The 115343-nt window shown below is 69.5% G+C and carries 99 protein-coding genes, 4 tRNA genes and 2 pseudogenes (1 of these 105 running past the window's edge); 56 read left to right on the top strand and 49 right to left on the bottom strand.

Going from position 1 to position 115343, the window contains the following annotated elements; translation table 11 throughout:
* The 3 genes in view from ON31_RS34445 to ON31_RS04440 are tightly spaced (each overlapping or abutting the next) and all read right to left on the bottom strand, a layout consistent with a single transcriptional unit that may run on beyond the window.
* Positions 1-418: the 5' end (the start) of an AMP-binding protein gene (locus tag ON31_RS34445; protein ID WP_051036832.1), read on the bottom strand. It extends 1481 nt beyond the left edge of the window; 418 of the gene's 1899 nt are visible here — the first part of the coding sequence; the start codon lies at positions 416-418; its stop codon lies off the left edge, out of view.
* Positions 415-1314, bottom strand: a complete 900-nt coding sequence (locus tag ON31_RS04445; RefSeq protein WP_039809421.1) for an SDR family NAD(P)-dependent oxidoreductase — start codon at positions 1312-1314, stop codon at positions 415-417. The genes ON31_RS34445 and ON31_RS04445 overlap by 4 nt, the downstream gene beginning before the upstream one ends.
* Complete coding sequence (locus tag ON31_RS04440; protein ID WP_039809420.1) at positions 1311-1943, bottom strand: TetR/AcrR family transcriptional regulator; 633 nt, start codon at positions 1941-1943, stop codon at positions 1311-1313. Before ON31_RS04440 ends, ON31_RS04445 begins: the two co-directional genes overlap by 4 nt.
* Before the next feature lie 152 nt (positions 1944-2095).
* Here ON31_RS04440 and ON31_RS34440 point away from each other — a divergent pair, with 152 nt between their 5' ends.
* The 4 genes from ON31_RS34440 to ON31_RS04420 all read left to right on the top strand — a co-directional run bounded on the left by ON31_RS34440 (position 2096) and on the right by ON31_RS04420 (position 6043).
* A complete protein-coding gene (locus tag ON31_RS34440) occupies positions 2096-2869 on the top strand; it encodes a HalD/BesD family halogenase (protein WP_051036831.1) in 774 nt (257 codons plus the stop codon).
* A 91-nt stretch (positions 2870-2960) separates the two neighbouring features.
* A complete protein-coding gene (locus ON31_RS04430; protein ID WP_039809418.1) occupies positions 2961-4307 on the top strand; it encodes a WS/DGAT/MGAT family O-acyltransferase in 1347 nt (448 codons plus the stop codon).
* Between the two features lie 54 nt (positions 4308-4361).
* Entirely contained in the window at positions 4362-5114 is a 753-nt protein-coding gene (locus ON31_RS04425; RefSeq protein WP_039809416.1) for an RluA family pseudouridine synthase, read from the top strand.
* Positions 5115-5254: 140 nt separating this feature from the next.
* Entirely contained in the window at positions 5255-6043 is a 789-nt protein-coding gene (locus ON31_RS04420) for a phosphodiesterase (RefSeq protein ID WP_255221983.1), read from the top strand.
* Here ON31_RS04420 and ON31_RS04415 read toward each other — a convergent pair.
* From ON31_RS04415 to crcB (ON31_RS04405), 3 genes are read right to left on the bottom strand one after another with little or no spacing between them, the layout of a single operon-like run.
* Positions 6024-7091 (bottom strand): AraC family transcriptional regulator, encoded by a 1068-nt coding sequence (locus ON31_RS04415; RefSeq protein WP_039809413.1) that lies wholly within the window; start codon positions 7089-7091, stop codon positions 6024-6026. The genes ON31_RS04420 and ON31_RS04415 overlap by 20 nt on opposite strands.
* A 47-nt stretch (positions 7092-7138) precedes the next feature.
* A complete protein-coding gene (crcB, locus tag ON31_RS04410; protein WP_081592214.1) occupies positions 7139-7501 on the bottom strand; it encodes a fluoride efflux transporter CrcB in 363 nt (120 codons plus the stop codon).
* Positions 7498-7992 carry a fluoride efflux transporter CrcB gene (crcB, locus tag ON31_RS04405; protein ID WP_063821429.1) on the bottom strand — a complete coding sequence of 165 codons (495 nt, stop codon included), beginning with the start codon at positions 7990-7992 and terminating at the stop codon, positions 7498-7500. Before crcB (ON31_RS04405) ends, crcB (ON31_RS04410) begins: the two co-directional genes overlap by 4 nt.
* A gap of 268 nt (positions 7993-8260) precedes the next feature.
* Here crcB (ON31_RS04405) and ON31_RS04400 point away from each other — a divergent pair, with 268 nt between their 5' ends.
* On the top strand, positions 8261-9712 hold the full coding sequence (locus ON31_RS04400) for a flavin-containing monooxygenase (RefSeq protein WP_039809411.1): 1452 nt from the start codon (positions 8261-8263) through the stop codon (positions 9710-9712).
* Between the two features lie 22 nt (positions 9713-9734).
* Here the strand turns inward: ON31_RS04400 and ON31_RS04395 are convergent, their stop codons facing one another.
* On the bottom strand, positions 9735-10649 hold the full coding sequence (locus tag ON31_RS04395) for a cation diffusion facilitator family transporter (RefSeq protein ID WP_029930968.1): 915 nt from the start codon (positions 10647-10649) through the stop codon (positions 9735-9737).
* A 288-nt stretch (positions 10650-10937) separates the two neighbouring features.
* Here ON31_RS04395 and ON31_RS04390 point away from each other — a divergent pair, with 288 nt between their 5' ends.
* The 3 genes from ON31_RS04390 (at position 10938) to ON31_RS04380 (ending at position 14650) form a co-directional block, all read left to right on the top strand.
* Positions 10938-13016: an ABC transporter ATP-binding protein gene (locus tag ON31_RS04390; RefSeq protein ID WP_039809409.1), complete on the top strand. Its 2079-nt coding sequence runs from the start codon at positions 10938-10940 to the stop codon at positions 13014-13016.
* Positions 13013-13774 carry an energy-coupling factor transporter transmembrane component T family protein gene (locus ON31_RS04385; protein WP_039809487.1) on the top strand — a complete coding sequence of 254 codons (762 nt, stop codon included), beginning with the start codon at positions 13013-13015 and terminating at the stop codon, positions 13772-13774. Before ON31_RS04390 ends, ON31_RS04385 begins: the two co-directional genes overlap by 4 nt.
* 216 nt (positions 13775-13990) lie before the next feature.
* Entirely contained in the window at positions 13991-14650 is a 660-nt protein-coding gene (locus ON31_RS04380; protein ID WP_255221982.1) for a DUF8020 domain-containing protein, read from the top strand.
* 470 nt (positions 14651-15120) lie between these two features.
* Here the strand turns inward: ON31_RS04380 and ON31_RS04375 are convergent, their stop codons facing one another.
* Entirely contained in the window at positions 15121-16395 is a 1275-nt protein-coding gene (locus tag ON31_RS04375) for a lipase family protein (protein ID WP_157533587.1), read from the bottom strand.
* A gap of 467 nt (positions 16396-16862) precedes the next feature.
* Between ON31_RS04375 and ON31_RS04370 the strand changes: the two genes are divergently transcribed.
* The gene (locus tag ON31_RS04370; protein ID WP_039809485.1) at positions 16863-17507 is read left to right on the top strand and encodes a cysteine hydrolase family protein; all 645 of its coding nucleotides are present in this window, start codon (positions 16863-16865) and stop codon (positions 17505-17507) included.
* An 18-nt stretch (positions 17508-17525) separates the two neighbouring features.
* Here ON31_RS04370 and ON31_RS04365 read toward each other — a convergent pair whose 3' ends face one another.
* The 4 genes from ON31_RS04365 to ON31_RS04350 form a co-directional block, all read right to left on the bottom strand.
* Entirely contained in the window at positions 17526-19820 is a 2295-nt protein-coding gene (locus ON31_RS04365) for an ATP-dependent DNA ligase (RefSeq protein ID WP_039809403.1), read from the bottom strand.
* 186 nt (positions 19821-20006) lie between these two features.
* A complete protein-coding gene (locus ON31_RS38505) occupies positions 20007-20288 on the bottom strand; it encodes an antitoxin (protein ID WP_039809401.1) in 282 nt (93 codons plus the stop codon).
* A gap of 38 nt (positions 20289-20326) precedes the next feature.
* The gene (locus tag ON31_RS04355; protein WP_039809483.1) at positions 20327-21454 is read right to left on the bottom strand and encodes an MBL fold metallo-hydrolase; all 1128 of its coding nucleotides are present in this window, start codon (positions 21452-21454) and stop codon (positions 20327-20329) included.
* 74 nt (positions 21455-21528) lie between these two features.
* A complete protein-coding gene (locus ON31_RS04350; protein WP_039809400.1) occupies positions 21529-22254 on the bottom strand; it encodes an enoyl-CoA hydratase in 726 nt (241 codons plus the stop codon).
* Positions 22255-22375: 121 nt separating this feature from the next.
* Between ON31_RS04350 and ON31_RS37720 the strand changes: the two genes are divergently transcribed.
* The gene (locus tag ON31_RS37720; RefSeq protein WP_255221981.1) at positions 22376-23743 is read left to right on the top strand and encodes an FAD-dependent oxidoreductase; all 1368 of its coding nucleotides are present in this window, start codon (positions 22376-22378) and stop codon (positions 23741-23743) included.
* On the opposite strand, the gene ON31_RS04340 is transcribed toward ON31_RS37720, so the two are convergent.
* On the bottom strand, positions 23721-24578 hold the full coding sequence (locus tag ON31_RS04340; protein ID WP_039809397.1) for an aldo/keto reductase: 858 nt from the start codon (positions 24576-24578) through the stop codon (positions 23721-23723). The two genes, ON31_RS37720 and ON31_RS04340, sit on opposite strands and share 23 nt — an antisense overlap.
* 99 nt (positions 24579-24677) lie before the next feature.
* Between ON31_RS04340 and ON31_RS04335 the strand changes: the two genes are divergently transcribed.
* Positions 24678-24947 (top strand): helix-turn-helix transcriptional regulator, encoded by a 270-nt coding sequence (locus ON31_RS04335; protein WP_029930956.1) that lies wholly within the window; start codon positions 24678-24680, stop codon positions 24945-24947.
* Positions 24944-25483 carry a hypothetical protein gene (locus tag ON31_RS04330; protein WP_029930955.1) on the top strand — a complete coding sequence of 180 codons (540 nt, stop codon included), beginning with the start codon at positions 24944-24946 and terminating at the stop codon, positions 25481-25483. The genes ON31_RS04335 and ON31_RS04330 overlap by 4 nt, the downstream gene beginning before the upstream one ends.
* A gap of 19 nt (positions 25484-25502) precedes the next feature.
* Here the strand turns inward: ON31_RS04330 and ON31_RS04325 are convergent, their stop codons facing one another.
* From ON31_RS04325 to ON31_RS04305, 5 genes are read right to left on the bottom strand one after another with little or no spacing between them, the layout of a single operon-like run.
* Positions 25503-27026 carry an acetyl-coenzyme A carboxylase carboxyl transferase subunits beta/alpha gene (locus tag ON31_RS04325; RefSeq protein WP_039809395.1) on the bottom strand — a complete coding sequence of 508 codons (1524 nt, stop codon included), beginning with the start codon at positions 27024-27026 and terminating at the stop codon, positions 25503-25505.
* Positions 27027-27075: 49 nt separating this feature from the next.
* Positions 27076-27678, bottom strand: a complete 603-nt coding sequence (locus tag ON31_RS04320) for a GTP-binding protein (RefSeq protein WP_172544792.1) — start codon at positions 27676-27678, stop codon at positions 27076-27078.
* The gene (locus ON31_RS04315; protein WP_029930952.1) at positions 27659-28033 is read right to left on the bottom strand and encodes a DUF742 domain-containing protein; all 375 of its coding nucleotides are present in this window, start codon (positions 28031-28033) and stop codon (positions 27659-27661) included. The genes ON31_RS04320 and ON31_RS04315 overlap by 20 nt, the downstream gene beginning before the upstream one ends.
* A gap of 7 nt (positions 28034-28040) precedes the next feature.
* Positions 28041-28454: a roadblock/LC7 domain-containing protein gene (locus ON31_RS04310; protein ID WP_029930951.1), complete on the bottom strand. Its 414-nt coding sequence runs from the start codon at positions 28452-28454 to the stop codon at positions 28041-28043.
* Positions 28451-32194: an ATP-binding protein gene (locus ON31_RS04305; RefSeq protein ID WP_063821430.1), complete on the bottom strand. Its 3744-nt coding sequence runs from the start codon at positions 32192-32194 to the stop codon at positions 28451-28453. The genes ON31_RS04310 and ON31_RS04305 overlap by 4 nt, the downstream gene beginning before the upstream one ends.
* Before the next feature lie 319 nt (positions 32195-32513).
* Between ON31_RS04305 and ON31_RS04300 the strand changes: the two genes are divergently transcribed.
* From ON31_RS04300 to ON31_RS04275, 6 genes are all read left to right on the top strand, one after another.
* A complete protein-coding gene (locus tag ON31_RS04300; RefSeq protein WP_081592210.1) occupies positions 32514-34610 on the top strand; it encodes an AMP-binding protein in 2097 nt (698 codons plus the stop codon).
* A 72-nt stretch (positions 34611-34682) separates the two neighbouring features.
* Entirely contained in the window at positions 34683-35078 is a 396-nt protein-coding gene (locus tag ON31_RS34430; RefSeq protein ID WP_029930948.1) for a hemophore-related protein, read from the top strand.
* A 16-nt stretch (positions 35079-35094) separates the two neighbouring features.
* Complete coding sequence (locus ON31_RS04290) at positions 35095-35811, top strand: response regulator transcription factor (RefSeq protein ID WP_029930947.1); 717 nt, start codon at positions 35095-35097, stop codon at positions 35809-35811.
* Positions 35812-35908: 97 nt separating this feature from the next.
* Positions 35909-37255, top strand: coding sequence for a sensor histidine kinase (locus tag ON31_RS04285; RefSeq protein ID WP_051036826.1), 1347 nt, complete (start codon positions 35909-35911; stop codon positions 37253-37255).
* Between the two features lie 30 nt (positions 37256-37285).
* Complete coding sequence (locus ON31_RS04280) at positions 37286-38494, top strand: YhgE/Pip domain-containing protein (protein WP_255221980.1); 1209 nt, start codon at positions 37286-37288, stop codon at positions 38492-38494.
* A 98-nt stretch (positions 38495-38592) separates the two neighbouring features.
* Positions 38593-38889, top strand: coding sequence for a hypothetical protein (locus ON31_RS04275; protein WP_029930944.1), 297 nt, complete (start codon positions 38593-38595; stop codon positions 38887-38889).
* 102 nt (positions 38890-38991) lie between these two features.
* Here ON31_RS04275 and ON31_RS04270 read toward each other — a convergent pair whose 3' ends face one another.
* Positions 38992-39354: an FKBP-type peptidyl-prolyl cis-trans isomerase gene (locus ON31_RS04270; RefSeq protein ID WP_029930943.1), complete on the bottom strand. Its 363-nt coding sequence runs from the start codon at positions 39352-39354 to the stop codon at positions 38992-38994.
* 111 nt (positions 39355-39465) lie between these two features.
* Here ON31_RS04270 and ON31_RS04265 point away from each other — a divergent pair, with 111 nt between their 5' ends.
* A complete protein-coding gene (locus tag ON31_RS04265) occupies positions 39466-40269 on the top strand; it encodes a TrmH family RNA methyltransferase (protein WP_039809392.1) in 804 nt (267 codons plus the stop codon).
* A complete protein-coding gene (locus ON31_RS04260) occupies positions 40266-40562 on the top strand; it encodes a DUF2537 domain-containing protein (protein ID WP_029930941.1) in 297 nt (98 codons plus the stop codon). Before ON31_RS04265 ends, ON31_RS04260 begins: the two co-directional genes overlap by 4 nt.
* A gap of 116 nt (positions 40563-40678) precedes the next feature.
* Here the strand turns inward: ON31_RS04260 and ON31_RS04255 are convergent, their stop codons facing one another.
* The 3 genes from ON31_RS04255 to serC all read right to left on the bottom strand — a co-directional run bounded on the left by ON31_RS04255 (position 40679) and on the right by serC (position 44212).
* Positions 40679-41455 carry a DUF6928 family protein gene (locus tag ON31_RS04255; RefSeq protein WP_029930940.1) on the bottom strand — a complete coding sequence of 259 codons (777 nt, stop codon included), beginning with the start codon at positions 41453-41455 and terminating at the stop codon, positions 40679-40681.
* Positions 41456-41863: 408 nt separating this feature from the next.
* Positions 41864-42871 carry a septation protein SepH gene (gene sepH / locus ON31_RS04250; protein WP_039809390.1) on the bottom strand — a complete coding sequence of 336 codons (1008 nt, stop codon included), beginning with the start codon at positions 42869-42871 and terminating at the stop codon, positions 41864-41866.
* Between the two features lie 216 nt (positions 42872-43087).
* Positions 43088-44212, bottom strand: a complete 1125-nt coding sequence (serC, locus tag ON31_RS04245) for a phosphoserine transaminase (RefSeq protein ID WP_039809388.1) — start codon at positions 44210-44212, stop codon at positions 43088-43090.
* A 134-nt stretch (positions 44213-44346) separates the two neighbouring features.
* Here serC and ON31_RS04240 point away from each other — a divergent pair, with 134 nt between their 5' ends.
* Complete coding sequence (locus ON31_RS04240; protein WP_255221979.1) at positions 44347-45045, top strand: hypothetical protein; 699 nt, start codon at positions 44347-44349, stop codon at positions 45043-45045.
* A 79-nt stretch (positions 45046-45124) separates the two neighbouring features.
* On the opposite strand, the gene ON31_RS37235 is transcribed toward ON31_RS04240, so the two are convergent.
* Together ON31_RS37235 and ON31_RS35415 are read right to left on the bottom strand one after the other, a co-directional pair.
* Positions 45125-45274, bottom strand: a complete 150-nt coding sequence (locus ON31_RS37235; RefSeq protein ID WP_169334997.1) for a hypothetical protein — start codon at positions 45272-45274, stop codon at positions 45125-45127.
* Entirely contained in the window at positions 45214-45348 is a 135-nt protein-coding gene (locus tag ON31_RS35415; RefSeq protein ID WP_218007287.1) for a DUF1272 domain-containing protein, read from the bottom strand. Before ON31_RS35415 ends, ON31_RS37235 begins: the two co-directional genes overlap by 61 nt.
* 235 nt (positions 45349-45583) lie before the next feature.
* Here ON31_RS35415 and ON31_RS04235 point away from each other — a divergent pair, with 235 nt between their 5' ends.
* A complete protein-coding gene (locus ON31_RS04235; RefSeq protein WP_039809386.1) occupies positions 45584-46357 on the top strand; it encodes an RDD family protein in 774 nt (257 codons plus the stop codon).
* Between the two features lie 113 nt (positions 46358-46470).
* On the opposite strand, the gene ON31_RS04230 is transcribed toward ON31_RS04235, so the two are convergent.
* The gene (locus tag ON31_RS04230) at positions 46471-47613 is read right to left on the bottom strand and encodes a citrate synthase 2 (protein ID WP_029930934.1); all 1143 of its coding nucleotides are present in this window, start codon (positions 47611-47613) and stop codon (positions 46471-46473) included.
* A gap of 100 nt (positions 47614-47713) precedes the next feature.
* Here ON31_RS04230 and pdxH point away from each other — a divergent pair, with 100 nt between their 5' ends.
* The 5 genes from pdxH (at position 47714) to ON31_RS04205 (ending at position 53359) form a co-directional block, all read left to right on the top strand.
* Positions 47714-48439 carry a pyridoxamine 5'-phosphate oxidase gene (pdxH, locus tag ON31_RS04225; protein WP_255221978.1) on the top strand — a complete coding sequence of 242 codons (726 nt, stop codon included), beginning with the start codon at positions 47714-47716 and terminating at the stop codon, positions 48437-48439.
* 108 nt (positions 48440-48547) lie between these two features.
* Positions 48548-49837, top strand: coding sequence for an MFS transporter (locus ON31_RS04220; protein ID WP_051036825.1), 1290 nt, complete (start codon positions 48548-48550; stop codon positions 49835-49837).
* A 195-nt stretch (positions 49838-50032) separates the two neighbouring features.
* Entirely contained in the window at positions 50033-51346 is a 1314-nt protein-coding gene (locus tag ON31_RS04215) for a citrate synthase (protein ID WP_081592206.1), read from the top strand.
* A gap of 249 nt (positions 51347-51595) precedes the next feature.
* On the top strand, positions 51596-52804 hold the full coding sequence (locus ON31_RS04210) for a GNAT family N-acetyltransferase (RefSeq protein WP_039809384.1): 1209 nt from the start codon (positions 51596-51598) through the stop codon (positions 52802-52804).
* A 141-nt stretch (positions 52805-52945) separates the two neighbouring features.
* Positions 52946-53359, top strand: coding sequence for a YccF domain-containing protein (locus ON31_RS04205; RefSeq protein WP_029930929.1), 414 nt, complete (start codon positions 52946-52948; stop codon positions 53357-53359).
* Positions 53360-53365: 6 nt separating this feature from the next.
* On the opposite strand, the gene ON31_RS04200 is transcribed toward ON31_RS04205, so the two are convergent.
* Entirely contained in the window at positions 53366-53803 is a 438-nt protein-coding gene (locus tag ON31_RS04200) for an Rv0880 family HTH-type transcriptional regulator (protein ID WP_029930928.1), read from the bottom strand.
* 452 nt (positions 53804-54255) lie between these two features.
* On the opposite strand from ON31_RS04200, the gene ON31_RS04195 reads away from it, so the two are divergent.
* A complete protein-coding gene (locus ON31_RS04195) occupies positions 54256-54495 on the top strand; it encodes a DUF2530 domain-containing protein (protein WP_029930927.1) in 240 nt (79 codons plus the stop codon).
* A gap of 33 nt (positions 54496-54528) precedes the next feature.
* Here ON31_RS04195 and ON31_RS04190 read toward each other — a convergent pair whose 3' ends face one another.
* Positions 54529-56568 carry a neutral/alkaline ceramidase gene (locus ON31_RS04190; protein ID WP_039809382.1) on the bottom strand — a complete coding sequence of 680 codons (2040 nt, stop codon included), beginning with the start codon at positions 56566-56568 and terminating at the stop codon, positions 54529-54531.
* Between the two features lie 128 nt (positions 56569-56696).
* Here ON31_RS04190 and ON31_RS04185 point away from each other — a divergent pair, with 128 nt between their 5' ends.
* Positions 56697-57311 carry a TetR/AcrR family transcriptional regulator gene (locus ON31_RS04185; protein WP_255221977.1) on the top strand — a complete coding sequence of 205 codons (615 nt, stop codon included), beginning with the start codon at positions 56697-56699 and terminating at the stop codon, positions 57309-57311.
* Positions 57312-57398: 87 nt separating this feature from the next.
* On the opposite strand, the gene ON31_RS04180 is transcribed toward ON31_RS04185, so the two are convergent.
* Entirely contained in the window at positions 57399-60476 is a 3078-nt protein-coding gene (locus tag ON31_RS04180) for a sacsin N-terminal ATP-binding-like domain-containing protein (RefSeq protein ID WP_039809378.1), read from the bottom strand.
* 833 nt (positions 60477-61309) lie between these two features.
* A pseudogene (locus ON31_RS36165) lies at positions 61310-62018 on the bottom strand (DUF3027 domain-containing protein); the annotation flags it as partial.
* Positions 62019-62065: 47 nt separating this feature from the next.
* Here ON31_RS36165 and ON31_RS04170 point away from each other — a divergent pair.
* The 3 genes from ON31_RS04170 to ON31_RS04160 all read left to right on the top strand — a co-directional run bounded on the left by ON31_RS04170 (position 62066) and on the right by ON31_RS04160 (position 65429).
* The gene (locus ON31_RS04170) at positions 62066-62881 is read left to right on the top strand and encodes a glutaminyl-peptide cyclotransferase (RefSeq protein ID WP_039809376.1); all 816 of its coding nucleotides are present in this window, start codon (positions 62066-62068) and stop codon (positions 62879-62881) included.
* A gap of 87 nt (positions 62882-62968) precedes the next feature.
* Positions 62969-64831 (top strand): MFS transporter, encoded by a 1863-nt coding sequence (locus ON31_RS04165; protein WP_081592201.1) that lies wholly within the window; start codon positions 62969-62971, stop codon positions 64829-64831.
* 76 nt (positions 64832-64907) lie between these two features.
* The gene (locus ON31_RS04160; RefSeq protein ID WP_255221976.1) at positions 64908-65429 is read left to right on the top strand and encodes a DUF2771 family protein; all 522 of its coding nucleotides are present in this window, start codon (positions 64908-64910) and stop codon (positions 65427-65429) included.
* Between the two features lie 149 nt (positions 65430-65578).
* On the opposite strand, the gene ON31_RS04155 is transcribed toward ON31_RS04160, so the two are convergent.
* Positions 65579-65998, bottom strand: coding sequence for a cold-shock protein (locus tag ON31_RS04155; RefSeq protein ID WP_029930919.1), 420 nt, complete (start codon positions 65996-65998; stop codon positions 65579-65581).
* 179 nt (positions 65999-66177) lie between these two features.
* On the opposite strand from ON31_RS04155, the gene ON31_RS04150 reads away from it, so the two are divergent.
* The 4 genes from ON31_RS04150 (at position 66178) to ON31_RS04135 (ending at position 70681) form a co-directional block, all read left to right on the top strand.
* Positions 66178-66408: a hypothetical protein gene (locus ON31_RS04150; RefSeq protein WP_039809371.1), complete on the top strand. Its 231-nt coding sequence runs from the start codon at positions 66178-66180 to the stop codon at positions 66406-66408.
* A gap of 422 nt (positions 66409-66830) precedes the next feature.
* Complete coding sequence (locus tag ON31_RS04145) at positions 66831-67454, top strand: transglycosylase family protein (RefSeq protein WP_029930917.1); 624 nt, start codon at positions 66831-66833, stop codon at positions 67452-67454.
* A gap of 209 nt (positions 67455-67663) precedes the next feature.
* A complete protein-coding gene (locus ON31_RS04140) occupies positions 67664-67852 on the top strand; it encodes a hypothetical protein (protein ID WP_029930916.1) in 189 nt (62 codons plus the stop codon).
* Positions 67853-68407: 555 nt separating this feature from the next.
* Positions 68408-70681 (top strand): helicase-associated domain-containing protein, encoded by a 2274-nt coding sequence (locus ON31_RS04135; protein WP_039809448.1) that lies wholly within the window; start codon positions 68408-68410, stop codon positions 70679-70681.
* A 193-nt stretch (positions 70682-70874) separates the two neighbouring features.
* On the opposite strand, the gene ON31_RS04130 is transcribed toward ON31_RS04135, so the two are convergent.
* Complete coding sequence (locus ON31_RS04130) at positions 70875-71390, bottom strand: LppU/SCO3897 family protein (protein WP_039809368.1); 516 nt, start codon at positions 71388-71390, stop codon at positions 70875-70877.
* Between the two features lie 322 nt (positions 71391-71712).
* Positions 71713-73320 (bottom strand): endoglycoceramidase I, encoded by a 1608-nt coding sequence (locus ON31_RS04125; protein WP_081592200.1) that lies wholly within the window; start codon positions 73318-73320, stop codon positions 71713-71715.
* Between the two features lie 245 nt (positions 73321-73565).
* On the opposite strand from ON31_RS04125, the gene ON31_RS04120 reads away from it, so the two are divergent.
* From ON31_RS04120 to ON31_RS04100, 5 genes are all read left to right on the top strand, one after another.
* Complete coding sequence (locus tag ON31_RS04120) at positions 73566-75224, top strand: DNA repair helicase XPB (protein WP_029930912.1); 1659 nt, start codon at positions 73566-73568, stop codon at positions 75222-75224.
* A gap of 43 nt (positions 75225-75267) precedes the next feature.
* Positions 75268-75942 (top strand): DUF3239 domain-containing protein, encoded by a 675-nt coding sequence (locus ON31_RS04115; RefSeq protein WP_039809366.1) that lies wholly within the window; start codon positions 75268-75270, stop codon positions 75940-75942.
* A 44-nt stretch (positions 75943-75986) separates the two neighbouring features.
* On the top strand, positions 75987-76625 hold the full coding sequence (locus ON31_RS04110) for a LysE family translocator (RefSeq protein ID WP_029930910.1): 639 nt from the start codon (positions 75987-75989) through the stop codon (positions 76623-76625).
* A 55-nt stretch (positions 76626-76680) separates the two neighbouring features.
* Entirely contained in the window at positions 76681-78090 is a 1410-nt protein-coding gene (locus ON31_RS04105; RefSeq protein WP_306306410.1) for a M1 family metallopeptidase, read from the top strand.
* Positions 78091-78157: 67 nt separating this feature from the next.
* The gene (locus ON31_RS04100) at positions 78158-78802 is read left to right on the top strand and encodes a LysE family translocator (RefSeq protein ID WP_039809362.1); all 645 of its coding nucleotides are present in this window, start codon (positions 78158-78160) and stop codon (positions 78800-78802) included.
* An 84-nt stretch (positions 78803-78886) separates the two neighbouring features.
* Here ON31_RS04100 and ON31_RS04095 read toward each other — a convergent pair whose 3' ends face one another.
* Positions 78887-80062 (bottom strand): pyridoxal phosphate-dependent aminotransferase, encoded by a 1176-nt coding sequence (locus ON31_RS04095; RefSeq protein WP_081592199.1) that lies wholly within the window; start codon positions 80060-80062, stop codon positions 78887-78889.
* 174 nt (positions 80063-80236) lie between these two features.
* Between ON31_RS04095 and ON31_RS04090 the strand changes: the two genes are divergently transcribed.
* The gene (locus tag ON31_RS04090) at positions 80237-80503 is read left to right on the top strand and encodes a hypothetical protein (RefSeq protein WP_039809360.1); all 267 of its coding nucleotides are present in this window, start codon (positions 80237-80239) and stop codon (positions 80501-80503) included.
* Positions 80504-80633: 130 nt separating this feature from the next.
* On the opposite strand, the gene sigJ is transcribed toward ON31_RS04090, so the two are convergent.
* Positions 80634-81560 carry an RNA polymerase sigma factor SigJ gene (gene sigJ / locus ON31_RS04085; RefSeq protein WP_039809359.1) on the bottom strand — a complete coding sequence of 309 codons (927 nt, stop codon included), beginning with the start codon at positions 81558-81560 and terminating at the stop codon, positions 80634-80636.
* A gap of 28 nt (positions 81561-81588) precedes the next feature.
* Between sigJ and ON31_RS04080 the strand changes: the two genes are divergently transcribed.
* The 3 genes from ON31_RS04080 to ON31_RS04065 all read left to right on the top strand — a co-directional run bounded on the left by ON31_RS04080 (position 81589) and on the right by ON31_RS04065 (position 84245).
* Positions 81589-82176, top strand: coding sequence for a GNAT family N-acetyltransferase (locus ON31_RS04080; RefSeq protein WP_039809442.1), 588 nt, complete (start codon positions 81589-81591; stop codon positions 82174-82176).
* Between the two features lie 110 nt (positions 82177-82286).
* The gene (locus ON31_RS38500; protein ID WP_051036822.1) at positions 82287-83522 is read left to right on the top strand and encodes a hypothetical protein; all 1236 of its coding nucleotides are present in this window, start codon (positions 82287-82289) and stop codon (positions 83520-83522) included.
* A gap of 189 nt (positions 83523-83711) precedes the next feature.
* On the top strand, positions 83712-84245 hold the full coding sequence (locus tag ON31_RS04065) for a class I SAM-dependent methyltransferase (RefSeq protein WP_039809357.1): 534 nt from the start codon (positions 83712-83714) through the stop codon (positions 84243-84245).
* 33 nt (positions 84246-84278) lie between these two features.
* Here ON31_RS04065 and ON31_RS04060 read toward each other — a convergent pair whose 3' ends face one another.
* The 3 genes from ON31_RS04060 to ON31_RS04050 all read right to left on the bottom strand — a co-directional run bounded on the left by ON31_RS04060 (position 84279) and on the right by ON31_RS04050 (position 88070).
* A complete protein-coding gene (locus ON31_RS04060; RefSeq protein ID WP_051036818.1) occupies positions 84279-85367 on the bottom strand; it encodes a 3-deoxy-7-phosphoheptulonate synthase in 1089 nt (362 codons plus the stop codon).
* A 352-nt stretch (positions 85368-85719) separates the two neighbouring features.
* Positions 85720-87030, bottom strand: a complete 1311-nt coding sequence (locus ON31_RS04055; RefSeq protein WP_039809355.1) for an FAD-binding oxidoreductase — start codon at positions 87028-87030, stop codon at positions 85720-85722.
* Positions 87031-87188: 158 nt separating this feature from the next.
* The gene (locus ON31_RS04050) at positions 87189-88070 is read right to left on the bottom strand and encodes an oxidoreductase (protein ID WP_039809353.1); all 882 of its coding nucleotides are present in this window, start codon (positions 88068-88070) and stop codon (positions 87189-87191) included.
* Between the two features lie 92 nt (positions 88071-88162).
* Between ON31_RS04050 and ON31_RS36490 the strand changes: the two genes are divergently transcribed.
* Together ON31_RS36490 and ON31_RS04045 are read left to right on the top strand one after the other, a co-directional pair.
* On the top strand, positions 88163-88327 hold the full coding sequence (locus ON31_RS36490; protein ID WP_157533584.1) for a DUF5993 family protein: 165 nt from the start codon (positions 88163-88165) through the stop codon (positions 88325-88327).
* Positions 88321-88980 (top strand): disulfide bond formation protein B, encoded by a 660-nt coding sequence (locus tag ON31_RS04045; RefSeq protein ID WP_051036815.1) that lies wholly within the window; start codon positions 88321-88323, stop codon positions 88978-88980. Before ON31_RS36490 ends, ON31_RS04045 begins: the two co-directional genes overlap by 7 nt.
* 59 nt (positions 88981-89039) lie before the next feature.
* Here ON31_RS04045 and ON31_RS37710 read toward each other — a convergent pair whose 3' ends face one another.
* Both ON31_RS37710 and ON31_RS38675 read right to left on the bottom strand, forming a co-directional pair.
* Positions 89040-93419: a non-ribosomal peptide synthetase gene (locus ON31_RS37710; RefSeq protein WP_444543636.1), complete on the bottom strand. Its 4380-nt coding sequence runs from the start codon at positions 93417-93419 to the stop codon at positions 89040-89042.
* Positions 93420-93542: 123 nt separating this feature from the next.
* Positions 93543-93767, bottom strand: a pseudogene (locus ON31_RS38675) (phosphopantetheine-binding protein); the annotation flags it as partial.
* A gap of 148 nt (positions 93768-93915) precedes the next feature.
* Here ON31_RS38675 and ON31_RS04030 point away from each other — a divergent pair.
* On the top strand, positions 93916-95535 hold the full coding sequence (locus ON31_RS04030; RefSeq protein WP_051036813.1) for a (2,3-dihydroxybenzoyl)adenylate synthase: 1620 nt from the start codon (positions 93916-93918) through the stop codon (positions 95533-95535).
* Positions 95536-95922: 387 nt separating this feature from the next.
* On the opposite strand, the gene ON31_RS04025 is transcribed toward ON31_RS04030, so the two are convergent.
* Positions 95923-97278: a salicylate synthase gene (locus ON31_RS04025; RefSeq protein ID WP_039809351.1), complete on the bottom strand. Its 1356-nt coding sequence runs from the start codon at positions 97276-97278 to the stop codon at positions 95923-95925.
* Between the two features lie 199 nt (positions 97279-97477).
* Between ON31_RS04025 and ON31_RS34420 the strand changes: the two genes are divergently transcribed.
* Entirely contained in the window at positions 97478-100003 is a 2526-nt protein-coding gene (locus tag ON31_RS34420) for a glycerol-3-phosphate 1-O-acyltransferase (RefSeq protein ID WP_051036811.1), read from the top strand.
* Positions 100000-101568, top strand: coding sequence for an HAD-IB family hydrolase (locus ON31_RS04015; protein WP_081592198.1), 1569 nt, complete (start codon positions 100000-100002; stop codon positions 101566-101568). The genes ON31_RS34420 and ON31_RS04015 overlap by 4 nt, the downstream gene beginning before the upstream one ends.
* Positions 101569-101578: 10 nt before the next feature.
* Here the strand turns inward: ON31_RS04015 and ON31_RS04010 are convergent, their stop codons facing one another.
* From ON31_RS04010 to ON31_RS03990, 6 genes are all read right to left on the bottom strand, one after another.
* Positions 101579-102280 carry a polyprenol monophosphomannose synthase gene (locus tag ON31_RS04010; protein WP_029930894.1) on the bottom strand — a complete coding sequence of 234 codons (702 nt, stop codon included), beginning with the start codon at positions 102278-102280 and terminating at the stop codon, positions 101579-101581.
* Between the two features lie 151 nt (positions 102281-102431).
* On the bottom strand, positions 102432-102608 hold the full coding sequence (locus tag ON31_RS37230) for a hypothetical protein (RefSeq protein ID WP_162836493.1): 177 nt from the start codon (positions 102606-102608) through the stop codon (positions 102432-102434).
* A 179-nt stretch (positions 102609-102787) separates the two neighbouring features.
* Positions 102788-102861 (bottom strand) — tRNA-Phe (locus tag ON31_RS04005).
* A gap of 36 nt (positions 102862-102897) precedes the next feature.
* Positions 102898-102971, bottom strand: a tRNA-Asp gene (locus ON31_RS04000).
* A 31-nt stretch (positions 102972-103002) separates the two neighbouring features.
* Positions 103003-103078, bottom strand: a tRNA-Glu gene (locus tag ON31_RS03995).
* 92 nt (positions 103079-103170) lie between these two features.
* Positions 103171-103836, bottom strand: a complete 666-nt coding sequence (locus ON31_RS03990; protein ID WP_039809349.1) for a TetR family transcriptional regulator — start codon at positions 103834-103836, stop codon at positions 103171-103173.
* 1142 nt (positions 103837-104978) lie between these two features.
* On the opposite strand from ON31_RS03990, the gene ON31_RS03985 reads away from it, so the two are divergent.
* From ON31_RS03985 to phoU, 6 genes are all read left to right on the top strand, one after another.
* Positions 104979-105051, top strand: a tRNA-Lys gene (locus ON31_RS03985).
* 135 nt (positions 105052-105186) lie between these two features.
* A complete protein-coding gene (locus ON31_RS03980) occupies positions 105187-105786 on the top strand; it encodes a DUF937 domain-containing protein (protein ID WP_029930892.1) in 600 nt (199 codons plus the stop codon).
* 203 nt (positions 105787-105989) lie between these two features.
* A complete protein-coding gene (locus ON31_RS03975; protein WP_039809347.1) occupies positions 105990-106961 on the top strand; it encodes an acyl-ACP desaturase in 972 nt (323 codons plus the stop codon).
* 220 nt (positions 106962-107181) lie between these two features.
* Positions 107182-108333, top strand: a complete 1152-nt coding sequence (gene dusB / locus ON31_RS03970; protein WP_039809346.1) for a tRNA dihydrouridine synthase DusB — start codon at positions 107182-107184, stop codon at positions 108331-108333.
* Positions 108334-108442: 109 nt separating this feature from the next.
* Entirely contained in the window at positions 108443-110944 is a 2502-nt protein-coding gene (locus tag ON31_RS03965; protein WP_051036810.1) for an LCP family protein, read from the top strand.
* Between the two features lie 101 nt (positions 110945-111045).
* Entirely contained in the window at positions 111046-111717 is a 672-nt protein-coding gene (phoU, locus tag ON31_RS03960) for a phosphate signaling complex protein PhoU (RefSeq protein WP_029930888.1), read from the top strand.
* A gap of 102 nt (positions 111718-111819) precedes the next feature.
* Here phoU and ON31_RS03955 read toward each other — a convergent pair whose 3' ends face one another.
* The 3 genes from ON31_RS03955 to pstA all read right to left on the bottom strand — a co-directional run bounded on the left by ON31_RS03955 (position 111820) and on the right by pstA (position 115330).
* Entirely contained in the window at positions 111820-113454 is a 1635-nt protein-coding gene (locus ON31_RS03955; protein ID WP_039809344.1) for an MFS transporter, read from the bottom strand.
* Positions 113455-113629: 175 nt separating this feature from the next.
* Entirely contained in the window at positions 113630-114406 is a 777-nt protein-coding gene (gene pstB / locus ON31_RS03950) for a phosphate ABC transporter ATP-binding protein PstB (protein WP_029930886.1), read from the bottom strand.
* 21 nt (positions 114407-114427) lie between these two features.
* Positions 114428-115330, bottom strand: coding sequence for a phosphate ABC transporter permease PstA (gene pstA, locus ON31_RS03945; protein WP_029930885.1), 903 nt, complete (start codon positions 115328-115330; stop codon positions 114428-114430).
* Between the last annotated feature and the right edge of the window lie 13 nt (positions 115331-115343).

Genomic DNA, 115343 nt, shown 5'->3' with positions numbered 1-115343 from the left:
CCAGGACGGAGGTGCGTTGCTCGGCCAGGGTGCGGCACAGCGCCTCGGTGTGGAACTCGGTATTGCACAGCACCATGTCCGCGCCGCAGAGCGCGGCGGCCAACGCCGCCTCCACGAAGGACCGGCCGTTGCGGCACAGCACCAGGACCGAATCACCGTGCCCGACGCCGTATTCGGTGTGCAATCCGCCCGCGAGGGCTTGCACCCGGCGGTGCAGCGTCGCGAAGGTGAGCGGGCTGCGCTCGTCCACCAGGGCGATGCGGTGCGGCCAGCGGGCGGCGGCGACGCTGAGCAGGGTGGCGATATTCGGACCGCGCCACACCGCACCGGCCAGCCGCGCCAGGGCGGGCGGGCTCACCGGGGCCAGGATGCCGGACCGGGTGACCACGGCGGCGACCTCGCGCAGCGGCGCGGTCACGACGACCTCCCCAGTGCCGCATCGGTATCGCGGGTGCACCGGACCCAGCCCCGCATCAGCAGGTCCATCGCACCCGGCGCGGCGGCCGAGGCCACCCCGGCGGGCCACACCCACCACGGCTCGATATCGCGTGGCCGTCGCACGATGGCCCGCGCCACGATCTGCGCGGCCTCGTCCGGGAACAGACCCGGCAGCGCGCGCATGATCGGCGTGGGCGCGCTCATGCGGGTGTAGATGAGCGCCATGTAGATGGTGGTGACGGCGACTCCGTCGCGCCGGATCTCCGGGCTCACGCTGCGCAACCAGGTGTCGAAGGCCCCCTTCGACGCCTGATAGGCACCCCAGCGCGGGCCGGGTGCGATGCGCACGCCGATGGTGGAGACGTTCACGATGTGCCCGCCGCCGCGCTCCCGCATGGCGGGCAGCAGCCCCAGCAGCAACCCGATCGGGCCCAGGTAGTTGATGTCGATGGTGCGTTCGAAGTCGTGGAATCGGTCGTATTGCAGGTGCAGGGAGCGGCGCAGCGATATGCCCGCGTTGTTGACGATCACGTCCAGCCCGCCGTGCCGCTCGGTGATCGTCTCGGCCAGCTCCGCCACCGCGGTCTCGTCGGACAGGTCGGCCGGATAGGCGACGGCCCGGCCGCCCGCGGCCTCGATCTCGGCGGCGAGGGCTGCCAATCGGTCGGCGGTGCGGGCGACCAGCAGCACCGTGGCACCGGCCGTGCCGAGCAGTCGCGCGGTGGCCGCGCCCAAACCGTAGGACGCGCCGGTGACCAGCACCGTCCGCCCGGACACCGCCGCGCGCAAGGCCGACGCGTCCCGCAGCCGCGGCGGGTTCACCACCCGGTCGGCCGCGCCGCGGGCGGTGTGGACGACGGTGTCCCACAGGCTCATCGCTTCTCCTCGACGACGCGCTCCGCCGCCACACCGGCGAGCCCGACGGCGAGGGTGCGCGCGGCGAACCGCACCAGCTCCTCCCAGCCGTAGGCGTGCAGGTACTGGCGGACGCTGGTGAAGTGATCGGCCAGACCGTTGATCGAGGACCACAGCAGCACCAGCGCCGGGCCGAATTCGTCCTCGGGGGTGTCGTGGCCGCTGAGCCGCACCACCGCCTGGCGGGTCACGGCGAGCACCCGTCCCGCCGCGGCGGCCAGCACGCCGCCCACCTCCGGGTCCAGGTCGACCTCCCCGGCGAGCACGCTCCAGACGTTCAGTTCCCGCCCGTACACCCGGTAGACCTCGAGGTATTCGGTGGCCACGGCGACATAGAGGTTCTCGGCGTCGTCCGCGACGGCGCAGACGGGTTCGATGGCGTCGGCGAATTCGTGCAGGCGCTGCGCGTAGAGCGCCGCGTACAGCGCTTCCTTGGTGGCGAAGTAGGTGTACACGGTGCCGGGGCTGATGCCAGCCCCCTTGGCCACGTCCCGCATCTGCAGGGCCCCGAAGCCGTGCTCGATCAGCAGGGCGCGCCCGGCGTCGAGAATGTCGCGCCGACGAGCGTCGCGGTCACCCCACTTGGCCATGCGAACTCCATTTTTGAACACGGTTCATATTGAACAGGGTTCAGAATGCCCGTAACCCGGGTTTACGTCAACCCCCGCGCCGGGGGCCGGTCCGCCCGTGCTCACGGGAAATTCTCATATTCCTTGTCGGGCAAGGAATTACCATTGGATTCGTGCACAGCACACTGGAGGCGGCACACCGTCATCTGCTCGGAGTGGATCCGGACGCACTGCTGCATTCGCGCAACCGGCTCGCCGAAACCGGAATCGCGCGTCTGGGATTTCTGCTGCCCCATCGCGTCAAGCGGGCACTGGCGGCGGAGGCGCTGGCCCTCGTCGAACACCATCGGCAATGGGGCGAGCAGCTGCCGATCGAGTCGGCGCCGCCGTCGCACGGCATCGACATCCCGCCGCGGACCATCGACGCGCACGCCGTGCTGATCCCACAGCTCTACGACTGTGATGCGTTGCGGCACAACCTTTCCGTGGTGGCGGCCGAGACGGTGCTGCCCCGCCCGGGCCCGCCCCGCTACGCGATCGTCCGGCGGCATCACGACGCGCCCTGCCAATGGCATTGGGACGACTACTCTTTCGCCTTCGTACTGGTGGTGGAATGTCCACCGCTGGCGGAGGGCGGATTCGTCCAGACCGTGGCGCACACCCGCCGCTCCCACTACCGCGAGGACATTCATCGCACGCTCACGCGAAATCCCATTCGCTCCTGGGAATTGCGGCCCGGCGATCTGTATTTCATGCGCACCGCCAGCACCCTGCACCGCGTGTACCCCTTCGAGCACGGCCACCGCACCATCGTCAGCATGAGCTTCGCGGCGCGCGGGGATCCGGAGCGGGAACGCACCGCGCGGGCGAACGCCGATCGCGTCCCCGACACGCCCGGACCAGGTTTGATCACGGGTGAAGCGGCTATGACGAATCAAGTACCGTGATAGCCTCGTTCACTGATACGCAGCGGGGGGCAGTGTCGCCGAACCGTATATACCTGGGCAGCATCTGCCCCACCGGCACAGGCGATGACACATGGATCTTCTCAACCCCATCGACGCGATCTTCCTGGGCATCGAATCCCGTGAGCACCCCATGCACGTGGGCGGCCTGCAGCTGTTCGAACCGCCCGCCGACGCCGGGCCGACCTTCACCCGTGACGTCTTCCGCCGGATGACCTCGGCCACCGACGTGCGCACCCGCTTCCGTCGCCATCCCAGCCGCGGGCTGTTCGGCGGATTCTCCAGCGTGTCCTGGCATCAGGCCGACGAGGTGGACCTGAGCTACCATCTGCGGCGCTCGGCCCTGCCCGCACCCGGCGGCATGTCCGAACTGCTGGACCTGACCGCCCGCCTGCACGGCCAACTGCTGGACCGGCACCGCCCGCTCTGGGAGGCGCGGCTCATCGAGGGGCTCGACGACGGTCGCTTCGCCGTCTACATCAAGATCCACCACGCCCTCATCGACGGCGTCTCCGCCATGCGACTGCTGCAGCGCACCCTCACCGACGATCCGCTCGATACCGAACTGCGGGTGCCGTGGACCATGGGCGCTCCGGCCCGACCGCACACCGAACCGGTGAGCCCGTGGCAGCAACTGCGAAAGGCGCTGCCGCGCACGGTATCCAGCGCCCGCGCCGCCGTGGGCCCGCTGCGCGGCGTACTCGACGGCCGCCTGGAACTGCCCATGACCGCGCCGCCCACCATGTTCAACGTGCCGATCGGCGGAGCGCGCCGGATCGCGGTGCGGTCGTGGCCGATGGAGCGGATCAACGCGGTGCGCACCGCCACCGGCGCCACGGTCAACGACGTGGTGCTGGCCATGAGCTCCGCCGCGTTGCGCGAATACCTCATGGACCACGACGCGCTGCCCGACCAGCCACTCATCGCCATGGTGCCGGTGAACATCCGCACCGAAGCCGAGACCGACGGCAATATCGTGGCCGCCTGCCTGTGCAACCTCGGCACGAATATCGCGGACCCGGTCGCCCGCCTGGAGACCATCAGCACCTCCATGCGCGACGCCAAGCAGATCTTCACCCAGCTCCCGCAGTTGGAGGCCATCGCGCTGTCGGCCCTGCTGATGGCGCCGCTCGGCGTCTCCCTGCTCCCCGGCTTCGACACCCTGCCCCGGATGCCGTTCAATCTGGTGATCTCCAACGTCCCGGGCCCGCGCACTCCCGTGTACTTCCAGGGCGCGCGCCTCGACGCCAACTACCCGCTCTCGATCCCCTTCGAGAGCCAGGCCATGAACATCACCCTCAACACCAATGGCGACAACCTCGATTTCGGCATCGTCGGCTGCCGCCGCATCCCCCACCTGGACCGACTGCCCGAACACCTGGAAAGCGGCCTGGCCGAACTCGAGAAGGCGGTGGCCTGACCCGGCGGGCGGGCGTCCCGCCGCCGCGATCCGGGCTCGCCTACGCTGTCCCGCGTGGATGTGGAGTGGGCTCAGCTGCGGGAACGGTGTCTCGTCACGGAGGACGACGCGGTGCTCGCGCTGAACAAGCCCGCCGGGATCTCGGTGACCGGGGAGCGGCACGACACCGACATGGTGGAACTGGCGGCGGCCCAGGGGGAGAAACTGTACCCGGTGCACCGGATCGACAAGGTGACCTCGGGACTGGTGCTGCTGGCCAAGGACCTGAAGGCGCACGGGCAGCTCACCCGGCAGTTCACCAAGCGCACCGCGGCGAAGGCGTACCTGGCGATCACCGCGACCACCGGTCTGCCCGAGCACGGGGTCATCGACCTGCCGTTGAGCGTCGGGCGCAAGAACCGGGTGCGGATCGCCGCGCCACGCGAGAGCATTCGGTGTGACGCGGACACCTGGACCGTCGATGCCGCGGATGTGCTGGCGGGCAAGAACTATCCCTCGGTCACCGAGTTCACCACGCTCGCCGTGACCGATGAGCACACGGTACTGGCGTTGCGACCGGTGACGGGACGGCGGCATCAGATCCGGGTGCATCTGGCGTGGATCGGGCATCCCATCGTGGGCGATCCACTGTTCGACCGGGCGGGCACGCACCGGCGCACCCATCTGCACTCGTGGCGACTGCGGCTGGACGCCGACTGGCGCACCCCGCCGGTGCTGGATCTGCGCGCCCGGCCCGGCGCGGATTTCTGGACGGTCGACGGCGCACCCGTCATCGCCGATCCCGAGGCGCTGTTGGCCCCGGAATAGCTCGACGACCATCCGATAGCAGACACCTATAAGCGGTGTCGAGGCTCACCGAGACCTGGGGAAACCGGGTCAACTACGCTGGAAAACGTGCCTCCCGCGGCACATCGGGCGCAATGGCGCGATCCAGGGACAGAAAGCGAATGCCGATGGTTCTGTTGGCACATCTCAGTGACACCCACTTCGATGGCGGAGGCCGCAACAGCGACCGCGCCGAACGGGTCATGGCCTTCCTCGCCGAGCTGCCGACGCGCCCCGACGCCATTCTCGTTTCCGGCGACATCGCCGACGAAGGCAGTGCCGAGGAGTACGAGCAGGCGCGCGCCGTGTTCCGGGGTGCCGATGTGCCGGTGCTGCTGCTGCCCGGCAATCACGACGACCGGGGCACCATGCGCGAGATCCTGTTCGACGCGGCCCCCGGCTACCAGCCCATCAACCAGGTGCATCGCGTCAAGGCGCTGACCGTGGCGCTGCTCGACTCCAGCATTCCCGGCAAGAGCGAGGGGCTGCTCGCGGACGAGACCTATGCGTGGCTGGAGAATCTGCTCGCCGCCACGCCCGCGGACGACACCGTGGTCATTGCCATGCACCATCCACCGGTTCCGATCAAATCCACGGTGGTGGACCCGATTCCGCTCACCAACCCGGAACGGCTGGCCGAGATCGTCGCCGGGGACGACCGGATCGTGGGGGTGTTCACCGGGCACGCGCATGTGCCGGTGCAGACGCTGTTCGCGGGCAAGCAGTTGGCGATCGCGCCGAGCGTGTCCTCCTTCATCGGGTGCGAATGGGAGGTCGGCGTCCCCGGTCAGGTGCCGATCGACTTCGCGCCGGAACCCTCGCTGTACTTCCACGCCATCGAGGACCGCCGCCTGCTGACCTCGCTGCGGCCGGTCCCCCTGGGCGGCGGACTCACCGAACCAGCGGAGTGACCCGGTTGCGGCGGTAGGCCGACGGCGTCGTGCCGGTCCAGCGCTTGAAGGCGTGAATGAAGGTGGAAGCCTCCGCGTAGCCCAGGCGAATCGCCACATCGCTCACCGACAGCGGTGTCGCGGTGAGCATCTCCTCCGCCAAGGCTCTCCTGACCTCGTCCAGCAGCGCCCGGTAGCTGGTGCCCGCCGCATCCAGATGTCGGCGCAGCGTCCGGGTGCTCATATTGAGATCTTTTGCCACGGAGTCGATTCCGGGCGGCGCGGCGAATCCGTCCACACCGCCGCGCGGCACCAGCCGCTCCCGCACCTCGGCGGCGATACCGGTGCGGGCGCGCCGCCGCGACACCAGATCCCGGCACTGCGCCAGGCACATGGCCCAGGTGGACTCGTTGGCCTGCGGCAGCGGCTGTTCCAGTTCCACCGGATCCAGTGCGAACAGGTTGTGCGGCTGCTCGTACGCCGGTGTCACCCCGTAGATCTCGGTGATCAGCTCGGCGCCCGCGGGTGCCGGGAAGTCGAACTCCGCCCGCACCAGGGCGACCTTGCGCCCCAGCAGATCGCAGAGCATCTGATGCATGGCGGTGACATCCCGCTGCACCAGAAACCGCCGCACATCCGCGGGCACCCGCTCGTCGTGGACCCGGGCGACGAACTCACCGGGCCGCCACCGCGCCACCGGAATGCAGAACGTGAAGCTCAACTCCAGATACCGCAGCGCGAACGAGATCGCCTCGCCCAGGGTCGGACTGCTGACGCAGGCGAACCCGAAGATCCCGAACGTGGTGATCCGATACCGCCGCCCCACATCCACCCCGAGCAGCGGCTCGTCCCCCAGCTCCCGCACCAGATTCCGCACCACCGCCAGTTCGGTCCGCGCGTCGATCTGCAGGTCCGGATCCGCCAAGGTCTCCGCGGTCAATCCGGTCCCGCGCAGCATCAGATCCTCCCCCACCCCCCGTTCCCGGGCATACCCCACCATCAAGGCCGCACTGGCGACTCCCCGTGGAAAGTCCCAGTCCCGAATCTCCGGCTCCTGCACCGTGCCCATCCGAGCATTGTGGCCGAAAGTCTCAATCAGAACCAGTTTCGGGCAGGTCACGCGAGGAGGGCGTCGGCGACTGCGTAGCCGAGCAGGGTCGCGCCCAGGCCGGTTGCGACGTTGACGACGATCGTGAGGGCCGCGTAGCGGTAGGCGCGGGTTTCGGTGAGGCGGAGGGTTTCGTAGGTGAAGGTGCTGTAGGTGGTGAGGGCGCCGCACAGGCCGGTGGACAGGAAGGCCGCCCAGGGGGTGGAGAGGGCGGCGGCGGTCAGGGCGCCCAGGAGTAGGCAGCCGGTGAGGTTGACCGTCGCGGTGCCCCAGGGAAAGGCGGTGGCGTGGCGGGATTGGACGGCGCGGTCGATGAGGTAGCGCAGGGGTGCGCCGAGCATTGCGCCGAGGACGACCAGCAGCGGGGTCACGGGGTCACCTGCCGTCGACGGGTGATGCGGTGGGCCCGGCGGGTCAGTGCGACGGCCGTGGCCGTGGCGGCCAGTGCGCACAGCAGGGTCAGGGCGAGGTAGGCGATGGCGGTCGGGACCGTTTCCGGGGTGAGCAGGGCGCGGGTGTCGTCGGCGTAGGTGGAGAAGGTGGTGAAGCCGCCGAGGACGCCGACGCCGAGGAAGGGGCGCAGCAGCGGGTGGGCGGGCCGGATCTCGGTGATGGCGACCATGAGGACGCCGATGAGGAAGCAGCCGAGGACATTGGCGGCGAAGGTCGCCCATGGGAAACCGCCCGGCGCGGTGGGCCAGAGCTGCGCCAGTGTGTAGCGGGCCAGTGCGCCGATCCCGCCGCCCAGGGAGATCACGGCCAGGATCGCACCGTGGGAGCGGGAGAGTTCGCGGCGCTGCTCGGGGGCACGGATGTCGACATCGGGGTCGATCGCGTCGTGGACGGTCAGCTCACTGGGCACAGGCGTCTCCTACTCCATCACCGCAGGGGTGCTTCTGGGGTAGGGACTGTTGGTGGAATCCACGGTTGTTCGGAACCGGTCGGCCCGAAGCGGCGAGCCCCACCGCCGCGTGCGCCCAGCGTACCGGTCAACCCCCCGCGTGGGGGATTGACCGTGGGTGAGATCACCGTGGTGCACACCCCGCCGGGCAGGTTGGCCGAAGATCTCGATCGGCTCGCACCGGGGCGGATCCTAGAGTGGAGAGCAACCTAGTGTGAGGAGCGCCACAATGCCGTCCGTGATCATCATCGGGGCCGGATTCGGGGGGTTGGGGATGGCGATCGAATTGCAGCGCAATGGCTTTCGCGAATTCACCATCCTCGAGAAGGCGCAGGATCTGGGTGGGGTGTGGCGCGAGAACACCTACCCGGGAGCGGCGTGCGATGTGCCGTCACCGCTGTACTCGTTCTCCTACGAGGCCAAACCGGATTGGCCGCAGCGCTATTCGGGGCGACGCGATATCCACGCCTACATGTGGGAGGTGGCGCGGCGGCACGGACTACTGGAATCCATCATGTTCGGCGCGGAGGTGACCGAGGCCGAGTTCGACGAGACCACCGGCCGGTGGACCGTGCTCACCGGCGACGGCGTGACTCGAACCGCCGATGTGCTGGTATCGGCGGTCGGGCAACTGTCGCGGCCCGCCTGGCCCTCGATACCGGGGATCGACACCTTCGCGGGGCAGTCGTTCCATTCGGCGCTGTGGGATCACGACGTGAACCTCAACGGCAAACGGGTGGCCTGCATCGGCACCGGAGCCAGTGCGGTGCAGTACATTCCGGAGATCCAACCCGCGGCGCGGCGGCTGACGCTGTTCCAGCGGACCCCGGCCTGGGTGCTGCCGAAGTTCGACACCGATTACACGCCGGTGCATCACCGGGTGCTGCGGCGGATTCCGGGAATGCCGCTGGCCGAGCGGGTTTCGTGGTGGCTGATCGGCGAGACGGTGGCGCTCGGACTGGTGGAGCTCCCGGGCATCGCGCGGGTGGTGTCGCGGATCGCGGAGAAACATCTCGCCGAACAGGTGCCGGATCCGGAGCTGCGCGCCGCGCTCACACCGGACTATCCCATCGGCTGCAAGCGGGGGCTGTTCTCCAATGACTACTACCCGGCACTGACCCAGCCCAATGTGGAGCTGGTGACCACACCGATCGCCGAGATCGTGCCGGAAGGCGTGCGCACCGAGGACGGCATTCTGCACGCCGCCGACGTGATCATCTACGGCACCGGATTCAAGGGCACGGAATTCCTGTGGCCCATGAAGATCCGGGGCCGGGGTGGACGGAACCTGGCCGATGTGTGGGCCGACGGGGCGCACGCCTACCTGGGGATGACGGTGCCGGAGTTCCCGAATCTGTTCCTGGTGTACGGCCCCAACACCAATCTCGGCGTGGGTTCGATCATCTACATGCAGGAGTCGCAGGCCCGCTACATCCGCGCCGCGATACAGGTGTTGGCGGAACATCCGGGCTGCACCCTGGAGGTGCGGCCGGAGGCCGAACGCGCCTTCAATATCGCACTGCAGCAGCGCCTGGCCCTGACACCGTGGAACTTCTGCACCAGCTGGTACCGGAACGAGGCCGGGAAGATCACCAACAACTGGCCGGGTACGACGCGCAGCTATCGGCGGCGGACCCGCAAGGTACAGCCCGAGGACTATGTCCTCACCCGGGTCCGCTAGTCGCCGACCGCACCGCCCGGCGTCACCACGACAGCTCGGCGCACCGGCGCGCCGAGTCCGCGCCCTCGACCTGCAAGGTCGCGTGCTCGATGTGGAAGTCGTGCGCCAGCACGTGCTGGGCGGCGCGCAGCACGTCGTCGCCGGTGTGCCCGCCCGCCACGGTGATGTGCGCCGAGGCCACCTCCATCCCGGAGGTCAGCGTCCACACGTGCAGGTCGTGCACATCGGCGACGCCGGGCACGGTGTGCAGGGCGGCGGCGATCTGCTCGACATCCAGGTTCTCGGGGCTGTGCTGGAACAGGATTCGCAGCGAACGGCGCGCCAGCACCCAGGTGCGGGGCAGCACCCACAGGCCGATGGCCACACCGATGATCATGTCCGCGTAGCGCCAGCCGGTGGTGAGGGTGATGGCCGCCGAGATCAGCACGCCCACCGAGCCGATGAGGTCGGCGAACACCTCGAGGTACGCGCCGCGCACATTCAGGCTCTCCTTCGCGCCCGAGCGCAGCAGCAGCGCCGACGCGATATTGGCGACCATGCCCAGCGCGCCCACGATGAGCACCGGCCAGCCCGGCACCTCCGGCGGCTCACCCAGTCGCGCGATGGCCTCGTACAGCACATAGATCGCGACGCCGAACAGCAGGACGGCGTTGGCCAGCGCCGCCAGTACCTCGGCGCGGTAGTAGCCGAAGGTCCGGGTGTAGGTGGGGCGGCTGCGCTTGGCGAGCAGGATCGCCGACAGCGCCATGCCGACGCCGACGACATCGGTCAGCATGTGCGCCGCGTCGGAGAGCAGCGCCAGCGACGAGGTCCAGAACGCGACCACGAATTCGGCCAGCATGAAGACGACCGCGATGCCCAGCGCCATCACCAGGCGGCTCAGATACTTGCCCGACGCGCTCTCCGGCGCGATGCCATGCGAATGATCGTGTCCCACGGTGATCCAAACTATGCATAGTTGCGCATGAATGCAACACCTACGCCCGAACGAGTTCGACAGACCCGTCCGGAGCGGCTCGCGACACCCGCCCCGGCCGCCGGTCCGCCGCGCGATGCCCGACCCGACAGTGTCGGTTGCCACCTCCGATCGCGCCGAAACCCGAGCGGCCGGTGGCATTCCCCACAGCGCCGCGCATTCGCTCGGGCTGATACGCCCCTCACCCTCGGCGGACAGGCCGGGCACGGGTCGGTACGTGCACACCCGTGCACACGGCAGACTGGGTGCGTGACTGTTTCGCCCGGAGCTTCCGTACCGCACGGCCCACTGCGCCCGATCGAACTCGCCACCGGTGCCGTGCTCGGCGGAGCGACGGTCGGTTTGGTGACCGTCGGGTCGGTGGTGCCGTTCGCCGCCGCGCTGCAACTGGTGGCGGCCGTACCGATGGGACTGCTCGCATACCGGCACCGGGTGCGGGCGCTGAGCACCACCACCGTCGCGGCCACCCTGGTGACCTTCGTGGCGGCCGGCATCGTCCCGGCGCTCAACCTGGCGTCGGTCGCGGTGATCGGCGGCATCATCGGCGTGGTGAAACGGCGGCGCGGCGGACTGCTCGCGGTGCTGGGACTGTCCACACTGGCGGGACTGGCTGGGGCATCGTTCTCCGTAGGATTGCTGCTGCTGTTCTCCCGGGCACGCCAACTGGTGTTCGACACTATCCGCAATACCGCCGCCGGCGTGGAGAAGATCCTCGCCAGCGAGTCCGCCCTGGCACCGCTCGGCCACGCCATCGCCGATCTCACCGATACGGTGCTGCGCTGGTGGTGGGCGTGGATCGCGGGCGGCGTGCTGGCGGGGGTCATCACCAGCGGTCTCATCTCCTGGTACGTGCTCGGCTCGGTGCTGGTACGACTGTCCTGGCTGCCCGGCCGCGACCTGCTGGACGCGCCCGCCGACGACCGGCCCGTCGCCCCGCTGCCGGTCGGCCTGCGCCAGGTGTCGTTCCGGTACCCGGGCGCGCGCACCCCCGCACTCCAGGACATCGACCTCACCGTGCGGCTCGGCGAATTCGTGGCGGTGGTCGGGCACAACGGCTCCGGAAAATCCACGCTCACCCGGATTCTCGCCGGACGGCCACCGACATCCGGCACCGTCACCCGCCCCGGCTCCGCGGGCCTGGGCGTCACCGGCGGCACCGCGCTGGTGCTCCAGCGGCCCGAGAGCCAGACCCTCGGGGTGCTCGCCGCCGACGACGTGGTGTGGGGCCTGCCCACCGAGATCGCCGCCACCGTCGACATCGAGGGACTGCTGGCCGAGGTCGGACTCGGCGGCATGGGAGACGCGGAGACCGCGACGCTGTCCGGCGGACAGCAGCAGCGCTTGGCCGTGGCCGCCGCCCTGGCCCGCCGCCCCACCCTGCTCATCGCCGACGAGGCCACCGCCATGATCGACCCGGAGGGCCGACGCGAGCTGGTCGCCCTCCTGGCGGACCTGCCGAAACGGCACGATATGGCGGTGGTGCTGGTGACCCACCACGAGGCCGACGCCGCCATGGCCGATCGTGTCGTGCACCTGCGCGACGGCCGCGCCGTCGACCACCTGCCCGCTTGGCCGCGTCCCGTCCGCGAGCCCCGGCGGCGGCCCATCGGCGAACCCATCCTGCGCCTGCGCGGTCTGCGCCACACCTACAATCGCCGAACGCCTTGGGAGGCACCGGCATTGCATGGGATAGATCTCGACGTGTACCGCGGGGAGGCATTGCTGATCGTGGGCGGCAACGGATCCGGCAAGTCCACCCTCGCCTGGATCATGGCCGGACTCACCGTGCCCACCGAAGGCACCTGCGTCCTGCTCGAGCTCACCGGCACCCGTCCCACCCATCGCCGAATCGGAGCCGTGCAGTTGGCATTTCAGCATTCCCGCCTGCAATTGCAGCGCCAGACGGTCGGCGCGGAGATCGAGGACTGGGGCGGGCACGGCACCCTCGCCATCGGCCGCGCCCTGGACGCCGTGCGGTTGGACCGCGCCCTGGCCACCCGCTCCATCGAGGAACTCAGTGGCGGACAGGCGAAACGGGTGGTGCTGGCGGCCATCGCGGCCAGTCGCCCACAGGTGGTGGTACTGGACGAACCGCTGGCGGGGCTCGACCCCGAGGGACGCGCGGATGTGGTGGAACTGCTCGGGCGGCTGCGGGATTCCGGCCTCACGCTGATCGTCATCTCCCACGATGTCGACGACATGGCCGTGCTGTGCGACCGCACCGTACACCTGAGCGGCGGGAAGCTGCTCGAACCCCCTTCTCCCCCAGCGCAATCCGCGCCACCGCAGCACCCCTATCCGACGAACCAGCCGGAGGCATGGCGATGAGCGGCCCGATTCTGCGCGAAGTCCCCGTGGCGAGCCCGGTGCACCGACTGTGGGCCGGTACCAAGATGATCGCCGCCTTCGCCGTCAGCGTCCTGCTGATGTTCATTCCGTCCTGGCCGGTGCTGGGGATCTGCGTGGCCTTCCTGGCGGCGGTGTGGATCACCGCGCGGCTGCCGCTGGGCACCCTGCCGCGCTTTCCCTGGTGGTTCTGGGCGGGGCTGCTGCTGGGCGCGCTGATCAACCTCCCCATCGGGAGCGCGGCGGTGCTGCGCTATCTCAATGTGGCGGTATTCGGACTCATCCTGTTGAGCGCGTCCTTCCTCATCGCGTGGACCACACCCATGGGGGAGATCGCGCCCGCCCTCGCCAAACTCGGCGCGCCGCTGCGGCGGATCGGGTGGACGCGGCGCGGCGTGCGGCACGCGGTGCCGGTGGACGAATGGGCGGTCGTGGTGGCGCTGACGCTGCGCGGGCTGCCGCTGCTGCTGGAGGAGATGCGGATTCTGCGGGCCTCCCGGAAACTGCGTCCGAGCGACGGAATGTTGCAGCGGGCCGCGAATCCCCTGGTGGACATTCTCACCGCGGCACTGGCGGTCTCCACGCGACGAGCGGGGGAACTCGGGGAGGCGATCACCGCGCGCGGGGGCACCGGAGAACTCACCGCGCGGCCCAGTACGCCGGGCCGACGGGATATATACGCTCTCGCTATCGTCGGGGTCGTATGCGCCGGAGCGATTCTGGTCGACGTGCTGGTCTGAGTGGGTTTCGCGGCGGCGCAGATTCCGCTGAAGCCCAAGCGGATTGCCTCCCGACCTCGGTCTGGGCCGAAAATCATACGGCGTGTCGGTGGGGCGCGCTACCGTTGGCGATTGAAGATCGGATGAGGGATCACGATGCGATTCGCATCACGGCTTCACACGCGCGAGGGGTGAGGAAATTTCAGCGTGTGCGGCCAGCGTTGACAGAACAACCTGATGAAGATTGGACAACCGCAGATGTACCGCAAGATCACGGGTGTTGCCGCACCGGTAATCACCGCCCTCGCCATCGGCACCGGTGCCATGGGGACCGCGCAGGCCGACTCCGTCGCTCCCGATATCGGATACGAGGCCAAGCTGGTCGGCAATACCGTCGTCACCAGCCTCACCAACGGAACCTTCCAGCTCGCAGGCAATTCGGTGAACATCAACGACAATGCCGGGCGCACCTGGGTGAGCCTGCCGCTGGCGTTCCAGCAGGACGGCACGGAATACTCGCTGCCGCACAACATCAGCGCCGACGGCGCCACGCTGTCGCTGACGGCGATCAAGGACGAATCGACGGCTCGACCGGCCGCGATCAAGCCGGTCGCCTCGCCGAAGGAGAACCTGCTGGCGCAGCAGACGTTCGCCAGCCAGTTCGGCATCGCCACCGCCATCGGGGCGTTCATCGGCACCGCCCTCGGAGCGGCGGTCGGACTCACCGGCATTGTCGGCGGCCCGACCGTGATCGCCAGCGTGATCGCAGGGGCGGCCATCGGCGGCATCATCGGCACCCTCGTGGTGGGTGGACCGACGCTGATCATCGCGGGGATCGATCTGATCAACACGCTCATGGCGCCTCCGGGGACCAGCAAGTTCGCCGGGGCCAACTGAGCCGGGCCAACTGAGCCGGGCCAACTGAGCCGGAGCCGACTCGGCCGGACGCCGGCCCTAGCCGACCGAGCCCGGACAGGGAGCGGTCGGGAAGCAACGATGGAGCGGTCAGGGTGGGCTCCGCGCTTGCCCACCCTGTGCCCTCGGCGCGGCCCGGCGCACCCGTACCACAGTCCGCCCAATCACGGACTGTCCGATCGCAATCGGTTCAGACCTCCTCGGGGGCTACGCGCCACACGGATGTACCCGCCCTGGCCACGTGTCCGGGTGCCTGCTCCGGCAGCACGTTCGCCGCATACCGACCACGGCACCGGTCGATCTGGGGGACCTCAGCGTCGGCCACCACGCCCGCCGCCCTGGGAACCCGCGCATCCGCCATTCGGCTCGCGCATCCTCCGCGCAGGCGTCATTCCCGCTCCCACACCGTTCGCGCACACCCGCCCCGGGTTCGCACGCACCGGTAGGCGAAGTCAGTTCTCCGCGCACTCGCGGGGAGCCGGACTTCCCGCGAATCGGTCCGACAGGTAGTTCATCGCGCCCACGGATTCCACCAGGGCCGCGGGATTGTGGCCGGGCACCCGCGAGTGCACCGAGACGAGCGTCGCACCACCCGCGCAGTAGCGATCCCGCAGCGCGGTGAATCCGGCTACGGGAATCACGTCGTCGGCGGTGCTGTGGTAGAGGTACAGCGGGACGTCCGGAATGGATCCGCCCAGCTCCTGGGGTTGCGCGGTGGCCTCGAACACCGGGTGCGACAGGAGGTTCGGGACCGCCGAATAGTTGTCCACACGGTCGAACGGGTGCCGCACCACCAGATCCGCGCCACAGGCTTCGGATTCCTGCGCGAGCGCCGCGTGGCCGCGGTCGTCGAGCAGATCGATCAGGCCCGAGGCGGGGTCGTTGCGGGCCAGCGACAACAGGATGAGCAGGGCCAGTCCGGCCTGGAGGCCGCCGTCCACGCCGCGGGCGACGGCCGGGATATTCGCGGGCACCCCGCCCGCCGTGACCCCGTGCAGCCACACATCGGGCGCGTAGGCGGCACGCAGTTGCGTGGCCCAGAGGGTGGCGAACGCGCCGCCCGAGTAGCCCCAGGCTCCGATCGGGCTGTCGGCGGTCAGACCCAGCGGGGCGAAGTCGCGAGCCGCGCGGACGCCGTCGAGCACACCGCGGCCCGAGGTCACCCCGTCGAAGAAACGCGATTGCGGCCCTTGATAATCCGAGACCACCACGGCCCAGCCGCGAAACAGCGCGGCGGCCAGGAACGGAATGTCCAGCAGGGTGTTCACGATGGAGAAGTCGCGGCCGCCGCGCAGGGCGTAGGAGGGCGCGCAACTGGTGCCGAGGCTGTCCTCCGCTATCTGATACGACAGCAGCGGACGCCCACCGGGATTCGTCCACGCTCCCGGCGGCAGCATGACCGTGGCGACATTCGCGATCGGGACCCCCAGCGAATCCGTGCTGCGGTATCGGAGCTGCCAGGCGGCCACCGGCAACGGCAGCCCGAAGACCGCGATGGGCCGCGAATCCAGCACGGCCCCATTGGCGTAGGCCGCCAGGTTCGCCGGGGGCGCGTAGAACGGATCGTCGTCCGGCACCGGAATCTGCGGTCTGGCCAGCGGCGCGACCGCCGCAGCCAGGGCGATCACCACCGCGATCAGGAATGTCCACCAGCCCCTGCCGCCCCGCGCGCATCCTCGAATCCGCGCGCCGCCCTGCCGCATTACGCCTCCAGCGTCGTATCCCACCGACGCTCCAGCTTCATCAGGCCCGTGATCGCGCCGTACGGACATCCGGCGCATCGGAGACCCCAAGGTACTGCCGACCATCCGGCCTGGTCAATGAACATCCGAACGCTATCGGCGCGTCCCGCGACCCGGGCGTGGCGTGCCCGCGCCGGGCAGCTGCCCACCACCGCTGCCACCGCACGGCCGCGAGATCGATGGCGCGTCCCCATCACCACGGCGACGCGGCACCCTGTGCACTTCGCAACCACGGCGGGCAGGACGTCCGGCAGGTCGGCGAGGCTGGCGTGATCGGCGTGCGTTTGCGGTGGATCAGGTGTTGCCGGTGTGGTGGCGGCGTGCGCTCGCAACCGCGGAATCGAGGGCGCGCCGCGCCTTCCGCTCCCGCGCACGACGCCGGGAGTTTGCCCCCGAGCTGCTCGCCCGCGGGTAGGGTTGGGGCGAAACGCATTGGGCGAGTGGAGGATAACGTGCGATACGGGAACGGCCTGGAGATTCCGGACTCGCTGGAGGAGCTGTGCGCACCCGAGCGGATGGCAGTGATCGTGTACGACATGCAGGTCGGGGTGCTGTCACAGCTGCCGGACGGCGACGCGATCACCGAGCGGGTGGTGCGGGTGGTCGAGGCCGCCCGCCGCGGGGGCTATCCCGTGATCTTCCTGCGGCACATGTTCCTGCCCAAACGGTTGAGCGGAGCATTCGCGCTGCGCATGGCCATGAACTGGCAGCGGGTGGATTCCGTGGACGAGGTGCATCCGATCTTGCAGCGCGATACCCCGGCCTTCGAATTGGTGCCGCAGCTGCGGCCGACCGCCGACGAGACGGTCTTCGACAAGACGGCCATGTCGGCGTTCGAGGGCACGCCGCTGGCGGCCACGCTGCGCGATCTCGGCATCGGGGCCTACACGATCGTCGGTGTGGCACTGGAGATCGGCATCGCCCCGACCGTCGCGCATTCCACCGATCTCGGCCTCATTCCGGTGGTCGTCAAGGACGCGGTGGGCGGACGTGACATCGAGGCTATGGACCGGGCCTGGGCCGACTTCGAATTCCAGGGCCACGCGGTGGTCACCGATATCGACACGCTCACACCGCTGCTCGAGAAGTCGGCCTGAGCCTGGGGGGCGAAGGGCTCAGTCCGAGGCGGGAATCCAGGCTGGATGCCAGAGACGTCCGGTCTCGGTCCAGTTCATGAACCGCACCGTGCCGGTGATCTTGGGCGTCACCCACACCGCGTCCTTGCGCTCCTCCCCGGTGAGTTCGTTGTCGAACGGGCTGGTCTTGCGTTCCAGGCGGCGCAGCCTCGAATCCAGCTCGCTCATCTCCTGTTCGCTGAAACCGGTGCCGACCCGCCCCAGGTAGTACAGCCTGCCCTCGTGCTCCACCCCCACCAGCAGGGAGGCGAAGCGGCGCACATCCGAGCGTCGGTAGCCGCCGACCGTCACGGTCAGGGTGCGCCAATTGCGGGTCTTGACCCAGGACTGCCCGCGCTTACCGGGCAGGTACACCGAATCCCGGCGTTTGGCGACCACCCCCTCCATCCCGTGCTCCTGGCTGTAGCGCAGCGCCCGCGCCCCGGAGCCGTCCAGGCGCGGCGGTACCACCAGCGAGGACGACCGCCCGGCCAGCGCCTCCAGCACCCGGCGACGGTCGTCGTAGCGTTTGCGCAGCAGTGAGGTGCCGTCCAGGTAGAGCACATCGAAGGCGACGAATACCGCCTGCCCGGCGTGGTTGCGCAGCAGTCCGAGGTTGGCGGTGCCGTGATCGTCGAAAACCACCGCCTCCCCGTCCAGCACGATCGAATGCCCGGCCAGTTCCGCGCCCAGCCGCGCGATGGTCGGATAGCGGCCGGTGACGATATTCCCGGCGCGGCTGCGCAAGGTGACTGCGCCGTCGTCGATTTCGGCGATGAGACGGAAGCCGTCCCATTTGGTTTCGAAGGCCCACTCGTCGGCCTCGAACGTGGAGACGTCCCCGGGGGTGGCGAGCATGGGGGTGAGTCCGCGCGGCAGCGGCACCGGTTGCCGTGGCGGCGTGAGCACCCGCCCGCCGTCACCGGCGGCCACGCCGTCGCCATCCGGCCGGTCGAGCTCCGGATGCTGATCCTTCATCAGGTGCATGAGCCACTGATTGCCATTGGTCTGGATGAGCGCGTACCGGCCGTCCAGGCGTTCGCCGTGCAGGCGCACGATCACCTCGTCGTCGCGCCACTTCTCGGTCTCGTAGGTGCCCGCATCCCAGATGGTCATTTCTCCGGCCCCGTACTGGCCCTTGGGAATCGTGCCGTGGAACTCCAGGTACTCGAGCGGGTGGTCCTCGGTGTGCACGGCGAGGCGGTTCTCGTGGGTGTCGGTCGGCGGACCCTTGGGCACCGCCCACGACACCAGGACGCCGTCCCGTTCCAGCCGCACGTCCCAGTGCAGCCGCCGGGCCCGATGCTGTTGCACCACATAGCGATTGCCCTCGGTGGGCGCGGGACGAGCGGCGGGCACCGGCTCCGGGGTGCGGTCCGGATCGCGCATGGAGCGGTAGCGGGTGAGCCGGTCGGGCTGATGCTCCGGCAGCGGCGCGTCCAGTGCGGCGATCAGATCGCCGTCGGACCGCCACCGTTCCAGCACCTCCTCGAAGCGTAGGTGCCGCAACTTCTTCCGATTCTCGATCTCGTCCCAGGTGCGCGGTGCGGCGACGGTCGGCTCGTCGCGGCCGCGCAGCGAGTACGGGGCGATGGTGGTCTTGGCCGGGTTGTTCTGGCTCCAGTCGAGCAGCACCTTGCCGTCGCGCGCCGCCTTGGCCATATTCGCGGTGACCAGATTCGGGTACAGCTGTTGCAGATTGGTGGCCACCTGTTTGGCCACGGTGGACGCGCCGCCCGCGCTCAACCGACGATCGAGCGGGACGTAGACGTGAATGCCCTTGCTGCCGCTGGTCACCGGGAAGGCGTCCAGGCCGACATCGCGCACCACATCGCGCAGCATGAGCGCCACCTGCGCACACTGCCGCAGCCCGGCCCCCGGCCCGGGATCCAGGTCGAAGACCAGCCGAGTGATGGGGCCGCGCGCGTCACCGTCGAATATCCACTGCGGCACATGGATTTCCAGGGCCGCCTGCTGCCCCAGCCACGCCATGCCCGCCACCGAGTCGATCACCGGATAGACGACGGTGCGGTCGGAATGCTCGAGGCGATGACGCTCGATCCACTTCGGTGCGTGGTCGGGCAGATTCTTCTCGAAGAACGAGGACTCGTCCACCCCGTTCGGCCAGCGTTTGCGCGTCACCGCCCGACCCGCGATATGCGGCAGCAAGGCCGGGGCGATGGCCGTGAAATAGTCGATGACCTCGCCCTTGGTGGTGCCGGTGGCGGGATACAGCACCTTGTCGAGGTTGGTCAGCGCCACCTCGACTCCCCCGAAACTCCGCCGGGACCCCATGACGCCAGTCTAGAGGTGGGCGGCGACAATCATCGGGATCCGAAAAACCAACGGACCGTTCGGGTCCCCGCGGGTCGCGGGAGACTCGAACGGCCCGAATGTCGCAACCGGCCGGGTCAGAGAGCTCCCCTGAACCACGAGCCACCCGGAACCGACGGGCCGTGCCCGCGTTCCGGGTCGGCCGACCTACGGGGTCGGAGGCTTCTGCTCCCCCGGCGGGTTCTCACCCGGAGTGGGATCCGGAGCGGGTTCCGGGGCAGGCGCGGCCTCCGGAGCCGCGGCCGCGCCGCCCTGCTCCGGAATGGCGTTCTTCACCGCCTCGGCACCCTTGTCGATCTTGTCGGAGTACTTGCCTCCGGTCTTCTGATCGATGAAGCCCCCGGCCTTGTCCACCGCGGACTCGATCTTCTCGGCGTTCTGGGCCGCCACATCCTTGCCCTTGCCGACCAATCCCTTGAGCGTGTCCATAAGACTCACAGCCCTGCTCCTTCACACTCGGTCTTCGGTCATCGGCTGACATCTTTCCACCAGGTCTGTCCTGGTGGGACGCCATTGCGGTCGATCCGCTGTCCCGGTTTCGGGACGGCGACGGCCGTACCCGCCGCGTCGGCCGCCGCCACCATCCGCTGTACCGGCTCCGACCAGCCGTGGAAGGCCAGATTGAAGGTCGCCCAGTGAATCGGCACCAGCAGTCCGTGCGCCGCGTTTCCCAGATTCAGATCGGCGTGTGCGCGCACCGCCTCCTCCGGATTCATGTGCACATCCGGCCAGGCGGCGTCGTACGCGCCGATGGGCAGCAGGGTCAGATCGAACGGGCCGAGCTTCGCGCCCGCCTCCGAGAACGCCTTGGTGTAGCCGGTATCGCCACCGAAGTACACCCGATGCCGCGGACCGGCCAGCGACCAGGACGCCCACAGGGTGGTGTTGCGCACCAACCCGCGGCCGGAGAAGTGACGGGCCTCCGTACAGGTGATCGTCAGATCCGTGCCCTCGTGTGCGCGCTGCAGCGTCGACAGCGAAACCGAGGTGCCCCAATCCATTTCGACGATCCGCTCATCCGGCACCTGCCAGTGCCGCAGATGCGCCCCGATCCCGAGCGGCACGATGAAGACCGCGCTCTGGCTCGCCACCAGACCCTGCACGGTATCGCGGTCCAGATGGTCGTAGTGGTCGTGCGAGATGATCACCGCGTCCAGCGGCGGCAACTCGTCGAGCCGCTGCGGCACCGGATGCTGGCGAGCCGGGCCGATGAGCGGCGACGGCGAAACGCGTTCGCTCCACACCGGATCGGTGAGCACCCGGTAGCCGTCGATCTCGACCAGTGCGGTGGCATGGCCGTACCAGGTGACGGCCAGGTCCGCGGCCTGTTCCGGCAGCTCGGGGGTGACCAGCGGGATCGGGCCGGGGGCCCGGCCCAGATTGCGTTTGGTCAGCACCGAGTTCAGCAGCGAGAAACCCGAACCGGAGGCGATCTGGCTGCTCGGCTCGGTGTTGTGGAACTGGCGGTTGCGGTAGCGGACCGAGGCGGTGGCGGTCGGCTGGATGGCCGAGATGCCCGCCCCCATGGCCGAGGGAAGCCCCCACGCCGCGCGGACCAGCCAGCCGATGCCCACGGCACCGGCCACCGCACCCACCACGGTGCGGGCCGCACCCGTGAGCCGGTCCCGCACCACCTCGATATCGGTTGTCCCGGTGTTTCGTTCGGCATTCATCGTCCGGTGAACCTCGCTGTGCGCTTCTCCTGGCGCGCCAAGCGCGCCTCCTGTGCGTCCTCGCTCGTCCATGCCGCCCTCAGCGCCTCTCGCTGCTCGATGGTGTCGGCCTCACGGGTGCCGTCGTCGTTGAACACCAGCTTCATATGCCGCAGCGACAGCGGTGCCAGCTCCGCGATGGATTTGGCCCACGCCTGCGCGTCGGCGAGGGTGCCGAGGCGATTGGCGAAGCCGAAACCGTAGGCGTCCGCGGCAGGGATCGGTTCCGCGCCCAGCAACATGGTGCGGGCCGGGCCGGAGCCGATCAGCGAGGCCAGTCGGCGCACCGTCCAACGGTCCACGGAGATACCGAGTTTCGCGGCCGGAATGGCGATGTAGGAGTCGGGGCTCAGCACCCGCAGATCGGAGGCCAGCGCCAGCTGCACGCCCGCGCCGAGCGCACCGCCGTTGATGGCGGCGATCACGGGCACCGGCACCGACTCGATGGTGCGCAACATGCCCATCAGGCCGTCCAGGAACTCGTCGGAATAGACGCCGTCCAGATCGGCCCCCGCACTGAAGATCGGCCCCTGACCGGTGAGCACGATGACCCGTGCGTCGGCCGCCGCCTCCTGGACAGCGACGCGCAACCGGCCCACCAGCTCGAGGTTGAGAGCGTTCCGGCGTTCCGGACGCTGCAGTTCGATGGTGACCACCTCACCATCGCGGCTGACTCCGAGCATCTGTCCCTTCCCCACTGTCGGCACCCTGGTCCCTTCACTCTAAGCGGGACCGACCGGCAGTTCCGCGCTCGACGCGGCCATGTGTACCGACCGGTAACGCACCGTCGGTACTGTCTGGACGGTGAGCGCGACACCCGATGTGGACATCCTGGTGATCGGTGCGGGCCAGGCCGGACTCTCCGTCGGCTATCACCTGCGGCGACTGGGGCTGCGGCCCGAGCAGGACTTTCTCATTGTCGACCACTCCCCCGGGCCGGGTGGCGCCTGGCAATTCCGTTGGCCCTCACTCACACTGAGTACGGTCAATCGTGTCCACGACCTACCCGGGATGGAATTCGCCGAAACCCTGCCGCCCGACGCGGCGCACGCGCAGGCGGCGACCGCGGTTCCGCACTACTTCGAACTGTACGAGAAGCGGTTCGACCTGCGCGTGCACCGACCGGTCTCGGTGGCCGTGGTGTGTGATCGTGCCACCGCCGCGACCTGCCCGAACGCTGAAGTGGACGGGCTGCTGCACGCCGAGACGCGGGTGGGTGGCGAGGCCCAGGAGGCCGGAGACCAGGTCGCCGAGGGCCGGGTACCGGAGGAGACAGGGGGCCGGGTGTCGGACAACCCCGGAGACCGCGGTGGCGGCGCCGCTGGTCCGGAAACCGACCACGCTGTCGATTCCGGTCCGAGCGACGCCGCCACCTCGCGCACCGGACGAACCGCTCCGGCCGCCGCCTCCGACCTCGGCGGGGGCGTTCCTCGTCGGGTGCCCACCCCAGGCGCCACGCTGCGTGTCCGTGGCTTGATCAACGCGACGGGTACCTGGGACAAGCCATTCATTCCCTATTACCGCGGCGCGGAAACATTCGCCGGACGACAACTGCACGCCCACGACTATCGCGCCGCCGCGGAGTTCGCGGGAAAGCACGTCGTCGTGGTGGGCGGGGGTATCACCGCCGTGCAGTTGCTGGATGAGATCTCGCAGGTCACCGGCACCACCTGGGTGACACGGCGGGAGCCGGTGTTCCGGGACGGGCAGTTCGCGCCCGAGGACGGCCGGGCGGCGGTGGCGATCGTCGAGGACCGGGTGCGCCGGGGGTTGCCGCCCGGATCGGTGGTGTCGGTGACCGGGTTGCGCGAGGACGAGCGGGTGCGGGCGATGCGGGCGCGGGGAGCGCTGCGCCGCCGCCCCATGTTCGACCACATCGAACCCGACGGGGTGCGGTGGGCGGACGGGGAGTTCCAGGCGGCCGAGGTGATCCTGTGGTGCACCGGGTTCCGCAGCGCCCTGGATCATCTGGCGCCGCTGCGACTGCGCGGGCCCGGAGGCGGGATCACCATGGACGGTCGGCTGGCCACCCGGGTGGCGGCGGATCCGCGGATTCATCTGATCGGGTACGGGCCGTCGGCCAGTACGATCGGCGCCAATCGGGCGGGGCGGGCGGCGGCGGTGGAGTTGACGGAGTTCCTGGGGTGGATCAGTCCGGGGCGCCTGCGGTGAAGGTTTCGGGGTCGGGGCCTACGCGGGAGCCCTTGTCCAGGGTGGAGATTCGCGACATCTGGTCGTTGGTGAGTTCGAAGTCGAAGACGGCGAAGTTCTCCGCGATGCGGGTGGGGGTGACCGATTTGGGGATGGCGATATTGCCCAACTGGAGGTGCCAGCGCAGGATGACCTGGGCGGGGGTGCGGCCGGTTTCCTCGGCGACCGCGACGATGGCCGGGTCGTCGAGCAGGGTGCCCTGACCGAGCGGGCTCCAGGCCTCGGTGGCGATGCCGTGATCGGCGTGGAAGGCGCGTAGCTCGGGCTGGGTCAACCGGGGGTGCAGTTCGATCTGGTTCACCACGGGGGTCTCGCCGGTTTCGGCGATCACGCGCTCGAGGTGCTCGCGGGTGAAGTTGGAGACGCCGATGGAGGTGATGCGCCCGGCGGCCTTCAGCGATTGGAACGCCCGGAAGGTGTCCACGTACAGGCCGGAATCCGCGATCGGCCAGTGGATGAGGTAGAGGTCCAGGTAGTCCAGGCCCAGGCGTTCCATACTGGCGTCGAACGCGCGCAGGGTGGCGTCGTAGCCCTGATCGGAGTTCCACAGTTTGGTGGTCACGTAGACCTGGTCGCGCGGCAGGCCGGAATCGCGGATGGCGCGACCCACCTCCGCCTCGTTGCCGTACACCATGGCGGTGTCGATGCTGCGGTAGCCGACCTCCAGGGCGGTGGTGACGGCGTCGACCGCTTGCTCGGGCGTCACCTGGAAGACGCCGAAACCGAGCTTCGGTATCACCTGCCCGTCGTTCAGCACGATCGAGGGGACGGCGCTCGTTTCACTCCTGAAGGTCACGTTCCGACCGTAGAAGCGGTTTGCCGCTTGGTCAATCAGCCCTTTCGCTGTGTTGGTCACCGCTTGACAGAATGTTGTGTTTTCACAACACTATGTTGTGTGAGTCCAGTGCGAAGGGGTAAAACCCTACCGATCTACAACCGCATCGCGGTGCTGCGGGCCGAGCACCGCATGAGCCGCGCGGCGCTCGCCGAGGCGGTGGACGTGAATGTGCAGACCATCGGGGCACTCGAACGTGGAGACCACTACCCGAGCCTCGACCTGGCCATGCGCATCTGCGACGTCTTCGGCGTGCCCGTCGAGGCCGTCTTCTCTCGCACCGAATTCACGCCGCTGTCCGCGGAGTTCTACTCGAAGGGGAAACCATGACCACCGCAACCGGTCTCATCGACCGCTACCAGGACTACCGGGTCCGCCGCTGGCTGGTCCACGAGCAGCGTATGGCCGGTATGTTCCCGAAATGGCGCACCCGGCGCCGGCGGCGGGCGCTGGTCGTCACCGTGGCCGTCAGCCTCGCCGCGCTCTTCGTCACCGGCGTGCTGTGCGCATTCGATCTGCAGTGGGCGACGCTGCTCATCCTGCCGGTGATCCTGATCTTCCTGGGCGCCTGGACCATGCTGCGCATCGTCTCCCAGGGCCAGGACAACGCACCTGCCGAAATCCTCGACGAACTCGAGATCGCGCAGCGGACGGCCGCCCGGTCCATCGGACTGTCGGTCACCCAGTGGCTCACGCTGCCGCCGCTGTTCTACGTGATCTGGGCACCCGCCCTCGCCTCCGAGATGAGTGCCTTCCAGACCTCCTACGCGGGCGGCGTCATGATCCTGGCGACGTTGCTGGCCGGTGGCTGCGCTCCGGCCATGATCCTGGCGTGGACGCGACCGGAGCCGGAGCCGGAGGGCTGAGCCGGCCGGTCGACGGGCATCAGTCGACGGCGGGCGGATTGCCGAGACGGCGGTACCGGAGATGTCGAGCCGCTCGCAGTTCCGCCACCGGGCGGGCGGTCAACTCGGCCAACTCCTGCGCGATGACCGCGACCATGCGGCGGGCGAACTCCACCGGTTCGGCCGCCGCATCCGGGCGTTCGGGAACGATGCGATCCACGATGCCGTCGGCGAGCAGATCCACCGACCGGATGCGCTGGGACGCCGCCAATTCCGCTGCGTGCTCGGTATCACGGAAGACGATGGCGCTGGCTCCCTCGGGCGGTAGCGGCGCGAGCCACCCGTGCGAGGCGGCCAGCACCCGGTCCGCGGGCAACAGCGCCAGCGCGCCGCCACCGGTGCCCTGGCCGAGCAGGATCGAGATGGTCGGCGTATCGAGGGTGACGAGATCGGCCAGGCAGCGGGCGATCTCGGGGGCGAGTCCACGTTCCTCGGCCTCGCGGGACAGCGAAGCCCCGGCGGTATCGATCACCAGCACCAGCGGCACCCGCAACTGCAGCGCCAACTGCATGCTGCGGCGTGCCTCCCGCAAAGCGGCCGGACCCATGGTCGTCTCGGTGGTCTGTCCGGAGCGGTCGTGGCCGAACACCACACACGGATGGCCGCGGAAGCGGGCCAGCGCGAGAACCACCGTCCGGTCGGATTCCCCCTGGCCGGTACCGCTGAGCGGCACCCGATCGGTGACCTGACGCAGCAGTTCGCGAATACCCGGCCGGTCGGCACGTCGCGAGTTCAGAACCGACTGCCAGGCTGGAACAGCTTCCAGCGAAGCATATTCCGCCGGAGAACAATCCAAAGTGGCTGGATCCCGCGAATATTCGGCATGCCCGACAGCGATTCCACTGAACACGTTGAGGGCTCGGTGCGCGATACGACGGAAAACCCGCACCGGGACCACACCGTCGATGACGCCGTTGCGATAGAGGTTCTCCGCCGTCTGCACCCCCTCCGGGAAATCGCGCCCGTACAGCGCCCGGTACACCCGCGGCCCCAGGAAGCCGATCAGAGCATCGGGCTCGGCGAAAGTCATGTGCCCCAACGATCCCCACGAGGCGAACACCCCGCCCATGGTGGGATTTCGCAGGTAGACCAGGTAGGGGAAGCCAGCCGACTTGTGCGCCGCGACCGCCCCCGCGATCTTCACCATCTGCACGAAAGCGACTGTGCCCTCCTGCATTCGGGTGCCCCCGGAGGTCGGCGAGGCCACCAGCGGCAGCCCCAGCGCGGTGGCCCGCTCCACGGCCGACACGATGCGCTCGGCCGCCGCCACCCCGATCGACCCCGCGAGGAACCCGAACTCGCACGCGATCACGGCCACCCGCCGCCCGCGCAACCGCCCCTCCCCGGTCAGCACCGCTTCGTCGAGACCGCTCGCGGTCGCGGCCGCCCGCAACTCGGCGCGATACTCGGCGGAACGGGGAATCTGCAGCGGAGGCCGATCCCAGCTCACGAAGGAGCCGGGATCGAGCAGACCACCGAGAAGTTCCCGCGCCGCTGTCCTCACGCCGCGAGAATAGCTGTGTCCGATTGCGTCGCCTTCGGCGATGCCCGGATCAGTACCCCTGCACGACCTTGCGCAGGGCGTATTCGGTGACCGCCACCAGGGCCTGCTTCACCGGCTCCCGGCGGCGGGCGTCCATCGACAGAATCGGCGTATCCGCCGGGACCGCGAGGGCCTGGCGGATGTCCTCGATCGGGTAGCGAGGCGCGTCGTCGAATTCGTTGATGGCCACCAGGAAAGGTAGGTTCCGCGCCTCGAAGTAGTCGACGGCGGCGAAACTGTCCTCCAGTCGCCGGGTGTCGACCAGCACCACCGCGCCGATGGCGCCGCGGATCAGGTCGTCCCACATGAACCAGAATCGGTACTGGCCGGGCGTACCGAACAGGTACAGCACCAGGTCATCGGCAAGACTGATCCTGCCGAAGTCCATGGCCACCGTGGTGGTGGCCTTCGATTCGACGCCACTGAGGCTGTCGACGCCGACACTGGCATTGGTCACCAATGCCTCGGTGCGCAGCGGAACGATCTCCGAAACGGCACCGACCAGGGTCGTCTTGCCCACACCGAAGCCACCGGCCACCACGATCTTCGCCGACGTCGGCTTGCTCGTGCGTGTGTCGACCTGTGTCGTCGAATCAAATACGCCGGAGTCCACTGAGAACCCTTTCGATCAGCTCGCGACGTTCATCGTCGCTGGAATCGTCTTTCAATGTCGCCGAAACCTTCACGTGGCCGGCTTCGATCAAGTCGGCGACCAACACCCGGGCCACCCCGATCGGGATGCCCAGGCGCGCTGCGACTTCGGCGACAGACGGCGATTCTCTGCACAACTCCACGATTGACGTCTCGATATTGGTGAGTTCGAACTGCCGCTCGAAGGCGACCGGATGCGATGCGACGAGCGCCTCCAACGCCAATTCCACCTTCGGCCGCGTGCGGCCGGCGGTCAAGGAATACGGGCGAACGAGGCTGGGCTCGGCGCTCCCCAAGCGCTGATTGTCTATGTCCATCCCACCATCAGGAACCCATCGTGACGCGAGGTGTGGCCTGGACTGTCTGGCCCACCCGCTCGACCAACAAAGCCATCTCGTATCCCACCTGGCCGATGTCACACGAGGTATTCGTGAGCACCGCGAGGTAGGAACCGTCACCAACGGCCATGAGCAACAGGTATCCGTGCTCCATCTCGACAACCGACTGCAGCACGGTGCCGCCCTCGAAGAGGTTGGACACGCCCACCGAGAGGCTCGCGAGCCCCGCGGTCACCGCGGACAGCTGTTCTGCCCGATCGACGGGCAGCTGCGCGCTGGCAGCCATCAGCAGGCCATCGGCCGAGACAAGCACGGCATGCGCGACGCCGGGAACCTCATTCGCGAAGTTCGAAACCAGCCAATCCAGCTGTCGCTTCGTACCACCTAGATCGGGGTTCATCGGTCTCCTTTATCTCCGGTTAGGTTCATTGCTTGCTGTGCACGGCCATCCCGGACGCCCTGCTGGTGACGACTCAGGCTGGACCTGATGGATTCCGGATCCCGGCGGGCGGTCCGTTCGGCGTTGCCGTTCACGCCGCCCGGCACCAACCGGTGCCCCGGATCACGCTGCGGCAGACCGGCTGCCGTGCGCTTCTCCGGCTGAGATTCCACCGCACGACGGGCCGCTTGCCAACCCTCGTCCCCCGGTGATTCGAAGGAGGCGGCCACCTGGGACCGGTCCGCGTTCGGATCCTGCAGCCACGCCGACATCATCTCAGCGAAGATCGGAGTGCCGAACGACGAGTCGTCTTCGCTGGCAGGCTGCAGTCGAGTCTGGAAGAACGACGCCGTCTTCTGCGGATTGGAGCGGAAGCTGTGCTTGCCCGGACCGGCGGGCGCCTCCTCGGTGGCACCGCCCGCGGCAGGGCCGCGCAGCCCCGGCACCGGAGCCGGACGCTGTGGCAGACCCGCACCCGGATCGCGCTGCGGCAGCCCGGACGGGCTGGGCCGCTGCGGCATACCGCCCGGGGCGGTGCCCGGCTGCCGCTGCGGCAGCCCGCCGTCACGCTGCGGGAGCAGGGTGTTGTCCCGCTGCGGCAGCGCCGATTCCCGCTGCGGCAGTACGGTATCCCGCTGGGTCAGGCCGGTGGACGCGGCATCGCGGCGCGGCATGGCGCTATCGCGCTGCGGCAGACCGTTGTCGCGCTTGGGTAGACCGCTGTCGCGCTGCGGCAGCCCACCCAGGGCCGAATCACGCTGCGGCGGTGCGCCGTTGCTTCCGGGCGCGCGCTGCGGCAGACCACCGGGCGCGTCACCCCGCTGCGGCAGACCACCGGGAGCCTCACCAGGCTGCGGCAGACCACCAGGAGCCTCACCACGCTGCGGCAAACCACCAGGAGCCTCACCACGCTGCGGCAAACCACCAGGAGCCTCACCACGCTGCGGCAGGCCCTTGCCCGGCTCCCGCGGGGGCAGGCCCTTGCCGCCCTCACGCGGCGGCGCACCATTGGCACCCGGATCACGCTGCGGCAGGCCGCCCGAGGCAGCACGCTGCGGCGGCAGCCCACTGGCGGACGGATCGCGCGGCGGGGCGCCGTTGGTACCCGGCTGCCGCTGCGGCAGCCCACCCGGACCGGCGGGCGCGCCACCCTCACGGGGAGCGAGGCCCGATTCCCGCTGCGGTAGCGCACCGGAGGCATCCCGCGGCGGCAACCCACCCGGACCACCCGGAGGCGGGGCGCCCGGCCCCGGACGCTGCGGCAGCCCACCGGGCGCACCCGGCGCACCGCCCTGGCGGCGCATCATATTGGCGGCGAGGCCGCCGCCCGGACGCGCCGGACCGTCGCCCGGTTGACGCGGTTGCAGATTCGTATTCGGCTGCCCCGACGGGGGCACCGGATTGTTCGCGCCGGGCTCACGCTGCGGCAGCCCACCCGGTCCGGGCGGAGCAGCGACGGTGTGGCGGACCGTCGGACCGCTGGTGCCCGGCTGGCGCTGTGGCAGCCCACCCGGTCCAGCGGGCGCGGCACCGCCCGGCGCACGCTGCGGCAGCCCCACCGCGGCACCCGCCGATCCCGGCGAACGCTGGGGTAGCCCACCGGAGGCGTTCGCGGCGGCGGGCGCGGGAGCACCGGCCCCCGATCCGGAGGCGGCCGGAATCGCACCGCTGCCACCCGGATCCACGGTCACCATGACATTGCCGGTGGCGGTGCGGGTCACCGCCCGCATCTGCATGGAGGACGGGGCCGACGGCTGCGGCCCACCCGGCTGCGGGGCCGGCTGCTGCTGCCCACCCGGCTGCGGCGGCACCGAGATCGCGCCGCCCGGCGCCATGATGAGCGCCTTCGGCACGTGCACGGTCACGGTCACACCCGGATCGCGCGCGGTGTCGAAGGTGGGACGCAGCCGCACGGTCAGGCCGTGCCGCTCGGCCAGCCGGCCGACCACGAACAGGCCCATGTGCCGGGCGGTGTCGGGACCGACCTCGGCGGTGGTCTCCAGTCGGCGGTTGATCTCGGCCATCTCCGCGGGCGGCATACCGATACCGCGGTCGGCGACCTCGATGAGCAGACCGGTGTCGTGCGCCTGCGCGAAGGTGAACTTCACGTCCGTCTCCGGCGGCGAGGCGCGCAGCGCGTTGTCGAGCAACTCGGCGAACAGGTGCGCGAGGTCGGAGGCGGCCGGTTCGACCAGGGCACCACGCGGCGTGGCGCCCAGCTTCACGCGCTCGTAGTCCTCCACCTCGGAGATGGCCGCGCGCAGCACGTCGGCGATCTCGACGGGGGCGGACTTGGACCGGCGCTGCTTGGTGCCGGCGAGAATCAGCAGGTTGTCGCCGTTGCGTCGCATACGCGCGGCGAGATGGTCGAGGCGGAACAGGTTTTCGAGAAGGCGCGGGTCCTTCTCGTCGTACTCCATCGCCTCGATGAGGGTGAGCTGGTGGTCGACCAGCGACTTGGAGCGCCGCGCCAGGGTTTCGAACATGTCGTTGACCTGAGTACGCATGGCGGCCTGGTCGGCGGCCAGGCGCAGCGCCTGACCGTGGATGTCGTCGACGGCGCGGGCCAGCTGGCCGATCTCCTCGTCGGTGTCCACCGGCATGGGCTCGAGCGGAACGTCTTCCGGATCGGCGCCGTCACGCAGCGCGGAGACCTCATGGGCCAGATCGTGTTCGGCGACGCGCAACGCGGCCAGACGCAGCCGGCGCAGCGGCACGATCATCGAGCGGGCCATCAGCACGGCCAGGGCGAGCGCACCGAGGATGGTGGCGACGACGATGACCGCGTAGCGGATGGCGTCGGTGCGCGCGGTGGCGGCCAGGGCGTCCACTCGGGACACGATGGCCTTGGTGGAGTCGGTCGCGATGGTCTGGTACTTGTCGACGCTGACGACCAGCGAATCCTTGAGTTCGGTCACCGGCAGCTGACCCACGCTGGCCTCGGGACTGCCGACCAGCTGGAGCCGGATGTTGACCTGGTTCTGCAGCTCGGAGATCAGCGGATCGCCGTCCGGGAACCGGTGCGCCAGCACGGCCAGCAGCTGTCGTTCGGTGCTGATGCCGATCTGGATGTCGCGGACGCCGTCCTTGGGGTTGTTGCGTAGCGCCTCGGCGAAGCCGGCGACCTCGCCGACCAGCACGGCACGGGAGTTCAGCGAGTCGACGAGCTGCAGTTTGGCCTGGTCGACGGATTTGTCGGCAACGGTGGCCACGATCGACTCCACCGTGTTGACGCTGCTGCCGCGGACTCGCTCGATCTGCGCGACCGTGTCGGGAACCGATTCCGAGGGGGCGAGACCCTGCGCCCGAATGGCCTTGGCGGCCACGATCATGTCGTCCAGCGCGGCGCGAGCGTTCGGCATATCGCTCAGCTTCGGCGCGGCCTTCTCGGCGAACTGGATGGCGGTGTCCAGCTGGGCGAGTTCGGGATCGGTCGTGAACGAGTTCCCACCGATCTTCACCATCTGACCACCGGCGACCTGCGACGCCGTCGCACTGAGGCCGGTGATGGCCGGAATCACGCTGACGTGTTCCACCGCTGTGGACAGCCGTGTCGACTCGCGGAACTCCGCCGAGATCCTGGAGGCGCCGAGCACCACCGCGACCAGTAGCGGGACGGCTAGCACAGCCGTCACCTTCCAGCGCAGGTCCCAGTTGCTCAGCGCCCAGCGCTTGCTGCCGGAACTAGCGGCGTCACGCATCTCCCACTCACTTTCCAAACTGGCCCTGGCCACGCGCTATCAGCGAGCCTCCACGATCGCACGCTGGGCTCGACAGGCAGAGCTGGCCGAGAACTGCGGCTGGCCGAGAAATTGCGTCCATGACGGCCGAAATATGTGACATGCGATTCTAACGGATCAATAACTTCTTGTGTGACCTCTTGGCAACCACCGGTCGCTGACCTGCCTGTTCCAGACAAAATCAAAGGTCGCGGCGTCCGCCCGGACGTCGCGTGAAGTCTGCCACAATCAGGCAGATCTATCGAGGCGGGCATCGACGGGGAGCTAGGGAGTCACGGGGTTGAACGCGAAGCAGGAGTACCGGCCGGCGTACCAGACGAGCCTGGTCGATCCTTCGGAGTTCTGGCTCGCGGCGGCCGAATTCATCAGCTGGGAGGTGCCTCCCACCCAGATCCTGGACCCGACAGCCCGCCCGACGGCCCGGTGGTTTCCCGATGCTCGCCTCAACACCTCCTACAACGCACTCGACCGCCATGTGCGCGACATCACATCGGACGATGACCAGTCCAACGGTCGCGAGGGGGGTCGCGCCGATCAGCCCGCCCTAATATACGACTCCGCTATGACGGGCGCCAGATGTGTCTATACATATAAGGAGCTGTTGGACGAAGTCGCCCGGTTTGCCGGATCCCTGCTACGCCTCGGCGTCCGGACCGGCGATCGTGTCGTCATATATATGCCGATGATCCCGGAAGCCGTGATCGCCATGCTCGCCTGCGCGCGCATCGGTGCGGTCCACTCCGTGGTCTTCGGCGGGTTTGCCGCCCCCGAACTCGCCGCCCGCATCGACGACGCCGAACCTGTGCTCATCATCACGGCCTCCGGTGGACTCGAACCCGGCCGCCGCATCGAATACCCGCCCATCGTGCTGCAGGCCCTCGATATCGCCGACACCACCGCGCCCCGGCTCGTCCTGGTGAAACAGCGCGACGGCTTCCCCACCATCCGCTTCCCCACCCCGCAGGCCGCCACCGAGAACCTGCCCGACTCCACCGAGACGGTGGCCGCACGCTGGCTGGACTGGGAAGACGCCGTCCGCGACGCCGAACCGGCCGACCCGGTATCCCTCGCCGCGACCGATCCGCTCTACATCCTCTACACCTCCGGAACCACCGGGAAGCCCAAGGGCGTGGTGCGCGACAACGGCGGGCACGCGGTCGCGCTGGCCTGGTCCATGCGCAACATCTACGACGTCGCACCCGGGCAGGTCATGCTGACCACCTCCGATATCGGCTGGGTGGTCGGACACTCCTACATCGTCTACGCGCCGCTGCTGGTGGGCGCGACCACCGTGCTGTACGAGGGCAAGCCCATCGGAACACCCGACGCGGGCACCTTCTGGCGGCTGATCGAGGACTACGGCGTCGATGTGATGTTCACCGCGCCGACCGCGCTGCGGGCCATCCGGCGCGCCGACCCCCAGGCCGCGGCCGCCAAGCGCCACGACCTGTCCCGGCTGCGCGCGCTGTTCTGCGCCGGGGAACGGCTCGATCCGGCCACCTACGAGTGGGTGACCACCACCCTGCTGGCCGACCACCCGGACTGCCCTGTCGTGGACCACTGGTGGCAGACCGAGACCGGCTGGCCGATCTGCGCGAATCCGCTGGGGTTGCAGCAGCTCCCGGTCAAGCCCGGCTCGGCCGCGGTGCCGGTGCCCGGATACCGGCTGCGGGTGCTGGACTCCGAGGGCAATGCGGTGCCCGCCAACACCGAGGGCAATATCGTGATCGGGCTGCCGCTGCCGCCCGGCACACTCACGACACTGTGGCGCGATGACGCCCGCTTCGAACGCAGCTATCTCTCCGCCTACCCCGGCCACTATCTGACCGGGGACTCCGGATACTTCGACGAGGACGGCTACCTGTTCGTGCTCGGCCGCACCGACGACGTGATCAATATGGCCGGGCACCGGCTCTCCGCGGGCGGGATCGAGGCCGCCATCTCGGGACATCCGGCCGTCGCCGAGACCGCGGTGATCGGGATACCCGACGAACTCAAGGGGCAGCGGCCCATCGGGTACGTGGTGCTCAAACAGGGTATGGACATCGACCAGGAGCAGCTGCGCGGCGAGGTGACCGAGCGGGTGCGCGACCGGGTCGGGGCCATCGCCACCCTCTACGACGTGGTCGTGGTGAGCGCACTGCCCAAGACCCGCTCGGGCAAGATCCTGCGCCGCACCATCCGGCAGATCGCCTCCGGCGAGGAGTACGAGGTACCGCCCACCATCGAGGACGCGGGCATGCTCGACGTGCTCGAACAGCAGGTGGGCGATGCCGCCGAACTCATGCGCAGCGGTGAACGCACGCCGCCGCTGCCCCTCGATCAGGACACCGCCGACGGCGGCGACGCCCCCGCCGATCCGGCCGTCACCAACTGAGCGGTTCACTCTTCAAGAACTTCTCAGAATCGGTTCATCGGGCTCTCGAGCGGGTGGCCTAGCGTCGGGCGCATGTCATCCACGCACAGCCGTCCGCGCCGCACCATCGCCGCCGCGGGAGCCTTCGGCGCTCTCACCGCGGTGTCCGTCTGGCTCTTCCCCGCGACGGCCGCCGCCGCGCCCGCCGATATGGTCGCGCCGCTGCTCACCTCCACCTGCACCTTCGACCAGGTCGATGCCGCGTTGCACGACAAGGCCCCCGCGCTGGCCCAGTTCCTGGACCAGAACCCCGACACCAAGGCCGAACTGCGGGCCAAGTTCGACCAGCCCGTCGAGGCGCGCCAGGCCGAATTCGACGCCTACGTCCGCGCGAATCCGGAGGCCGCCGCCCAGGCCGAGAACGACCCGCGGGCGGGTGGAATCGCCGCCGCCATCCAGGCCGTCGCGGAGTCCTGCCACAACTACTGACCCCGCCTGCGCCAAAATGGACACCGTGGCCGAACGCGGAGAGACCCCGACCGTGCTGGTAGTCGACGACGACGAGGATGTGCTCGCCTCCGTCGAACGCGGGCTGCGGCTCTCCGGGTTCCGGGTGGTGATCGCCCGGGACGGAGCCGCGGCCCTGCGCGCCGTGACCGAGGAGTCACCGGACGCGGTGGTGCTCGATATGAATATGCCGGTCCTGGACGGGGCCGGGGTGGTGACGGCGCTGCGCGCCATGGGCAACGAGGTGCCCATCTGCGTGCTCTCGGCGCGCAGTTCCGTCGACGACCGCATCGCCGGACTGGAGTCGGGGGCCGACGATTATCTGGTCAAACCCTTCGTCCTGGCCGAGTTGGTGGCTCGGATCCGCGCATTGCTGCGCCGCCGCAGCGATACCGCCGCGCCGACCACCCCGGGCGGCATCACCGTCGGACCGCTCGAGGTGGATGTGGCCGGATACCGGGCACTGCTGCACGGCAAGGAGATCGAGCTCACCAAGCGGGAATTCGAGCTGCTGTCCACCCTGGCCCGCAGCGCCGGGGTGGTGCTGAGCCGGGAGCGGCTGCTGGAGCTGGTGTGGGGCTACGACTTCGCCGCCGACACCAATGTGGTGGACGTCTTCGTCGGCTACCTGCGGCGCAAGCTGGAGTCCGATGGAACGCCGCGACTGCTGCACACCATCCGCGGGGTCGGATTCGTGCTGCGAGCACCGAAGTGACGGGCACCGACGGGAACGGACGGCCGCGGTGAACGCCATCCGGCGGAGGTGGTTCGCTCGCTCCGAGCAGCGGTCCCGACCGCCCAGGTCGTATTCGTTGCGTACGCGCGTCGCCGCCGCGGCGGCGCTGGGGGCGACCGTCATCGTGGCCGCGCTGTCCTGGGTGACCATCTACGCCATCGAACGCAACAATCTCGCCCAGGCCGACCAGCAGTTGACACTGGCCTCGCAGATCGTGCTCATCGAACCGGTGCTGTCGGTGAATGTGCTCGAATTCCTCGGGGCCAACAAGGATCTGGCGATCACCGTCCGCAATCAGCAGGGCCTGGTGGACAGCACCCGGATCGAACTGCCGCCGCTACCGCTGGGCTCGGAGACCGTCACCGTGGGCGGCGTGCCCTACCGGGTGCTCACCACCGATCAGAACCAACCGCCCGGACGCGTTGTCTCCCTCGGCATTCCGACCACGCAGACCGCCGAGGCCACCGCCGAGCAGCGGCGCTGGGTCCTCGTCGCCGCCGTGGTGGCGGTGGTCGCCGCCGCCGCGCTGGGCTGGCTGTTCGGCGGGCGCGCGGTGCGCCCGATCGCCGATCTGACCCAGCAGGTGGATGAGCGCCGGCCCTCCAATTCCGGTGCGCCGCTTCCGGTGGACGGCTCCGGTGTGCGCGAGGCCGAGAAGCTGGCCGATGCCGTCAACACCATGCTGCGCCGGGTGGACCGGGCCCAGGCCGAGACCGCCGCCGCACTGGAGACGGCGCGCGACTTCGCCGCCGTCTCCGCGCACGAACTGCGCACGCCGCTCACCGCCATGCGCACCGACCTCGAGGTGCTGCGCACCCTGGACCTGGACGAGACACAGCGCGCGGAGATCCTGGCCGATCTCCAGCGCAGCCAGGACCGGGTGGAGGCCACCCTGGCCGCGCTGGAACGGCTCGCCGCCGGCGACCTCACCGACGAACGCGACCATGTGGAAACCGATGTGGGCGATCTCTGCGATACCGCCGCCCACGACGCCATGCGGCACTTCCCCCACCTGAAGGTGCGCATCGACACCGATGCCGAACTGGTCACCCGGGGGCTGCCCACCGGGCTGCGACTCGCCGTCGACAACGCCCTCACCAATTCGGCACGGCACGGGCGGGCGACCGAGGCGCTGCTGTCGGCGCATCGGGCCCGCAACGGCCACATCATCATTTCCGTGGACGACAACGGTCGCGGAATTCCCGAGGCGGAACGCTATTCGGTGTTCGAGCGATTCTTCCGCGGCAGCCAGGCCAGCAAGGGCGGTTCCGGGCTGGGCCTGGCCCTGGTCGCACAACAGGCGCAATTGCACGGCGGCCGTGCCTATTTCGACGACGGCACGCTCGGCGGGGTACGGTTGGTGCTGGACCTGCCCGATCGCACCGCATCCCTTACCGAACCCTCAGACAATCGCCAGAGCTGAGGACATTTCGTACCCGTACGGTCGCAAAGCGTGTCCGCCAACAGCACCTCGAATTCGACCGCATCGCATCGCGCCGGAATCCGCGGCCGTAAACGCCTGCTATTCGCACTGCTCGCCCTCGTCGTGACCGGGGCGCTCGCCGCCGGCGCGGTCACCTATCTGCGCTCGGCGAATCCACCCACCGCCGTGGCGCTCGTCAATAGGGACGAGGGCCCCCTCGGCGAACGCATCGCCACCACCCTGCGCGAGGGCGGCGCGCACGAGTGGGCGGTGGTCGACGAGGCCGACACCGCCGACTACGCGGCGGTCGTCACCCTGCCCGCCGACCTGTCCACCTCCGTCGCGTCGCTGGCCACGGCCGCCCCGCAGCGGGCGCGGGTCGAGGTGGACTCGAACGACCACGCCGACCCGAACCTGGTGAACGACGCGGTCACCGAGGTGACCCGGCAGATCAGCGCGGCCGGGATGGACACCGTGTTCGCACTCATGAACTCCGCGCGCGGACAGGTGTCGCAGGTGGCGTTCACCGCCACGCTGCTGGGTGCGGGCGTGCAGGCGGCGGCCGACGGCGCGGAGCAGTTCCAGGGCGGGGCCGATGAGATGCTGGCCTTCCTGGAGAGCGCGAAATCGGGTGCGGGACAGATCACTTCGGCCATCGCCACGCTCGAGCAGACGGTGTCGGCGGCGACCGCGCAGGCCAACTCCTTCGCCGACACCCTGGACGGCACCGGGGTGACGGTCGGCCAGGTGCAGCAGTCGGCGACGACCCTGAGCGACGGGCTCGCGACCGTGCTGCCGCTGTTGCGAGCCCTGCCGTTCGCGGCGGATCCGCAGCTGGCGAACATCATCACCCAGCTCGAGGGGCTGCGGAAGGTCGCCGACGAGGCCAGCGCCCAGCTGACCGGATTCGGACAGTTGACCGGCACTCAGGTCACCCCCGACACGCGGATCGGTCAGCTGCTGCGCGATGGCGCCGTGCGCCTCGGCGACGCCAGCGCCCAGCTGAGCCAGGGCGCGCAACTCGCCGAGCAGATCCCGCAGCTCGCCGATCAGGGCGCGGCGCAGTTGCTCGCGGCCATGCAGGCGCTCACGGGCGGGGTGGACCAGCTCCAGAATGTCACCACCACCCTGGGTAAGCAGGCCAATCAGGCGCTGACGACGCTCACGAAGGGCAGCGGCGGACAGCAGTCACAGATTGCTATCAGCCTCGCCGATCCCGTGGAGATCGTTCGCAAATAACAAGATCACTGGGTTTAGAATTAGCCCGATTTGCTCTGGTCGACCGGTTTCACAAGAAGCTCCATCCCCACCATCTGGTATTCGGAGAGGAACTGATCGTGAGCAGTATTCTCGTCGCCGCGCACGACCTGTACGGAACCGTTGTGGCACAGCAGTACACCAATCCCACGTCGGAAACCCCACCGGCCGCCGACAAGCTCATGAAGATGTTCCGCTATTTCACCTGGTTCGCCCAGATGTCCGGCATCGCCGCCATCACCTACGGCGGCGGCCGCTTCGCCTGGGAGAAATGGGGTGGCGGCGGACTCCAGTCCCCGAAGATGGTCGCCAACGCCATGCTCGGCGGTGCGACGGCCACCAGTGCGGGCACCATCATGAACGCCGTCGTCGGTTGACACCCGGTATCCCGCCGTGCCCGCCGTCGCGGGCACTCCCCCCTTACGCGACTCGTGCCCGCCGTGCTGATGCGCGGCGGGCACGACCACGTGTGAACCCGATCAGCTCACGCCGAGCAGGTCGATGATGAAGACGAGGGTCTTGCCGGAGAGCTGGTGTCCGGCGCCGGCCGGGCCGTAGGCGAGCTCCGGGGGGATGGTGAGCTGGCGGCGGCCGCCGACCTTCATCCCCGGGATGCCCTCCTGCCAGCCCCGGATGAGGTTGTTCAGCGGGAAGTCGATGGACTCGCCGCGGTTCCAGGACGAATCGAACTCCTCACCGGTGTCGTACTCGACGCCGACGTAGTGCACGTCGACCTTGTCGCCCGGCTTCGCCTCGGGACCGGTGCCCACCTCCAGGTCCTTGATCACCAGCTCGGCGGGCGCGGGGCCTTCTTGGAATTCGACTACCGGCTTGTTGCTCATACGCTGTCCTCTTCACGATCGGGGATCCTGCGGTCGTGCTTCACCTTATGACGACGTGCGGCGCGGGTCCGGAGCCGGGCCGCGTATGTCGCCAGGGCAGGATGTTTGCCCGTGGCCGAAGTGATCGATATCGACGACCCCGCCGATCCGCGTGTCGCCGACTTCCGCGACCTCAGCAATGCCGACCGCCGACCGGACCTCCCGGGCGGGAAAGGTCTGGTCATCGCGGAGGGCGTGGTGGTCGTGCAGCGCATGCTGAGCTCCCGGTTCCGCCCCTTCGCCCTGCTGGGCACGGCGCGGCGGCACGAGCAGCTGGCCGAGGACCTGGCCGGGGTCGACGTGCCGTACTACCGCGCCTCGGCCGAGGTGATGGCGCGGGTGGTGGGGTTCCACCTCAACCGGGGCGTGCTGGCCGCCGCCCGGCGGCCGCCGCAGCTGTCCGCCGAGCAGGAGCTGGCGACCGCCCGCACGGTCGCGGTGCTGGAGGGCGTGAACGATCACGAGAACATCGGATCCATCTTCCGCAATGCCGCCGGACTCGGCGCGGACGCGGTGCTGTTCGGCGACCGCTGCTCGGATCCGCTGTACCGGCGCTCGGTGCGGGTGTCCATGGGACATGTGCTGCGGGTGCCGTTCGCGCAGCTGCCGGAGCTGCCGGGCGGATTGGACCTGCTGCGCGCCAACGGCTTCCAGACCGTCGCCCTGACCCCGAATCCCGCCGCGCCCACCCTGGCCACCGCCATGACCGGAGCGAAGGTGGCGCTGCTGCTCGGCGCCGAGGGTCCCGGCCTGACCGAGGACACCATGCGGGCCTGCGACATCCGCGCGCGGATCCCCATGACACCGGGGACCGATTCGCTTAATGTGGCCACCGCGGCCGCCATGGCCTTCTACGAGAGAGTCAGGACACAGTGACCTATCCGCCGGATGGACCCTACGGGTACGGGTACTCCGAGCCGACCCCGTGGGCGGCCGGTCTGACCGTCGTGGTCATGGTCGCGCTGCTCACCGCGTGCGGCGTGTACGCCTTCGGCGCGGCACTGGCGCAGGTGCATCCGCTGCTGTCCATCGCGGTGAATCTGGTCGCGGTGGGCGGAGTGCTTCCCACGGCGTGGCGGTGGCGGTTCGCGCCGGTCACGCGGTGGGTGATCGCGGGGCTGGGAGCGGGTGTGCTGCTGGGCTGGATCGCACTGCTGATCGGCGTGTAGCCGCGCCGATCCGTGTAGCCGCGCTGATCTGTGTGGCCGCGACTGCTCGGTATGCGGCGTGTCGCTGTCACACGCGGCGAAGGCGACCGGTCACGCGCACCGGCGGCGATAGCCACTCAGCTCACGCGGTCGCGGCCGCGCAGCCAGTGGAACAGCCCGCGTTTCCCATTGTGTTCGTGGTCGGGTTCGGCGGGAGCCTCGGGCTTGGGGGCCTGTCCCTTGGGGAACAGGGAGAAACCGCAGACCTCGATCTCCTCCGGTGCCAGCGGCATATCCGCGAGGGTCGGAATGTCCTCCGGGGCGACGCCGGGGGCGCTGGTCGCGCCGTTGCGGTAGCGGAAGCCGAGCCATTCGGCATTGGCGGCGTCCGCGAAATCCGGTGGGTCGAAAGGCAGGAACTGCGGGTCGGGCAGTTCCCCGGCACGCAGCTGGATCGGATGCTCCCCGGCCCAGTACGGCCGCTCCCAGACCCGGGGCAGACCCTCGTCCTCGAGGATGTTCGCCCGGGTGGCGCTGAAGGAGCGGCGGAATTCTCCCCGCTCCCAGTACGCGAACGCACCCCAGCCCATGGCGAGGTCGTAGGAGACGAGATAGGTGTGCTCGGACGCCAAGGGGCGCACCAGCAGTTCCGGCAGTCGGGTCGGACGGGCCAGAGCGGCCTGGGTCGAGCACACCACCGTGACGCCGGGATAGCAGCCGATATAGACGGATCCGGGATCGGGTCCGGCCCAGACCTTCATGGTGCCGGAGGCCGCGGGCACCACGTCGCGATCCGGATTGAGCTGCTTGGCCAGGGCGAAGGCGGCATCGGGATCGGGGCCGGGGTGGGCGCGCAGGACGGCTACCGGATCGGGGGCGTCGACGTACCAGAGCGAGGAGACTGTGGACGGCACAGGCGCGACACCTCCCGAGATCATTGCATCCCAAGTGTAGCTATTATCGAGCTACATTAAATGGTCGAATGCCCAGCCAGCGTGTGATCGACTCGGCAATCACTGCCATCACCAAGAAATCTACCCCCGTCAGGCCCGAAATGGCGTGGTTGCGCAAGGACTTTCCGGGCGCGGCGGACACCCGGGCGATGTGATCGCGGTCAGCCCTATCGGACGAATCGGTCGGTATGCTCCAGCACAGTGAATCAGCAGGTAGTCACACTGCCCGACGGTCCGGAGCCCGGAAATCCCGCCCGTGCACACGCAATCGTGTGGCCACCCTATCGGAACAAGAGCAAATTTCCAGCGCCCGGGGCGTGCGCACCCAACGGGCACGCACCGATCAGTGCGCCACGAGGCAGGCCGGGCTCAGTGGCCCGAGCTGCGCACGCCTAGGAGCACGTCCTCCCACGACGGCATGGGAGCCTTGCCGCCGCGCTTGGCGCGGTTCTGCTTCTGCTTGGGCGCGGGCTGCGCGGCCGCCGGTTCGGCGGGCTTGGCCTCGGCGGCCGGAGCCGAAGGTGCCGGGGCGGCCGGTTCTTTCGGCGCGGCCGGCGCGGCCGGAGCCGGAGTGGGTGCGACGGGAGCGGCCGGGGCGGCGGCCGGAACGGTGCCGTCCCCCACCGCCGGACGCTGCTCGTAGAAGCCGTCCAGGCTCTGCTGGTCGGAAACGCGGGGCGCGGCGGGCGCTTCGAACTCCACGCGTTCGCGCGCCGCGGGGGCCGGGGCGGGCGCGGGCTCGGCGACCGGTTCGTTCTGATCCGGCAGGATGGTGGCCAGACCGCGCAGGGCACGGCCGAAATCCGGATCGATCAGATCGGAGGCCGGATCGTCCAGCGGCACCACCGAGCCGCCGTGCGCGTCGGGCTGGTAGCGCCAATGCGCGGCGATGACCGAACGCCCGGCCTGCCACTGCAATTGTGCGACCCAGTAGCCCTTCTCGTCCTTCCAGGCGTCCCATTCGGCGACCTCGACATTGTGGCCGCGCTCGGCGAAGGCCGCCGACACGATCTCGATGAGGGTTTCCACCGACGGACCGTCATTGCGCACCGGATGCGCCTTCTGCGCCAATTCGGCTGCCCGCTGCCGCTCCAACAGGACCGGATAGGCGAAACGCTCCACCCGGCTGGCGGGCATGCCGGACTCTTCGGTGACCTGTTCGACCGAAGCACCCGCTCGGATACGGGCCTGGATATCGCGAGGACGCATCGTGGCTTCCGTTTCGATCTCGATCTGGCCGAATCGGGCAAGGTCTCCGCGCGCCGCGGCACGCAGTTTGTCGTCGGCGGCGAGCCGGTACTTCTGGCCGGTTTCGGTATCGATGCACACGATGTGCGTGGAATCGGGCGTCAATCCGATCACTCGAAGTTCACGCACCGTTACCTCCTTATCGCTGCTTCGATCACAGCCAGGCTCGCGACACCGCCCATATACTGGAACAGTAGTGCACTTCCGAGATTCGTGGGTCGAGACACGCGGGCGCGGAAATCTGCTCACAGACTCCCGCGCCGCATTACTGTGAACGATTCTGTCACAGAGCGTTCGGTACGGCTCGCGGATTCAAGATCCGCGAACCGCCCACATTTTTACTGCTCAGGCGAGCTTTTCTACGACCCAGTCGATGGCCCGGGTCAGCTGCGAGACGTCCTCGGGGTCGATGGCCGGGAACATGCCGACGCGCAACTGGTTGCGGCCCAGCTTGCGGTACGGCTCGGTGTCGACGATGCCATTGGCGCGCAGCACCTTCGCGACCTGGGCCGCATCCACCGAATCGGCGAAGTCGATGGTGCCGACGACCTGCGAACGCAGCGCCGGATCCGACACGAACGGGGTGGCGTACGAGCTGGATTCGGCCCACGAGTACAGCCGCGACGAGGAGTCGGCGGTGCGCTTCACGGCCCAATCGAGACCGCCGTTCCCATTGAGCCATTCGATCTGATTCGCGAACAGCAGCAGGGTGGCCAGCGCCGGGGTGTTGTAGGTCTGGTCCTTGGTGCTGTTGTCGATGGCGATGGGCAGCGACAGGAAATCCGGGGTCCAGCGACCCGAGTTCTTGATCTCCTCCACCCGCTCCAGCGCCTTGGGGCTCATGAGCGCGATCCACAGCCCGCCGTCGGCGGCGAAGCACTTCTGCGGCGCGAAGTAGTACACGTCGGCATCGGTGATGTTCACCGGCAGACCGCCCGCACCGGAGGTGGCGTCGATGGCGATCAGGGCGTTCTCCGAGCCCGCGGGACGCGAGACCGGGATGGCCACGCCGGTGGAGGTCTCGTTGTGCGCCCAGCCGATGAGGTCGACCGACGGATCGGAGGTCGGCTCGGGAGCGCTGCCCGGCTCGGACTTGATCACGATCGGATCGCCGATGAAGGGGTTGCCCTTGGCGACGGCGGCGAACTTCGAGGAGAACTCGCCATTGCTCAGGTGCAGCGACTTCTCCCGGATCAGGCCGAAGGCGGCGGCATCCCAGAAGGCGGTGGTGCCGCCGTTGCCGAGCACGACCTCGTAACCCTCGGGCAGGGAGAACAATTCGCGCAGACCGGTGCGCACGCGCGCCACCACGTCCTTCACCGGCTTCTGCCGGTGGGAGGTGCCGAAGACCGAGGCGCCGGTGTCCACCAGGGACCGCAGCTGCTCGGGACGGACCTTGGAGGGGCCACAGCCGAACCGACCGTCGGCCGGCTGGAGTTCGTCGGGGATGGTCGGGAACGCAGAGGTCATGGCGACAAGGGTAGAGCGTGACGGAGGCCGCATCCGCGAGTGGGTAGGCGCTGCAACACCATCGGCTCGGACACTGTCGGCAACCGGCGGGTATCGCTGTGTCCCCGAACACACTGCGGTTATGGTTCACGGCTATGAACACGGCCGCACACGACAGCTCGGAGACCGCCGCCGCGGCCGATTCCGGCCGCCCCCGGCGGCGTCCGGGCCTGTTCACCCGACTGTCCTCGCAATTCGGCTCGGGCGGGCTACCCCGGCGGGATGCGGGCATGTCCGATGCCGCTCGCCGCGAGCTGCTGCTGCGCGGCGTCGCGGGAACCGCGACCGTACTGAGTGTGCGGGCGCGCCGCTCGGAGCCGGAGCACGAATTCTGGATCCGGGTCCAGCTCGAGGATCGGCATCCGTACGAGACGCGGGTGCGGCAACGGATCGGCGCATCCGATCTGGAATGGATGCAGCCGGGCGATGTGGTGTCCTGCCGGGTCGATCCGGGCGACCACGACCGGGTTGTGCTGTACGCCCCGCCGCCGGAGGAGGCCACCCGCACGAATATCGCCAAGATCCTGAGCGACGGCCGCCGGGCCCGGGCCACCGTCCTGGCCGCCACACCGGTGGCCGCCGACTACGCGGGCCGCGACGATCCGGTGCTGCGCCTCGATCTGGAGTTGCGCGCCTGGGACGAGCCGTCGCCATGGTTGGTGCGGGTGGTGGCCGCGGTGCCGCTGTCGGCCATCGAACTCGTCGATCTGGGACGGCAGCTGGAGGTCGCCTTCTTCACCGTCGATCGCGGTGAATCGGTGGCGGTCGACTGGGCGGCCTCGCGCGCACTCTGAACGCACCCGAGACACACCGAAACCCGGCCGATTCGGCGTCGCCGAATCGGCCGGGTCGAGAATTTACATCCCGTTGAGCTCAGGCCGCGATATTCAGCGCGAGGGTGATCGCGACCGGCACCGGATACAGCACCGGGAACACGACGGTGCCGTAGGCCCCAGACGCTGTCAGCCCCTGCGGCGCGGCCGATTCACCAATTCGCCGCCGCAGTTCGCGCAGAGGGTGCACTCGTAGGAGCAGATCCAGGCGATGCCCTCGGGGTTCAATCCTGTGGTGTGACACCGCTCACATGATGTTCTCATCTCGGGCGTCACCGTCGATCCTCCTACGCGCATCCCAATATCGATCTTCGGTCGCGGCGACCCCGCGGCCGGGGATCTCGGTCGCTCGCGGCGGATGTCGTCAACTCGGCGCGCCGCGAGAGCCGAAGTGCACCAGACTGTAGCGAGCCCGGACCCCGAACGGCCCGCCCGGCACACAGCGGGCACCGGATCGGCTACCGTCCGTGCCGAAATATCCAACCCCGCAAGGAAAAGAATGAGTTACCCGAACAACCCGTACCCGCAACAGCCCGGCTACGGGCAGCAGCCCTACCCACAGCAGCCGCAGTACGGACAGTCGAACCCGGGCTACCCGCAGCAGCCGCAGTACGGGCAGTCCAACCCGGGCTACCCGCAGCAGCCGCAGTACGGGCAGTCCAACCCGGGCTACCCGCAGCAGCCGCAGTACGGGCAGTCCAACCCCGGCTACCCACAGCAGCCCGCGCACGCCGCTCCCCAACCCGGTTACGGCGCACCGCAACCCGGCTACCCGGCTCCGGGCGCACCCGGCGGCTACGCGCCGTACGGTCCGCAGGCTCCGCTCGCCGACTGGGGTTCCCGTGCGGGCGCCTACATCGTCGACGGCCTGATCTTCGGCCTGCCCGCCTCGCTGCTGTACGTCATCGCGAGCGTCGCCGGTACCGAGAGCATCACCTGTTCCACCACCACCGGCCGGTGCACCGGCGGCGGCCTGAGCGGCGTCGGCGTCATGTTCATGCTGCTGGCCTTCGTGGTCGGCATCGCCGGTCTGGTGTTCCTGGTCTACAAGGAGGGCACCACCGGACAAACGCCCGGTAAGAAGATGCTCGGCATCCGTCTGGTCGGGGAGACCACCGGTCAGCCGATCGGCTTCGGCACGGCGTTCATCCGGAAGATCTGCCACGCGGCGGATTCCTTCGCCTGCTACATCGGCTGGCTGTGGCCGCTGTGGGACGAGAAGCGCCAGACCTTCGCTGACAAGATCATGAAAACGGTCGTGGTGAAGGGTTGATCCCCTTGCCGATCCGGTAGGCCGGGGGATCCGCCCGGAAACGACCGCGGCTCGCAACCTTTCGGTTGCGAGCCGCTTTCCTGTCTTCGAAGAACCGCCGAGAGGCGCGAGCCCTACTTGCGGATCACGTTCTCCCAGCCCGCCACGGTCTCCGGCTTGCGCGGCGCGGGGCCGGTGTATATGGCGGCGGGGCGCACCAGCTTGCCCAGCTTCTTCTGCTCCATGATGTGCGCGCACCAGCCCGCGGTGCGGCCGCAGGTGAACATGGCGGGCATCATGTGCGCGGGCACCTCGGCGAAGTCGAGGATGACCGCGGCCCAGAACTCCACATTGGTCTCGATGGCGCGGTCGGGGCGGCGCTCGCGCAGTTCGGCCAGCGCGGCCTGCTCCAGCGCGGCCGCCACCTCGTAGCGCGGGGCGCCCAGCCGCTCGGCGGTGGCGCGCAGCACGCGGGCGCGGGGGTCCTCGGCGCGGTACACGCGGTGTCCGAAGCCCATGAGCTTCTCCTTGCGGTCGAGGATGCCCTTGACCAGAGCGCGGGCGTCGCCGGTCTTCTCCACCTCCTCGATCATGGGCAGCACGCGCGCGGGCGCGCCGCCGTGCAGCGGGCCGGACATGGCCCCGATGGCACCGGACAGCGAGGCCGCGACATCCGCGCCGGTGGAGGCGATGACGCGGGCGGTGAAGGTGGAGGCGTTCATACCGTGCTCGGCGGCGGAGACCCAGTAGGCGTCGATGGCCTCGGTGTGCTTGGGGTCGGGGTCGCCCTTCCAGCGGGTCATGAACCGCTCGGTGACCGTGGTGCACTCGTCGATCTGCTTCTGCGGCACCGCGGGCTGGTAGATGCCGCGCGCCGACTGCGCCACGTAGGACAGCGCCATCACCGAGGCGCGGGCGAGGTTCTCGCGGGCTTCCTCGTTGTCGATGTCGAGCAGCGGCTGATAGCCCCAGATCGGGGCCAGCATGGCGAGCCCGGCCTGCACGTCGACGCGCACGTCGCCGGTGTGCACGGGCAGCGGGAAGGGTTCGGCGGGCGGCAGGCCGCGACCGAATTCGCCGTCCACGAGCAGCGCCCACACATCACCGAAGGTGACCCGGTTGGTGACCAGGTCCTCGATGTCGACGCCGCGGTATCGCAGCGCACCTCCGTCCTTGTCGGGCTCGGCGATATCGGTGGTGAACGCCACCACGCCCTCGAGACCGCTAACGAAGTCGGACGGAACTGCTGAACTGGGAACCGCAGCGCTGGCAGTCATGTTGTGACTCTCCTTGCAAACCGGGCCGCCCGATCGATGGGCGGCCTCGCCGATCAGTTAGACCTTAACGCCACCATTACCCTGGAGTAACGTCTGGCCCATGACCGACCTGGAGAAATCCGTCACGTCCGCGCTGGATATCGCGGCCATGCGCGTGGAGTACGGCGTGGACGCCGGCGACAATCATCCGGGCCGCGAAACCGACCTGGACGAGAGCTGGCTGGCCGACGGCTGGGAACCATTGCTGCGCACCTGGATCGAGGAGGCCACCCACGCCGGGCTGGTCGATCCGAACGCCATGGTGCTGGCGACCGTGGAGCTGACCCCGAGCGGACCGAAGCCCGCGACGCGCACGGTGCTCTGTAAGGGGCTCTCGCCGGAGGGTGTGACCTTCTACACGAACTTCGAGTCGCTCAAGGGGCTGGCGCTCACCGCGACGCCGTACGCCTCGGCCACCCTGGTGTGGCCCGCCCTGAGCCGACAGGTGACGGTGCGCGGGCCGGTGCACCGGGTGTCGCCGGAGGTCACCGAGGTGTACTGGCGGTCGCGCCCGCGCGGGTCGCGGCTGGGGGCATGGGCGTCGGAGCAGTCGCGGGTCATCGGTTCGCGGGCGGAGCTGGATCGGCGGATGGCCGAGACGACCGAGCGGTTCACCGGGGTTGACGACATTCCGGTGCCGCCGTTCTGGGGCGGGTTCCAGATTCGGCCGGAGACGGTGGAGTTCTGGCAGGGGCGGCGCAGCCGCATGCACAACCGGATTCGGGTCACGCTGGAACCCGGAGCCACCGATGTCGCGGCCATGAAGGTGGAACGTCTCCAGCCCTGAGCGGAGCGGCGGATACCGTGAATCGACCGGCCACAAGGGGTGCAATGGTGGGATGAATCACCGGAAATCCGGTGCCGCCGATCAATTCATCCCATTAATCTCCTGGCGGTGAAGCTGCTCGCCGACGTCACCCCGCTGCGGAATCCGGATTTCCGTCGACTCTGGACCACCGGCATCGTCACCGTCATCGGCGCGCAACTGTCGGTCGTCGCGGTCCCCAAGCAGCTCTACGACATCACGCAGAGTTCGTCCTACGTCGGCCTCGCCGGTCTGTTCGGCCTGGTCCCGCTCATCGGGTTCGGTCTGTGGGGCGGCGCGCTCGCCGACGCCATGGACCGCCGCACCCTGCTGCTCATCACCAGCACCGGCACCGGCCTCACCGCCCTGGCGTTCTGGGCGCAGGCCGCCGCCGGGAACACCAACCCGTGGCTGATCCTCGGACTGTTCGCCGCGCAGCAGGCGTTCTTCGCCGTGAACCAGCCCGCCCGCGCCGCCATCTATCCGCGACTGCTGCCCGGCGAGCAACTGCCCGCGGCGAATTCGCTGTCCATGACGGTCATGCAGTTCGGGGCCATCGCCGGGCCGGTGTCGGCGGGCATGCTCATTCCGGTCACCGGGCTGGCCATGCTGTATCTGCTGGATGCCGTCGCCCTGCTCGCCACCGTGTGGGCGGTGTGGAAGCTGCCGCCCATCCCTCCCGTCGGCGAGACCCGCCGCGCCGGAATCCGGGAGGTGCTGGACGGTTTCGGCTACCTCGCCACCCAGAAGGTGCTGCTGGCCTCCTTCGCCGTCGATATCGTCGCCATGGTCTTCGGGATGCCGCGCGCGCTGTTCCCGGAGATCGCGCAGCACAGCTTCGGCGACTCCCCCTCGGGCGGAACGGCTTTGGGTCTGCTCTTCGCGGCCATGTCGGTGGGCGCGGTGCTCGGCGGCGTGTTCTCCGGCTGGCTGTCGCGCATCCGCCGGCAAGGACTGGCCGTGATCTGGCTGATCGTCCTGTGGGGGCTGGCCATGGTCGGCTTCGGCGTCGCGGTGGGCGCGACCGGACACGGCCTCGGCATGACGGTCGGGCTGTGGATCGCCTTGACCTGCCTGGCCTTCGGCGGCGCGGTCGACATGTTCTCCGCCGCCCTGCGCACCACCATGCTCCAGCAGGTCGCCACCGACGAGATGCGCGGCCGCCTGCAGGGCGTGTTCATCGTGGTGGTGGCGGGCGGACCGCGAATCGGTGATGTTGCCCATGGTTTCGCGGCGGCCGCGGTGGGTACCGCTGTAGCCGCGGCGGGCGGCGGTCTGCTCGTGGTGATCGGCATGGTGATCTCGGCGATCGCCTTCCCGATCTTCGTGCGCTACCGGGTCAGCCGCACACATGCCGACCTACCGGCCCGAAACGGATGATCTCGGTCGCGGGAGCGGTCCATGCCGATACCACATGACCGCACCGAACCTCACCTCGTGACGAAGTGACTGTGAGGTAGTCAAGGGTGACCCTCATTAGTCGGGCCTTCCGGACAGCGACTAGCGTTGAGGGTAAGCGCACCGTGTGCCGACCGCACCGATGCCGACGGTTACAAGCCTGAGAGGGATCCTTCCGTGCCCGCTGAGAACATCATCAACGTCGACGACGACGCCAAGCCGGTGCTGTCCTACCCCGGTGGCGAGTACCCGATGACCGTCGCCAGTGCGACCGAGGGCAATGACGGGATCGACCTGGGCAAGCTGCTCGCCAGCACCGGGTACACCACCTTCGACCCCGGCTTCATGAACACCGCGTCGACCAAGTCGGCGATCACCTACATCGACGGTGAGGCGGGCATCCTCCGCTACCGCGGTTACCCGATCGAGCAGCTCGCGGGGAAGTCCACCTTCATCGAGGTGAGCTACCTGCTCATCTACGGCGAGCTGCCGACCCAGTCGCAGCTGGACGACTTCACCGACCGCATCCGCCGCCACACCCTGCTGCACGAGGACCTGAAGCGGTTCTTCGACGGCTTCCCGCGCAACGCGCACCCGATGCCGGTGCTGTCGTCGGCGGTCAACGCGCTGTCGGCGTACTACCAGGACTCCCTGGACCCGCGCGATCCCGAGCAGGTCGAGCTGTCCACCATCCGCCTGCTGGCCAAGCTGCCCACCATCGCGGCCTACGCCTACAAGAAGTCGGTCGGCCAGCCGTTCCTGTACCCGGACAACTCGCTGTCGCTGGTCGAGAACTTCCTGCGGATGACCTTCGGCTTCCCGGCCGAGCCGTACGAGGTGGACCCCGAGGTCGCCGCGGCCCTGGACATGCTGCTCATCCTGCACGCGGACCACGAGCAGAACTGCTCCACCTCCACCGTGCGCCTGGTCGGCTCCTCCGACGCCAACCTGTTCACCTCCGTCTCCGGCGGCATCAACGCGCTCTGGGGTCCGCTGCACGGCGGCGCCAATCAGGCCGTGCTGGAGATGCTGGACGACATCAAGGCCCAGGGCGGCGACGTCAAGGAGTTCGTCCGCAAGGTCAAGAACAAGGAAGACGGCGTGAAGCTCATGGGCTTCGGGCACCGCGTCTACCGCAACTACGACCCGCGCGCGACCCTGGTCAAGAAGGCCGCCGACTCGATCCTGTCCAAGATCGGCGGCGACGACCAGCTGCTCGACATCGCCAAGGCGCTCGAGGAAGCCGCGCTCACCGACGACTACTTCATCGAGCGTCGCCTGTACCCGAACGTCGACTTCTACACCGGCGTCATCTACCGGGCCATGGGCTTCCCCACCCGCATGTTCACCGTGCTGTTCGCCATGGGCCGCCTGCCCGGCTGGATCGCCCACTGGCGTGAAATGCACAGCGAGCCCCTGAAGATCGGCCGCCCCCGCCAGATCTACACCGGCTACGGCGAACGCGACTACCAGGACATCACCGGCCGCTGACCCAGGCGTCCCCGAAACCCGCCCTCCACTCGGAGGGCGGGTTTCGCGCGTTCGGGCCCGGCCCATGCGCGGCAGCGCCCCGCTGGCGTTCGAACGCAAGCGGATCATTAGAACCCGACTAGTACCAGCCCGCATGCTGTTTCGTAGAGCGGAGCCCCACCTGCCGCGGCGGGGGCGGCAGGTGGGCTCCGTTCGCATCGCCGGGAAATTCAGGTGCGCACCTCCACGCCCGCGTGCGATCGTCCGGTAATGGCATCGACGCATGGCATCACCATCCGCTCGTCCACCCGCGACGACTGGCCCGCTGTCGTGAACCTGCTGGAGACCAGCTTCGGCCAGCGCTACGACCCGGCCGAGCTCGACATCATTCCCGATATCTTCACCCCCGACCGCGCCCTGCTGGCCATGGACGGCGACCGTATCGTCGGCCACGCCGTCGACCGGCGGATGACCGTCACCGTGCCCGGGGAGGGGACCGTACTCGCCTCCGGTATCTCCGCGGTATCGGTGGCCCCCACGCATCGGCGGCGCGGCATCCTGCGCGCGCTCTACACCGAGCAGCACGCGCGCACCGAGGCCGAGGGATTGCCGCTCACGATGTTCACCGCGAGCGAGGGCACCATCTACGGCCGGTTCGGCTACGGCACCGCCATCGAGCGCGATTTCATCAGCATCGACCGGCATAGGGTCCAATTCCGGCCCACCACACTGGATCCCGGCGGCGTCGAGATCGCCCCCGTGGACGAGGCGACCCAGGCCCGCATCCGCGACGTGTACGACCGCTGGCGGCGGCTGGTGCCCGGCGCGCAGGAACGCCCAGACCCCGCCTGGCGGCTCTGTTTCGCCGACCCGCCGCGCTATCGCGGCGGCGCGTCGACGCTGTACGCGCTGCTGCATCCGGACGGCTATGTGCTCTACCGCCGGGAATGGGGTGAGAAGGAGTCGGTCGCGACCGTCTGGGAGTTCCGGGCCGTCACCGCGGAGGCGCACGCGGCGCTGTGGCGGGTGCTGCTCGGACTGGATCTGGTGGACCGGGTGGTGTGCGATCTGGCCGACAACGATCCGCTCCCCTACCTGCTCACCGATCCGCGCCTGGTGCAGGTCACCGGTCGGCGCGATCATCTGTGGGTCCGGATCATGGACGTGCCCGCCGCCCTGACCGCGCGCACCTACCGGTGCGACCTGGATGTGATTGTGGCCGTGCACGATCCGTTCCGTGACGCGGGCGGCACCTTCGCCCTCCGGGTGCGCGACGGCATTGCCGAATGCGAGCCGACCACCCGCTCCGCCGACCTGGAACTCGGCACCGCGGAACTGTCCAGCCTTTACCTCGGCGGCCACCGCGCCCGAGTTCTGGCCGCCGCCAACCGAATCCAGGTCAAGGACCCCGCCCACCTGCGGGCCGTCGACGAAGCCTTCGCGACCGACCGCGACCCGGAGCTCGGCTGGTTCTTCTGATCCCGTTCCGGCCGGAGGTCCACGCGGGGTGTCCCGCGTGGCGGCGGGCCGCGAGAGGCGATGCCCGCTGGCGAGTTCGGCCGATCACGTGCCGGTCACGGGCGGTGGCGGAGGTTCGGGGGTGCTGGCATGCTGGGGAAGGTGAGCGTGCTCAGACTGCTGTTGAACGTACTGTGGCTGGTGTTGGTCGGGTTCTGGATGGCGGTCGGCTACATCGTCGCGGGGTTGATCTGCTGCATCCTGATCATCACCATTCCGTGGGGTATCGCGTCGTTCCGGCTCGCCTCGTTCGTGCTGTGGCCGTTCGGGCGGGAAGCCGTGGAGAAGCCGGGGGCGGGCGTGCCGTCCATGCTCGGCAATGTGGTGTGGTTCATCGTCGCGGGCTGGTGGCTGGCGCTGGGCCACATCTTCACCAGTATCGCGCTGGCGATCACCATCATCGGCATCCCGTTCGCCTGGGCGAACCTGAAGCTCGTTCCGGTCTCGCTGTTCCCGCTGGGGCGCGAAATCGTCTCCAGCGACCAGCCTTTCGGATCCCAGCCGGTGCGGGCCTGACGCGCGCTACTCCGACTCGTCGACGATCTGCTTCATGATCGTGACGGCCTCCTCGAGCACCTTCAGCTGCTCCGGGCTGAGTCCGCTGAGCTGTTCGGTCATCCACGCCTCGCGCGCGCTGGTCTCATCGGCGATGAGCGCCCGCCCGGCGTCCGACAGCGACACGATGATCTGCCGCCCGTCGGTCGGGTGCGGATTGCGCTCCACCAGATCCATTTCGGTGAGCGATGCGATCACCCGGGTCATGGACGGCGGCTGCACCCGCTCCTTGGCGGCCAGTGTGCCGGGGGTCATGGCGCCTTCCCGGTTCAGGGTGGCGAGCGCCGAGAGCTGGGTCAGCGAAATCTGGGCATCGGCTCGCCTACCCCGCAGATGTCGCGTCAAGCGCACCACCGCCAGTGAGAGGTCACCAGCGAGCGCTCGAATATCGGAAGGCGTTGTCACAGAGGCAAACGATACGGGACCAGCCGCGTCGGGGGCGGCTGTTCGGCCCCGGACCGCGCACGTTCGCACCGCACGCCGGACTCGGCCACCGTCCCATCGCCCGGCGGCCCACCTACCGATCATGCCCCACCACAGCAGGCGAACACCCCGACAACGGCCGAAACCCGCCATCCAGCCCTCCCGCCCCCGGCGTCCCGAACCCGCCACAACCCGACATTCGACCCAGCCCGAACGATCCCTGTCCCATCCGGGCCACACCGCGAATTTCCGGCAGCAAAGTGACAGCGCGTAGCTGGGCCGGGGCAGCACGCGCACCGCACGTGGCCAGGTGGGATGCGCACGTGGTTGAGCGGGATCCCCGCCGTGGGCGAGCGCACGCGCGGCCGGGCCGGATCCCTGCGTCGCCGGGCGGGATCCGCCCATGGCCGGGCGGGGCGCTCTAGACTGGCAGGGTGACTCGACCCGTACCGGAGATTCCGCCGCGCTTCACCGATCCGCGGCCGGTGCTGGCGATCGGCAGTATCGCCTGGTTGGTCGCCACGCTGGTGGTGTTCGCCAGTGGCGACCGGTGGCACGAAGCGCGGCCGGTGTGCCTCATGGGGCTGGCGGTGGGGCTGCTCGGGTACACGATCTTCGCCATTCAGCGGCGCGGGGCGCGACGGGGAGACAAGGGGGCTCAGGTCGGGCTCTGAGGCGGGCGGCGGCCCGGAACGGACCCGTCCTGGTCAGTGGATGTCGAATTCCGCGCTGAGGCCGGTGAAGGGGTGCAGGGTGCCATCGGGGGCGAGGTGGTCGGCGAAGTGCTGGAAGCGGTAGCGGCCGGGGGTGGCGTCGGCGGGGATGTCCCAGGTGAAGCTGGCCGTCGAGATGTCGGGGCCGCGGCGGGACCAGTGGTACTTCACCGCCCACTCCCCCTCGTTGGCGACGCGGGTCCACTCGCCGCCGGTGTGGCGCTGCACCTCCAGGAAGGTGCCGTTGCGGCGGGGGTTGTGTTTGGGGTGGGCCGAGACGAATTCGACCTGAGCCTGTTCACCGCGGGTGTAGGCGGCGGCCGGTTGTAGCAGTGCCGCACCGAAATCCAGGCCGGGCGGGGTGGCGTCCGGGCCGGGGGCGGGCACGAAGCTGGGCTGCATGGCCGAGACGTCGCGCGGCGCGGGGCCGCGCGGCACCCGCTGCCGGTCGGCGAAAGCCGTTGCCAGCCGGTCAAATTCCTGCTGGTAGGCGGGCAGCGTGTAGCGACCGTAGAGCGTCGAGCCGCCCTCGTACTGCTGGGCGTCGTACTCCTCCGGGGTGGTCACGTACTGGTGGTAGGCGTTGGCGTACCCTTGCATGAGCACCTGTTCCAGCGGCATCCCGAGCGCCGCGGCGACGGTGCGGCGGATACGCAGCCCGGAGACGATGGTGAATTCCGCTCCGCCGCAGGCGAGATAGAGCTCGCCGATGCGCACGATCTGGATCGGCACCACGCTCGGCACCCACGGCACCGGCGGCAGCAGGCCCAGCGGCGCGACGATCGCCTTCGGCGCCTGTGCGTCGGTGAGCCAGTCCGGCACCGGCATGTTCGCGCCGCCGAGCGCGTCCACGAACGGATTGCGCACGCCTTCGGGAATCGGCACGCCCGGCAGTCCGGGCCCGTCCTCGATGCTGCCCGCGATGAGCGAGACGCCCGCACAGGCGGGCGCGGTGTGCCGGGGCTGCCCGTTCGGGGTGTAGCGGCCGTCCACCGCGATGTCGGACAGGTCGATATAGCAGAGCATGGCGTCCACCGGCCCGCGCATCGTGCGGGCCGTGGCGAGTGCGGCCTTTCCGGCGCGGTATTGACGTTCGCCGATGATTCGGGTGTTCTCGAACTCGTCCTCGGTGGGGCCGGAGGTCGGGCGCAGGTTCAGATTGGGCGACATGTCGCCGCTATTGGTCTGTGGGAAAGCGGCCAGGAAATCGACTCCGCCGTCGAGGTACCGGACGCCGCGCTCACCGTGTTCGAACGCGAAGGACGCGTAACCCTTGTTGTCACCGCTGATGAGCCGATTCGTGTTGCTCATGGAGGTGTTGTGGGTGGCGAACCAGGTGATGACGCCGACCTGTCGACCACCCTTGCGCAGGGAGAGGACGGTGACGGCCGGATCGATGGCATTCGGAAAATACCGTTTGTCGGCTTCGGGATTGCGATCGAAGGCGATTCGCGAGCGATTGACACTGGCGTCGTGCAATTCCCCGCGTCCGAGTTCGAGGCTGCCGGGCCCGAGGTCGGCGTCCGCGGCGACGACGGCCTCCACGATTCCGTTCACCTCGGCGTCGTACACCTGCCGCTGGAAGCCGAGAATCGAGAGGTTGTAGGCGTAGTCGTGGCTGGCGCCGCCGCACACCGCGTGCGAGTGCGTGGCGGTGAGCAGGACGTTCTGCTCGGTGTAGCGGTCGCCGAAGCGCCGGGCGAGTTCGTCGAGGACGCCGCGGTGCACGGACTGGAAGATCATGGCGTTGTCGGCGACCACGTACACGATCCGCTGGTCACCGCTGCCGATGATGAAGGCGCGGGCCCTGGGCCGCAGGTGGATTCCGGCGGTGGTCTGTTCCAGCTGGGAGTAACCCATCATGCCGCATTCGGCCGCCGGGCCGGTGATGTCGGAAATGCCCACACCGATCAGGTAGTCGCCGCCGGAAGTCGCGTGTGCCGACCCGCCCGGCAGCGCGATCGTGGCGGCGGCCGTGAGCGCGGCGGATCCCGCCGCCGCACCGGCCAGAACAGTCCTGCGCGACACCACCATTCGGCGACTCCCTTCGTACCAACTCGCAGCGAACCACAGAACTGGACACACGTCCAGTGGAGACTTTCCCGACGCGCGAATTGACTGCGCGGCTCTTGAAGGCTTAACTCCCTGGAGTGTCCTCCCGATTGAGCGTCGAAGAACGACGGGCCCACCTTATCGAGGCGGCCATCGGCCTTGCCGAAAAAAAGGGCGTGGCAGGAGTTACCACGCGCGATGTAGCTCAGGCAGCCGGTGTTTCGCTCGGTGTGGTGCATTACTGTTTCGAAAACAAGGACGCGCTCATGACCGAGTTGGTCAAAGCGCTCTCGATGGAATTGCGCGATTCCGTCGATGCCAACGAAACGGTATGGCAGGACGTCGGAAGTGGAAAAGAATCACTTCAAAAACTGATACGCGCCGGCCTGGAACTCATGTGGCAGAACGTGGAAGCCACCCCGGAACGGCAACTGCTCACCTACGAGACCACCACCTACGCCCTCCGCGAAAGCGAACAGACACCGGCGAAACTCGCCATCGCCCGCGAACAGTACGCGTTCAACGATTCCACGGTCGCCGACATCATCGAACACGCCCGCGAGGCGACGGGCACCCGCTGGTCCGCCCCCGTCGGCGTCATCAGCCGCTTCATGCTCGCCGCCATCGACGGCATCGTGCTGCGCTGGCTGGTGGACAACGACAGTGCGGCGGTACGCGAGCAGATGGACCTGCTGGCGCAGACGGTGGCGCAGTTCAGCGAATAGCCCGACGCCGGACGGGCCGCCGATACCGGACGGCCGCACCCGCGCCCGAACGGCCGCCGACCCGTTACGCCCGATTGTCGGACTTCGCTAGCACGCCGGACGCGGCTGCGATACGACGTGGGTGTCCGCGTCGTCACGCCACCACGGCACCGTGACGGTCGCCTCGTACGCGCCGGACAGCCGCACCCGCAGTTCGTCGTGGACGACGAGATCGCCTGCGGGGGTGGGTTCTCCGCTCTGCATGCGCCACAGCACGCCGAGCGGTTCGGCCGACCAGGTGGTGCGGCGGCCGGTGCCCTCGACGCGCGCGGTGACGGCCTGCGAGGCCAGCGGCAGGTCCAGCAGCGCCGCCAGCTGCGAGGCCGAGTCGATATCGCCGACCACCAGCCGGTCCGGCGGGAGCGCCAGGCCGTACCAGGGCAGATCCAGCACCAGGGCGTCGGCGGCGTCGATGACCGCCCCGGAGAGGGCGCGCACCCGCTCGGGCAGGACCAGATCGTCCAGGTCCAGGCGGCCCGCGGCGGTGGCCGCGGCCAGCCGCTCATGGGTTCGTGAAATCGCCTCCGCGGTCGGATGTCTCGACGGGTCCGCGAGAGCCGCGAGGAGTTCGGCGGCCAGCTCCGGAGTGATGATCTCCGGATCGGCGAGTACGGCGCGCAGCGCCTCGGTGTCGGCCGCGTCGGTCTCGGTGTCCATGGACAGTACCGGCAGCAGGCCCGCGAAGACCGGGTCGGCCGGGTGGCGGAACAGGCCCAGCGCGGTGCCGTCGATGCGCGCGTGCGTCCGCAGCCACCACGCCGTATAGCCGTCGCGGTCGGCGAGCAGCGGCCGCGTGGCGGGGTCGGCGAGCAGCAGCCGCAGGGCCCGCGGCCACTGCTCCGGATCGACCAGATCCAGATCGCGGACGGCGAGCAGCTCCGGCGGATCCTCGGCGAGGGTCTCCCACCAGGTCTCCTCGTCGTCGAGATGATGGTCGGGGCCGGTCGGATCCGATTCCGCCACCACGGTGAAACCCCAGCCCACGCCGACCGCCCGCAGGGCGGTCGGGCCGTAGCGGCGCACCAGGTCGTCGGCGACGGTGCCGAAGGGCGAATCCTCGACCAGGACCCGCGCCAGCGGGGCATCCGGAAGCAGTAATTCGTCGGCGGGGACGAGATCGCCGGTGTCGTCCGGGATTTCGAGCAGGCCGAGCCAGGTGGGCAGCAGTCCGGGGACCGGGGCGGCTGGCTCACCTCGGACCGGATCCGTTGCTCCGGAACCGGGTTCGACGCTGCCCGCGCCGGGATTGGCGTGCGCGGCCAGGCTCAACACCGCCTCCACCGTGTCCGGATCGGCGGGATCGTGCTCGAGCTGGGCGTGCAGCGCCGGATCACGCAGCAGCTCCTCGGGACCCGCTGGGCGCGCACCGAGCCGCCCGAGCAGCGGATGCGCCGCCTCCGGATGCACCAGGCGTGCCCAGTGCACCGGTACCGCGGACTCCAGGTGGTCGTCGAGCACCACGGTGCGCGGCCCGGTCACCATCCGACCGTCCGCCAGCGGCACCGCCAGCGCACCCAACTCCTCCACCGCCAGTGGATCGCCGACGAACGGCTCCAGCGCGTCGTAGAGCGAATACCACCACTGCGGTGCGCGTTCCACACTCCCCGACAGCTCCGCGATCCGCGCCAACCCGATCCGGTGCACATCCAGCACCGACAGCGCATCGGCGGTCGACCGGCCGGACAACTCCGGAACCACCAGCGGACCAACGATTTCGGCGAGCACACCCGCCAATTCATCGGTCACCCCGATGAATACGCTCGCCCGCCGGGGCCGCTCGACGGCCACCACTGCGAGGTCCGCCGCGGCAGGGACGGGTTCATCCTCCGGTTGGGCGTGGAGGACCGGGAGCCACGGCTGCTCACCCAGTTCCGCGACCAGCGCCTCGCGCAGCAGACCGTCGGCCTCGCTACGGGCGAAGCCGGGCGTGGGAACCAGGAGCAGCCGGTCACGGGCGGGCAGCGCACGCGCGAAATCCGCGTAACCGGATGCCAACTCGGCAATGCGCGTGCCGGGGAGCAAGCGGCGGCGATCCGGTTGCATGGGAATGTCGGCGATCAGCAGCGCCGGCAGGGAGAGTTCCTCGTCCGAACGGGTCGGCGCCCGCAACACATCGGGTGCGGCGGCGACCGGACGACCGTCCCGCAGCGGAAGAAGCCACCGGGCCCGGCCGGTCCGAAACTGCCACCAGCGGCGCACCTCTCCGCGCGGACCGGTGATCCGCACCTCCTGCAGGCCGCCGACAGCCCGGTCGGATCCCGCGCCGCCGTGCACTGCCGAATGCGCGGTCTTCTCCGCGACGGCGGGTTGGAACGCATTCGCGCGCGCGGCCCGGTCGACTGGGACACCGTATCCGTCCGCGTGCTCCACATCGTCGAGTACGACGTGCGCGCGCGCCGGGCCGTTGCCATCGCCACCGCGACTCACGGGGGCCGGGGCGGGCAGGTCGGTCACCGTGCTGGTGAATTCGTCGGACTCGATCCGAATGCCGTGCAGGGCGGGCAGTTCCAGCAGCAGGTCGAGGGCTTCGGCGCGCATGCTCGCGAGCAGGGCGGGGGTGTCCACGTCGGCGCGTGGGGTGAGGATGATCTCGGTGTCGAAATCCGGTGCTGGGGTGTGTTCGGTCGGCCAGGCCAGGCGCAGCGCGGGTGGCTCGAACGGGTGCTCGGTGTCGGGGATGCGAATGCCGCTTTCGCGCAACGCCTGCCGGGTGTCCGCGCGGGAGAACCGCACCGAGCCGCCGGTGGAGCGGAACTCGATCTCGTCGGCGATGCTCAGCACCGCGGTGAAACCGACGCCGAAGCGGCCCACCGCGGTGTCCGCGCCGGTCTTGGCGGAGGCGCGCAGGGCGGTCAGCGCGTGCACGCCCGAGACATCCAGTGGCACACCGGTATTCGCGATGTGCAGGCGGCCGTCGCTCAGCCACACCGCGATACGACCCGCCGCCCCGGCCTTGGCCGCGGCGTCGGCGGCGTTCTGGGCCAATTCGGTGAGCACCCGGTCGCGGTAGCCCGCCCGCACCAGATCCGCCTCGGTGGCCGCGTCCTCCCGCAGACGGGTGGGCGAGCCGCGCCAGGCGGCGAGCACACCCTCGCGCAATGCCGCGGTCCCGAACGGATCCGCCACCCCGCTAACCAATCCGAACACCCCTTCCACGGCGGTGCGTAGCGATACGGGAGTCGAATCGCTCGAAGACGCGGCGGGAACGACCCCGCCGCGGACTCAGTTCGATCCCGGCGCGGATTCGCCGCCCTGCGGCTCCACGTTCACCGCGGCGACGCCCCAGGCATCGTCGTAGGGCCCGGCATCCGGGTCGTACAGATCGAACAGCGTGGCCTCACCGGAGTCCACCACCCCCGCCCCGGCCGCCGCGGCGACCGCCGGATCCGACGAGTAGGCCACCGGCGCACCGAACTCCCCACCCGGCACCTCGACGGGTGCGACCGCCTCGGCGGCCCCGTGGAACTCGACCACGTCGGTCGCGTCCGCGTCAGCCGCGGCGGCGACCATCCCGACGGGAGTCACCTCCGCCTCGGCCACGGCACCCGCCGCTCCGGAATCCGCAGCACCGGTCGTATCGACCACAGCCGCACTCGACTCCGCAACACCCGCCACGGTCGCCCGCGCCGCGGCGTCGGTGGGATCGGCCGACTCCCCGGCCGCGCCGGTCGACTCGACGCGCTCGCCGACCGTCCCCGTCGATTCGGTGGTGCCCTCGCGCTCCGCAACGGCCTCACCGGTCACGACAGCCTCGGCGGCATCGGCCGACGCCGTGGTGGCATCCGCGCGGTCCGGCGTCGGCGCGGCGGTGGCGTCCGCGACATCAGCGGCGGCAGGGGTGCCGTCGCTGGTCGCCGTTTCCTCGATGATGGTCGCCTGCTCGGCATCCTGGCCGGCGTCCGTCGGTTCCGGTACGCCGGCGGATGTGTTCGCCTCCTCCGGCCGACGCAGGTCGGCGGTGGGGATCACCTCGACGGCGGCGTCGTCGTAGGCCTCGTAGAGGGGGGAGCCGGAGCCGGTGGGGAGGACGGTGTCGGAGTGGGCGCCGCAGCCGTAGTCGACGTGCACCACGTGGCCGTCGGCGCCCATGGCGTTGGCGCAGACGCCGAAGGCGGCGCGCAGGGAACCGGCGAGCGGGACGTAGAAGCCGCAGAGGCCGCAGGTGGAGGGGGCGGCGCGGGCCATATCGGTGTCGGGGCCGAATTCGGAGTACCAGCGGTCGGCGGCTTCCTCGCGGCCTTCGCGGGACAGCACCTGGCTGCGGCCGAGTCCGAGTTCCAGGGCGACGTCGTCGACGACCGGATCGCCGGTGGCGAGATAGCCGGGGACCAGGCGCGGATCGTCGGCGGGCGGGGCCAGCAGATCGCCGGGGGCCAGATCGCCGGGGCGGATGCGCTGATCCCACGGAATGAAGTCGGGAGCCACCAGGGCATCGGGCCCGGGCAGCAGTGCGGACTCGCTCACGGTCGCGTGGTCGGCCTCCGGCGGCGCGGCCACCACGACCGCCCACTGCCAGCCGCCGTAGCCGGGCAGGGTGGCCTCGAAGTGATGGGTGGCCGAGGACTCGTCCTCCGCCGACACGCCGAGATGGACACCGACACCGGTCGGTTCCAGCTCCACGAGCGCGCGACGGGCCTGCTCGACCGCCTCCGCCAGGATCGGCCGCACACCGGACTCCGAAACAGGAACAGCGCTCACGTCCTACATTTTGCCGTATGGAGCGCAAACACCGTGCACCGGTGGTGACTGGCCTGTTCGGACGGCGCATCGCCGTGTTTCTGGCGGCGACGGCGCTGTTCGGAGCCGCAGCCGCGTGCGGTGCGGCGGAACCGGACGACGCGCCGCGGCTGCGCGCCGAGGTGGTGGCCACACGCCCGCACGATCCGGCCCTGTTCACCCAGGGCCTCGAGATCCACGACGGCGTGCTGTACGAGAGCACCGGCCTGCCCGGTGAATCCCTGGTCCGCACCAGCGACCTGGCCACCGGCGCCGAACACGCCCGCGCCGACCTGCCCGCACCGCTGTTCGGGGAGGGCATCACGCGGGCCGGTGACGTGCTGTGGCAGCTCACCTACACCGAGGGCGTCGCCATCGCCCGCGACGCCCGGACCCTGACCGAACTGCGCCGCACCGACTACGAGGGTGAGGGCTGGGGTCTGTGCACGCGCGGCGACCGCATCGTCATGAGCAATGGCACCGCCACCCTGACCTTCCGCGATCCGGAGACCTTCGCCCCCGTCGGCGAGGTCACCCTCGCCAGCCGCGGCGATACGCGGCTCAACGAACTCGACTGTGCGCCGGACGGTTCCGTCTACGCCAACGCCTGGCCCACCGACACCATCCTGCGCATCGACCCCGAGACCGGCACCGTGCTCGCCGTCATCGACGCGTCCGGGCTGCTGCCGCGCTCGGCCCGCACGCCGTCCAGCGATGTGCTCAACGGCATCGCCCACATCCCCGGCACCGACCGCTTCCTGCTCACCGGCAAGAAGTGGCCCACCTCCTTCGAGGTCCGCTTCGTCCCGGAGTGACGGTCCCGCCCACCGCATTCGCGCTGGTGGGCACGTCCGGGTGCGGCGGCCCGCGACGCCGTCGGTGGACACTGCAAGAATTGGGGCGTGACATCTCCTCGTGACCCTGACGCCGAGTCCGGGCGGTGGAGGGACGAGGAGTACCCGCTCATCGATCGGCACCCCGGGTACGACCACTATCCGCCGCCGAACACACCCGCGCGCACACCGCCGCCGGATGATCCGGACCTGCCGGAATTCCTGGCGCGCCGGGCCGACCGGTCGCGGGCGACGCGGCGCGGTGTCCCCGTGCCGCCGGACGAACCGCGCGGCGGCCCCCACTCCCCCGGCGAGCCGCGCGGCGGCATAGCGCCCACGCAGAGTTCCGCCCGGCGGACGCCGCCCGGCGCCGGGGCACTGCCCGCGACCGGAGCCTCGGAGCCCACCGCGCCCGATTCCGGCGACCTGCCGCCGACCGCCCCGTTCGCCGCCACCGATCCGGACCATCCGGAACGCACCCGTGCGATCACCAGTCCTGGCCTACAGAAGCCGCCGCGCAAGCTGACCGTCACCCGGGTTGCCGCGCGGCGCGGCATCGAGCTCACCAATCGCGGCTTCGCGACCTTCCAGCGCGCGGCCAAGGCCGACGGCGCGGAGGAGTCCGGGCTCACCGCGCTCGTCTACGCCACCATGGCCAATTTCGCCACCGACGCCGCCATCGCGGTGGCACTGGCGAATACGCTGTTCTTCGCCAGCGCCACCGCCGAGTCCAAGACGAAAGTGGCGCTGTACCTGCTGATCACGATCGCACCGTTCGCGGTGATCGCACCGCTCATCGGGCCCATGCTGGACCGGCTGCAACGGGGTCGCCGGATCGCGCTGGCGAGTTCGTTCGCGATACGCGTCGTGGTGGCGGTGTTGTTGATCTTCAATTACGACACCTGGGCGCTGTATCCGCTGGCGCTGTGCATGATGATCCTCAGCAAGTCGTTCTCCGTGCTGAAATCGGCGGTCACACCCAGGGTGCTGCCGCCGGGAATCGACCTGGTGCGCACCAACTCCCGGCTCACCGTCTTCGGCCTGGTGGGCGGCACGCTGGTGGCGGGCGGCATCACCGGCCTGATCGCCTCGGTGCTGCACACGCCGGGGGCGCTGGTGTTCGCGGCCGTGCTGGCGGGCGCGGGGTGCTATCTGAGCCTGCGGATTCCGTCGTGGGTGGAGGTCACCGAGGGCGAGGTGCCCGCGACCCTCGGCTATCACGGCGGCGACGCCCGCACCGAGGTACTCGATCCGAGTCAGGCGGCGAAGATCCAGCCGAGCAAGCGGCGCCAGCCCCTGGGCCGAGCGGTGGTGACCGGGCTCTGGGGCAATGGCACCATCCGCATCCTGACCGGATTCCTGACGTTCTACGTGGCGTTCGTCGCCAAGGCGACCGAGCATCGGCCGGTGCAGCAGGCCGCCATGCTCGGCGTGGTGGGGGCGGCGGCCGCCGTCGGCAATTTCACCGGCAATGCCACCGGGGCGCGCATGAGACTGGGCCGCCCGTCGCTCATCGTGCTCAGCTGCACCATCGCCTGTGTGACGGTCACGGTGCTGGCGGCGATCCTGGGCAATCTGATCGGCGCGGCGGTGGCGGCGCTGGTGGCGGCGGGGGCCAGCGCGCTGGCCAAGGTGTCGTTGGACGCCTCCATCCAGGACGATCTGCCGCCGGAGTCCATCGCCTCAGGTTTCGGCCGTTCGGAGACGGTGCTGCAACTGTCGTGGGTGCTGGGCGGCGCGGCGGGTGTGCTGCTGCCGACCGAGTACTGGAAGGGTTTTCTGGTGGTCACGGCGATCATGGCACTCGGTCTGGTGCAGACCGTGGTCAGCTACCGTGGTCATTCGCTGCTGCCCGGTTTGGGCGGCAACCGACCTCAGCACGCGAAACAGGAGACCTCCCGCACGCACGGCGCGGGGGAACCCGCCACATGACGGACAGGAAGCACCGGTGAGCAAACCGAACGCCCGCACGATCCTCGCCCTCGTCGCAGCGGCGCTGCTCGTATTCGTGGCCGCCGTCGCGACGGTGGTGGCGCTCGCGGTGCGCAACGCCGACGAGCCGAAGCCGACCCTGACCGCCTATGCGCACGGCAAGGCGATCACCGTCGATCCGTATATGTTGTGCAACGTTCGGATGGAGGATTGCCGAGTCCTGCCGGCGGACCCGGCCGACCGGCTCTCCGCGGACTTGGGACTGACTTGCCCCGGCGAAGACGACTGCCGCACCGGCACATTCGCGAATCTCGATGTGCCCGGCGGTTACCCGCTGCAACTGTCTTTTCCGTCGCGGTTCACCGACGCGCCCTGGCTGGTCCGCGCGTACTACCTGCTGCCCGACGGGTCGGAGGACCGTGAGGACATCCCTTGGCTGGACCACGACAAGGGCACCGTCGCGATCACCGTGCCGTCTTCGCCGGAGCGGAAACTGGTCGGCGTGGTCGTACAGCTGCTGATCAATGCCCGGGACATCGACACGGGTGCGGAGATCGCGATCCCGCACGCCGAGTGGTCGATTCTCACTGCCGCCTGACCGCCACACGGACACTGATTAGGCGGCGGCCGCCGAGACCATTCGCCGGTCGGATAGTCGGCCGCGTCACTGCCGGAGCCGACCGAGGCCCGAAGGTGCCCCGGTGACGAAACCGCAACCGGGGCACTGCCTTTGATTCGACCAGCCGGTCAGTGATCGAGTTCGCGGGCGACCCCGCGCACGACCTCGGCGATGCGCTGGGCCATCTTGCGATCGGGGTAGCGGCCGCGCTGGAGGTCGGGCTGCACCTTCATCTCCAGCAGCTTGATCATGTCCTCGACGAGACCGTGCAGTTCGTCGGGAGTCTTTCGCGGAGCGGCGGGTTCGGCATTGCGGCGCTCGCCGCGCCCCTGGCCGCGCACGGACGGGGTCTCCAGCAGCTTGAGGCTCAGGGCCTGGGGGCCGCGCCGACCCGCCGCCATGCCGAATTCCACCCGCTGGCCGGGCTTGAGGGCCTCTACGCCCTCCGGCAATGCGGACGACCGGACATAGACGTCCTCACCCTCATCCTGGGAAAGGAAGCCGAAGCCCTTTTCGACGTCGTACCACTTCACCTTGCCGGTCGGCACTGCGCTCACCCGTTCGTTGTTCGGATGCCCGGCCTCCCGGGCACAACTCGTTGTCGGACCAGACGTCCGCAACCTATCCACTTGCGAAAGAACGCGCCCCACACAGGTATGAGGGACGCGAATGCTTCGAGTCTACCCCGGTGTGAATAGCCCGAGCACATCAGTTTTATGGTCTCGAGGTGTCCGACACCTCCTCGAACTCGACCCCGCGCAGGTCCGGGACCTGGCTGCTGCATACCGCGATCGTCCTGTTCGCCATTGGATTGCTGGCGATCATCGGCATTTTCGGCTGGGCGATTCTCGCCGATTCGGAGCCGGGGCTCTGGCTCTATCTCCTCGCCATGTGCGCACCGCTCGGTTTTCTGTGCGGAGTGGTGTTCGCGCTCTGGTCCGGTCGGCGCGCGCGATAAACCCGCCGGGGGTACCCGCGGACACGCGGATTGCCCATTCCGTTACTCGGCTACACATGTGATCTTCATCACATAACGAGCCGATAACGGCGCGGTGACAGGAGTCTCTCGGGCCAGACACGCCGTGACCACCAGCACAGACGGGTCTGCGGAAGCCCTTGTGCCGGATCGCCACTCGATCAGACCCGCCGGTTACCAAATAGTGATTTTTCGCGGCGGTAGTCGTAGTGTCTCTCGCTAGCCGGGTCAGCCCGGCGCCACCGGCCCGCCGCACCGAACCTCACCCCGCGGGTACGGACCCCCACACGGAACCAGGGGTGAGGGCGAGGAACAGCGCGCACCAGCGCGCCGGGACGGACGACCTCTCAGTTCGCCCCCGGTAGTCGGCCTCGCAGGAGCGTACGAGAGGAAACGACCCGAACATGAGTGGACGCCATCGCAAGCCGACCAACACCGGCCGCACCGTCGCCAAGGTCGCCGTCACCGGCGCCATGATCAGCGGCGCCGGAGTGGCCCTGGCGGGCAACGCCAGCGCGGCTCCCGACTCCGATTGGGATCGCCTCGCACAGTGTGAAGCAGGCGGCAACTGGTCGATCAACACCGGCAACGGGTACCACGGCGGCCTGCAGTTCTCGCCCAGCACGTGGCGCGCCCACGGCGGCGGCGAATTCGCCCCCAATGCCTACCAGGCCAGCCGCGAAGAGCAGATCGTCGTCGCCGAGCGCGTGCTCGCGACCCAGGGCTGGGGCGCCTGGCCCTCCTGCTCCTCCAGCCTCGGCCTGAGCAGCGCTCCGACGCCGCGCAGCGCCCCGGCCGAGGAGACCCCGCGCTGGAACCCCGGCGCCGCGCCGCAGACCCAGGCCGCCGACAGCAGCCAGCAGGTCTTCCAGGCCGTCGACCGCGCCTTCGAGGTCGCCCAGCAGAACGGCATCAACATCCCGCAGGAGGCGCGTGCCTTCGTCGACGCGGCCAAGAGCGGTGGCGTCAAGCTCGATCCCGCGGTGGTGGACTTCTTCGAGGCCAACAAGAACCTGCTTCCGCAGTAATCCCTGTCGCGTACGGCCGAGCCCCGCATCATCAATGGCGATGCGGGGCTTCGCTGTGCCGAGAACACGCCCGACATCCCCCGGAGCCGGGCCGCCGCGGTCGGGCGACCCGTGCCGCCGCACCGCGTTTGCCGGAAAAGCGCCGTCCCCGTCGGAATATCCGGGTGCCGGGGCAGGCGGCCCCACCCTCCCCATGCCAGAATGAGCCCGTGGTGAACAAATCGAAGAAACCGTATGTCGACAATGGCTGGCCGGAAGTGCCGAGCGGTGAGCATGCCGTGACCGAACTGTCGTCGACTCGTTCCGGCAACCTCTCCCCCTACGGCGAGGACACCGAGTTTCCGCTTCCGGTCGATCAGCTGCCGTACGTGCACCCGCACACGGTCATCAACCGCTGACGACGCTTCACCCCATGCGGTTCGTGGCGCGACACCTCGCGCGGTGGCCGTCGCACCCCGGATTCGGCGCGACGGCCATCGAAACGTGCCCCGCCACCCGTACCGGCCGGTCGTCCTGCAACCGCGCCCCGCTGGTCCGCCGTGACCGATAGCGGCCCCGCCCACGCCGAGTTCGCCGACGGCGCAGCGGCTTCCGCACCGTCCGGCGGCGCCTCACCGGATGCGGTCGGTGATCCGCGCTCGGCACCACCGGTGGGCGACAGCGCGCCGACCACAGCGGCGGCCGAATCCAACGTCGTGGACGACGCGGATGATCCGGGTTCGGCATCCGAGAGCGCCGCGAGCGGTGCGAGTACCCCACCCGGTGCGGACGCGCCCGCCACCACGGCCGCAGCAACCGCGCCTGTCGTCGATTCCTCCGGGAGCGGCCCGGCGGCTGCGGGTGCGGGTGCGGCCGACCGGCGGTCCGGAGCCGCCACGTCGGAGACGAAGGCCGCTGGGCGCGGCAGGGCGACCGGCGCGAAGGGCCGCAAGGCCGCCGCCGAGGCCGCCTCGCTGACGGAGTGGCTGGCGGCCCGGTCGGACGACGAGTTGGTTCAGCTGTTGCAGCTACGGCCGGATCTGGCTGTGCCGCTGCCCGGTTCGATGGCCGTACTGGCGGCGCGGACCGAACAACGGGCCTCCGTGCTGCGGGCCACCGACGAACTGGACACGCTCGATTTCGCGGTGATCGAGACCCTGGCGGTGCACGGAGCGGCCGACGCCCGTACGCCCGTCGCCATGCCCAGAACGCGTCTGCACGAGCTGTTGGGCGATCGGGTGGGCAAGAAGGCGATCAACGCCGCCGTGGACCGGCTGCGGGCGCGAGCACTGGTCTGGGGCTCGGACAAGGCGCTGCGGCTCACCCCCGCCGCCCAGGAGGCGCTGCCGTGGCCGCTGGGCAGCACCACGGAGATTCCCGACGCCCTCACCGCGACCGAGATCGACTCCGCGCTGGGCGAACTCACCGCCCAGGAACGCGCGCTGCTCGACAAGCTCGCCACCACCGGCCCGCGCGGCCGCACCCGCGATGCCGCGCCGGGCACGTCCGCCGATCGCCCGGTACAGCGACTGCTGGCACGCCGACTGCTGAACTGGATCGACGCGGAGACCGTCGAACTGCCGCCCATGGTCGGCCAGGTGCTGCGGCGCGAACCCACCACCGATCCGCACGCGCTCACCCCACCGCAGCCCGCGACCACCCGACTCACCGCCGCCGACGTGAACGCGGCCGCCGCAGGCGAGGTCGGTGAACTGCTGCGGCACAGTGCGGAACTGCTGGAATCACTCGGGCGCACACCGGCTCCCGTGTTGCGCTCGGGTGGGCTGGGGGTGCGCGAAACGCGGCGTATCGCCAAACAGACCGGCATCGACGAGTCGCGCCTCGGCCTGCTGGCCGAGGTGCTCACGGCGGCCCGCCTCGTGGACCGCGGCATTCCCGAGCCCGCGGCGGACAGCGACCTCGAGGACCACTGGGCACCCACCACCACCGCCGACGCCTGGGCCGCCGCCGCGCCCGCCAAACGCTGGGTGGTGCTCGCCCGCGCCTGGCTGGAGCTGGACCGCTTCCCGTGGATGATCGGCCTGCGCGACGCCAATGACAAACCCCTGGCCGCGCTGTCGGCCGAGCTGCGTACCCTGCACGCCGTTCGCGATCGCCGCGCCATCCTCGACCTGTTGGGCGAATTCCCTTCCGGCACAGCGGTGTCGGCGGCGGAGCTGAGCCGGGTGCTGGCCTGGCGGCAGCCGCGCTGGCGGCGGCACTTCCGCACCGACGCGGTGGCGAGCACCCTGGCCGAGGCACAGGCGCTGGGACTGGTGGCGCACGGCGCGCTCACCTCCGCGGGCCGAGCCCTGCTGCACGGCAACGAATCCGGTCCCGCCGATGCCGAGGCCGCGATGGCGGCGGCGCTGCCGGAACCGGTGGACCACGTCCTGGTGCAGGCGGATCTGACGGTCATCGCGCCCGGACCGCTCACACCCGAACTCCAGGACCGCATCTCCCTGGTCGCCGAGGTGGAATCCGCCGGTGCCGCAACGGTGTACCGCATCAGCGACACGTCCGTGCGGCGCGCCCTGGACGCCGGAGCCACCGCCGCGGAACTCCACAATCTGTTCACCACGCACTCGCGCACCCCGGTTCCGCAGTCGCTGACCTACCTCATCGACGATGTGGCGCGCCGCCACGGCCGGCTGCGGGTCGGGATGGCGCAATCCTTCGTGCGCAGCGAGGATCCGGCGCTGCTGGCCGAGGTGCTGGCCGCCCCGGTGGCCGGACAGCTGGCGCTGCGAGCCGTCGCGCCCACGGTGGCGATCTCCCAGGCGCCGCTGGGCGAGGTGCTGGAGCAGTTGCGGGCGGCGGGTTTCAGCCCGGCCGGTGAGGATTCCTCCGGGGCCGTCGTGGATCTGCGGCCGCGCGGCATCCGCGTCGCCCCGCGCCCGAATGCGCGGCCGGTGTACCGTCCGAACCCACCGAGCCCGGAGCAACTACGCTCGCTGGTGGGCGAGCTGCGCGCGGGAGAGCTTGCGGCACAGGCGCGTTCGGGTCAGGCGGTGCGTTCGGACGGCACCCGCACCAGCACCGCCGCCACCCTCGCACTGCTGCAATTGGCCGCCCGGGTCCACCGCCCGGTGCACATCGGCTATGTGGACGCCCAAGGCGTGGCGACGCAGCGGGTGGTGGAGCCGGTCAAGGTGGGCGGCGGCCAACTCGACGCCCTGGACACGGTGACCGGCACGGTGCGCACCTTCACGCTGCACCGCATCGCCTCGGTGGCCCTGGTCGACTGAATCACGATGGCTCCGGTCGGCACCGGCCGCGATGACTCCGGTCGTCACGGTTGCGATGGCCCCGATCGGCTGGTCCTGCGCGGTCGGGGGGCCGCGGCCGGACTTCGCGACGCCGGGTGCACGGCATGACTCCGGCGCCGGATACGGATCGGCCCGCCGCACCCGGGATGCGGCGGGCCGATCCGGTCCCCGGTCAGCTCTTCGGGCTGCCCAGGCAGAAGGTCATCTTGGGATCCGGGACGATGCGGTAGCCGATGGCCGCGGTATCACAGAGGAACTCGTCGGTCTGTCCGTCGATGCGCTTGGTCACCTTGAACGACGCTTCCGGAGCGGAGCAGTCCACGCTCTTGTATCCGGTGGTGGGGCTCTCGTTGTAGCAGGCGCCCTCCTTGAAGTTGGGGGCCAGGCACAGGAACGCGGTGGTGCCGCCGTTCAGGGTCTCCTCGTAGGAGGTGTACTCCTCCTTACACTCGGTCTTGGTGTCGTGGACGTCCATGACCTTGTAGACGGCCTTCTCGGAGGAGCAGTCGACCGGCTCCGTCTCGGAGTCGACCGCGGACCCGGAGATGACATTGATGCAGTCGCCGACCTGCGCCTTCGCGGTGTCGGACTTGCTGGCTTCTTGGAACATCGAGCATCCGGCCAGCGCGGCGACCGCCACGAGAGCCAGCACGAGGCGCGCGATAAGCCTCGTTGGTGCGAACTTCACCTGCGAAAACCTTTCTCACCGAACCGTTCACGGCCGCCGTGAACGGCCTGAGGTTACCCGCAGGCGACCGGCGACCGCATCAGTCCCGCGATGGAGCGGCGAATCAGTAGTAGTACATCCCACCGCCACGCATGCCCAGCAGCGACAGGTTGAGGATCATGGGTAGGAAGTTGTTGAGCAACTGCAGGCTGAAGTAGTTCACAAGTGTTCCCTCTCAATTATCTGGGCACATGACCAGCTATGGGTCCCGCGCCCTTGTGTCGCGCCGAATCGCCGTCCCGTTACAGACCGGCACGCCCCGGGTTTCCGGGGCGGCGCAGCCTCAACTCGACCCCGCGGAGCCGGTGGCCGCCGAGCCCGGCCCCGCCGACCCCGAATCGCCCGAACCCGTTCCGGCGGAACCGGACTCGATCGAACCACCACTCGCCGATCCGGTGCCGACCGGCCCCTCCGGCACGGTCTCGCCCGTCGAATCGGGCCGGCTGACGTACACCGAGACCGGCGTACTCGCGTCGGCGACCACCGTCACCACCCGCGCCCCCGGAGCCGAGGTGACCGTGCCGCCCTCCACCCGCACCCGGTACCCGTCCGGATAGTGCAGGTCCGATACGTAGATCTCGGTCGGCCCGGCGGCGGGGCGCGGGGTGTAGCGGTAGGCGAAGTCGCCGTCGGCGGGATCGAAGACCATCCGGCCGGGCACGCCCGCGGTGGCACGGGGGTAGGTGCGCACGAGTTCGCGGCCGAGCTCGCCGTGGAAGGGATCGGGGCGCGGACCGCCCGCCCCGAAGCGGGAGGCGTAGTGCCAGTACATCCAGCCGATGAAGCGCTCGTCGGCGCGCACCAGCGTATTGCGCAGCACGGTGGCGTCACCGTCGCCGAACTCGGTCACCAGCGCGGGTATCCCGGTGCGGCGGGTGAAGGCGTCGATATTGCCCCAGGTCTTGTCCTGCTGCACCCCGCACAGTGCCCGCAGGCCCGCGGGCAGCCCCAGATAGATGGCCAACTGGCTGGGAATGCAGTAGTCGTGCGGCGCGAAGCCGATATCGGGCGCGGTGATGGGCGGATTCCTCCCCAGATTGGTGGGCATGGTCTCGTTCCAGGTCACATTGGGTTCCCAGAAGATCATCAGATCGGCGGCGCGGGCACGCACCGCATCGGTCAGCCGCTGCATGGCCGCTTGGTAGACGGCGTCGAAGCCGGGACAGCCGTCGGGGAAGCAGGACAGGAAGGCCGAACCCGGCCACGGCTCGTTCATGAGCTCGATCCCGAGCATGCCCGGCCGCTCCGCCAACCGCGCGGCCAGCGCGCCGAGTGCGACGCCGAGCTGGTCCAGCACCCCATTGTCGTTGTGCCACACCTCATCCCAGCCGCGATTCATACTGGGCATCAGATAGTAGAGCGGGAAGCCCGGATTCGGCTCCAGCGCGCCGGGCCGGGAGCGCAGCGACCATTCGGGAAAGCCGTTGCCGCCCCAGATCTTCGACAGTCCGTCCTGGTGATTGTCGATCAGCGTGTAGATGCCGCGCGCAGCGAGGAGGTCCACCACCGCGGCGACCCGGTCCAGGTACGCGGTGTCGACGACGCCCCGGGTGGGCATGAGGCCGTCGAAGGCGACGCCGAGCCGGACCACGTTGAATCCGTGCCGGGCGAGCAGTTCCGCGTCCTCGGCGGTCAGGGTGAAGCCGTCCCCGAGTTCGATGTAGGGGGCGTCCTTGTCCACATTGTTGACGCCGTGCAGCAGCACGGTGCGCCCCGCCTCGTCGACGAACCGACCGTCCTCGACGTGAATATCCGGCAACGCGGTCGGCGCTGCCGCCCCCGGTGCCGCCACCAGCAGCGCCGCCCCGACCACCGTCGCGGCGAGGCCCGCTACCCAGCGCCCGCGCCGTCGCCGTCCGCCCGCGTCGTCCCCCGCTCCGACCCCGCGCATCGAATCACCCGCTGTCCGTCGACTCCCATTAGCTGGACGTACGTCCAAATGGGGTGTGATCTTAGCCATCGAAACTGGGGTCTCGAGGGCTTTCCGACGAATGAACTTCACCCGGTCACACCGCGATTCTCACAGCGCCGACCCGCCACCGGGGAAGAACACGCACGCGGGGCCCGGCGCGGTGTCGGGGGCTTCGGGAAGAATGGTCGACGGCCCGGGTGGGCGGGCCCGATCCAGGAGGTGGCATGACCGACGGTCCATTGATCGTGCAGAGCGACAAGACGCTGCTGCTGGAGGTCGACCACGAGTCGGCCGACGCGGCGCGGCAGGCGATCGCGCCGTTCGCCGAGCTCGAACGCGCGCCCGAGCATGTGCACACCTATCGGATCACACCGCTGGCGCTGTGGAACGCGCGAGCGGCCGGACACGACGCCGAGCAGGTGGTGGACGCGCTCGTCACCTATTCGCGGTACGCGGTGCCGCAGCCGCTGCTGGTGGACATCGTCGACACCATGGCCCGCTACGGACGGCTGCAACTGGTGAAGCATCCGGCGCACGGGCTCACGCTGGTGTCGCTGGATCGCGCGGTGCTGGAAGAAGTGCTGCGGCACAAGAAGATCGCGCCCATGCTCGGCGCCCGCCTCGATGACGACACCGTGATCGTGCATCCCTCCGAACGCGGCCACATCAAGCAGGCGCTGCTGAAGATCGGCTGGCCCGCCGAGGATCTGGCCGGGTACGTGGACGGCGAGGCGCACCCCATCGACCTCGACTTCGAATCCGGCGGCTGGCACCTGCGCGACTACCAGGAGATGGCCGCCGACTCCTTCTGGGCGGGCGGTTCCGGCGTGGTGGTGCTGCCCTGCGGCGCGGGCAAGACCATGGTGGGCGCGGCGGCCATGGCCAAGGCCAAGGCGACCACCCTGATCCTGGTCACCAATACCGTGGCCGGGCGGCAGTGGCGGCGTGAACTGCTGGCCCGCACCTCGCTCACCGAGGACGAGATCGGCGAGTACTCCGGCGAGCGCAAGGAGATCCGCCCGGTCACCATCGCCACCTATCAGGTGATCACCCGCAAGACCAAGGGCGAGTACCGGCACCTCGAACTCTTCGACAGCCGGGACTGGGGCCTGGTGATCTACGACGAGGTGCACCTGCTGCCCGCGCCCGTCTTCCGCATGACCGCCGATCTGCAGTCGCGGCGGCGGCTGGGCCTGACCGCGACCCTGGTGCGCGAGGACGGCCGCGAGGGCGACGTCTTCTCCCTCATCGGCCCCAAGCGCTACGACGCGCCGTGGAAGGACATCGAGGCGCAGGGCTGGATCGCCCCCGCCGACTGCGTCGAGGTGCGGGTGACGCTCACCGACGCCGAGCGCATGGCCTACGCCACCGCCGAACCCGAGGAGCGCTACAAGCTGTGCTCCACCGCCCGCACCAAACTCGCCGTGGTGGAATCGATTCTGGCGCAGCATCGCGACGCGCCGAGCCTGGTCATCGGGGCCTATCTGGATCAACTCGAGGAACTGGGCGAACATCTGAACGCACCCGTGATCCAGGGCTCCACCCGCACCAAGGAGCGGGAGGCCCTGTTCGAGTCGTTCCGGCAGGGCGAGATCCCGGTGCTGGTGGTCTCGAAGGTCGCCAATTTCTCCATCGACCTCCCGGAAGCGTCGGTGGCGGTGCAGGTTTCGGGCACCTTCGGCTCACGGCAGGAGGAGGCGCAACGGCTGGGCCGCCTGCTGCGACCGAAACAGGACGGCGGGCAGGCGCACTTCTACTCCGTGGTCGCCCGGGACACCCTGGACGCCGAATACGCGGCGCACCGACAGCGTTTCCTGGCCGAGCAGGGGTACGCCTATCGCATCACGGATGCGGACGACCTACTGGGTCCGGCGATAGGATAAAAATGGAGCGGCAGCCTCCATAAAAGGGCGGGAGGGAACCGACGTGCGACGGCGCTTCGAATTCACGGTCGATCGTGAGCATGCCCGAACGGTCAACGAGGTCGCCGCCTACCTGCGGCGGATTCGGGTGCTCGCCATCGCGGCGTCGGTCGTGCTCGGCGTGGGGACCGGCTACCTCATCTGGCTCGACCACCCGTGGTCCTACCTGCTCGCCGTCGCCTTCGCCCTGGGCTCGGCGACCGCGCTGTTCGTGGGACTGTGGACCCCGCATCGCGCCCGCATCGACAAGCTCTACGCCACCGGCGCGCTCGTCCCCGCGGTCGTCTCGGAGAGCACCGCCAAGGGCACCACCCTGCTGGCCCTGGTGGATCTGGCCAAGCCCACCGCCGACGGTCCGCGCTACGCGCTGGTCACCCGCACGGTCCGCAGCCTGCCCGGCCACCGGATCCGCGCCGGGGAGCGGGTGCCCTCGGTGACCGTGCGCATCGACCGCGCCCCCGCCTCCGTGGGCGAGCTGTGGCATGCGGTGACCATGATGCCCATCGCCTGGGGCACCCGGGATCTCAATATCATCGAGCGCGCCCGCACCACCATCCACGAGGTGGAATGGCAGCTGCTCACCGACAATCTGGACCTGGCCGCCAAGGTGCGCCGGGTCGACGCCAAACGACTGCTCATCGATCCGCAGCAGCTGCCGGACGAACTACGCGGGACCTGATATTCCGTGGACCGGAGATAGGTGCACACGCATAGACTAGGCCGATGATCCCTGCCGCAAATCTGCTGGCCTTTCTCGTCGCGGCCACCGTTCTGATCGTAATCCCCGGTCCCGGTGTACTTTTCGTCATCGGACGCGCCCTCGCCAACGGACGGCGGGCGGCCCTGCTGTCGGTGCTCGGCCATTCGGTCGGGGTGCTGCTGGTCCTCCTGTGCGTCGCCGCCGGGCTGGGCGCCCTGGTCGCCGCGTCCGCGGTCGCGCTGACCATCGTGAAGGTGGTCGGCGCCCTCTACCTGATGTACCTCGGCATCCAGGCCATCCGCGACCGCAAGTCACTGCGGGAAGCGCTGCGGGCCGACGTGGAGCCGGCGCATCGGAACAAGATGCTGCGCCAGGCGTTCCTCGTCGGGGTCAGCAATCCCAAGGCCATCATCTTCTTCTCGGCGGTGCTGCCGCAGTTCGTCGATCCGGCGAGCGGGGCGATACCGCTGCAAATGCTGATTCTGGGCCTGGCCTTCCTGCTCATCGCCCTGGTCTCGGACAGCGCGTGGGCGCTGCTCGCCGGGACGGCGCGCAGCTGGTTCGCCCGCTCGCCCAAGCGGCTGGAGGCGGTCGGCGGCGCGGGCGGCGTCATGATCTTCGGGCTGGGTGCGAGCGTGGCGGTGTCGGGCACCAGCCACTGACACGCGGCGGTTAGCATCGGCTGATCGGCAAGGGATGCCGGAAAGGGGCGGCTCGGTGACTTCTCGCAGGTGGTGGCGGTACGCGGTGGCGAGTGTCGCGTTGGCGTCGGCCGCCTCGGCCGCTCCCGCGCAGGCGCAGCCGGTCGATCCGCTGGCGGGTGCGCCCGGGCTCGGTGACCCCTACTACCCGTTGGACGGCAACGGCGGCTACGACGCCACCCATTACGACGTCGCGATCGACTACGACCCGCCCACCCGGCACCTGACCGGTTCGGCCCGGGTGCATGCCCGGGCCACCCAGGCGCTGCGCACCTTCAATCTGGACTATGCCGGTCCGGAGGTGGCGACGGTGACGGTGAACGATCTGCCCGCCCGGTTCGACCGCACCGACGAACACGAACTCGTCGTCACCCCGCTGCTGCCGCTGCTGCCCGGCCTGCCGTTCACGGTCGAGGTCGACTACGCGGGGCCGGTGGGCGCGGACGAGAACTCCGGCTGGTACGTCTCCCCCAGCGGCGGGGCCTTCGTCGCGGGCGAGCCGCATTCGGCCACCAGCTGGTACCCGCTCAACGACACACCAACGGACAAGGCGACTTTCACGCTGACCGCCACGGTGCCGCAGGAGTGGGAGGTCATGTCCAACGGCGCCAAGACCACCGATACGGTGACCGACGGTCGCCGGACCACACGGTGGGAGTCGCGGCATCCGGTGATCGGCTACCTCACCACCGTCGCCATCGACCGCTTCGAATTCCTGGAGCAGCGCCGCGCCGACGGCACCCCGCTGCTGAGCGCGTTCGCACCGGATGCCTTGGACGCCAAGGAGAACGAGCTGCGGCTGCCGGAGATTCTCGACTTCGGCGAGGAACTGTACGGGCCCTACCCCTTCGATGTGGCGGGCGGCATCTACGTCGACACCGACCTGGAGTTCTCGCTCGAAACCCAGACCCGGCCCATCTACGCGCCGTGGACGGATCTGCAGACCGTGGTGCACGAGATCGCTCACCAGTGGTGGGGAGATTCCATGTCGGTGCGGCAGTGGTCGGACATCTGCCTGAACGAATGCTTCGCCAGCTACACCGCCGACTATCTGTGGCCGGAGCGCAAGGAGGGCAGGGACGTCGACGCGGAGTACCGCGACACCCTGGCCGAGTTCTACGACAATCCCAAGTTCTGGCAGATCAAACTCCAGGATCCGGGCGTGGGGTACGAGTTCACCTCCGTCTACTACCGCGGCCCGCTGTTCCTGCACGCCCTGCGCCGCACCCTCGGCGACGACGTGTTCTTCTCCGCCATCCGGGATTTCGTGGTCGGGCACGCCTACGGCAACGCGTCCATGCCGGAGTTCCGCGAATTCGTGCGGTCCCGCACGAGCTACGATCTGACCGGGTTCTTCACCGCCTGGCTGGACCGCGAGGAACCGCCCGCCGACGAATACCTGTATCCGGGCACGCTGCGGTCGTGAACGGCCGGGCCAGTGGTTGCCGACTGGCCCGCGACAGCAGGCCCACGGGCCGGGGAGTATCGACCGCATGATCGAGGCGACGGCGATACTGGGCGTGGCGGCCGCGGCGCTGGGGTTGGTGCTCACCCCGGGACCGAACATGATGTACCTCGTCTCCCGCACGGTGTCGCAGGGACGCCGGGCCGGATTCGTCTCGTTGGCGGGCGTCGCGGTCGGCTTCGCGTGCTATCTGGGCGCGGCGACGGCCGGAATCACCGCGGTCTTCGCGGTGGTGCCCGGCCTGTATCTGACGATCAAGTTCGCCGGGGCCGCCTATCTGGCCTGGCTGGCCTGGAAGGTGCTGCGCCCCGGCGGCATCTCGGCGTTCACCCCCGACGCGCTGCCCGCCGATCCGACGCGGCGGCTGTTCGCCATGGGATTGGTGACGAATCTGCTCAATCCCAAGATCGCGATCATGTACATGGCGCTGATCCCGCAGTTCGTGACGCCCGAGCACGGGCGGGTGTGGTTGCAGAGCCTGTGCCTGGGCGCGGTGCAGATCGCCATCGCCCTGGCCGTGAACGGTCTGATCGTGCTGGGCGCGGGGGCGGTCGCGGGCTTCCTGAACGGGCGGCCGCTGTGGCAGCGGGTGCAGCGGTGGGTGACCGGGACCATGCTGGGCGCGATGGCCGCCCTGCTCGCCGCCGACCGGGCGCGGCCGGTGCCCGCCTGATCCGAGGCCGCGCACCGGGCGCCACCCGGCGGGGCCGGGGCGGACGACCCACACGGCCGACCGTTTCCGGCCGTGCCGACCGGGTCAGCCCACCTGGACACCGGCGCGCAGCCGCCGCACCCCCTCCTCCAGGGTCTCGTCCCGCTTGCAGAAGGCGAAGCGCACCAGATGGTTCCAGGCGGCGCGGTCGTCGGCGAATACGCTCACCGGCACGGCGACCACCCCGAGACGTGCGGGCAGCTCACGGCAGAACGCCAGGGCGTCGGTCGCGCCCAGCGGGGTGATGTCGGCGCAGACGAAATACGTTCCGTCACTGCACTTCACCGCGAACCCGGCCTCGGCCAGTGCGGACGAGAGCCGAAGCCGCTTGTCCGCCAGCGAATCCCGCAGGTCGGCTACCCACCGCTGTTCGTGCTCGATGGCGTGTGCGACGGCGGGCTGGAAGGGGCCGCCGCCGACGAAGGTGAGGAACTGCTTGGCGGCCAGCACGCCGTCCAGCAGCGGGGCGGGAGCGCAGGCCCAGCCGATCTTCCAGCCGGTGACGCTGAACGTCTTGGCGGCGCTGGAGATCACGACCGTGCGCTCGAACATGCCCGGCAGCGTGGCGATGCTGATGTGCTCGTGCCCGTCGAAGGCCAGATGCTCGTACGCCTCGTCGGCCATGACGATGAGGTCGTGTTCGACGGCGAGTTCGGCGATGGCGGTGAGGTCCGCGCGGCCGAGCACCGTGCCGGTGGGATTGTGCGGCGAATTCACCAGCAGCATGCGGGTTTCGGGGGTGATGGCGGCACGCAGGCTGTCCAGGTCCAGCGCGAAGCCGTCGCCGTCGGGAACCAGCCGGGCGGTGCGGCGCTTGGCCCCGGCGAGGGCGACCGCGGCGGCGTAGGAGTCGTAGTACGGCTCGATGAGCACCACCTCGCGCCCCGGCTCCACCAGGCCGAGGATGGTGGCCGCGATGGCCTCGGTGGCGCCGACGGTGACCAGCACCTGGCTGTCGGGGTCGTAGGCGGTGCCGTAGCGGCGGGCGCGATCGGCGGCGATGGCTCGGCGCAGCACGGGCATGCCGCGCCCCGGCGGGTACTGGTTCAGACCGTCGGCGATGCACTGCCGCGCCACCTCGAGCATGCCGGCGGGACCGTCGCTGTCCGGAAACCCCTGACCGAGGTTGATCGCGCCGTGGCGGACGGCGAGTTCGGTCATCTCGGCGAAGATGGTGGCTCCGAAGGGGCGGAGGCGTTCGACGGTGGGAACGTAGGGCATGTCCGGAGAGTAACCCACCGGGCGAAATGGTTGCGAAGCGATAGCGAATGCCTATGTTTCACTTTTGAAATAGCTTGTCTACCAGCGTGATTGTGCATTGACCCAATGGCGGCTAGCCTCCCCGTGTTCCATCTCACACCCACCCTCGCCGGTGGATCAACGAAAGGGGCGCACATGGCCTCCTTCATCGACCTGCTGTTACAACCCGTCGCGGTCGTCGATCATGCCCACCACATCGCCAACCAGCTCATCGGCTGGGCCACCGGGTCGACCACCCCGGACTGGAGCACCGGATCGAGCTTCCCGCCCTCCGGCTCCGGCGGGAACTCCGGCTCCGGAACCGGATCCGGGATCGGCAACTGCACACCCACCGGATCGGTGAGCCTGTCCGGCGGCATGGAATGCGAGAGCGGTTCCGCGGTGCAGACACCGCCGAACTGACCGAATCCGGTGTGCGGCAGGACCGTCGGGGGTGTGCCGCCCACTCGGATGTGGACGGCGCGGTCGCGCGCAATCGCGACCGCGCCGTCGCGCCGTCTTCGGTTCGCCGGATGCCGGTTCGCCGAATACCTCAGCGCGACAGGCGAATGCCGGACAGCTTGGCCGGATTCGCGAGATCGTAGATACCCCAGATCTTTCCGTCGGCCACCGTGAAGCCGTACACCCGGCGCGGATTGCCCGAATGGTTCTCCCCCGGTTCCCGCTCGTGCACCAGCACACCCAGCTGACCGTTGACGAGCACCGGCTCGAACATACCGCTGGCGAAGGCGGCCGGATCGTCGAATCCGAGCTTGCGGCGCAGTCCCAGGAACAGCCGGGCGACCCTGTCCGCACCGGTGACCACATTGATGGCGGTGGCGGTGGTGCCGCCCGCGTCGCCGATGGTGCGGGCGTCCGGATGCAACACCGCCACCACCCGGTCCAGGTCGCCGGAGTACATGGCCTCGATGAGCCGCTGCACGACGGCCTCGTGCTCGGGATCGGGAACCGGCTCCGGGCTGCGCGCCGCGGCCTTGCGCGCCCGCGCGGCGAGCTGCCGGGCGGCGTCGGTGGAAATGTCCAGGATATCGGCGATCTCGTCGAACGGCACCGAAAAGGCGTCGTGCAGAACGAAAGCCACGCGCTGCGGCGGAGTGAGGTTGTCCAGCACGATCATCGCCGCGAAGCGGGCGTCCTGCTTGCGGACCACCGCGGCCAGCGGATCGGGGGTGCTGGAGGGGTTCGGTGCGGTCACGACCGGCTCCGGAAGCCACTGTCCCACATAGGTTTCCCGGCGCACTGCGGCGCTGCGCAGGCGATCCAGGCAGATGCGGCTGACCACGGTGGTGAGCCAGGCGCGCAGATCCTCGATCTCGTACTGGGGCGTGGTGGCCAGGCGCAGCCAGCTCTCCTGCACCGCGTCCTCGGCGTCGGTGACGCTGCCGGTCAGCCGATAGGCCACCGCGAGCAGGTGCGATCGATGGGATTCGAACAAATCGGCGAGCAGTGCGGCAACCACCGTGGTGATCCTATGCCAGCATGAGGCGATGGACCCGAGCACCCTGTCGAACGGAACGGTCTGGCTCACGCCGCCCACGGTGTACGACATCGACGCCATCACCACCTGCTGTCAGGAGCCGTCCATCGGGGAATGGACCACCATGCCGGTGCCCTACCTGCGCGAACACGCCGAGGGCTTCGTGACCGACATCGTGATTCCCGGATGGGCCGCGCGCAGCCCCACCTGGGCGGTGCGGACAGCGGCGGACGGGCCGGTGGTGGGCATGATCGGCCTGCACCCCACCATCCGTCCGCAGGACGAGACCGCCGAGATCGGCTACTGGCTCTGCCCCGCCGTCCGCGGTCGCGGCCTCATGACCCAGGCCGTGGACCTGGCCTGCACCGCCGCCTTCGCCCCCACACCCTTCGGCTACGGCCGCCTCGAATGGCGCGCCATGGTGGGCAACCACCCCTCCGCCGCCGTGGTCCGCCGCACCGGCTTCCGCTACGAGGGCATCCTGCGCGGCGGCATGGTGCAGCGCGGCATCCGCCGCGATATCTGGATCGCGGGCCGCCTCGCCACCGACCCACCCGGCCCGGCCCCGGCCTGGCCCGCCGAATTCGACCGCCGCTGAACCCTCGCCCGGTGTGAGCGGACGTCGCGTGTGCTCGCGGGCGGGGCCGAGGAACCTCGAACGCTCGGCGGTGGCCGAAATGTCGGGCGTGCGCTCGTAGGCTGGGGGGCATGACGCTCGAGGAGGTTGCGGGCGAGCTGTACGGCCTCGCCCCTGCGGAGTTCGTCGCGGCGCGCGACGAGCGGGTGCGGCGGGCGCGCGAGGCCGGGGATCGGGCGCTGGCCGGTGCCATCGGCAAGCTGCGGCGGCCGACGGTGGCGGCGTGGGCGGTGAATGTGCTGGCCCGGGAGGCGACGGACGAGGTGACGGCGCTGCTGGCGCTCGGGGACGCGCTGCGGGAGGCGCAGCGGAAGCTGTCGGGCGAGGCGTTGCGGGCGCTCACCACCCAGCGCCAGCAGGTGGTGAACGCGCTGACCCGGAAGGCGGGCGAACTGGCGGCCGCCCACGACCAGAAGTTGAGCGAGGCGACCCTCCGTGAGATCGGCCAGACCCTGCACGCCGCCCTCGCCGACCCCGACGTCGCGGCAGCGGTCCGCACCGGCACCCTCACCACCGCCACCAGCTACGAGGGCTTCGGCCCCGCCACCCTCTCCGCCGTCCCCACCCACGAATCCCCCTCCACCACCGACACTTCCACCCGCGCGGGCGCGCCTCGTGCACACGCCGCCGACGGCCCGGCGCACCCGACGACGGGCGCAGCGGCACCACGCGACCGGGCGGAGGGAGCCGGAGAGTCCGGCAGCAGGACCGCCGACGGCAAGTGGTCCGCCGGAGACGATACGGGCGGTGCGGCAGGAGATTCCGGCGGTGACAACAGACCCGACGGCGCGCGCGGACGCGGTCGCGCCGCGAGGTCCGGCGGCACGGCCGAGTCCGGCAGCACCGCGACATCGGGCGACACAGGAACGTCCGACAGCACCGCGACATCCGACAGCGCGACATCCGACGGTGCGAAGTCCGACGGCGGGAAACCCGGCAGCGCGAAGTCCGGCGGCGGGAAGTCCGGCAGTGCGGCACGGGCGCGGGAGGAGCGGCGCAGGGCGGCCGAGGAGGAGGCGCTGGCCGCCGCCCGGCAGGAGGCCGCCGATGCCCTCGCGGCGCTCGAATCCGCCCGCGCCGCCCGCGATTCCGCCCAAGCCGACCGCGACCGCGTCACCGCCGACCTCACCGCCGTCGAGGACCGCATCGCCGCCCTGCGCGCCGACCTCTCGCACGCCGAATCCGAGCGCCGCTTCACCGTAGCCGCCAACCGCACCGCCCAGGAGGCCCTGAACAAGGCCCAACGCCACCTCGACCACGTCGAACGCTGGGCGGAGAAGGCCCGAGCCCGCCTGTCGCCGCACTGAGTTCACCGCAACCTCGATCGGACCACCGCCAATCCGGCTGGCACCATATTCGGCATGGTGAAGACCACCGTGCACCTGCGAACACGCTGGTGGGCCGAGTGACCGACGGCTGGCGGGATCGGCCATGCTGTGGGCTGCGCTGGCGTGAACCCGGGGCGCGGATCGCGGGCTCGGGCGTAGATTGCGGATATGGCGGGCACGGCGCGGTTCGAATGGGTTGTCGAGACGATGGGCATCCGCGCGAGCGACCGGATTCTGGAGGTGGGCGCGGGTTCGAGCGCGTCGGTCGCCTATCTGGCGGAGCCGTTGACGACGGGTCGAGTCGTGGCCATCGACCGGTCCGCCACCGCCATCGCGCGATCCAGGAAAAAGCATGCCGCACTGGTCGATGCGGGCCGGGTGCGGCTACTTCACCTGGCCTTGGAGGAACTGCGCCCCGAAGATGTCCGGGACGGCGACACCGGTTTCGACAAGGTGCTCGCGGTCAATGTGAATCTCTTCTGGACCCGGGATCCGACGCCGGAGCTCGCCCTCATCCGCGAGCTGCTGAACCCGGGCGGTGCCCTGTACCTGGTGTACGGCTACGGCGAACCCGGAGCAGGCACCTCGAGCAGCCCGAAACCGTTGCCGGGCAAGCTGTCCGAGCACCTGAGGGGCGCGGGTTTCGAGGTCCGAACCCGCGCCTCAGGCGATCTCCTCGGTATTGTCGCCACCCCGGCGTGAGCGAATTCAGCCGCGTCGCGCGGCTGCAACAACTCAGCCGCGTCGTGCGGCGACCGCCTCGGCCAGCCGGTCGAGCTGCGCGGCGGTGGTGTCCCAGTCCAGGCAGGCGTCGGTGATGGACTGTCCGTAGGCCAGGTCGTCGGCGCGGCCGAGGGTGAGGTCCTGGCGACCGGCGAGCAGGAAGCTCTCCATCATGACGCCGACCGTGCTGGTCTCCCCCGCCGCGATGCGTGCGGCGATATCGGTGACCACGTCGACCTGCCGGTTGTGGTCCTTGTTGCTGTTGCCGTGGCTGGCGTCGATCACCACGCGCTGCGGCAGCGACGACTTCTCCAGGCGCAGGCATGCCTCGGCCACGGAGGCCGCGTCGTAGTTGGTGCCGTTGCTGCCGCCGCGCAGGATCACGTGGCAGTCCAGGTTGCCCGCGGTGCGGATGAGCGCCGAACGCCCCTCCAGATCGGTGCCGGGGAATACGTGGCTGGCGGCGGCGGCGCGCACGCCGTCCACGGCCACCTGCACGTCGCCGTCGGTGCCGTTCTTGATGCCGACGGGCATGGACAGCGCGCTGGAGAGCTGGCGGTGCACCTGGCTGGCCGCGGTGCGCGCGCCGATCGCGCCGTAGGCGACCAGGTCGGCGATGTACTGCGGGGTGATGGGGTCGAGGAATTCGCAGGCCACCGGGAGCCCGAGCGCGGTGATGTCGACCAGCAGGCGACGGCCCAGATCCAGCCCGGTGTTGATATCGAAGGTGCCGTCCAGGTGCGGGTCGTTGATCAGGCCCTTCCAGCCCAGGGTGGTGCGCGGCTTCTCGAAGTAGACGCGCATCACGATGTGCAGCCGGTCCCCGAGTTCGGCGGCTTTGGCCGCCAACCGGCGTGCGTAGTCGAGGGCGGCATCGGGATCGTGCACCGAACACGGGCCGACGATGACCATCAGGCGGTCGTCGTCGCCATTGAGCACGTCGACGGTGGCCTTGCGGCCCGCGCGCACGGTATCGGCGAGCGCGTCGTCGATGGGATGGGTGCGACGGATGTCGGCGGGCGAGCGAAGGGGGCTCACGCTGAGGGTGCGCTGATCGTCCAGATCGGCATGCCTGGAGTCGATGGCGGCGGCGAGAGTCATGATTCGTGGGTTCCTTTTCTCAGGCCGACCCACGGAGATTCGCGATGAGATTCCCTCGGAGCCGGTCTGTGTTCATCCGGCTCGGGGTGGGAGGAGGTCAGCGCAGGTTCACGCCGCTCGGCCCACCCGGGGCCGGCTGGCTAAACCAGAAATACACGCGCTGCATGGCGGCGACAGTACCAGAAGCCACGGAAAATGCGTGTGGCCGCTGACACATTCACGATAAGCATCTCACTATTCGGGATGACGTTCCATTGTCCGAACCAGCCTATCGAGCGTCCGCGAACGCCGCGCGAACGTGAAACGGCCCGGTGCGGAACAGTTCCGCACCGGGCCGAAACAACGATCCGGATCAACCGAGCACCGGGAAATTGGCACGAATCACACCGTGCGGATCGCGCTCCCGCTTGACCGCCCGCAGCCGCGCCAGGGCGGCGTCCTCGAAGGCCGCCGCCGCGGTGTCGGCCGCGCCGAGGAAGGTGTAGGGCTTGCGGCCGGGTGCGTGCTCGCCGAGCGCGTCCACCACCGCCCGCAGCTTCGCCGACACGGCCGCACGCAGCTGCGGCAGGCCCAGACCCAGCAGGTAGAGCAGGTACGGCTCCGCGACCGGACCCCGCGCTCCCCCGGCCGGATTCGCGGCGGCGAGCGCACCGCCGAGGTGGCGCACCTGGATGTTCAGCAGCGGCGCCACCGGTTCACGCACCAGGATCTTGGTGACCTCGGCACCGAGATCGGTGAGCAATTCGGCGTGCGAGAGCGCCGGGCTGGGGTCGGTCGGCTCGGCGGTGATCTCCCCGATGCGGTCCACCGAGAGCGGTCCACGGTTGTCGGAGACGGCACCGCCCAGCCGGTCGATGGCGGCCACCAGCTCCCGCCCCTGCTCGACCGCGCCCAGATAGGCGAGGTCCAGGCCGACCAGCTCCGGCGAGTTCGGGATCTGCACCCGCTGGAACCACACCGACAGTTCGGCGGGCGCGTCGGCGGTGAGCTCCTGGAAGGTCTCCCACACCTGCTCGGCGCGTTCGGCCGGGAACAGCACCCGGCCGCCGTACACCGAAGGCATGGGGAACAGCTCGAATTCGATTCCGGTCACCACCGCGAAATCGCCGCCGCCCCCGCGCAGAGCCCAGAACAGTTCCGGATCGCTGTCCGCGGTGACCCGGGCCGGGCGACCGTCGGCGGCGACGATCTCGAAGGCGCGCACCGCATCCGAGGCCCAGCCGTACCTGCGGGCGAACCAGCCCGCGCCGCCGCCCAGCGTGTACCCGGTCACGCCGACCACCGGATTGCTGCCCGCCAGCCCCGTGAGGCCGTGCGCGGCAGCGGCTTTCTGGATCGCGCCCCACCGCGCCCCCGATCCGACCCGGGCGATGCGCGCCTCGGCGTCGATCTCGATACCGTCGAAGCGGCCGGTGCGCACCAGGACGGCCCCGTCGATATCGCCGGTCGCGCCGTGCCCGGTCGGCTGGGACACCACCGGCACCCCCGCGGCACGCGCCGCGGCCAGCGCCGCGGCGATGTCGTCGGCGTCGGCGACGGTGACCACCGCACCCACCCGCTGGGTGACAGCGAGGTTCCACGGCTGGGCCGCCGTGTCGAAGTCGGCGTCACCGGGCAACAGCACCTCGCCCCGGACCGACTGCCGCAGATTCTCGAAAGTCATTGCCACTACCCACTTTCCACCACAGGATGTCTTCCGCCGCTTTTCGCGTTCACCGGGATGACGGAACCGGCTCGGGAAGTGTGACCTCGAGTGGCGGTGATCACAGGACTCGGGCCGCGTCCCGGTGGGGACACGGCCCGTCGAACTCGATCCGCTCGCTACTTCCGCCCGAACGGGTAGGTGACCTTGGTGAGCTGTTCGGACAGCTCCCAGAGGCGACGGGCGGTCATCTCGTCGCGGGAGGCCGACGACGATCCGGAGCGCACCGGATGGCCACGCAGGCCGCGCAGGCCACCGGGGCCGTAGAACGCGCCCGGTTCCACCTCGGCGGTGGCGGCGTACAGCGTCGGCAGCGCACCCATCTCGGCGCTCTGCGCGAACAGCCGATTGCCGACGGACATCATGAAGTCCTGGAAGGATTCGGTGTGCGACTGCAGTTCCGTCGCGGCGTAACCGGGGTGGGCGGCCAGCGACAGCTTCGGGGAGCCGGCGGCGGCGAGCCGGCGTTGCAGCTCGTAGGCGAACATGAGGTTGGCCAGCTTGGACTGCCCGTAGGCGGCCCAGCGCTGGTAGCGGCGGCGCTCCCAGTTCAGATCCGCCAGGTCGATGCGCCCGATGGCGTGCGCGCCACTGGAGACGGTGACCACCCGCTCGCGGATCTTGTCCAGCAGCAGCCCGGTGAGCGCGAAGTGGCCGAGATGGTTGGTGCCGATCTGCATTTCGAAGCCGTCGGCGGTGCGACGCAGCGGCACCGCCATGATCCCGGCATTGTTGATCAGCACATCGGCGGATTCGATGCCGTCGGCGAAATCGCGCACCGAGGCCAGGTCGGCGAGATCGAGGCGGCGCACCTGCGCGCGCTCCCCCATCTCGGCGGCGACGGCATGTGCCTTGACCTCGTTGCGGCAGGCCATGATCACCCGTGCGCCCGCACCCGTCAGCGCCCGCGTGGTCGCGGCGCCCAGGCCGCTGTTCGCGCCGGTGACGATGTAGGTCCGCCCGGTCAGATCGGGGATGTCGCCGATGTCCCAACCACTCACCCGCACGAGTCTAGGTGGGTGGGCGCGTCGGCGCGGCGTGTCAGAGCGCCTATCGCTCGGATCACAGCAGGTAGAGCAGTAGCGTCCGGCACATGGACACGATCCTCTGGGCCGGTTTGCTGGTCATATTGGTGATGATCTGTCAACAGCGATCCCGCCGCCTGGTGCTGGCGGCCTGGTGGATCGCGTTCCTGGCGACCGGCCTCCTGTTGAAGCACCACATCACCAGCGGACTCGGTCTGGGGCTGACATGGTGACGCCCACGACGCTCGGCACCGGCACCACCGAGCACACCCGGCTCGGCCGGGTGCAGTACTGGCTCGCGGTCGTCTTCGTGGTCGGCTGGACCGGTGTGGTGTGCGGCGGCCTGGCCGTGCAGTTCGGCACCTGGGACTATCCGTGCCCGCTGTGCATGGTGCAGCGCAACTTCATGACCCTCGCCGCGCTGGGCGGCGCCTACATCGTGGCCAAGGGGTTGCGCGGAACCATCACCCGGCGCGACTACATGACCGGCTGGGGGCTGGCCATCGTCGGCTGCTTCGGCGGCGGCTTCGCGGCCTGGCGGCAGACCATGCTGCACATCCTGCCGGGCGATCCGGGTTACGGCGGCACGGTACTCGGACTGCACCTGTACGTGTGGGCGTTGATCCTGTTCGTCGCCGCCATCGCCACCATCGGCGTGGTGCTGTCCTTCGCCCACGCGACCGCGGGCGAGACGATTCCCACCGGCGGCGTCGCCGCGCGCATCGGCAGGCTCGCGCTGTGGTTCTGCGGGCTGGTCATCGTGATCAACCTGGTCGCGGTGTTCCTGTTGGAGGGCCTGCACTGGTTCCTGCCGGACAATCCGTCGTGCTACCAGTTCTTCCACGACATCGGGGTCATCGACGGGACCTGCCCGGTCATCGAGTAGAACGCTCCGAATGCCGCTGCCCCGCACGGTTTCGGTGCGGGGCAGCGGGTGTCGAGAACTCAGCGCTGCGCCAGCACCTCTTCATCGGACAGGGCGGCGACCTCCAGGTACATCGCCGCCACCGTGGCCAGACGCCCCGGGGTGGCGGTGCGCTGCTCACGCTCCAGCAGCCGCTGCGCCAGTCCGGCGACGGTGCGGGCGGCGAAGAAGTCGGCCACCACGGTGTCGGGGGAATCCAGCCATTCCCGCACCCGCGCGACCACCGCGGTGGCGAGCACCGAATCACCACCGAGGGCGAAGAAGTCGTCGGTCGCGCCGACGCGATCCCGGCCGAGCACGGCAGCGACGATATCGGCCAGGGCACGCTCCAGATCCGTACGCGGGGCGACGAATTCGCTCGCCCGCTCACCGGCGGCCAGCAGCGTGGCAATGGCCTTGCGGTCCGGTTTGCCGTTGGCCGTGAACGGCAGCTCGGCCAGCAGTTCGACGCGCGTGGGAATCATGTAGGCGGGCAACAGGTCCGCCGCCTGCGCCAGCAGCGTCTCCACCCGCAGCTCCGCGCCGTCGACCCCGACCACCACGGCGGCCAGTTTCGGTGCGGCCGAACCGATCACCGCGGCGATGGCATGGCGCACGCCGGGCAGGGCGCGCAGCGCGCTCTCCACCTCGCCCAGTTCCACCCGGTAGCCGCGAATCTTGACCTGGTGGTCGGCGCGGCCCAGGAATTCCAGGGTGCCGTCGGGCAGGTAGCGCGCCAGATCGCCGGTGCGGTACCAGCGCAGGCCCTCGTGGGTGACGAAGCGGTCGGCGGTGCGGTCGGGGTCGTTGCGGTAACCGGCCGCCACCCCGTCGCCGCCGATCCACAGTTCCCCGGTCACCCAATCCGGGCAGTCGTGCCCGGCCGGGCCGACCACGCGGCAGCGCACGTTCCGCAGCGGAGTGCCGTAGGGCACCGCCGACCACTCCGCGGGGACACGGGCGTCGACCACCTCGCAGATGGTGGAGTGGATGGCGGTCTCGGTCGCCCCGCCCAGACCTGCGAAACGACAGTCCGGCGCGACCTGCCGCAAGCGGCCCGGCAGCGCCACATCCACCCAGTCACCGCCCAGGATGACCATGCGCAGGCTGTCCAAGCGACGACCCGACGCCGCGGACAGCAGCATGTCGAGCAGGCTGGGCACGCAGTTGAGCACCGAAACCCGGTGGCGCTCGATGAGTTCCAGCCAGCGGGCCGGTTCGACGCGCTGGGACTCGTCCACGGCCAGCACCGCGCCGCCGACGGCGAAGAGACCGAAGATGTCGTACACGGACAGGTCGAACTCCAAGGCGGACAGGGCCAGTGCGCGGTCCGCCGGGCCGAGGTCGAAGCGGTCGTCGAGATCGTCGATGGTGTTCATGGCCGCGCGGTGCGGCACCTCGACGCCCTTCGGTTTGCCGGTGGAGCCGGAGGTGAACAGCACGTAGGCGATGGCCTCCGGATCCGGGAACACCGGCTCGGCAAGCGGTTCGGCGAACACCCGGGCACCGGCGAGCGGCAGTGTGCGCACCTCCGGCACCTCGGCCCCGGCGGTCAGCGCGGCCACCACGGCACCGGTGCGGATAATCTCCGCGCGGCGCGCGGCGGGCTGATCGAAGCCGATCGGCACATACACGCCACCGGCCGCCAGCACACCGACGGTGGCGACGATCTGATCCGGTCCCTTCGGCAGCTGCACGGCCACCGCATCCCCCGGCCGCACCCCGGCCGCCCGCAGCGCACCCGCCACCGCGAGCGCCTGCGCGGCAAGCTCCCCGTAGGTGAGCGTGTGCGCCCGCGCCGCACGCTCACCGTGGGCGCGACCGTCGGCCCGCACATCATCCTGGCCGTCGGGGCGACCGTCCGTCCGCGCCGCACGCTCACCTTGGATGTGAGCGTGCTCCTGCTCGCTCCCGGCGACGCCACGGCGAGCACCCGTCTGTGCGGCTACCGTACCGGCGGCGGGATCGAATCCCCGCCCGGCCACCGTCTCGGCGAATTCGGTTGCGCCGCTCCCGGGTTCGGCGGCGTTCTCCCAGATCACGGCGGGCGCGTCGGGATTCGCGGCCGCGTGCTGGAACAGTCCGGCATGCAGCGTCCGCCCGCTCACCGGTCCCGAGGTGGCGTTCACCCGCGACCGGACGACGGCCTGCTCCAGCGGAATCCGCACCGTGGCCTCGGCATCCCAGCCGGTCTCGGTGTTGTCCACCGGCCGCGCCGCCGACAGCGCGGCGGCCACGGCCTCCTCCATGGCGTCGACCTGGGCGGCGAGATCCGTGCCAGCCTGCGACGGTACCCCGGTGGCATCGGTCGCGGGCACGGCGGGTGCGATACCGACGGCGGTGTCCACTCCGTCGACGAAGGCTCCGGACACCGCAGTGCCGGAGGCGGCGTGCTCGGTGGTCCCGGCGGCCGAGATACCGGCCACCCCGGATTCCTTCGCGGTGACGGCCGACCCGTGGGCGGTGACGCCCGCCGCGTTCACACCGGTGGCGGCGGCTTCGGCGACAGCCGACCCGGCACCGTTCATCCCGGCACCGGTCAGCTCAGCGGCGGTCGGCTCGACACCGGTCGGCTCAGTGGCGGTCGGCTCGACACCGGTCGGCTCAGTGGCGGTCGACGTGTGTGCGGCTTCCGCGTGCGCTTGTCGCGGCGCGGACGCCGACTCGCTCGTGGCCGCCATTGCGTCGACAGCGCCGTCTCGCCGAGTGGGTGCGGAGGCCGCCCGAGCCGATATTCCTGTGCCGCCGATGGTTTCGCTGGCCTCGGAGCTGTCGGTGATGCCCGCCAGGCGGAGGATGGCGTCGATGTAGCGGGCGAACATGGCCTCGACCATGCCCGCGGGGAAGGCGGAGGCGCGGACGTCCCAGTTCAGCAGGAGGCCGCCGCGAACCTCGGTGACCTGGGCGTCCAGCAGCACCTGCGGGCCCTGGGAGATGATCCAGGCCGGGTCGCCGAAGGTGTCGGTGACGTGCTCGGCGAAGAGTTCGCCGAGGTTGATGGCGCTGGTGTAGACGATCGGGGCGAGCACCGGCTCACCGCGCAGGCGGCCCAGATCACGCAGCACCTCCAGCCCCGAATAGGCCGAATGCGCACCGGCGGCGTGCAATTCGCGTTGCAGTGCCTGGGCGCGCTCGGTGACGGTGGCCGGTTCGGTCACATCGACCTCCAGCAGCACCGAGGAGGTGAAGTCGCCCACCACACCGTCGACCTGCGGATGCACCGGCTCCCGGTGGAACAGCGGCAGATTCAGCAGGAACCGCCGCTGCGCCGACCAGCCGCCGATGGTCTCGGCGAATACCGACGCCAAGGCCATGGCGGGGGTGATGCCCCGGGTGTGCGCGGCCGCGAACATGCGCGCCTTCGCGGTCGGGGACAGCCAGCGGTGGAAGCGCACGGTCCGCATCTCGGCCGAGTGGCCCGCGACGGCGACGGCCGCGGCTGACGCGGGTGCCGTCGCGTGGGCCAGCTCCGAGGCGCGGGGGAGTTCCGGTGCGCCGGGCAGCTCCGACAGGCGGCGCTGCCACCAGTCGCGGTCGCGTGCGCGGTCCGGTCCCGGCGCGGCCTGGCCCGCCAGGTACTCGCGGAAGGTGTAGGTCTGCGGCGGCAGCTCCTCGCCGTGGTAGAGCCGCGCCAGATCGCCGACCAGGATGCGGTAGCTCATGGCGTCGGCGGCGAGCATGTCCACATCGAGGTGCAGGCGGGTGCGACCGCCCGGCAGCAGGGTGAGGGCGATATCGATGACCTGCCCGTCCTCCACCGCCATGAGCTGGTGGGTCTTGCGCTCCCGCAGCGACTCCAGCACCCGCTCGACCTCGGCGGCGTCGCGATCCCGCAGATCGGTCACGCTCCACACCGGCCGCCCCGGACGCTCCAGGGTCTGCTGCGTGCCATCGGGCAGGAACCGCGTGCGCAGCATGGGATGCCGCGCCACCAGCAGCTCGGCCGCCCGCTCCAGACGCCCGGGATCGACATCCCCACCGTCGAATTCGACATACAGATGCGCCGCGACCGCCCCCAACTGCTGCCCCTCGGACCGCCCGATCCAGTAGGCATGCTGCATGGGCGCGAGCGGAAACGGGGAACCGTCGTCGGCCGTAGCGTCCGCACCGCCAGCCGCGCCATCCGCACCGACCGGTGCGCCCGAGCGTCCTTGCGACCGAACGGCAGCGCGGTCCGGCCGGGTATCGGCACCGTCCGCACCACTCGCGACAGCACCGGACCCACCCGCAGCCACAGGGTCCGGTACCGCCACAGGGTCGGACCCACCTGCCGCGGTCACGGATCCACGCGCCGCCGCGCGCCCACTCGCGGCACTGTTCTTCGCGGCACCGTCCGACTGAGCATCGGCATCGCCCGCGACGCCGTTCTCACCATGGGCGGCCGCGCTGTATCCGCCCGCCGCGCTGTCGGCATGGTTCACCGCCGCTGCGGCACCATCGGCTGCCGCACCGGCGATTTCGGTGGGGGCGCGATGTGCGCCCGCACCACGGTCCGGTTCCGGCGCGGCCGGGTCGCCGCCGAGCAGGCGGTGCCAGTCGGCGACGGTCGGTTCGGCGGCGAGTTGGGCGAAGTTCACGGCGATGCCGCGTTTGCGCCAGCCGCCCGCGAGCTTCATGGTGCGGATGGAGTCGAGGCCGAGTTGGATGAGGTCGTCGCCGTCGGCGATATCGGCGGGGTCGAGGCCGAGGTGGGTGGCTATGGCGGTGCGGATCTCGTCCTTGCCGATCGCCGCGCCGGTCGCGTCGCTGCCGCTCTGCGCTGACTCCATGCCGCTGTCACTCCTCGTGCCGTGCCGCCGGGATTCGCCCGGACTCCTTCACGAGCAGCCTAACCCATTGAGATAGGGTTGCCTAACCTATGTAGCGCCATTCGGTAGCGTGACCAAGACACCCCATAGTGTGAGTAAGAGGCACGACGTGACAATCCCAGCCCCAGCCGCCCAGGACCACCGCGACGGCTTCGTTCCCTTCCCCGCCGACCTCGCCGACGAATACCGTCGCGCGGGCTACTGGACCGGCCGCCCGCTCGACCGCCTGCTGCGCGAAACGGCCCGCACCCGGCCCGACCGTCCGGCCCTGCTGTCCGACGACGCCACCCTGACCTACGCCGAACTCGACGCCGCCGCCGACCGCACCGCCCACGGCTTCCTGAAGCTCGGCCTGCGCCCCGGCGACCGCGTGGTGGTGCAGCTGCCCAACGTCCCCGACTTCCCGCGCATCCTCTTCGGCCTGCTGCGCGCCGGGATCATTCCGGTGCTCACCCTGCCCGCGCACCGCCGCGCCGAGATCGAGCACCTCACCCGACTCTCGGGCGCGGTCGCCTACCTGATCGCCGACCGGCTGGGCGATTTCGACTACCGCGTGCTCGCCACCGAGGTCGCCGCCGCCGTTCCGACCCTGCGCCACGTGCTGGTGCTCGGCGATCCGGGTACCTTCACCGATCTGAATTCCATTTCCGGCGAAGGCGATTCGCTGCCCGAGATCGACGCCGCCGATATCGCGCTGATGCTGGTCTCCGGCGGCACCACCGGGCTGCCCAAGCTCATCGCACGCACCCACGACGACTACGCCTACAACGCCACGGCCAGCGCCGCGGTATGCGAACTCGGGCCCGAGGACGTCTATCTCGCGACGCTGCCCGCCGCGCACAACTTCCCACTGGCCTGCCCCGGCATCCTGGGCACCGTGGCCACCGGCGGCGCGCTCGCCTTCGTCACCGACCCCAGCCCGGAGAGCGCCTTCGCCGCCATCGAACGGCATCGGGTCACCGTGACCGCCGTGGTGCCGCCGCTGGCGCAGCTGTGGTGCGCGGCCACCGACTGGGAGGAGGCCGACCTCTCCTCGCTGCGCCTGCTCCAGGTCGGCGGCGCGCGTCTGGCGGAGGTCAATGCGCGCGAGGTCGCCCCCGCCCTCGGCGCGCGACTCCAGCAGGTGTTCGGCATGGCGGAGGGCCTGCTCAACTACACCCGCCTGGACGACTCCGACGAGATCGTCTGCACCACCCAGGGCCGCCCGCTGTCCCCGCACGACGAACTGCGCATCGTGGACGGGGAGGGCAATGACGTGCCCGAGGGCGAGGAGGGCGAGCTGCTCACCCGCGGGCCCTACACCCTGCGCGGCTATTACCGTGCGCCGGAACACAATGCGCGCTCCTTCACCCCGGACGGCTTCTACCGCAGCGGCGATCTGGTGCGCCGCCTGCCCAGCGGGCATCTCATCGTCTCCGGGCGCATCAAGGACGTGATCAACCGCGGCGGGGAGAACGTGTCCTGCGACGAACTCGAGGAGCACCTGCTCGCGCATCCCTCCGTGCGGCACGCCGCCGCCGTCGGCCTGCCCGACGCCGCCCTCGGCGAAAAGGTCTGCGCCGTCCTGGTGGTCGAGGGCGAGCTGCCCAGCCTCGCCGAGATCAAGCGCTTCCTCACCGACCGCGGCCTGGCCACCTACAAGCTGCCCGATGTGCTGCGCCAGGCCGACACCCTGCCCATCACCGCCGTCGGCAAGATCGACAAGAAGGCGCTGCGCGCGGCGGGCTGAGCCGGGTGCGGGCCATCGACGCGGCAGCCACCCGGCCCCGCTGGGCCGCCGTGCGGAGCGGCCCCACCTGCCGCACGGGCGGGCCGCCGGTGTGGAAAGGCTGCCCCGCACCCACGAGAGGCAGCCGACGTCGAAGGCCGCCCAGCACTCCATGACAGACAGCGGGTGCGGCGGGCCCCGCCTGCTCTCCCGGTCGTTCGCCCCGCCCCGAACTCGTCGTATTCGGAGCGATTGGTTACCGGCGCGCGAAATACCGCGGTGCCCACCCGAAACGCGTGTGGCCCCCTTGCTCCGGCAGGGGGGCCACACGCATTCCAACCGCGACACGACCGCTGGCGAGGGGAAGACGCGGCGCGGTCTCCGCGCGGAGGTTTCGAACAGCTGGGCTCAGTGCTGTTGCGCGCGCACCACATACGGCGCGACGCTGCCCAATTTCTCGCAGGTCTCCTCGAATTCGCGCTCCGGCCGCGACTGGCCCACCACACCCGCACCGGCGCGCAGCCACGCGCCCTCGCCGGTCTGGTAGACCGCGCGCAGCACCAGGGTGGCCTCCAGCGCGCCGTCGGGCGAAACCGTCACCACGGCACCCGAATACAGGCCGCGCTCGTCGTGGTCCAGGCGGAAGACCGCGTCCACGCCGCCCGCCTTCGGGATACCGGAGGCGGTCACCGACGGGAACAGCACCTCCAGCGCGTCCCACGGGCTGCGGTCGGCGGCCAGGGTGCCGCGCACGGTGGAGGCCAGATGCTGCACGCTGCCGCGCTCGCGCACCGCCATGTAGTCGGCGACGACGGTGGTGTCGGGTTCGGCCACGGTCGCGATCTCGGCGAAGGAGGTCTGCACCGACAGCGCGTGCTCGACGATCTCCTTGGGATCGCTGAGCAGATCGGCGCGCGCGGCGGTGTCGGCCTCCGCACCGCGGCCGAAAGCGCGTGTCCCGGCGAGTGGTTCGGTGGTGACCACCCGATCACCGTCCACCGCGGCGACCAACTCCGGGCTGAACCCGGCGGCCTCCAGCGCACCCAGGCGCAGCAGGAAGGATCGCGCCGGGGTGTTGTTGGCCCGGCCCAGCCGGTAGGTGGACGGAATGTCGACGGCGAAGGGCAGCTCCACCTTCCGCGACAGGATGACCTTCTGGTAGCGGTCCGCGTTGATCTCCGCGACGGCCTTGGCCACCCGCTCCCGGTACCCGGTCGGATCGCCGGTCACGTCGACCGGATGTCCGGTCGGCAGCGCGGTGCCCTGCGCGGCCCCGATGAGCGCCAGGATGTCGGCGGCCTCGTCGGTGGTCGCACCCGACACCTGGATGCCGGCGGCGTTGAGCCGCACCTCGATACGCGGGATCATCAGGTGCGCGAGAGTGGCGCGGGGGTGGACGTACTCGGTCGAGCCCAGCGCCCAGGCGCAGAATTCGAAGCCGATCCAGCCGTAGGCATTGCGCCCGGCCAGCGGCAGGCTCGCCAGCGCGCGGTCGACGACCCGGGCCGGGCTGCCGGTCCACGGCGTCGCGGTGGTGTCACCCGCCCAACTGACCCGCAACTCGTCGGCGTCCAGTTCGATGCCGCCGAGCGGGTCGGCGGCGAACACCCATTCGCCGGGCTTCTCATAGACGACGTATTCACCGAATCGGTCGGCGGCTGCCAGGCCGGTGACCGCCGCGATGGGGTCGATGCCGCCCTCCGGGGCGGCTGGCGCCGGACTGTGCGCAAAGTCCAGTCGTACTCGTTCGTCCGTCGCCGACACCCGTCCTCCAAGGTAATGCTGACCTAACTCAGGGAAGTAAGGTTAGCATTACCTGTTTCGCGTGGAAGTGTTGCGCCAGCCACTCCCGCACCCCACCCGCGAATCGCCACGCTGTCGGCAGTGTTTCCCGCGACCGGCCGACCACGGACACCCGGATCCGCTTGAATGGAGAACATCAGCACGCGCGGAGGGATCACAGATGATCGACCACGACAGCCGGATACCCACGGCCACCACCGCCCCGCGCTCGGTGGTAGCGCTGGTCGACTCCACCACCCACGTCGAACGTGAACTCGTCGGCAGTTGGCTCGCCGAGGGCGGCATCAACCAGGAATTCGGCACCGAAGCGCCCGTCACCCAGATCGACCTCGACCCCACCGCCATCGCCACCCGCCTGGTCGACCGCCACGACGACCCGCTCGTGGTGCCGGTACGGGTGCTGTGGCTGCCGCCGGAACGAGACGGCGTGCGGCGCACCACCTTCACCGATCTGATCACCCTCAGCAATCCGCGCAAACCCAACCGCCTCATGCAGCGGCGACTCATCGGCAAGGCGCCCGACCGGCACCTCGTGCTCACCGGACAGCCCGCGCGCCTGAGTGAGCTGCGCGCCAACAATCCCGGAGCCGCCGGTGCGGCCGAGGCGTTCGCCCGCGCCATCGTGCGCGCGGGCATCGTCGCCCTGGAACGCGCGGAACGCGCCGTCATCGGCGACCGCTACAAGGTGCCTCGCCTGGTGGCCGAGGAGATCCTCGACTCCCCCGAATTCCTGCGCCGCCTCGACGATATCGCCGCGCACACCGGCACCTCCCCGCGTGAGATGCACCGCCGCGCGGAGAAGGCGCTGCGCGAACTCGTCGCCGCGCAGAGCCGCCTGGTCTCCGATCTGTTCACCCAGGCCATGCGGCCCGTGCACGCCTCCACCTGGAAGGTCGACGACGACCCCGTCGGCTTCGAACGGCTGCGCAGCCTCAACCGGCGCTACCCGCTGGTCTTCCTGCCCTCGCACCGCTCCTACGTGGACGCCTTCGTACTCGGGGATGTGCTGGCCCGCAACGACTTCCCGCCCAATCACGTCATCGGCGGTGCCAATCTCGGCTTCTGGCCCATGGGTCCGATCGCGCGGCGCACCGGCACCGTATTCATCCGCCGCAGCTTCGGCGACGACGAGGTGTACAAGGCCGTCGTCGAGGAGTACTTCGCCTACCTGCTCGCCAAGCGGTTCAACCTGGAGTGGTACTTCGAGGGCGGGCGCACCCGCACCGGAAAGCTGCGGCCGCCGCGATACGGACTGCTCAACTATCTCGCGGCGGCGCTGCGCTCGGGCCGCGTGGACGATGTGATGCTGGTGCCGGTGTCCATCACCTACGAGCGGCTCAACGAGATCGGGGCCATCGCCGACGAGCAGACCGGCGGCAAGAAGCAACCCGAGGGGCTGGCCTGGCTGGCGCGGTACGTTCGCAATCAGCAGCATTCGGCGGGGCGCGTGTATGTGCGCTTCGGGGAACCGCTCTCGGCGCGCGAACGGCTGACCGCGCACGGTGATCCGCTCGTCGAACCCGCCGACCCGGGACCGACGGTGTCGAATCCGGCTGCGGCGAAGGCAGACCCGGAGCCGGAGACGTCGAACTCCACTCCGGCTACGTCGAATCCGGCTGTGGCGGTGTCCGAACTCGCTCCGGCGATGTCTGCTTCGGCAGCGGGCGGCAACGGTGTGGTCCCGGAATCGGAAAGCGTGGTGGAGGAACAGGAGCGGCGGGCGGTGCAGCGGCTCGCCTTCGATGTCGCGGTGGGTATCAATGCCGTCACCCCGATCACCGTCAACGCGCTCACCACGCTCGTCCTGCTCGGCGTGCACGAACGCGCGCTCACCCGGGACGAACTGCGCGCCGCCATCGCGCCCGTACTCGGCTACATCGAATACCGCGACCTCCCGCGCGGCGAACTCGACACCCTCCGCGACGATCACGGCCTCGCGGTGGTACTCGAACAGCTCGCCATCGCCAAGGTGGTGACCGTGTACCGGGGCGGGCTGGAGCCGGTGTACTCCATCGGCGCGGGCGCGCATCTGGAAGCGGCGTTCTACCGCAACAGCGCCGTGCACTGGTTCGTCAACCGCGCCATCCTCGAACTGGCAGTCCTCACCGCTGTGGAAGCGCCCGAGGGCGATCAGCTGCGGGTCGGCTGGGAAGCCGCCTATCGGCTGCGTGATCTGCTCAAATTCGAGTTCTTCTTCCCCGAGCGGGCCGAGTTCACCTCCGAGCTCACCGCGGAGATGCTGCACGTGGACCCGCAGTGGCACCGCCGCACCGCCGCCGGGACCGTCGGCACCGAGATCCTGGCCCAGCTCGCCGGATCCGGCTTCATGATGGCGCACCGGGTGCTGCGGTCCTTCTTCGACGCGCAACTCGTGGTCGCCGAGCGGCTGGCCGCCCACGACCCCGCCACCGCCGTCGACCGCAAGGCCATCATCGACGAATGCCTGAACGTGGGCCGGCAGATGCTGTTGCAGCAGCGTCTGCAGAGCCCGGAATCGGTGTCCTCCGAACTGTTCGGCAGCGCGCTCAAACTCGCCGACAACCACGGGCTGCTCACCCCCGACCCGGCCGACCCGGCCGAACTGGCCGCGCGCAGAACCAGATTCGCCGGGGAGCTGCGCGCCATCGGCGGACGCATCACCCGCGCCGCCACCCTGGACCCGTCGAATCGGCTGGAAACGCTATGAGCGCCCGCAGGATTCCCGGCGGTGCGGCACCGACGCGCTCCCGGGCCACGCGGAAGACCGACCCCGCCCGCACCGGCGGACCCGCGTATCTGCGGCGACGACGGCCCGGTGCGGGCATAACCGAACAGTCCGCGCGGGCCATCACACTCGACGAGGCGGTGGCGGCCATCCGCTCCGGCCCGCAGGGTCCGGAGATCGCCGCCGTCTTCGACTTCGGCGGGACGGTCGTGCACGGATTCGACCCACCCTCGCTCACCCGGCGGCTGCTGCGCCCCGACCGCGACCCCGTCGCGGCCGGGCTGCTCGGCAGCATTCGCGGCGCCCGCAGCGAGGGCGAATACGAGCGGTTCCTACAACACACCATGCACGCCTGGGCCGGACTGCCGGAGCATCGGCTCGAGGAGCTGGGCGCGACGCTGTTCCAGCGCACCGTCTACGGACACCTGTACCCGGAAGCCTGGCGGCTGATCCGCGAACACGAGACCGCCGGGCACACCCTGGTGCTGGTGAGTGCGCTCACCCGCTTCCAGGTGCGGCCCGCCGCCGACGAGCTCGGCATCCCCACCGTGCTGTGCACCGCCATGGCCGCCCAGGACGGTGTCCTCACCGGCCACGTGGAGGGCAAGCCGCTGTGGCGCAACGGCAAGGCCGACGCGGTGCGGCGCTTCGCCCTCGCCGAGGGCATCGACCTGACGCGCAGCTGGGTGTACGCCGACAGCGCCGCCGATCTGCCGCTGCTCGAGGTGGCGGGGCGGCCGGTGGCGGTCAACCCCGATCCGCGCACGGTGCTGGAGGCCACCGAGAAGGAGTGGCCCATCCTGCATTTCCGGCCGCGCACCACCCCCCGTCCCACCGACTACGCCCGCACCGTCGCCGGATTCGCGGCGCTGCTCGGGGGCGCGCTGTTCGGGGTGGCGGCCAAGGCGCACACCAAACAGCGCCGGGAGATGGCGGATTCACTGCTGAATTACGCCGCCGAGTCCACCCTGCGCGGCACCGGGGTGCGGGTGCGGGTGACGGGGCGGGAGTACGCTCGCGCGCCGCGGCCCGCCGTGTTCATCTTCAATCATCAGAGCCAGTTCGACATGGTGGTGGTGGCCGAGGTGCTCGGCGGCGGTATCACCGGCATCGCCAAGAAGGAGATCACGCGCAACCCGATCTTCGGACCGCTCATGCGCTTCGTCGAGGTGACCTTCATCGACCGCGCCGATACGGCGGCGGCCAAGGCCGCGCTGGCTCCGGTGGTGCAGACGCTACGGGGCGGGCTGTCCATCGTCATCGCACCCGAGGGCACGCGCTCCCGTACACCGCGGGTGGGGGCCTTCAAGAAGGGCGCGTTCCACATCGCCATCCAGGCCGGGGTGCCGATCATTCCCGTGGTCATCCGGAACGCGGGCGAGATCGCCTGGCGCGATTCGGCGGTGGTCCGCAAGGGCGTGGTGGACGTGGCGGTGCTGCCGCCCATCGACGTGAGCGGTTGGGACCCGGCCGCCATGGACGCCGATATCGAGCGGGTGCGTCAGCTGTTCGTGGACACCCTGCTGGAGTGGCCGACGGGCGACTGAACTCGATATTTCAGAGCTGGCGGCCGAACAGCAGCTTCCACGGCATGGCGGCGGATTCCAGCTGCACCTTGAGGCTCATCTTGGACGCGCCCTTGGTGCGCTCCTCGAAACGGATCGGCACCTCGGCGATCCGGATGCCCTTCTTGACCGTCCGGTAGTTCATCTCCACCTGGAACGAGTAGCCGTTCGACTTGATCGACGACACGTCGATGGCGCGCAGCGTATCCGCCTTCCACGCCTTGAACCCCGCGGTCGCGTCCTTCACGCCCAGGCGCAGGATCAGGTTCACGTAGAAGTTGGCCCAGGCCGACAGCGCCTTGCGGTACCACTTCCACTCCTCGGCGGTGGAACCGCCGGGCACGTAACGGGATCCGAGCACCACGCCCGCGTCGGTGGTCTCCAGCTTCTCCAGCATGGCCGGGATCACCTCGGCCGGGTGCGAGAGGTCGGCGTCCATCTGGATCACCACGTCCGCACCCTCGTCGAGCGCCCGGGTGATGCCCGCGATGTAGGCACGGCCCAGGCCGTCCTTCTCCGTGCGATGCAGCACGCCCACGACACTGGGCAGTTCCGCGGCGAGCTTGTCGGCGACCTCGCCGGTGCCGTCGGGAGAGTTGTCGTCCACGACCAGCACGTGCAGGTCGGGCACGGGTAGCGCGGTCAGCCGCTCCACCGCCACCGGCAGGTTCTCCCGCTCGTTGTAGGTCGGCACCACCACGGTTACCTTCAAGGCTCGCCCTCCCGCTCGATTCCGGCCCGTACGCGCGCGCGGCACGGGCGGGCATTCGTCGTTTCTGCTCCCGAAACGGTACTTGATTCACCTGAGCGACGAGTGAGCGCACCGGCAGCCGTGGGAAATGGGCTCAATCCTCGGCTTCGTCGGCCGCTTTGTTCCGCGCCCTGGCGATCTCCAAAGCCCGCTCCGCCGTGGCTTTGTCGGGGTAGGGGCCCATCCGTTCGCCCACCCAGTGCTGCTTGCCCTGTTCCGCCCGGTGATGTTTCAGGCAGTAGTACCACTGATCATCCGAGTTGTCAGCCATACCTCCAGCATCCCACCGCGATCACGACGGCGGATGTGAAACACACGGCAGCGCGACAGTAGGGCGTCAATTCGAAATTTCGAAGTGAAAAACTCGCCGTGACAGCTACGGCCTGGATATCCCGCCCGGAAACGAACAATGGGTGTTGCACACACTGTGTGCAACACCCATTCGAACCGTGGCCAAGGCCGGGATCGAACCGGCGACCTTCCGCTTTTCAGGCGGACGCTCGTACCAACTGAGCTACCTGGCCGGAGGCACCCGTACCGAATGCCAAGCTGTAGTCTTGCGACCCTGACGGGACTCGAACCCGCGACCTCCGCCGTGACAGGGCGGCGCGCTAACCAACTGCGCCACAGGGCCTTGCTTGCTCCTCCAGCGGTGTTTCCACCACTGGTACCCCCTACGGGATTCGAACCCGCGCTACCGCCTTGAAAGGGCGGCGTCCTAGGCCGCTAGACGAAGGGGGCCCGCCGGATGTCTCCGGACCGTTTGCTCAACGGCTTCCGTTGGGAGCGGAGATAGCTTATGACAGCTCGCCGCTTATTCCCAAATCTGCTGGTCAGAGTGCCAAATTGAGATCCTCCAACCGGGCGTTCACCCGCCAGCCCACACGGCGGAACTCCTCGGACCACTCCGGGGTGGCCGTCGCCTCGATGATCACCTCGAGCGCCTCACGGAACCGGGAACGCAGATCCCCGGGGCCGCCGAGCACATCCGCGATGTAGCGCTGACCGGCCAGGGCGGCGGCCAGGGTGCGGGTGAAGCGGTCCGGATCGGCGTCCGGCCGCAGCTGCTTGTGCTCGATCGCCCGCACCGCGAGCAGCCTGATGGCGCGGCCGAGAATGCGCCCGCCACCGGCCTGGATGTCGCGGTAGAACTCCGGTTCGATGATGAGCCGGAACTCCGCCTGGATGATGATGTCATTCTCCAGGCGCAGCGCGATCTCGTCGACCATCCCGTGCAGGATGTCGAGCGGACCGAGATCGCCTCGGGTGAGCCATCTTTCGGTGGACGCGCGGTAGCGGTCCACGGCCGCTTCCAAGACCGCGCGAGCGAGATCCTCCTTGGAGTCGAAGTGGAAGTACATGGCGCCCTTGGTGGCGCGAGAACCTTCCAATATGCGGTTGAGCGATGCAGCGGCATAGCCGCTCTTCCCGAACTCAACGGCGGCGGACCTGATGATCGCCGCACGTGTCCGGCGGGCCCGCTCTTGCTGCCGTGCCATGCTCGAAACGCCTCCGAAGCTAGCTAACCGCCGTTGCGCCATTCTCCACGGTGAGAACAGCCATCCGGCGCAAAGTTACGTGTCTTTCAAATACTTCAGAACGGGCTTGCGCCCGAATTACCAAACTTGTGGTACGAAAAAGCGCGAAAAACTTGAAACACACCAACTGGTATAGTTTTTCCCGCCCGGGTGCGGCCGCAGGGGGTGCGCACCCGGGCGTTCACGTCGTCTGGTCGCCTCCCGCTGCCTCTCTTCTGGAGCCGCGATCGGCCAGACCGGTCGCGACACGTTCGGGCACATCAACGATAAGCCGAATCCCGTGCCGCCGGGGCAATCCCGGTTCTTCGGGAATTCACCAGTCGGTCACCGTACCCGGAAAGCGCACTCCGCGTGGTGTGTACCGGAAAGTCAGTTAGCCAGAACGTCCCCTATCTCGTTCCGCAATTCTGCAGCAACCGGTTGGGCGATTGGTCCGAAAGGACGAATTCACCCTTATCCCACGGAGGTTCGACGCGCCCGCCGACTCCGCCGCGACCGCCCGCGCGCGAGCCGCGCCGCCACCACGACACCGCCCGCCCGGCGCCGCCCCCGCCCGGTAACCACACCCCCCACCAATTACATTGCCACACATCACGATTGGATGATATTCGGAGGACGGCCACCTGAAACAATCTGGGTGTCAATACGATTGCCAGCCCTTCCGGCGGCCCCCTGCCCAACCACCGCCCGCCCCGGCCGAACCCGCCCCGACCCCCATACCGCCCACCCCCGGTGATCATCCGGAGCGGAGATCGATCCGGATACGGCGGAACACCCGCATCCACACCGGTTCACCGCCGAGGGTATCCCCGATCGCTCCCCCATCCACCCTGGAGCACCCATCCGGAATCCCCTCTCCCCGGCCTGCCCCACGCCAGCCACACCCCCAACCGCGCAAACAGACCGCTCAGCCCCCCTGGGACCACCCGAGCACGACACCCAATGCCCCCACGCCGCCGCCCCGCCCCACGAGAACCACCACTCCCCACACGCCGCAACACCACCCGCTCAACTGCCATGACCTGCACAAACATCCAGTGCTAACCACCAACCGGATACTCGGTTAACACTTCCGGGGCGGGCACATTAAACTGGCCTCCCGCGCCCCTATAGCTCAGTTGGTAGAGCTACGGACTTTTAATCCGCAGGTCCCAGGTTCGAGCCCTGGTGGGGGCACTCGCGTGGCGGCGGGCGTGGAACCGACCTTCCGGTCCGCCGCCACACCCGCGAATTCATGGCAACATCCCCCGTTTTCCCCTAGGGTGAGCCCGATAGGCCTTTTCCCGGGAACCCCAAAAACAGGCGGAACTCATGACTTCCTTCGATGACCTGCTCTCCCAAGTCCCCGTCTCCCAGATCGCCGGGAAGCTCGGCGTGGACGAGGCAACCGCGAACACCGCCATCCAGGCCGCCATCCCCGTGCTACTGGGCGGCTTGCAGGCAAAGGCCAGCAACCCCGAGGCCGCGTCGGCGATCGAAGGGGAGATCGCCAACCAGCCGAGCAACCTGCTCGACGGCGGCGTCGATATCGACCAGGTCGATGTGGCGGGCGGCGACAAGATCGTCGACCAGACCTTCGGAACCGAGAAGAACACCGTCATGAGCGCGCTCGGCGATGTCGGCGGCGCGGGCGGCCAGGATCTGATGGCCAAGCTGATGCCCATGCTCGCCCCCATCGTCCTCGCGTACCTTGGGAAGAAGGTGCTCGGCGGTGCGGGTGGCGGTGCGGCCACCCAGGCCGGCGGCGGCGGGCTCGGCGACATCCTCGGCAGTCTGCTCGGCGGGGCCACCGGCGGCGGCTCGGGCAGCGGTGCGGGTGGACTCGGCGGCGCGCTGGGCGACGCACTCGGCAAGAACGCGGGCAATGTGCTCGGCAATGTTTTGGGCGGCCTGCTCGGCGGTAAGAAGTGAAAATCGCCGGAAGCTAACGAAATACGGCCCACGGCGATGGAGAACACGTCGTGGGCCGTCATCCATATGACATCGATCACCGCCGCCGCAATGCTGGTCGTATGCGTTTCGCATCACACCTACGGTGCCGTAAGGTATGGGACCGCGGCGGCATGGCCTGCGAGGGAACCACTGGAAGTTCGCACGACACGAAGGGCGTATACATGGCAAGGGATCTGACTCAACTCGAGTTGCTGATGGAGTTGGAGCCGGTTGCCGAGGAGAACGTCAACCGCCACCTCTCCCTGGCCAAGGACTGGCATCCGCACGACTACGTGCCGTGGGACGAGGGCCGCAACTTCGCCGCCATGGGCGGCGAGGACTGGGACCCGTCACAGTCGAAGCTGAACGAGGTCGCCAAGGCGGCGATGATCACCAACCTCCTCACCGAGGACAACCTGCCCTCCTATCACCGCGAAATCGCCGAGAACTTCTCCCAGGACGGCGCCTGGGGCACCTGGGTCGGTCGCTGGACCGCCGAGGAGAACCGGCACGGCATCGTCATGCGCGACTACCTGGTCGTCACCCGCGGCGTGGACCCGGTGGCGCTCGAGGAAGCGCGCATGGTCCACATGACCAACGGCTTCGCCTCCCCCACCGAGGAGGACGCCGGATTCCTGCATTCGGTCGCGTACGTGACCTTCCAGGAGCTGGCCACCCGCGTCTCCCACCGCAACACCGGCAAGGTGTGCGACGACCCGATCGCCGACCGCATGCTGCAGCGCATCGCGGCCGACGAGAACCTGCACATGATCTTCTACCGGAACATGTGCGGCGCGGCGCTGGACCTGTCGCCCGATCAGGCGCTCGACGCCATCACCCTGATCCTGGAGAACTTCCAGATGCCGGGCGCGGGCATGCCCAACTTCCGCCGCAACGGCGTGCTCATGGCCAAGCACGGCATCTACGACCTGCGCCAGCACCTCGAAGAGGTGGTCAACCCGGTGCTCAAGAAGTGGAAGATCTTCGAGCGCACCGACTTCACCGCGCGCGGTGAGCAGACCCGCGAACGGCTGGGCCTGTTCCTGGAGAAGCTGTCCAAGGACGTGGAGAAGTTCGAGGAGCAGCGCGACCGCATGCTGGCCCGCGAGGCCGCCAAGCGCGAGAAGGCGCTCGCGGGAGCCGGGATCAGCTGATCCGTGCCTCGACTCGTCGGCCCGGTCGCACACGCCGTGCGACCGGGCCGCATCCGTCGCGCCCGCGGGGACGACTGCCTGGTACCCGCCTCGGCCCCACGGTGACGGCCGAGCGAACGCCCCGCCGCCGGTCGCCGAGCGGCGGCGAAACGATCACGGCCGAGCCGGTCGGCGGGTGTGTGGCCGAGACCACTACCCGACTGATGCGACAATCGATCTCGTGACGACGTCCCTGGAAACCGCTGCGAGCAGTCTGCGGATCGGCCCCTACCCGGTCGATCCGCCGGTCGTGCTCGCCCCGATGGCCGGAATCACCAACGTCGCCTTCCGCACCCTGTGCCGCGAATTCGGCAGCGCCACCTCCATCTACGTGTGCGAGATGATCACCGCCCGCGCGGTGGTGGAGCGCAATGAGAAGACACTGCACATGATGTCGTTCGGGCCCGACGAGAGCCCGCGGTCCATGCAGCTGTACGGCGTCGACCCGAAAACCCTCGGCGAGGCCGTGCGCATCGTCGTCGGCGAGGGCTGGGCCGACCACATCGACCTCAATCTCGGCTGCCCGGTACCCAAGGTGACCCGCCTCGGCGGCGGCGCGGCGCTGCCCTACAAGCGGGAGCTGTTCCGGGCCATCGTGCGGGAGATGGTGGCGGCGGCCGCACCGGCCGGAGTGCCGATCACGGTGAAATTCCGCATCGGCATCGACGACGACCACATCACCTATCTCGACACCGGACGCATCGCCGAGGCCGAAGGCGCGGCGGCGGTCGCGTTGCACGCGCGCACCGCGGCGCAGCGGTACTCCGGGGAGGCCGACTGGACCGCCATCGCGCGGCTCAAGGAGGCCGTCACCACCATTCCGGTACTCGGCAACGGCGACATCTTCAGCGCCGACGACGCGGTGACCATGATGGCGAAAACGGGCTGCGACGGTGTCGTCGTCGGCCGCGGCTGCCTCGGACGGCCCTGGCTGTTCGCCGAACTCGAGGCCGCGCTGCGCGGCGAACCCGTCCCGACCCCGCCGAATCTCGGCAAGGTCGGCGAGATCCTGTACCGGCACGCGTCCCTGCTCGCCGACCACGACGGCGAGGACAAGGGCATGCGCGACCTGCGCAAGCACATGGCCTGGTACCTCATGGGCTTCCCGGTCGGCTCCGAACTGCGGCGCAGGTTCGCCACCGTCGGCAGCCTCGCCGAACTCTCCGACCTCATCGGACAGCTCGATCCCACCGCGCCGTTCCCCAAGGACGCGGAGGGCCCGCGCGGCAGACAGGGCTCACCGGGCAAGGTGGCGCTGCCGCACGGCTGGCTCGACGATCCCGACGACTGCGCGGTCCCGACCGCGGCGGATGTCATGCACAGCGGCGGCTGACGTGGGCTCCGGCGGCGGCTGAGACCGCGCGGTTCTCTGGTTCGACTGGTCCGTTGTGGCGAAATCGTTATCATGGCCTCTGCATCGAAGAGCAAAGTGAGGTTCGTTGGTGGGTGACGATCGGTACGGGCGTACGCCACGGCCCGGAGGTCGCGCCCCGTGGGAGCGCTACCCCGCGGACGAGGCGGAGCAGCCGCGCGGCCGCCGGAATCGGCACGCCGATGACGCCACCAACGGATCCGCGCCCATCTCGGTGCAGGACCTCGTGGAGAAGGTCGACAACGAGCGCAAGGGCCGACGCCGACGCCGCGCCGAATCCGATACACCGGAGATCGACGCCTGGGACGCCGAGCCCACCAACGGATCTCGCGGCACCACTGCGTCCCGCGGCGCCAACGGAGCGCGCGGGGCCGACGCCCACGGCGCCCGGCGCGCGGTCGATCAGACCGGAGCGCGCCGCGCCGTCCCGACCGAGGTGAACGGCCTGGGCGGCGGCGCGGACTCCGCCCCGGTGCGCCGCCCCGCCCCGGGCGACTCGGGAGCGATACGCCGTCCCGCCCCGATGGATTCGGCTCCGACCCGACGTCCGGCTCCGGTGGACTCCACACCCACCCGGCGGCCCGCTCCGGTGGACTCGACACCAACCCGACGGCCCGCCCCGGGCGAATCCGGCGCCATCCGCCGCCCGGCCCCGGGCGAATCCGGTGCGATCGGCCGACAGGGGCCCGCGGACTCGGGTGCCGTACGTCGCCCGCCCCCAGGCGAATCCGGTGCGGCCCGGCAGTCCCCCGCCGACTCCGGCGCCATCCGCCGACCGCCCCCGAGCGAATCCGGCGCCATGGCCCGGCAAGTCCCCGCGGACTCCGCTCCGGTGCGGCGCGCGCCGTGGGGTAAGGGCAAGGGGGCCGCGAATGCCGCTGCGGCGGGGCCGGTTCGGGCCGCCGCCGCCGATCCGGTCACCGAGGAACTGCCGCCCGTGACGGGTCCGGCACCGGAACCGGAAGAGCCGCGGCCCATTCGGGGCGTCGCCTCACCGGCCGACTACCCCACCACCGCACTGCCCACGGCGGTCGGCGCCAAGCCGCTGTCCCGCCTGGCCGGGAATCGGCAGCGCCGCAGCAAGCGGTTGCGGCTGGCCGGCCGCAGCACCGCCGCCGTCGTCGCGGTCATCGCACTGCTCGTCACCGGTGGCGGATGGAGCTATCTGAAGGCCAAGGACAATGGCTTCAACCAGGTTTCGGCGCTCGACGAGAACTCCGCCGACATCATCGACGCCAATGCGCAGTTCGGCGACGAGACCTTCCTCATCGTCGGCACCGACACCCGCGCGGGCGTGAACTCCGAACTCGGTGCGGGCACCACCGAGGATGCCGAGGGCGCGCGCGCCGACACCGTCATGCTGGTCAATATTCCGGCCAAGCGGGATCGCGTTGTGGCCGTGTCCTTCCCGCGCGACCTGGATGTCACCCGGCCGGTGTGCGAGGGCTGGGACAACGAAGCGGCGAAGTACAGTTCGGAGAGCTTCCCCTCGGCCATCGGGGACAAACTCAACGCCACCTACGCGCTCGGCGGGCCCAAATGCCTGACCAAGGTCATCCAGAAGATGACCGGCCTCAAGATCAACCACTTCGTCGGCATCGACTTCGCGGGCTTCGAGGCCATGGTCGACACCATCGGCGGCGTCGAGGTGTGCACCACCAAACCGCTGATCGACGACACCCTCGGCACCATCCTCACCGAACCGGGCAAGCAGATCGTCAACGGCGCGACCGCACTCGACTACGTGCGCGCCCGGCACGTCTACGGCGAGGAGCGCAGCGACTACGACCGCATCAACCGGCAGCAGCGATTCCTGGCCTCGCTGCTGCGCGGGGCGCTGTCCAGCAAGGTGCTGTTCGACCTGGGCAAGCTCAACGGCTTCATCAACGGCTTCGCACAGCACTCGTTCATGGACAACGTGAACACCAAGGACCTGCTCACGCTGGGCCGGTCGCTGCAGAAGGTGGACGCCGGCGCGATCACCTTCCTCACCATCCCCACCGCGGGCACCACGTCGTACGGCAACGAGATTCCACGCGAATCCGATATCAAGGCCATCTTCCAGGCCATCATCGACGACCAGCCGCTGCCCGGGGAGAAGAAGCCCGAACCAGAGGAGACCAGCACCACGCAGGCCCCGCCGACCAAGCCGAAGCTGACGGCGGTCGATCCGAGCATGGTGTCGCTCCAGGTGTCCAACGGCTCCGGAATCTCGGGCATCGCCTCGACCACCGCCACCAAACTCGCCAACCAGGGCTTCCAGATCTACAGCACCGGCAACTACGCCGAGGGCTCGTCCGCCACCACCAAGGTCCGCTACTCCGGCAGCGACCAGGAGGCCGCGGCCGCCACCGTGGCCAGCGCGATCCCGGGTGCGTCCCTGGAGTCCACCACCGGGCTCGGCAGCATCGTGGAGGTGGTGCTCGGCTCCGATTTCACCGGCACCGTGAAGACGCCGACCACCTTCGGTCAGACGCTGCCCGACGCGCCGGCCTCCACCGCCGAGGAGACGCCGATCACACTGCCGTCCGATCTGGAGCATGTGAACGCGGCCGACGACACCTGCAAGTAGCGGCCACGCCGCCAGCGGTGACGGACGACATGCCGACCCGGCACCGATGATTCACCGACCGTTGGTGACTTGGTCAGCGATGGCTACTAGTGTCTTGACTCATGCGTGTCATCTACAACGAACAAATGGCCGAGCTCGCCGACCTGCTCGGCGGCATGGCCGGCCTCGCGGGCGACGCGATGGAGCGGGCGACCAAGTCGCTGCTCGACGCCGACCTCGAAATGGCCGAGCAGGTGATCACCGAATACGACCGGATCGCCGAGATGATCACGCTGGCCGAGGAGAAGGCATTCGCGCTGCTCGCCCTCCAGGCGCCGGTGGCCGGCGACCTGCGCCAGGTGGTGAGCGCCATCCAGATCGTCTCCGACGTGAACCGCATGGGCGTGCTCGCCCTGCACGTCGCCAAGATGACGCGGCGTCGGTTCCCGAACCACACGGTGCCCGAGGCGGTCAATTCCTACTTCGCGGAAATGGGACGCATCGCGGTCAAGATGGGCGCGGCGGCCAAGGACGTGCTGGAGACCCGCGATCCCGAGCGCGCCGCCAAGCTCAATGACGACGACGAGGCGATGGACGATCTGCACAAGCATCTGTTCACGCTCATCATGGACCGCGACTGGGAGCACGGTGTGGCCGCCGCCGTCGACGTGGCGCTGCTGGGCCGCTACTACGAGCGCTTCGCCGATCACGCCGTGGAGATCGGCCGTCGCGTGGTGTTCCTGGTGACCGGCGTGTTGCCGCCCGATCCGGATCAGGAGAAGGAATCTCTCTGACCGTCCGATATGACGCGCGATTCGGCCGCCCGGTACTCCGGGCGGCCGAATGCGTTTCAGGGCTGAGGATTTCGGTGCGGCAACACCTCCGCCCGGCGGACTTCAGTCCGTCTTCGGCTCATCGTCGGTGGTATCGGCATCGCGCCAGCCGAGCAGCAGCGACCGGTTGCGTTCCGGCTTCCAGGGCAGCGCGAGGGCCACGATGACGGCGCACACCACCAGCGTGCCCACCGCGACCATGGAGGCCGCGTGCGAGCCCTCCAGCGCCGCGACCTTCATGGCGTGCACCAGATCCGCGCGCGGCTGCTCCAGCAGCGGGTTGAGCGGTGCCTTCACGATCTCCAGCACGCTGATCGGGGTGTTGGAGGCCAGTTCCTTCTGCTGGGCGTTCATGATGGCCTCCGGCACCGCGGCAATGCGTCCGCTCACCCGGTCGGCGTAGATGGAGCTCATGATGGAGCCGAGCAGTGCCACCCCGAGCGCGCCGCCGACCTCACGGGTGGTGTCGTTGACCGCCGAACCGGCACCGGCCTCCTCCAGCGGGACCGAACCCATGATGGACTCGGTGGCGGGACCCTGCACCACCGCGAAGCCGATGCCCATGAGCACCATGGAGACCAGAACCGGCCCCAGGTACGGGGTTTCGACCGTGGTCTGCCCAGCGATGTACATGGCGACCGCCAGCACGAGCACACCGGTCACGATGACCGCGGTCGCACCGACCCGCTGGGCGATCAGGGTCGCGGCCGGGGCTCCGATACCCACCGCCAGCGCGAAAGGCAGTGAGTGGATGCCGAATTCGAGCGGGGACAGCTCCTTGACGCCCTGGAAGTACTGGGTGATGAGGAACAGGAAGCCGAAGGCGCAGAAGTAGGACACCGTGATCGCCAGCGCGGGCACCGCGAAGCGGCGGATCCGGAACAGCCGCATGTTCAGCACCGGGGTCCGCACCCGCAACTCCCAGGCCACGAAGGCGGCCAGCGCGGCCGCCGAGATCGCGTATCCCAGTAGGCTTTCCGCGGACAGCCAGCCGTGCTTGGGCGCTTCGATGATCGACCAGACCAGCAGCGTGACACCCGCCAGCGACAGCACGATGCCGATGCGATCCAGGCGATCCACATGCGACGCACGGGATTCCGGCGTGGTGAACCAGACCGCGACGATGGCGATCACGGCCACCGGTACGTTGATCCAGAACACCGAATGCCAGCTGAAGTGCTCGAGCAGCCAGCCGCCGACGGTCGGGCCGATGGCGATCGCGATGCCCGCCATGGCGGTCCACACGGCGATGGCGGCGGCGCGTTCCCGCGCGGTGGTGAAGATATTGGTGAGCAGCGCCAGGGTCGCCGGGAAGACCATGGCCGCGAAGATGCCCATGCCCGCGCGCGCCGCGATCACCTGGCCCAGCCCCGAGGCCAGCGCACCCGCCGCCGACATGACGGCCACACCGGCCAGACCCCACACCAGGAACCGTTTGCGCCCGTATCGGTCGCCCAGATGCCCCATGGCGAGCAGGAGGCCGGAGAACGCCAGGGTGAACGCGTCCACGATCCACTGGAGCCCGGCCATATCGGCCTGCAACTGCACAGCCATCGACGGCAGCGCCACGTTCACGAGCGTGTTGTCGAGTACCACGAGCAGTTCGGCGAGACAGATGGCGATCAAGGCCGCCACTCTGCCCCGCCCGGACAAGACGATCCGTGCTTCGGACTGCTGGATCGACGCTGATATAGCCATCCTCCGCCTCCTAGGTATAACGATCGGTTTAGTTACCTAGGACACTAACTGTTACCGGCAGTTGCACACAATGGGAGGCCGCCCATATGACGCAGCTAACACTCGGCACCGCAGAGCTCTGAGATACGAAAGACCCCGGGTCCGATCGGACCCGGGGTCGTGAGATTCGCACGTCCTAGCCGAAGCGGCCGGAGATGTAGTCCTCGGTGGCCTTCTGCGACGGGTTGGAGAAGATCTTCTCCGTCTCGTCGATCTCGACCAGCTTGCCGGGCTTGCCCTGCGCCTCCAGGTTGAAGAACGCCGTCTGGTCACTCACCCGCGCGGCCTGCTGCATGTTGTGGGTGACGATGACGATGGTGAACTCCTTCTTCAGCTCCGCGATGAGATCCTCGATCGCGAGCGTGGAGATGGGGTCCAGGGCCGAACACGGCTCGTCCATGAGCAGCACGTCGGGCGAGACCGCGATGGCGCGGGCGATGCACAGACGCTGCTGCTGACCACCGGAGAGACCGCCACCGGGCTTGTCGAGGCGGTCCTTGACCTCGGTCCAGAGGTTCGCACCGCGCAGCGAGCGCTCGGCGACCTCGTCGAGCTCCTTCTTGTTGCGCACACCCTGCAACTTGAGTCCGGCCACCACATTGTCGCGAATCGACATGGTGGGGAACGGGTTCGGACGCTGGAACACCATGCCGATGGTGCGGCGCACACCCACCGGGTCGATGGCCGCCCCGTAGATGTCCTCGCCGTCGAGCAGCACCGCGCCCTCGACGCGCGCACCCGGGGTCACCTCGTGCATGCGGTTGAGCGAACGCAGCACTGTGGACTTGCCGCAGCCGGACGGACCGATGAAGGCGGTCACGCTGCGCGGCAGCACGGTGAGCGAAACGTCCTTCACGGCGTGGAAGGCGCTGTAGTAGATATTCAGATCTTTGACGTCGATCCGCTTGGCCATCTCGTCTTTATCCGTTCCGCTCTATCGGTTCCGCGTCAGGAACTTGTTGACCGCCGCGGCGGCAAGGTACAGCAGGGCGATCATCAGGATCAGCGTCAGCGCCGCACCCCACACCCGCAGTCGGCCCGCGGGTTCGGGATTGGCCAGCTCCTGGTAGATCAGCAGCGGCAGCGACGCCATATTGCCGTCGAAGATGTTCGAGTTGATCGACTTGCTGTAGCCGACCAGCACCAGCACCGGGGCCGTCTCGCCCATGACGCGGGCCAGCGACAGCAGGATGCCGCTGATCATGCCGGGCAGCGCCGTCGGCACCACGATCCGCACGATGGTCTTCCACTTCGGCACGCCCAGCGCGTAGGACGCCTCGCGCAGCTCGTCGGGGACGAGCTTGAGCATCTCCTCCGTGGAGCGCACCACCACCGGCAGCATGAGCAGCACCAGCGCCAGCGATACCGCCAGCGCGCTCTGCGGGAAGCCCAGCGTGGCGATCCACAGCGCGAAGATGAACAGCGCGGCCACGATGGACGGCACACCGGCGAGGATGTCGACCATGAAGGTGGTGGTCTTCGCCAGCCAGCCGCGGCCGTACTCGACGAGGAAGATGGCGGCCATGATGCCCAGCGGCACCGCGATGACCGCGGCCACCGCGGACTGCACGATGGTGCCGTAGATGGCGTGGTACACGCCGCCCGCGGTCTGATCCGGCAGCACGCCCTTCTGCGAATTCGTCCACCAGGTCGGCGAGACGATCGCCTCGAAGCCCTTGCTGACCACCATGAAAAGCACCCAGCCCAGCGGGATGAGGGCGATCACGAAGCAGGCCCACACCACACCGGTGGCGATGTTGTTGCGCACCCGGCGGCCCAGGCTGGTCTCGCGGAAGGTCGGGGCCTTGACCGGCTTGTCGAGCAGTACGGTACTCATCCGTTCACCTTCC

It is taken from the genome of Nocardia otitidiscaviarum NBRC 14405, from assembly GCF_000308635.1.
In the GTDB taxonomy this organism is placed as follows: domain Bacteria; phylum Actinomycetota; class Actinomycetes; order Mycobacteriales; family Mycobacteriaceae; genus Nocardia; species Nocardia otitidiscaviarum.
Note: the sequence above shows the minus strand (reverse complement) of the source record. Positions and strands in the feature narration are given on the sequence as shown.

Coding starts and splice junctions, on each gene's coding strand:
- ON31_RS04445 (WP_039809421.1), bottom strand. CDS start 1,314: ATGAGCCTGTGGGACACCGTCGTCCACACCGCCCGCGGCGCGGCCGAC.
- ON31_RS04440 (WP_039809420.1), bottom strand. CDS start 1,943: ATGGCCAAGTGGGGTGACCGCGACGCTCGTCGGCGCGACATTCTCGAC.
- ON31_RS04430 (WP_039809418.1), top strand. CDS start 2,961: ATGGATCTTCTCAACCCCATCGACGCGATCTTCCTGGGCATCGAATCC.
- ON31_RS04420 (WP_255221983.1), top strand. CDS start 5,255: ATGCCGATGGTTCTGTTGGCACATCTCAGTGACACCCACTTCGATGGC.
- ON31_RS04415 (WP_039809413.1), bottom strand. CDS start 7,091: ATGGGCACGGTGCAGGAGCCGGAGATTCGGGACTGGGACTTTCCACGG.
- ON31_RS04400 (WP_039809411.1), top strand. CDS start 8,261: ATGCCGTCCGTGATCATCATCGGGGCCGGATTCGGGGGGTTGGGGATG.
- ON31_RS04385 (WP_039809487.1), top strand. CDS start 13,013: ATGAGCGGCCCGATTCTGCGCGAAGTCCCCGTGGCGAGCCCGGTGCAC.
- ON31_RS04380 (WP_255221982.1), top strand. CDS start 13,991: ATGAAGATTGGACAACCGCAGATGTACCGCAAGATCACGGGTGTTGCC.
- ON31_RS04365 (WP_039809403.1), bottom strand. CDS start 19,820: ATGGGGTCCCGGCGGAGTTTCGGGGGAGTCGAGGTGGCGCTGACCAAC.
- ON31_RS38505 (WP_039809401.1), bottom strand. CDS start 20,288: ATGGACACGCTCAAGGGATTGGTCGGCAAGGGCAAGGATGTGGCGGCC.
- ON31_RS04350 (WP_039809400.1), bottom strand. CDS start 22,254: ATGCTCGGAGTCAGCCGCGATGGTGAGGTGGTCACCATCGAACTGCAG.
- ON31_RS04330 (WP_029930955.1), top strand. CDS start 24,944: ATGACCACCGCAACCGGTCTCATCGACCGCTACCAGGACTACCGGGTC.
- ON31_RS04315 (WP_029930952.1), bottom strand. CDS start 28,033: ATGGACATAGACAATCAGCGCTTGGGGAGCGCCGAGCCCAGCCTCGTT.
- ON31_RS04310 (WP_029930951.1), bottom strand. CDS start 28,454: ATGAACCCCGATCTAGGTGGTACGAAGCGACAGCTGGATTGGCTGGTT.
- ON31_RS04305 (WP_063821430.1), bottom strand. CDS start 32,194: ATGCGTGACGCCGCTAGTTCCGGCAGCAAGCGCTGGGCGCTGAGCAAC.
- ON31_RS34430 (WP_029930948.1), top strand. CDS start 34,683: ATGTCATCCACGCACAGCCGTCCGCGCCGCACCATCGCCGCCGCGGGA.
- ON31_RS04290 (WP_029930947.1), top strand. CDS start 35,095: ATGGACACCGTGGCCGAACGCGGAGAGACCCCGACCGTGCTGGTAGTC.
- ON31_RS04270 (WP_029930943.1), bottom strand. CDS start 39,354: ATGAGCAACAAGCCGGTAGTCGAATTCCAAGAAGGCCCCGCGCCCGCC.
- serC (WP_039809388.1), bottom strand. CDS start 44,212: ATGACCTCTGCGTTCCCGACCATCCCCGACGAACTCCAGCCGGCCGAC.
- ON31_RS04240 (WP_255221979.1), top strand. CDS start 44,347: ATGAACACGGCCGCACACGACAGCTCGGAGACCGCCGCCGCGGCCGAT.
- ON31_RS35415 (WP_218007287.1), bottom strand. CDS start 45,348: ATGAGAACATCATGTGAGCGGTGTCACACCACAGGATTGAACCCCGAG.
- ON31_RS04235 (WP_039809386.1), top strand. CDS start 45,584: ATGAGTTACCCGAACAACCCGTACCCGCAACAGCCCGGCTACGGGCAG.
- ON31_RS04230 (WP_029930934.1), bottom strand. CDS start 47,613: ATGACTGCCAGCGCTGCGGTTCCCAGTTCAGCAGTTCCGTCCGACTTC.
- pdxH (WP_255221978.1), top strand. CDS start 47,714: ATGACCGACCTGGAGAAATCCGTCACGTCCGCGCTGGATATCGCGGCC.
- ON31_RS04210 (WP_039809384.1), top strand. CDS start 51,596: ATGGCATCGACGCATGGCATCACCATCCGCTCGTCCACCCGCGACGAC.
- ON31_RS04190 (WP_039809382.1), bottom strand. CDS start 56,568: ATGGTGGTGTCGCGCAGGACTGTTCTGGCCGGTGCGGCGGCGGGATCC.
- ON31_RS04170 (WP_039809376.1), top strand. CDS start 62,066: ATGGAGCGCAAACACCGTGCACCGGTGGTGACTGGCCTGTTCGGACGG.
- ON31_RS04145 (WP_029930917.1), top strand. CDS start 66,831: ATGAGTGGACGCCATCGCAAGCCGACCAACACCGGCCGCACCGTCGCC.
- ON31_RS04125 (WP_081592200.1), bottom strand. CDS start 73,320: ATGCGCGGGGTCGGAGCGGGGGACGACGCGGGCGGACGGCGACGGCGC.
- ON31_RS04120 (WP_029930912.1), top strand. CDS start 73,566: ATGACCGACGGTCCATTGATCGTGCAGAGCGACAAGACGCTGCTGCTG.
- ON31_RS04110 (WP_029930910.1), top strand. CDS start 75,987: ATGATCCCTGCCGCAAATCTGCTGGCCTTTCTCGTCGCGGCCACCGTT.
- ON31_RS04100 (WP_039809362.1), top strand. CDS start 78,158: ATGATCGAGGCGACGGCGATACTGGGCGTGGCGGCCGCGGCGCTGGGG.
- ON31_RS04095 (WP_081592199.1), bottom strand. CDS start 80,062: ATGCCCTACGTTCCCACCGTCGAACGCCTCCGCCCCTTCGGAGCCACC.
- ON31_RS04090 (WP_039809360.1), top strand. CDS start 80,237: ATGGCCTCCTTCATCGACCTGCTGTTACAACCCGTCGCGGTCGTCGAT.
- ON31_RS04080 (WP_039809442.1), top strand. CDS start 81,589: ATGGACCCGAGCACCCTGTCGAACGGAACGGTCTGGCTCACGCCGCCC.
- ON31_RS38500 (WP_051036822.1), top strand. CDS start 82,287: ATGACGCTCGAGGAGGTTGCGGGCGAGCTGTACGGCCTCGCCCCTGCG.
- ON31_RS04065 (WP_039809357.1), top strand. CDS start 83,712: ATGGCGGGCACGGCGCGGTTCGAATGGGTTGTCGAGACGATGGGCATC.
- ON31_RS04060 (WP_051036818.1), bottom strand. CDS start 85,367: ATGACTCTCGCCGCCGCCATCGACTCCAGGCATGCCGATCTGGACGAT.
- ON31_RS04055 (WP_039809355.1), bottom strand. CDS start 87,030: ATGACTTTCGAGAATCTGCGGCAGTCGGTCCGGGGCGAGGTGCTGTTG.
- ON31_RS36490 (WP_157533584.1), top strand. CDS start 88,163: ATGGACACGATCCTCTGGGCCGGTTTGCTGGTCATATTGGTGATGATC.
- ON31_RS04045 (WP_051036815.1), top strand. CDS start 88,321: ATGGTGACGCCCACGACGCTCGGCACCGGCACCACCGAGCACACCCGG.
- ON31_RS34420 (WP_051036811.1), top strand. CDS start 97,478: ATGATCGACCACGACAGCCGGATACCCACGGCCACCACCGCCCCGCGC.
- ON31_RS04015 (WP_081592198.1), top strand. CDS start 100,000: ATGAGCGCCCGCAGGATTCCCGGCGGTGCGGCACCGACGCGCTCCCGG.
- ON31_RS37230 (WP_162836493.1), bottom strand. CDS start 102,608: ATGGCTGACAACTCGGATGATCAGTGGTACTACTGCCTGAAACATCAC.
- ON31_RS03990 (WP_039809349.1), bottom strand. CDS start 103,836: ATGGCACGGCAGCAAGAGCGGGCCCGCCGGACACGTGCGGCGATCATC.
- ON31_RS03980 (WP_029930892.1), top strand. CDS start 105,187: ATGACTTCCTTCGATGACCTGCTCTCCCAAGTCCCCGTCTCCCAGATC.
- ON31_RS03975 (WP_039809347.1), top strand. CDS start 105,990: ATGGCAAGGGATCTGACTCAACTCGAGTTGCTGATGGAGTTGGAGCCG.
- phoU (WP_029930888.1), top strand. CDS start 111,046: ATGCGTGTCATCTACAACGAACAAATGGCCGAGCTCGCCGACCTGCTC.
- ON31_RS03955 (WP_039809344.1), bottom strand. CDS start 113,454: ATGGCTATATCAGCGTCGATCCAGCAGTCCGAAGCACGGATCGTCTTG.
- pstB (WP_029930886.1), bottom strand. CDS start 114,406: ATGGCCAAGCGGATCGACGTCAAAGATCTGAATATCTACTACAGCGCC.
- pstA (WP_029930885.1), bottom strand. CDS start 115,330: ATGAGTACCGTACTGCTCGACAAGCCGGTCAAGGCCCCGACCTTCCGC.